Origin of the sequence: Saccharobesus litoralis (genome assembly GCF_003063625.1) — a bacterium.
GTDB classification, from domain to species: Bacteria; Pseudomonadota; Gammaproteobacteria; order Enterobacterales; family Alteromonadaceae; genus Saccharobesus; species Saccharobesus litoralis.
The window spans coordinates 288,357-403,699 of record NZ_CP026604.1; the positions used below are offsets into that span (position 1 = coordinate 288,357).

The following is a 115,343-nucleotide window of genomic DNA, read 5'->3' on the forward strand; positions in this document are numbered from 1 at the left end:
CTTAAAGCGCCTACTTTTGGTGCCTCGACAATGGCTGTAGATATTAGGAAATATCGCGGCTAGAAACCAAGCCTGAAGCAGCTCTGCTGCTATTTTAAAAATTAATTTCGACCTACATGGATGTAGGAAATGCCGTTAAGCGTCAGGAACTGCGAACGGTGACCTACATTAATTAAGTTTTTCTTACTACCTCAGTACTTTCAACTGATCATTTCTTTCTGAAAACAGTATAGCTTGTTAGTTATAACAAAGTTGACACGGGCAATAGGCGGCGTACAATTATTTATGTTATAACAATGTAATTACTTAAGGAGGGTGGAATATGCGCACTCAGGTACGAAGAATCGGTAATAGTCTCGGTAATATAATTCCTGCTGCTTACATCAAACAACTCGGCTTAGTTGAAGGGGCTGACATTGAAGTTAAAGCAGATGGAAAAAAAATTATTATTGAACCAATCAAACGTCAGAAAAAGCGTTTTCCGTTTAGTGAAAGAGAGCTATTAAATGGTTTAGATGCTCATACCGCTCATGCTGATGAGCTGGCGTTCGTATCGGACAAAGAGTTGGGTGAGTAATGGCTCAATATGTACCTAAACGCAATGAAATTATTTGGTTAGATTTTGAGCCAGTGAAAGGTAAAGAGATCGGGAAGTATCGCCCTGCATTAGTCCTTTCTAGTAAAGAATACAATCAGCAAACAGGGTTGTTAATTTGCTGCCCAATTAGTACCAGTATTCGAAGTCAAGCTACCGAAGTGCCAGTAAATAACCTCGATAAACCCAGTGTTGTTGCTTCCAGTTTGATTCAAACTCTTTCGTGGAAAGACCGCAGTGCCAAGAAAATTACCACAGCTGACAATGGTGTAATGGAAGATGTTTTGCTAAGGCTTATACCGTTGATTGGGGCTGAATCGTTATTTGAAGAATAACGATAGGAAAACACGGTTTTTAAGCATCAAATTATTAGCCCTGAATAGCTAATAATAAGTTCTAACTTGGATTTAAAACTGCTATCGGAAATCTACTCCGCCAATAATACTATGTTAAGATCAATGCCATATCTGACTAGTTAAACCATTACAAGGAACGGTAAATGCTCCGTCTGTTTCTCACACTGTTAATTTGGCTATTATCTTCTTTACCCGCTTATGCTCAACAATTAGAAGTCATTGATATCAATCAGTCAGTTGATAAATTCGCTAATAGTCGACCTGAACATTTAGTTGTGTTTGATAACAAGCTGTTTTTTGTTGCGGATGATGGGACTCACGGTAAAGAAATATTTACTTATGATTTTGCCACGCATGACGTTTCATTAGTTGCCGATATCGATCCTGAATTGTATCAAGATAGCCATGCTGAAAATTTTACCGAGTACAATGGTGATTTATATTTTACAGCTTGTGCTGGCGGTATAATCGGTTGTGAATTATATAAGTACGATAAGCAAACGGCTGAAGTGAGTTTAGTTGTTGATGTAGACCCTGGTTTTTTCAGTAGTCACCCAAATTACCTTACCGTTTTAAATCAGACCTTATATTTCACGGCCGAATACGGTGCGTATATTAATGAAAACGAATTGTATTCTTTTAATGCGTCAACTGGATTGACTCGCAGACTCACCAGTTTTGAGTACCAAGGCATTAAACCCAACATACAGCATTTACAGTCTTACGATGGCAAACTCTATTTTCAATCTTCTCACGGTGACGTAGGTAAAGAATTATATCGCTACAACCCCAGTAACGAACAAATAGAATTAGTTAAAGATATTAACCTTAATGGTGATGCGGATGTCGCTTATTTAACCGTGTATGACGGAAAATTATATTTTAGTGCGACAGATGGTAGCAATGGCTATCAATTATATGAATACACGTCTAACACTAATAATGTCAGACAAGTTACCCAGCTTACAGGGACTGACGAAGACGATTTTAAAACAAGCTTAGTCCACCAAGGCCAGCTTTACTTTGCAGCAAACTATCGACTTTATTCCTATGACGCAACGGCAGACCAGTATCAAGAAGTGGTTGATGCATTAGACTCAGAACGGTTTTCAGGACCTGAATACCTAATATCGGTTGGCAATAAAATATACATGGAGTCATCCGGTAGTATCTACTCTTTTGATTCAGTCTCTAAAACCGTTACCCATGAATTGACTCAAACGGGTAACAGTTCTTATATTTCACCTCGATATTTAGTGGAATACAATGGCAATTTATATTTTCAAGCTGATGATGGGTTTAATGGCGACGAGCTATATAGCCTTGACCTTGCCAATAGTGAATTTAAGTTAGCAGCAGACTTAAACCCTGCAACCGATGACAGTAATCCAAGCTTGTTTGTAGAATACGAAGGAGATGTTTACTTTCGTGGCGATACAGGACAAGGCCGCGAATTATTAAAATATCAGGTCGCTACAGAAAGTATCGTTTCAGTTAATGATATTGCAGACGGCGTCGATATATCCAACCCTTCAAATTTATTGATCTACAAAAATAAACTCTACTTTACTGCCAGTAGTAATAGTGATGGGTTTAATTTATATCGTTACGACGCGAATACAAATGCAATTGAGGCGATCGCAGACATTGGGTTTTCCCCCATAAATTATAATAATCAAGACTATTTTGCTGTTTATGATGGTGATTTATATTTTACTACGTCATCTGACACAACAGGTTATGAACTGTATAAATACAGTGAAGATAATAACCTTGTGGAGTTGGTTAGTGATATAAAGCAAGGCAGTTCAAGCGGATTTCCAAAAAATTATATTGTCTATCAGAACAAACTCTATTTTTCTGCTGACGACGGGCAAACGGGAACTGAGTTATATGTATTTGATTCAACTACTGGCAATTCAGAATTAGTTTATGACCTAAATGATGGCGGACTGCTGGCGGATGATAGTAATCCAGCTAATTTTACCATCTATAAAAACAAACTGTATTTTAGTGCCAAAATAGGCGGTTACTATAGTTCAAGAAAGCTGCATGTTTATGACGGTACAACTAATGTCATTGACGCGGTTATTAATCAAACTACTGACCTAGAAATAATAAACCCAACAGATTTGGTGGTTTATAACGATAAATTATACATGTCGACTAATACCCTGTCCTATTACGATGCCGAGACGGGTTCCGTTACCAATATAGCTGAAACGGATCGACCGACTGATCTGACGGTTTTTAAAGATAAACTTTATTTCAGTTCGGACTATCAATTTGATTATGGCCAAGAGCTTTATGTTTATGACGTCAATAGTCAATTAGCGACTCTTGTTGAAGATATTTACCTAGGCATTGAAGATGCCGATCCAGAGTATTTATTTGCCACAAATAATAGACTATTTTTTTCGGCAACCAGTCAAGCACTGGGTGAAGAATTGTACATTCTTGGGTCCAATATACCGGCTTCAGGAACGGTTAACATTAAAGTATCCAATGGTGTCAATTACACCTTAACGGCTATTGCCAATATAGAAGATAAAAACGGTTTAGGGGATTTCGACGTTCAATGGCAATTAGACGGGCAAAGTATCCCTGGGCAAACTTCGGCTAGCCTTTTAGTTGAAAATTCTTTTGCTACTGGTGTGTTATCTGCCGTAATAAGCTTTACCGATGGCGAAGGTAATCTTGAATCTGTCCATAGCGCGCCTTTTATCATTGGCGATTTTGATAACGATGGCTTAAATGACTTTGTTGATACTGATGACGATCAAGACGGTATAGAAGACTCGTTCGATACCGATCATGACAATGATAATGTATTAAACAACGAAGATGCGTTTCCTTTGGATGCCAGTGAAACATCAGACGCCGACGGTGATGGTATTGGCGATAATCAAGATACAAATACTTATTTGTCTGTTTTAAGTCAAACCGTTACAAACCAACAATTTACCATAGAGAGTACAGGTAGCTCGACTGACGTACGTCCATTTTTAGAAAACTTACTTGAACAAGTTGGTGGCGATTTAACCCTAGTCGATGTTATTTCTGGTAATACGATGAATGCAGGGATCCATCAAATTAAGTTTATTATCAGTAACCATTTGGATAATCAACAAACATTGGCCCTTAGCGCTAGAATTAATCCGCAAGTTTGGATCCCAGATAACAAATCAATATTAAGTGGTGAACCACTCGTTATTCCTATTGTGCTATTTGGCGATCCTGTTGAATACCCTGTGACATTGCAGTTTTCAATACCTGACGGGTTTGAAGCCGAATCGGATTTAGTGCTTATTACAGAGGGGCAAACAGCAGGGCAATTGGTGTTAACCCCAAAAGATCTATCGGGTGAATTTAGCTTAGAATTGCTTTCCGCTGACAATGCCGATCTCAACGAATTTATGACGACTCAGATCACAGTCATAGCCGATTTACCTCCTAGATTATCAGCTCAATTTATATCAGGTGGTCACCCTATTACGGTTATCGGTTCTAATGTTGACGATATTCAACTTAATGTGTTTTTACAAAATGAAACGAATGAACACCAATTAGAAGTGTTTGTCGATGGACAATCAATTGGTGTTTACGATGCAAATACATTAGCTCAGCAGATTACGTTAAATACATCGCAAGCCAGTGACGGTAAAAAACAAGTTATCGTAGAAGTCACCGAGCTTAATCAAAATAATAATTTAACAGCACAGATTGAACTGTCTTTTTATGTTAATTCTTCAATCAATTTAACAGAGCAATTAGATTCTGATAATGACGGGATCTCGGACCATGAAGAAGGCACAAAAGACAGCGATTTAGATGGCATTCCAGACTATTTGGATAGTAGCAATAACTCAGCAGTTAAAATGCCTTTTGACAGTGGAGAATTAATAAGTTTATCTGGCAACTTAACGATAGGTGAAACTCGCTTAGCTATTGATAATGGCTTATCGAGTGGTGTTGCTATATCAATTGCTGAGTTTGAACAGTATACAGGAGAGCTAATTGCTAATGATGACGAAGTTGAGTTTATTTCTCCAATTATCGACTTTAAAGCCACAAATGTTAGCGGTTACGCCGAAGTAGTCGTTATGCTACCAAACTTTGCTAGTGATGAACTAACAAGGTATCGCAAACTTAATAGCGAAAACAAATGGCAAGATTTTATAATTGATAACAACAATTACCTCAGTTCGGCATTTAGCCAGTCAGGTAGTTGCCCAACAAGTAATCAAGATTATCAAAAAGGCATAACCGCTGGCGCGGATTGTATCGCGATCCGTATCAGCGACGGCGGGCCAAATGATGCAGATGGTTCTGAAAATGGCGTAGTTGTCGACCCTGGTGTTTTTGTTAAATTACCCGAGCCAGTTACAACTCCGGTGCAACCACCCGTTACGACTCCTGACGTGACGGAGCCAGAACCCACTAAGCCTGATGAAGGTAGCCCCGACCAATCACAACAACCTACCAATGGCAGTAATACTGACAATGAGGGTTCATCAGGTGGCTCAATCGGGTATTTAGTTCTAGCTTGTTTATTGCTGCTATTCTTGCGAATGAGTGCAAAACGCCAACCAAGATAACAAACCGTATTTCGACAGGCAAAATATAGGCCTGTTGAATGCTTAATAAAAATAGCTTTTTGTTGGAAAGGCTTGGTTTATAAGCCTTTCTTTATTGCTATTTTGCCAACCTTACCTGTTTTATTTTCTGAACAGAACAGTTTGCAGGCTATACAAGCACAAGTACCATCAAAAGTGGATACTTTAAGGTTATTGACCAAAAAGCCCTATGATTACTCTCTCTGCTGTCAAATCATTTAGCAGTTATTTTTATAGTGACGATAAAAAATTTTAGTTGTTATTGTGGCGGCGTTAAGCGTAAAACTGCGCCAAAATTCTTTGGGGTATCTTGATGATTAGATTAGTGACTTTATCGGTCTTATTTTGTTGCGTTGTTAATGCTTTTGCTAATACCGTAAACAAAGCTGACGAGGAAGTGTTAAATTTGTATGCACAGCAAACAATTCAAGAACTGCAATCGGGTTTAATAGCACTTAAGCAAGCAAACCGACTAGATAAACATCAAGTTCGTACTTTAGTTGAAAAAACGTTGTTAAAACCGTTTGATACGCATTACTTTACTTATAAAGTACTAGGTAAAAATTTAAAGCAATTAACTTCATCCGAACGTAACGCATTTACCCATGCCCTAACCTATAATTTAATAAATAGTTATGCCTCGGTATTAACACGTTATAATGGCCAAGCTATTTATGTCAAAAAAGCTAAGTTTCAGCCATCTGGTACAATCGCGATTGTGCCAATTATATTGGGCACTGAAAATAAGTCGCAATTGCTGACCAAATGGCGTTTTGACAGTAAAAACACTCAATGGAAAATGTTTGACATAGAAGTCGAAAACCTCAGTTTGGTTAATACCAAACAAAAAGAAATCGCAAGCCGAATAAAAGCAGTCGGCTTATTAAACACCTTAAAAGAGTTAGAAAAAGGGAATAAAAACAATGAATAATTTCGCCCCACAGCAAATCTTGGTCACATTGCTGGTTGTGGTAGCGGCTTTTGGTATAAAAGTCGCGATGAATTATTGGGTTAAACGTAACAAATCACGTAGTGATGAATTTGAGAAAAGGCACTTACTCAATACCAGTAAAAATCTAGTAAATTTATTACTGGTTATTGCCCTATTCGTGATTTGGCATGAAGAGTTACAAAAGTTTGCACTATCTATCGCGGCTTTCATCGTTGCGATAGTGTTGGCAACTAAAGAAGTGATTCAGTGTATTGTTGGTTTTGGTTACATCTCCAGTACCACACCATTTCGTATTGGCGACTGGATCCAAACAGGTTCTTATACTGGCGAAGTGGTTGAAACAGACTGGGCTAAAGTCACTTTACTTGAAGTAGATACAGCTAGTTATAGCTATACCGGACGTAGCGTATTTTTACCAAATAGCCAAATGTTGACTCAACCCATTAAAAACCTCAATTTTATGCGACGTTACGTTAACCATTCGTTTAGTGTTGTGCGTGAGGACGCCGGAGTCAATCCATTTGTATTTAAGGACGATATTATGGCCGAAGCTACGCGATTGTGTGCAGACTTTGCAACAGTAGCTGGCCGTTACAATACCTTAATTGAAAACAGGCTAGATGCAAAACTAGCTGGGCCAGAGCCAAGTGTTAACTTTACCTCGACAGATTTAGGTAAAACCCGCGCAACATTTAGCATTTTTTGCCCAACAGAATCAGCGATAGAAATAGAGCAGCAATTAATCGCTTTCTATTTGACCCTTTGGTACAAGGCGAAAAAAGCCGCTAAAGAATCAAAAGAGAACGATAAGGAAGAGTCATGATCAGTATAGAGCAAAAAAAAGCGGCGTTTGACTGGTTAATCGATCAAGCCGCTAAGGGTACCAATGCCCTTCCTATTGAAGCCGCACAGTTTTCAGACTCTGATTGGGCTTTGTTACTAGAAAGTGTCGCGAATGAACACAGGCTAGGTATTTGGCAATCCATTCCGCAAGCCTTGCAGTCTCAAGTACTGGCTGAAATGCGTGGCGATGCGCGTAACTTATTGGCGTCGCAGCTTAGTAGTTCTAGTTTAAACACGCTTGCAAGGGAAAGTAGCAGCGAAGATTTAATTGAAATTTTAGACGTTTTACCTAATAAAACTGTTGCTAAAATTATCAAGAAACTACCGGCCGAATCACAAGTTCAGGCGGAAGAATCACTTGCGTATAAAGAATCTGAAATTGGTCGCTACGCCAGTAAAGATGTATACACGGCTATTAGTCATGCAAGCGTAGGTGCGGTATTAAGTGAATTAAAAGAAATAGATTTACCCGCTTACACTGACAGTATCACCTTGGTTAACGAATCAGGTTTATATGTAGGTGAAGTAGACTTAAACGCGATATTTAGTGCTAAACCTGAACAGCTAATGGAAAATATCATTGCAGCTAACGTTCAAGTTATTAACGCCAAAGCCAGCTTAATTAATGCATCTGATCAAGTAAAATCAAGTGGCCGCAGTATGCTACCTATTGTTAATGATGATAATAAGTTGATAGGTCGCTTTTCATTGAAAGATGCATTAGATGTATTTCAAGAACACTACGAAGCCCAGTTATCACATATGGGTAACGTTAGCGACGAAGATTTATTTGCACCTACGTTATTAAGTGCCCGAAGACGTGCAGTATGGTTGGGTATCAACCTAATAACAGCCTTTATGGCATCATTCGTCATCGGTGTTTTTGATCAAGTTGTGGCGCAGGTCGTGGCATTAGCCGTGTTAATGCCAATTGTTGCCAGCATGGGCGGTATAACAGGAAGCCAAACCTTAACCTTAACGATACGTGGTTTAGCAACAAATCAGCTAAGCCAAAGTAACTTTAAAGTGCTAGGTAAAAAAGAAGTGCAAATTGCATTTTTAAATGGCCTGCTTTGGGCCAGTGTGGTTGCCATTATTACTGGGTATTGGTTTGATAGTTTAGGTCTGTCGTTAATTATTGCCTTTGCTTTGGTAATTAATATGGCTGTGGCGTCATTTTCTGGGGTTATTATTCCTATCATCATGGATAAAATGGGGATAGACCCGGCATTGGCTGGCTCTGTGGTATTAACCACGGTTACTGATGTAGTCGGCTTTTTTGTCTTTTTAGGATCCGCTGCAATAATTTTGGTGTAAACCGGCTACATTAATAATAAAGCAGGAACAAAAAGCGTGTTTAAGCTAAACACGCTTGCTTGTGTGCCTCGTCAAAGGCTGCTGAAATTGGGCAGTATCCCGCCTAAAAACCAAGCCGGTAGCCGCTCTGCTGCTATTGTCGAAATAAATTTCGACCTACATGGATGTAGGGAATGCCGTTAAGCGTCTGGAACAGCGCACGGCGACCTACATGGATGTAGGGAATGCCGTTAAGCGTCTGGAACAGCGCACGGCGACCTACATGGATGTAGGGAATGCCGTTAAGCGTCAGGAACAGCGCACGGCGACCTACATGGATGTAGGGAATGCCGTTAAGCGTCAGGAACAGCGCACGGCGACCTACATGGATTTAGGGAATGCCGTGAAGTGTATGGTTTGGCGCATTAAGCGAGCGCTGAATCTACAAAATAGCTAACCTTGTTTCAACTTTAACTTTAACTAATCTAAATTAAAAAACAATAGTGGTTATTTGCCACGCTTTGCCTTTATTCCAGCCAATGTAAAAACCAACAACCCAGCCAAAATACCGGGTAACCCTTCATACACGGCTTGATGTAATTCATTAATACGCCAAAGTAATGCTGTAATAAAACCAACAATAATAGCGATTAAACAGGTGTTCTGTTGTGGTCTTAACCCTAAGCACAGCACAATAAGTAAAGGGGCAAATGCACTAGCTAAGCCAGACCAAGCTAGTATCACCATATCAAACACATTATTATTACCCATTAAGGCGATACCTAAAGCGCAGCCAGTGATAAAAACAGTAGTCAGTTTTAACCAAATAGTATTGCTAGTTTTTTTATTCGATAAATCATGGGTCACAGCCGATGAGCAACTAAGCAATAAGGAATCTGCGGTAGACAAGGTTGCTGCAAAAATTCCGGCTAATACCATCCCTACTAAAGCGGGTGGTAACAACACCATAGCCATGGTCGGCAAAGCCAGTTCAGCATCGAAAGTGGAAATATCAGGTATGTAAAGTCGAGACAATAAACCGACACAAGTCGCAAAACTGTAAAAGATAACAAACCACACATAATACCAAGCCCTTGCCTGCTTAATATGATGTTCAGAATCCAATGCCATAAATCGAACCATGATGTGTGGTTGCCCAATGACAGAAAAGCCAGCGACAAACCAACTTAGCACAAACACAACCATACCCGCCGCACCGCTTATAAATAAATCTTGCGGAAACCAATCAAGATAATTCGGAATATTAGCCATTTGCGCGTAAGCTTGCGAAAATCCTCCTTGATTTAACAAGGCTACCGCTAGTAAACAAGTCATAGCGAAAACCATCACGAATGATTGCACTGCATCAGTCCAAATAGATGCTCTAATACCACCCGAAAAACAATAAGCACAAACTAAGATGGCCCCAACAACAGCCCCGCTCCACAGTGGCCACCCTAAAAGAACATGTAAGGCTTTACTACCAGCAACCAACTGCGCGGCTGCATAAGTAATTAAAAAACAAAACGATAAAATCGCTATTAATTTTTGAACATTGATATGATCTTGTTGATACCAATTACTCAACATACCAGCGTAACTCACCTGTCCGCTAATTTGTGATGCCACTTTTACTTTACGGTGCACGTAAAGAGAAGCAACATAATCACCTAGGATCCAACCGAACATTAACCAAATGGCTGATAAACCTGCGCTATAGGTATAGCCAATAACCCCAATAAACATATACCCACTGTTATTGGTAGCGACAGCCGATAAACCGACCAACCAAGGTTTAACCGACGCACTCGCTAAGTAATAATCTTTTTTCGTTTGTTGACTCTTTCTAGCAGAAGATAAACCAATGGCAGTAATGGCCAATAAGCATAATAAAAAAGGCAGTAACATCAGTAGCTAAACCTAGGAAATTATGTGTAAAACGTACCCGTCGATTTGGGTAGGTAAAGAAAGGCTTTTTTGAATCAGAGTTAAATTAGCCGTTAACCTTGATTCAAGTGTTTTATACAAGCGCATAAAAGGTGTTCGGCCAATATCCGCTAAAATCACTTGCCTATTGGGCTTATTCATAAAAGCGCTAATTAAATCAATTAACTCTCGTTGGGTATTGGGGTTATAACAAATGTCAGCCCCAAGCAGCATATCGAGATTGTGATTGGCTTGACGAGCCATATCGGCAAAGCTTGCCTGACTAAAACCGATATTGACTCCATTAACTTCATTAAGTAACGCCTGATACGGTTGGGCATTTTTGTCTACGTCACTCGCACACACTTTTACATTAAACTGTTTGCCAACATAGGTTGAAATGGCTCCCCACCCACAGCCAATTTCTTGTATTTTTTGTCCTTTAGGTAATGAAAGGCTAGATAAATAATCCATCATTAAAAAACTAGATATCCAAACTTTATTAGCTAAATAGCGAGGTGAATCATTGTTAATTTTGATGTTTTGTACCCTATGGTGATTAGGTTTTACAAATTTTATGCCTTTAAATGAAAAGCTCGGATCCGACGTTTTCATCGATGTTGGGGCCAGTTGTTGAGTATGGTTCACTATTTATTCGCTACCTATGATTAACTATTAATGATTAATTACTAATATTGGCGATAAGCGCTTTAAATTGCCCTGTATCACGTAGGTTGTTAAATGCGCGCTCTGTAGTGATTTCTTGGCGGTAACTATCTGCTAGACTGACTGCTTTTTCTAAATTAGCTAAAGATTCGTCTTTCAGATCTAGCAACGCATAAGCACAGGCAAGTTGGAAATGTGCGTGAGCATCATCCGGCTCTATAGCCAATGCTTGGAGGCATAAGTTGCACGCCCACTGCGGCTCCCCCAGTTCAAGTACCGCGTCTGCCTTATATGTTAACGCTTCGGCATCGTCTGGTTTTAACTGTAAAATTTCGTCGTATACGCTGATTTTGCTGTTTGGTGTGGCTTCACGTTGACTGCGTAACCACAAGGTTTGAACTTCTTGTGTTAACTCAATTTCTTCTTTGTTCTCAGTAATCGATTTCGATTTTTGCTTTAGCTGTTTTTCTATATCAGCGAGTCTATTTTCGTACTCAGCAATCAGCTTACGTAACTCTTCATCAGCCAGTGAATGCACTCTTTCTTTAATATCGCGTAACGAGTTCCAACCCACTAATACTAAAATGGATGTACAAGCCGCAATTAAATAGAAAAAATAGGTAATGGTGTCGGTAGCATAACTTACCGCGCGATCAACCGATCTGTGCTCGCGTTCGACCATTTTCTCTGTTAACTCTTGTTTAGTTTGTGCTTGTTCAACTCTAAGCTGTTTCAGCTCGTCTAATACATAGCGCTCAATAAACGGTTTATACAGTGGTTCTTTAAATTCAATATCAGACTTGTTATCTACTGTTTGTGTCGCTTGCACTGTCTGCGTGGTGACAAACAGTAGCAAGCTTAATAATAAACAGCCGATTGTCCTTTTTAGCTGGCAAGGCATATTGCTCTTCCGTGATCATGAACTTCAACAAGCGCTTGATGTAAACTTTTAATCGTTTGTTCGTAGTCAGCTTCATTGACCACCAATTGCATGTCAATTTGGCGCATAGATTGATGGATCGCTAAAATACTGATTTTGCTATCAGCCACCGATTTAACAGCTCTGGCTAAAATACTCGGTATTTGCATATCACTACCAAAGGCAGACACAATGGCGACTTTTTGTTGATCAATTTCAGCATCAACTAATGATGATTCTAGATCTTGTCTTATCCGTTTTACCGTTTTCAAATTAGTCGATAAATAATGTGTGACTGTATTGGCATTAATATCTTTAGATATAATTTGTACACGATGACGCTTAAGCACTGAAAGTATTTTATCGTCATATTCGCCTATACTGCCGGCCATGTTTTGGTCAAATACTTCAATGGCATATACGCCACGACAACCAGCAATAATTTCTACGCAGGGTGAATCACTTATATAATCGCCGGTAATTAATGTACCAGCATGTTCAGGTTCAAAGGTATTTTTTACCCGCAATGGAATTTTACTTTGACGTAAACCTTTAGCGGCTTTAGGGTGGATCGCCTCCATTCCCAAATTCGCGAGTTGATCGGCCACATCATAGTTAGTTCGCCCAATTGGCACCGCGTTTTCTTCACCAACAATTCGAGGATCAGCACTACTTAAATGAAACTCTTTATGAATAACCGCTTCGGTTGCTTGAGTGAGTACAGCTAATCGACTGAATGTCATTTCACTGTAACCACGATCAAACGACGACATTAAACCGTCTTCACTGTGTGCATAACCGGTAACTATAGGTAGTTGATTGGTTAAATCAATTTTATCAAACGCCCGTTTAATACGTTCATCTAACGGAATATGTTGTTCGGTTTGCCAGCCAGTTAAATCAACAAAACAGGCATTAATGCCATCTCGTTGTAATAATTTAGCGGTGTTCCATGCACTATGCGCTTCACCAATACTAGCCAACATCTCGCGTACAGTGGCTAAATGTGAACTCACTGAAAAATGGCCATGGGTACATAAACTGTGTAAATCTAACAAACATTTACCAGCACTATCTAAACGCTCATTAATAAACAAATTCGCTTGGGCTAGCTGTAATTCATTATCAAATAATTGCGCATTTATTTTGTTGAGTTGTTTTTTTAAATTAGCCAGTGCCACCAACCATGATTTATCTTCAAGGCTGTTGGCAAACAATTTGTATATACCAGGTTGGCCATTCTTTTTCGATTCTAATAATTTGTCGGTAATGCCCCCATAAGCAGACACAACAAATACTCGGTTATACAGCGAACCGTCTGTTGCGGGCTGTAAAATGATATTGTCTCGCACTGAAATATAATCTGACATTGACGTACCGCCAATTTTTTCAATGGTATGCAATTTAATTCCTCTCTAACATTCGTTTTCAAGTCGAATTGGGTTTAATCGTATTTTTTAGCTGTGGGTTAAGCTTTAGATAGCATCAGCACTTAGCTCATATGCGCCTTCAGCATTATGCACTTCGTTACCAATTAATGGCGGGTTAAATACACAGGCCATTTTCATTTCCGAAAACGCGCGTAATACATGTTTATCATGCTTATCTAACGCATACATAGTGCCTGGTTTAATCGAATAAACTTTGCCATCTTCTAAACTTTCAATTTCGCCTTCGCCTGAAATGCAATACACCGACTCTAAATGGTTTTGGTAATGCATTTGGAAATCAGCTCCGGTATAAATAGTGGTAATATGAAAAGAAAAACCCATACCATCACTTTTCAGTAACATGCGCGTACTATCCCAATTTCCTTGAGGGTCAACTATTTTGCGGTTAGATTGTTCAGCATCAGGTAAATGTCTAACTATCACTTGGTTGTTCCTTAATTTCTAAAATCAAATCCTGCTTGGCGTAAACAGTAAAATAACGGCTATGTTTGATAATGTGTCTATCGCCAGCCCGTATTAGCTTAGGAAAGCTAATAAAAGACTCGCGATAAAACCCCAAACCTTGCAAGCAAGTAATGAAATAGCATTGATGTTCGCTGATCCCAGTCCCCGCTGCTGATACATGTTCGCCTTTAGCAAGGGTTATATGCGTGCACGCTGTACCCATTAAGCCGCAATGTGCTTAACGTCATCAAAATAATCTGTTTCTTCGGGTATCTGTTTTTGCGCAGCGCATACTTTTTTGATGGCTGCTTCAACAATATCAATACCCTTTTCAAGATTTTCCATGCTGATAATGAGCGGGCATAAAAATTTAACGACATGGTCATCGGCACCACTGGTTTCGATAATCAAACCATTGTTAAATGCTTCTTTAGTAATTTTGGCTGCAAGATCACCATTAACACAATTGATGCCACGGAACATTCCACGCCCTCGGGTAGTAAAATTCCCTTCACCGTATTGTTCTACTATTGCATCAAGTCGTTTGGCAACATAATCACCTTTTTGCTTAATCTCTTTTGAAAATTTATCATCAGACCAGTAATGATCAATCGCAGCTTTAGCGGTTACAAACGCAAAATTATTGCCTCGGAAAGTACCGTTATGCTCACCTGGTTTCCATTGGTCTAACTCAGGTTTAAATAACACCACAGCAAACGGCAAACCGTAACCACCTAATGATTTAGACAAGGTAACCATGTCAGGGTATATACCGGCTTCTTCAAAACTAAAGTAATTACCTGTACGGCCGCAACCGGCTTGAATATCATCGACAATAAGCAACACTTTATGTTTTTTGCATACGGCATCAAGATTTCGTAACCATTCAAAACTAGCGGCGTTGATCCCGCCCTCACCTTGCACAGTTTCGACAATGACAGCAGCGGGTTTATCAACACCACTGCTTGAATCAGACAATACTTTGTCTAAATACGCTGTCGTATCGACTTCATCGCCTAAATAACCATCATATGGCATACGAGTCGTACCGTTTAAACTCACCCCAGCAGCACCACGATGGTGTGAATTACCAGTAGCGGCTAGCGCACCTAAACTGACACCGTGAAATCCATTGGTAAATGAAATAACATTTTCTCGGCCGGTTATATTTCTTGCTAATTTTAATGCGGCTTCTACAGCATTTGTCCCTGTAGGGCCCGTAAACTGTACTATGTAATCTAAATTACGTGGTTTTAGTATTTTTTCATTAAAAGCATTTAAAAAATCGCCTTTTGCTTGAGTATGCATATCCAGACCATGAGTGATCCCATCATTCATAATGTAGTCGAGCAATTCTTCTTTAAACAAAGGGTTGTTATGACCATAGTTTAATGTGCCAGCACCGGCTAAAAAGTCTAAATATTGATTACCGGCTTGATCGTATAAATACTCGCCTTGGGCTTTGTTAAAAACACACGGAAAAGAACGGGCGTAGCTTTGAACTTCTGATTCTATTTGTTCGAAAATTTTCATGGTGATTTCACCTTAATTATCTATATGGGCCAATGCGCACAAGCGCTTCTGATTCATGTTGGCCATTAAAATGTTGGTCTTTATCTAAAAACACATCGTGTTTGAGGTCTGATTCAAGTTGAGACGCTAGTTTTTCAAAAACTCGCCAAGACGATTGATTGTCTGGGGTGATCGTCGTTTCTATAAAACGCACATCACTACATGTTGGCCGCTCCAAAATATGCTTAACCATTTTGGGAGCCATGCCTTGGCCGCGTAAACTTTTATCTATGGCAATTTGCCAAACAAAAAGCGTATCGGGTTGTTGCGGTAGAATATAAGCCGAAATAAAACCGACTAATTTACCTTCTTGTAGTGCAGCCACACTGGTTGTTGAAAAGTGACTACATTGTAAAAAGTTGCAATAACTTGAATTATTATCCAATGGTGGGCACCGTTGCACCAAATAAAAAACATCAGCCCCATCATCAATAGTTGGCTGCCTCAATAAAATATTGCTGAACATAAATCCTTACATATCTAATAGTTAGTACTATAAATTTATTTTGTTCTTAATTTATCGTTTTTGCATATTATCCGCTAACAATATAGTGATTTAATCGCGGTAAATACAAATTAATATTTAGAACACTAAATATGGTACTCTAAATAAAAATTTATTTCTACTGGCCATTTATTAAGAAATTAATATGAGTACAAACAACCCTAAGTTTTAAATCATATTGTTATTAAATGCATTTAATTGATGGAATAAACAAGTCTGCAGAGGCTGAATAGATAGTCCTCGTTTGTTTAATTTAGAGCATTAGATTGTGCAGATTGATAAAAAAGTTATAATTTGCCTAATTATTTAGACTACGAAATAAATATAATGAGTAATGTTGAAGATGTCCTTATCGCGTTGCGGCGGGTAATGCGAGCTACTGATTTACACTCTAAGCATTTAGCCAAAACCACAGGTTTAACATCGCCACAAATTTTGCTGTTGCAAACAATTAGAGACAAAGGTGAAGTTACCATAGGCGAATTGGCGCAGGAAATGAGTTTAAGTCAAGCCACAGTAACCACTATTCTCGACAGACTAGAAAAGCGCGAGTTGGTTTATCGCGAACGTTCATTAACCGATAAAAGAAAAGTGCACGCATACTTAACTGAAGCGGCTCTTGTTACCTTGCAAGAGGCCCCAATTCCACTGCAAGAACACTTCACAAAACAATTTAATGATTTACAAGAATGGGAAAAAACCATGATTGTTTCATCGTTGCAACGCGTGGCGCAAATGATGGATGCGGAGCATATAGACGCTTCCCCTGTTCTTGATGTCGGTAATATTGACAGACAAACTACAAGCTTAGATAAACAAGTCAAATTTAGTGATTCGTAAAGAAAATGGAAAGTGCCATTACGGTTTCCAGAAGAGATGAACGTTGACAGCACCGAGGTAAGAAAAGCAAAACCCAATTAATGTAGGTCGCCGTGCGCTGTTCCCGACGCTTAACGGCATTCCCTACATCCAAGGCCGAAATTTATTTCGACAATAACAGCAGAGCTGTTCTAGGCTTGGTTTCTAGGCGTAATATTGCCTAGTATCTACAGCCATTGTCGAAGCACCAAAAGTAGGCGCCTTAAGCGAGCTTCAACCTGTAAGTGGATTCCAACCAATCATTTGTTAATTGAAAAAGTACTACTACCTTTTCAATTTAATTTTGATTAGTTGACGTTGTTCAGTGTAGGTCGGTCTTTAGGCCGATGGGTACGCGAGTTACAACGGTTTAAATATTGACCTGAAGGCCAACCTACAAGGGATTCAACTGATCATTTCTTTTTGGAAAAAGTACTACTACCTTTTCAATTTAATTTTGATTAGTTGAAAACATTGGTGATCACTTTCACACTGAACGAGCTCAGCCTGAAGTTGTTTATTTACTCTAAATGTGGTTAAAACATCATAAGTGATTCAACTGAGCATTTCTTTCTGGAAAAAGCACTGGTGTACTCGCTCAAAAAACATAAAAACTCATCTACATTAATTTACCCTTATTAACATCATGCCAAAGGGTTACAGTACACCCCATTAAACCCCTGCTTAATACCGATATATTTGTTGACAGTAAACATTGACCGATCAATTATATATTGTGAATTAAATTCACATTTAAAAATAAATTAAAAAGTAAATAACAATATATTAAGGAAAAATCATGTCTCTAAAATCAACTAAATCATTGGTTTTATCAGCGTTAGCATTAATGTCGATGTCTTCTATGGCGGCAACGCAATCTTACAGCTTGTCAGCCTATGTAAACGAATCTAAAGTTGAAAGTCATACGTTATCTATTCCAGCCGGTACGCCTGTTACCGTAACGATAACGTCGCAATGTGTTGCCTCTACACATGTCGATTTGCACCCTAACAGATCCAGTGATTAGCGGCGTAATGGATCCACTTAAAACGGTCATTTTTGCCCTCAGACAAGGTGATTATTTCTCGCTTTTTTCTCCTAGTCCAGTGTGATCATTATTTTCTCGTAATTTGCGGTAACTTTCTCCTTCTAAAACCAGGCGATAGGCGTTGTGTCTAAGTCGATCAAGGGTGGCTGCTCCAAGTAATTTATTGGGGAAAGCTTGTCCCCATTCACTGAAGTCTAAATTACTGGTAATGATCGTTGATTTTTGTTCATATCGTTCGTCTATCAGATCATGAAGATCTTCATCTTGAGGTGACTTCAGCGGCTTTAAACCGAAGTCATCAATGATAAGTAAATCAACTTTTGCTAGTGCTTGAAATCGTTTCTCGTAAGCATTGGTTGCTCTGGCTGCGTGTAAGTTTGAAAGCAATTTAGCTTGCGTGAAGAACAGTGTATCAATGCCTTTTTTCACCGCGCAATGGCCTATCGCTTGGGCTAAATGGCTCTTCCCTGTACCACAAGGCCCTGCGATTAAGACGGCAACATGCTCTTCGATAAACCGGCAGTCGGCCAGTTCATTGATATAAGCTCGATTCAAGTTGGGGTTGGCATTTAGATCGAAGCTTTCCAGTGTTTTGTTCCCCCTAAAGCCTGCTCTGCGCAGCCGAGTCGCGTATTTCTTCTGATCGCGCCGTGCCACTTCATCTTGGATCAATAAAGCAAGGAAATCTGGGTAACTAAGCTGGTGCTCAATGGCTTCTCGATTGCGCATGGCCAACGAGTCCGTCATACCTGATAAACGTAGTTGTTTTAGTAAGGGGGTGAGTTCCGGAATTGGGTTTATCATTGTTTTTTCCTTGTTATTTAATGAGGGAGAAGTTTGTTGGGATCGCGGTGGAAACGGCCACCACCTGTGTATACGTCACTTAAGGTATCGAATGCGTTAGTTTCATTGGGTTGTTGGTCTAACCCTTTTTCAAGGATCTGTTTAACCGCGCTATAGCGCACGTTATCGAAGGTTAAAGCCCGTAAACACGCCGCTTCAACCCGTTTATCTCCATAACGTTTGGTTAACCCCACGACACCTTGGGCTGCCCGCAAGTTATCTAATACTCGACTGGCAAACAGCCTTTGAATAAAGAGGTAGCAAGACTCACCAATACGTTTTGATTGAGTTAAACAATATTGAGGATCGCGCATATTGTAAGCTTGTGCCTCAGGTGGTTGATGTTCTGGTACGGTTGAACGGCCGCCTTGATGAAATAAGCGAGGGTGTGTCGCTTTGAGTTCATGCTCTTGATAGATCCGTATCATATTATCCGTCGCTTTGAGCCATACGGTTTCACGAACTAGCGTGTAGGGAACTGAGTAACGACAATGTTCAAATTGCACGTGGCCATCACCGTGAACTTTAGCTTTAGCCCAGACCGCTTGCTCAGGAGGGATCTCGGGGAGTGGTTTTAATAGTGCTTGCTCGATCTCACTAAAACGTTCAAGAGGCTGACATTTAGTGGTGCCGTGTTTGCGATTACCGGCGACTGACAATAACCAATCCTTAAGCTGAGCGTTCGCATCACTTAAGCCTCGGAAGTCTTTCAAGGGCACAAAGCTATTCTTAATGTACTTCACATTAGATTCTACGCGGCCTTTTTTCTGAGGATCGCGTACAGGACAAGGTGCGATTAAAAAGCCATATCCTTCAGCACATTCACCGTATGCGCGTTGCACTTGTGGATCATGGTAGCAAGCCTTAGTGATGGCACATTTGGGATTATCGATAATGACGCGCTTGGGAACACCTTTAAACCATTCAAACGCCCGTCGATGACAGGCCAGCCAAGTTGCTGTGCTTTGGTCGCGGATAAACTCTGCGTAAATATGTCGGCTCCATGAGAGCGTCATTACAAAGATCCAGCTTTTACGCAACTCTCCGGTACGAGTATCAACGATTAGCGGGCCAGCACCGAAATCCACTTGCGCCGTATCACCAGGCAAAAAATCGATAACGGTTGTCGCTTTTGGTGCTTTCTGTGACAAGGCTTTAAGGTAACGACTGACTGACCAGTAACTTCCCTTGAAGCCATATTTATCCACTAAAGCTTGATGGATTGTTGTGCCTTGGATCCCTTGCTCATACCACCGAGTAACTTGTTCAGCATAAGGCTCTACATAAGACGTGGTGGTTGGGGTTGGTGCTTTCTCGCCCAACAGTTCAGCCAGTTGGTTGTTATCAGGCAAGTCATTGTCAAGGTTAAGCCAGCCTTGTTCCTGCGCTAATTTCTTGATGGCCTTAACTTTATTGCGTCCAGCTAAGCCGCTATCGGCAATAGCTCGATTGGAATCTCCCATTCGCATGCGAACGAGGATCTGTCTGTATTGGTACATTTCAAACCTCCGGTTTGCCATGCCTATCTCCTGACTGAAAAAACAATCAAAGATACGCTAGATTAACGAAAGTCTGAGGGGGAAATTAGGTCAAAAGTGGATCCAATAAGCCGCAAATGTGGTGGATCTATTACGGTGCTAATTGGGTGGATCTATTATGCCGCAAATGAAATGGATCCATATGGGTGCAAATTAACAACACAAAACGGTGAAGATTGCTGGGCAATGGCTTATGCACATACTGATGGTGGATCAGCACAAGGCCACGATATTAAGTTTCCAGGTTACCACGACAGTACTGGCGTTATTTCTACTACGTTCAATAGTGGCGGAAACGTTTATGTAGGGGTAGAAGCAGCGGCAAATAGCCCAGGTTATTCATTTGACCCACGTGCTGATGTCACAATTACACTTACGTGGTAAGTTAGTTTACTAATAATAAAAAACTCAACTAAGTTTAGTTACTTGCTTAGTTGAGTGAGAACGGGGCGCCCATTGTAATCAATATATGGATGTCCTGTTTATTTCTTAGTTGCTTGTTATACGTTTTTTAATCGTACCAAGCACTTGATTCCATAAAGGTACAAAATGCAGATAAATGATACTCTTGCATTGCGCCTTTTGCAGAAATAGCATCTCTTTTAAGAATATAACCTTCAATTGTTTTTAGTGCATTTGGAACAGTTATCCATTCATATTTTTTATCACTACCTTGAACTATACCTTGTAATTTCTTTAAAGCTAAATCTGCATTTTCTTTTGAATAATGAGATTCTGGGATCCTCATATCTTCGGCAATATTTTTATTCGTTGGGCAAAGTTCATTTGCATAAGTAATAAAGGAAGTTAGAAAAAATAATAAAAAGGTTAAAATTTTCATCTAAGCTCCAGAAACGTATAACGCCATTGTAACCGGCCAATAATAGTTGGCTAAAATTTGTGAGGCACGAACAAAGCCAACTGTTATTTGTCCGCGTTTACAACCTTGTTATATGCTTACCCAATCTCTGTTTCTCTCTCGATAGCTTTTGGCGTATGCTTTTCTTTATGAGTTTTACCAAACCCAAACATCATATAGCAAATTATGAATGCTACGAGCACAACTAACGCATGTACTCCAATAGCAAACCATTGATCTTTTGTTAAACCAATAGGGGCTAGTGATTTATAGGCAGAGAAAAAAACAAGAGAAACCCAAGAAAACACCACGAATACACTGACCCATTGGTTAATTTTTGAAACAGAAACGCTCAAGGGGCCAGTGACAAACCTTTCCACCATATTAATGTGATCTGGACGCTCAAGTAGGGTTTTATAGAGAGGACCTGTAACTTTTTTTTCTAGGAGGTCAAGGTGATTCTCCCAGTTTTCTTGCCAATATTTGCTACCTCGGCTTGAAAGAAACCAAGCAAAAGTAAACACAAACCCGATGCAGGAAACAATTAGAGCTAAAAAGAACTTATTGGGCATATGCTCAGAAGCAAGGATAGAAAAATAACCAGCAAACGCTACAGCTATTAATGCCCAGAAATAAGTTGCCCTTTTCCAGTAGAGTTCGATCTCAAACTTTCTTATATCTGAGACTTGAGCAAAGGCAGCTTTCAGTATCTCTGAATCCTGTTTATCTGCCTCAAACTTTTCATTGTATTTTTCTTGATTCATGCAGTGCTCTCGATTTGCAAATAGCAGTTTATTAGACGGTCAAAAGCTAATTATTCCATCCGTATATTTACAATTTAATTTTTCAAACTTTCGTTTAGGCTACTGAAATTAAGCCCTGCTTTCAACCCTTTAAAAAAGCCTGAAAAAATTGCGGGGTAACCGTGGTTTTTGCTATAAAACGGCCTAACCCCAATGCTGTATAAATAATCAATTATTAAGGGAAAATAAATATCCACGCCCAGAGGGAGGACTTGGTTTAAATTTTTGATAAAAAAACACAGCTAGTCGCCCAGCTGTGTTTTTGGCTAAACAATATAAAAAATGAATTAGTACGGTTGCGGTACTGGGTACATTCTTACGTTGTCTATACGAATATGGCTATTCGGTTTGATAAGGAACATAAGTTCAATGTCATTGGCTGACGCCCAGTCGTAGTTTGGATCTGTCGCCATTGCGCCGTTGTAGTTAAAGCCTTGTGAAATGGTATTTAAGTGAATACGGCGTTTTTGCCAAAGTGTTGGGCTTGTCGGGCCATCAAACACTACTTTATTCACTTTTACATCACCACTTTTCAGTGTAACGCTGATTTCCTTAGAGCTATTAGTATCTGCATCATAGCCTGGGTTTTGGTAATCAAACTCGACAATATAACGCATGCCTTTTTTGATAGCACCTTCAGGAAAATCGTTATAAACCAAATTGGTCCAATCTGTGGTGTTTTTAATTTCTATACCGTAACGATTCGGAATATCAGGGTTTGTCGCTCGGCTCGCATCAACATTCACTTCCATTGTGGCTGCACCGGCATTCCAACCAGGCGCATCACCTGAATTAAAGCCACCATTTTTGATAATGCTACGGTTGTTTGTGTCAATTTTAACAATGGCGAACTCGTCAAAATATTCATCTTTATTACCGATACAGGTGAAACCAAACTCACGGTCTGATGCAAAAAAGTCAATTTCTTGATCCGTTACAGCTTTTATACGGTTTTCAGTATCACCGACTCTTAAGGTTATGGCGCGCTCGTTCCAAGACCCTGCAGCCGCACCTGCATGCTGAGTATTGGTCGAGAATAATCTATCGCTTGGCGTCCATACACCGTCTTTGTTAAAGAAACAGTTAGTTGAAGGCCAAACTTTAGGCGAATTGACATAGTAGCTAAAGTAAAACATGTCTTTTTCATTGATAACATTTTGCGCTATCGCCGACGGTGTAGCTGCAAAGTACACACTATCCTCTTTAGCTGCTAAAGAGTATGCGGAGCCTTGCAGAGTTTTATCAGTATTAACATCAACACTATCAGCGCCGCTAGGTGCCCATTGATAGGCAAATCCAGGTTCAAGAGCGCCGGTTTCAAAGTCACCATTGGTGATTAGGTTATGGCTTTCACCGGTAATGGTAATCTCTTGCGTGCGCTCGGCTGTTGTAAACTCACCATCAGACAATTTATAGGTAAAGGTAACTTTTTCTGTTTCACCTGGTTTTAAGTAGGTGAAAAAGGCAGGATCAACCACAATTAGTCCTTCTGCTTCATTTACGGTTAAGCCAAAGTGTTCTTCCGAGGCCACCATATCAACAACAGAAAGTTGATCACCTTCATGTTCTAAAACGCGTTCAAATAAACTAATACCGGTTAACGTGCCATTGTTTGTTTTAACTGTTTTAGCTAACGTAGTATCGAGTAACAACGGTGGGTTATTGTCAGCACCTGCACCATGTACGGTATAACGCATTGTGCGTGCAACATCGTTGTGACTGTCTGAAAATACAGTTGTAATATCGAAGTCAATCGATTCACCAAACTCTAAGTAATCAGCTAATGCCTTGGGATTAAGTCGAACAATATAAGAATTTAATTGATCAAAATAAGGGTGGTTATCACCTATTGACGCTATAAAATCAGTTTTCTTAATATCTTCATTTAACGCAGCCAACTCAGCGTCTGTTAATTCAGCATTAACATTAACAATTGTCGCTGTTGCGTGTGATTTAATTTGAATTTTCTCTTCTCGATAGGTGTTATCACGATAATACTTATCTTTAAGCGAACCTTCGGCAAGCATCATATCACGCTCTAATTCAATGTCCTTGTCGTAGTAACCCATCATGAAATCAAATAACTGATTGTTACCTTTTTCTGAGCCCGCTTGGCTCGGCATTGGGTATGGTGTATCAGTTGGCTGGTTGTTTTCATAAACAACCCAAGTTGGCGCGCTGTCTTCACCATTTACCGTTACTTTTAAATAACGGGTAATTTCGTTTGTGCCATCTGAAACCGCGTATCTAAAATTCAAGATAGCGGTTTCATTGGTTCTAAGTAATGGTGAAAATTCATATGGCGAAACACGTAATGTACTTTGAGTAAACTTAAAGCCGTAAATGGGTTTATAAACACGTGGTAAGTTTTGATATTCACGAATATCATTGATAACTTCCCAACGATTTACATTATCATAATCGTCACCCGGTTCCATGCCAAAATGGGCTAAAATATCAGTACAATATTCAGGGTAGTTTACAGCAGCAACGAGTGTGTCTGAACAATCTGGTCCGCGCCAAAAATATTCAATATCTTTAACTTGTAATGGTTGGCCAAATTCACTACGTTCAATGCCTTTAAATAAATCAATCTCGTAATAATCTGCCCCACCACTTGCATTTACAAAAGCACGTTGTGATTCGTTAAAGTTAAACTCCCAGCGATCAATGGTAATACCACTATCGATTAAAGTTTCTTGAACGACTTTACCGTAGCCAGCTTCATCAGGCAGTTCTTCGTAATTTAAGGTTAAACTGCCTGGTTTTGACTCGTGTGTAGCAGAGCCGTCACTACCGCCGCAAGCGACTAAACTTATGGCGCATGCGGAAGCTAAAATGGTTTGTATAAACTGTTTCATATTTTATTATCCTCGCCTTAGAAATTAGCTCGTAAACTTAAACGATAAGTGCGGCCATTGCGGTATGACACTAAGGTTCTATCTTTAGTGACATTCTCTTTTAACGCATTACCTTCTGAGAATTTAATATCATTCCCCTCTTCATCGTAATCCAAAACGTTATGCACGCTGGTATAGTAATTACGGGTTTCAGTATCAGTTAAGTTTAAGGCTTGGAAAGACAAGCTAAATGTTTCATTAATTTTGTAATTGGCTGATAAGTCTAAACGACCGCTACCTTCGCGCCACGATGCCCCCAAGGTATCACTACGACTAACCAGCTCATCCGACTTACCACGATAGGCTAAGCGAATAGAGTGACCAAACTTTTGCCAGTAGCCAGTAAAGTTATAAGCATGTTGTGGAACCCACTCTACTGGGAATTGAGGTAATTCAGCGCCAGTATCGGTATCGATTTCTTTATCTGTTTTACTATTTGAATAGGTGTAATTAAAATCAACACCTAAACCAGACCATATACCCGGTAAGAAGGTGTAAGCTTGGCGATAACCGAACTCTAAACCTGAAATGGTAGCCCCTTTACCATTGCGTAATTTACTCACTTTGAATAATGAGCAATAGGATTCGGCCATGGCATTTCGTCCGCCTGGATCTTCTGTTTGATCAGCATCATCCGCGGCATACCACCAAGGTTGGTTTACCGCATAAATACTGCCAATATTTGGTGCACAGGCATTGGTGCGGTTACCCCATAGCATTGATGGGTCGGCTTCCCACTCAGCTTTAATATCTTCTTTTGATTTAACTAAATCGGCTGCATCGTATCCATTTGATAAATCTAAAAAGCGTAAATCAGACGCATGTTGAATTGTTTCCACTCGCTCTTCAAAATCAGTTAACTCTTTATGGAATAAACCAAGTGACATCATGCTTTCTTTATTGAAGTACCATTCAAGCGACACATCTAAGTTTTTAGATTCTTGAGGGTTTAATTTAGGGTTACTTAAATCAATTCTAGCGCCACGCGTATTACCATTTTCCGGTACCCCCCAATAACCATGATGCATTTCAAAGCCTGGTTTAATAGAATCAATTTTAGGATGAGACATGGTTTTAGATGCCGCAAAGCGACCAATAAACTCATCGGTAAACGCCATATTCATGTTTAAGCTAGGCAATAAATTAGAATAACTATGGCTGCCAACAGTTGCGAATGTTGAAATTGATCTATCTTCTTTACCACCCGCTGGACGCTCAATACCTTGCTCATCTGTAATGGATTCTGCGTAACTGTAGTAATCTCGTAGGTGACTCCAGTCGGTATGGCGCGCCCATGAACCATGGTTACCGGCATTGTCTTTGATGGTTAGCGGATCATAACAGGGGTAAGTATTTTCACTCGGAATACGCGTATCATCAGTTGGATCATCTGGTGTTCCGTTAAAATCCCAACCGTAGCCGTCAATGCGATTAAACCAAGGCTTGGAATTAGGATCAGTATGAACTGCGTTAGTATTGGCACAGGTTTCTTTTTCTGTCATGCCATCTAAAAGTTCAGGTGTTCTTAAATGCCTAAATAAGAAAGGATCAAACGCTCGGTTATAATCATCTTGTGGCCAGCGAACACTAGAGTAACCTGATGATTCGACTTCAGTTTTAACATAACGTAAACCAATATCACCGGTTAAGTTCTCTATTGGATTAAAGTTTAATTTAACGTACGCGGCTTTGTTGTCGAGCACTGCGCCACGCGTATCGCCTTTATTACGCTGAAATACAGGATCTTTACTTGAAACAATATCTATGAATTTTTCAATGTCAACTTGAGGAAAACCAGCCGTGGTCGGCGACATAGGCACGCCAGAGCTAACTAAGAAGTCATTGTATGGGAAAGGTTGATCAATGATATAGTTTTCTGAAGGCACCGCAGATAACGATTCACCCGTAGTAATAATGCGCGAGCCGATAATATTGCCGTGCGAGTCGTAAATATTAACAAACTCACCATCACTTGAATTTTTTAATTGCCCGCTTTGGTGATCGACATATTTTTCGCGTTTAGTGACACGTGCACCTAATTCAAGCTTAGTAAAACCAAGTACATCTAGGTCCCAATCAATATCAATAAATGCGCCTTTAATTTCATCATCGACTTCACGTTCGGTTACACTTAAAAAGTTATAACGGTTTGCTGCAGTATCATTTGGATTAAATCCAGTTGTACGAATATTGTCCCACAGGTTTAATCTATCTTCATGCGAAACAACAGAAGTGCCAACCTCCATTAAACAAGTTCCTGACGAGCAATCAAAACCTACAGGTTGAATACCAGTAACAGGTGTACCAAATGGATCAGCAGCAATTAAAGCATCTTGAGATACGCCACTAAGCATGTTGAAATAGTAAGCACGAGTAGTCGGATCTTGAGTAGTTTTAGAGTAATCAATACCCGCATCGACTTTAATTTCATCGCCGATATATTGCTCTAAATGTAAGTTAACAATCGAGTTTTTAACTTTAGAGCCACCCGCATTAGTGTTATAACCACCATCGCCAAAGCGGTTTAATGATTTAACCAATGTACGCGTGCCTGTATCAACAATCCACCAATCTTCTTGCGGATCAGAATAGCTTGGATAAAATTCTTTACCCGCGACTTTTAAACCGTGTTTATCACCAGCAAAAAAGTTAGCATTGTTTGCTTCATACTTACCGCGAGTTTGCACCCCGTAAGACTGGTTAGTTAGATTTTGCTCACTACCAGTAAAGTTTAATAAGATATTGGTCGATTCTGTCGGTGCAAGCTGAAAAGTTAACGTACCACTTACCCGATCACTTTCATTGGTATACAAATCATAATTTAGCGTATTCGGCGCTAATACCAATGTATCGGACACAACGCCGTTCTCAGTAGTGCCCGCCACTTTGGCGTTAACCACTTTGTAATCGTCAATACGGATTTGGTCACGGCGGCTAGAGCTAGTTTCATTAGCGATTGTCGCGAAAACACCAAAGGTATCGTCAAAAAACTTTTTAGAGATAGACGCCGAAATTTTATAATCGTCTTTATCGGCAAAGTCACTATTACGATATTGAACCTCAGCAGCTAAGGTTTCTTTACGATTAAGTGGTTTAAAAGTATTCAGTTGAACCGTAGCGCCCAAAGCCCCTTCAATATGATCTGCACTCGGTGCCTTAATAACGGAAATTTGCGACAAAATGTCTGATGAAAAGGCACTTAAATCAACCGATTGGTTATCATCTGCACTGGTCAGCGTAACCCCATTTAACGTAATGACGTTTTGGTTAGGGTTAGCACCGCGTACTGTGATTACTGTACCCTCGCCATCTCGCTCTTGTACAGATACCCCCGTTACACGTGATAATGCATCAGCAATATTTTGGTCTGTTGATTTACCTATATCTTCAGCGAAAATACTATCAGATATATTATTACTGAATTTCTTTTGGTTAATAGACTTTAAAACACTACCTCTAAAGCCTGTCACTTCAATGACTTCGGTGTCTTCTTTGTCTTTTTTCTTTTCTTTATCTTCCTCTTCAGCCGCATATGCAACCATACTTGCACTACTAGCCAGTATAGCCAGCGATAAAGCGCTGAGCTTAAAGCGTTCTCTCGTATTGGACATTTGTTTGTGTCTCCTCAAAGAAGCCGCATATAGGAAATATAACGACTTCTGTGCGTTGGTCATTGTTCTTATTTAGTTTGACTGTCCCTAATCAGGATCCCTGTTGATGTAAATTGCCTTCGCCTTAATTTATGTACAGCAAGTCAAATCACTTAACATAAATTAAACAAAACAACATACATAGTGCGTAGTTTAGTATTAATTGTAAACAATGCACAACCCACATTTAAATAAAATATTTAAAATACAAACCAATTTAATTAAAAATCAATAAAAAACCAAAACACCCAGGCAAGATAAACACCAATAAAAACAACAAGATATAAATCAAAAAGCATGTGATTTATACTAAAGTAGAGGATATGTATTTTTATGTGTAATTTTTTTTGGTTAAATATAAACAATTAAATTATAATGTTTTGACTTGTTAGAAACTTAACAAACTTATAAAAGTTAGATATAAGAACTAAGACCAATAAGTATAAAAAATTAAATATTTTACAAAAAAAATAAAAATTCAACCTAGCGAAATAATAATAAAATCGATACGTAAATGCTTTTTTATGAGTTATTTTCAGCCAATTTGATTAGGTGGTACCTAATTCATTTTTGCTTGTGGCTTTTAAAAACTATAATGGAGGGCTACCTTGAACTTACATAAAGTCAGTACTATCCAAAATCAAATTTCAGATATATTGCGAACGGAGATTATTTCTGGGCAACTTGGTGTTGGTGATAAACTCAATGAAATTGAACTCGCAAAACGCTTCGGGGTATCTCGAGGGCCCATTCGTGATGTACTCTTGTTATTAGGAAAGGAGGGGTTAACTTATACCAAAGGTAGCTCGGGTACTTTTATTTCTGATCCGTTGGATAATAAAACAGAAAAAATACTGTGTGGAATTCGCCTTAAACTTGAAGAGTTTTCATTAAAACAACTCATTAACACAGCAACTTTTAAAGATTTATTGGATTTAGAATCCATCATATCCCGCATGGATATGTACATGTCTTGTGGGAACAAAGTAGATTGCGTTAATACAACCATAGATTTTCATAAACACTGTGTTGAACTAGGTGGTTGCAGCGACATATTTAATGTCTGGTATCCGATAATTATGCGGATCCATGCCAATATGGGATTGCAATGCCTTGATAGTTTTTGTTTACAAAATTATCTTGATTTATTAGATGGATTAAAACGTAAAGACAGCCATAGTGCAGTTATCGCACTAAAGAAAATTTTAAAACCTTAGTCTTAATTTTTCTTAAAATAACTGTTATTCGCTGGTATTTTCTGCCATTAAAAAAGTATATACCAATCGATTTCCTGCGCTAATATTGCGGTTGGCAAGGGTGCGGGTACGCGTAAACTGCCACCACACTTGATCACGCATTTCATCAACTATCGGTCGCCAGCTGGATTCAAACAGCTCGTTAATAATGATTTCACAATGCGGCTGTTTACATTGAACTCGACTAATTTCAATTCCTACGCCTAAATCATGAGTTGTTATAAAATCGGTAATTTGCATTTGCATATTATAACCCCACTCATAATCTTTTTGGCGTTGATGAAAGCCAGTAATAAATTGTTTTAGGCTTGGAGACTGGCGCTGGATCATGCTTTGAATATTTTGTGGAATATGCTTTTTAATGACTCGTTCAACAACCTCTGGCGTAAATTGCTCACCTAATTGTTGGCTTGCCTGCGCGTTTAATTGCAACTTGGGGTTTTGTCCTAGCTGATTTTGCTGTTGCAGCCGCCTTTTTTCGCTTAGTAATTCACTTTTTTCTTGTTGCAGTTGAGCCTTTTCTTGCTGTAATTGTTTTACCTGTTGCTGTAATTGTGCATTTTGTAAACGTAACTGATGGGCCGTTTCAGTTATTGATGGGGTTTGCTGAGTTTCAGAAGAGGTTGCAGGTGCGGTAGCTACAAAATTCTGATTTAGGGAATGATTAGAATTATTCGCTTTTGGTAAAGGTTCAGTTAAGGAGCTCAAACGACTTATCGAATGTTGAACATTAGGGTTAAAATTTTTCTGCGAAAAAAACGATTGGCGTACAAATTCTGTGGTTATACCGGCTAACCAAGCTAACGTTATGATTATTGTCAGTTTAGAAAAATGCATTTACCAATTAACGTAAGCTGGCGAGATCTTGTTGGGTATCTAAATCAAATTTAGCATTTTCTATTAATACGGTTTCAGTCGGCATAGCGGTCAGCAGACCTTGAGCACCTTTATCACCAGTTAATGATTTTAATTGACTAAAGCAATTTGGGGTAAATATGGCCGGCACACCCTTTTGATTTAAGTATTCAGCACAGGTATTAACTTTCGGGTTACGCTGAAAAATCGCTAGCAGTGCCAAGTAATCATTCAGTGTAAGATTGGCTTGGTCAAGTAAACACACCATAATGCCATCTACCCCTTTTAAATTGGTTTTTTTACTCAGTACTGATAAGCAACCAAAAGAGATACTATTGCCTAAACCTTCTCGCCAGTTAGGATTAACAAAATAATTTAAATTAGCGTTAGCAAAAGGCAGCTTAGGAAATATTTCATTCGCATAGGCACCTAATATCACATTAATACGCAAATCAATGTCATGTTGTTTCGCTTGACTGACTAATTTAGTCATTTGATCAATTTTTTTTAGTATTAACGGACTACCACTAATATTGGCCAGTTGCTTACGGCCACCAAACCGCTTGCCTTCACCTGCAGCCATTAAAAGTAGCTCTATCTTCATGAGTTTTGTCTCACTTTGCCTAATTCAATTTATGCTACCTGAGATTTATGACGTATCGACGGCGTTGAATCTGCAGCTTTAACGACACCAGACAATGATCTAGCATCACGTTGTTCAAGTACAGCATGTATCTCAGCTAAAATCGATAGTGCAATCGATTCCGGTAGCTCACCACCTAAGTTTAACCCAATAGGCCCACTAAGTGGTTTGGATAATGTCGATAATTTTGCTGCATTTAACACTTTTTGCTTGCGGTGCTTGGGTCCTAGCATACCAATATAACCCGCACTCGACTTTTGCAATAAACTTAATGCTGCAGCATCAAACTGAATGTTGTGCCCCATCACGACTGCAGCATCGATATTTGACAAAAATTCATGATCTTTAAGATCGTCAGGATGTTGGCGAATAATGGTTGTCGCAGCAGGGAAATACTGCCCTCTGGCATTGTTGGTTCGGTGATCAACTAAGGTAATTTGCCAGCCTAAATTACCCGCCATGGCGACTAATGGTCTGGCGTCAATCCCTGCGCCAAATACGGCTAAATGCGGTTCAGCTTTTAAGGGAATTGACAGAAAACCTGACGGTTCACTTTCACTTTGATTAGCTTGTTTGAGAATAGTATTTGCTGTTTCCGGCTTGTTTAAGTTAATTGTATAAGTTAGCGTTTGCCGCTCGGTTAGCAATTTTAAAACATTCGGCAAGTGATGGTATTGATTATCTTGATTTAAAGGTTGCAACAAAATACGCACCATACCACCACAACCAATACCCAGCTTCCAACTAATATCATCTTCCTCGCGCATATCGTATTGGATGACTTTTGGCAGTCCACTATCCATGACTTGTTGCGCTTGGCGCATAATATCGGCCTCAAGGCAACCTCCGCTTAGTAATCCAAAGTATTGGCCTAAATTGTTAATGAACAACATAGCACCCGCTTTACGATAAGAAGAACCTTGCGTTTCAACAATAGTGCCCAGTACCCAATCATGGTCGTCTTTTTGCTTTAACCAGTTAGCTAGCAAAGCACTAATTTGATTTGTCATTGCGGCTTCTCCGAAAATTGGCTAGAAGGTTTAAGCAAAGTTAGTTTCCGTTTGCGGTCGTAGCACTAACTCATGTACATGAGTTTTATCATTGGTTTGCAGCATATATATAATGGCATCGGCTACGTCTTCAGCGGTTAAGTACTGTGGCCGATCCACATCACGAAAATCAGTATCGACTCCACCTGGGTAAATCGACAGCATTTTGATACCATCTTCGCGTAATTCTTTGCGCATCACCTTTGTGTAGGCATCTATCGCGGCTTTAGATGCGGTATAGGCTGCAATATTAGTATTGGAGTACAAACAGGTCGTCGACAGCACATTAATCACTGTCCCTTGTTTGGCATTTTGCATAGCCGGAATACATGCCTGCATAAAACGAATAGGCGCGTAACAGTTAACTTGCATTTGCCAATTAAGCGTTTCTATAGGCACCAAATGCCCTGCCTCACGACTATTATTTAGACCTACACAATTAATTAAAATATCAATAGGTAAAACTTCGCTGGCTGAATCACAAAACGTTTTAACTGCAGTTTCGTCGGTTACACAAAACGCTTGGCTAGTGACGACATTTTCACTATCCACCTGAGTTAATGTCGTTGCCAGTTTGTTTTCGCTCCTACCCGTTAAGCTGAGTTGATAGCCTAAATCACTCAACTTCATCGCTAATTGGCGACCAATACCAGAAGACGCGCCGTTTATTAAAATATGTTTTGTCATTGTTTATTGTTTGCTAAATCAGTTATTCCTAACCTTAACCAGTTCTAGGCTCAGGTTCACTAAAATTTTTGTAAAGTTTGTCGCGAGTACTTGTAGATCAATCTCAAACCCACACCCAAACATCATTATTATTTAAACATATCATGTTTTGTGGTAATTTTTTAACCAGATTTACAATTTTTAAACGAAAGCAACAATGACTCGCGATCATTACTGGATCAGGTAACACAACATGATAGAAATTAAAGTTAATAACGAAACCCACAGGGTAGATGCCCCAGACGACATGCCTATACTTTGGGTGTTACGCGATCTACTAAATAAAAAAGGCACTAAATTTGGCTGTGGCATGGGCCTATGTGGTGCCTGTACTATTCATGTAAATGGTCAAGCTGTACGCTCATGTATTACTCCTATTGCCGTCGCTAAAGGCGCCCACATTACTACAATTGAAGGATTAGACCCTAAAGGTCAGCACCCAATACAAATTGCATGGCAAGAAAATAACGTGCCGCAATGTGGCTATTGCCAGTCTGGGCAAATCATGAGTGCAGTTAATCTACTAAAAGATAAAACCAAACCAAGCGAGCAAGATATAGACAATGCCATGTCTGGCAATATCTGTCGCTGTGGCACCTACCCAAGGATCAAAAAAGCAATCCAACAGGCCGCCGAAATAATTAAAAATACTGAGGCGCAATCATGAATACTTTTATACTAAATAGACGTGATTTTTTAACCTTAACTGGCATTTCGGGCACTGGTTTATTGCTCGGCTGTACGGCCTCAATCGACCCTCAAACTCCGATAGTGCCACTAGATACTACCCCACAGTCACTTAATCTATTTGTAGCTATACGCCCTGACAATACGGTTGATATTGTCAACCACAGATCAGAAATGGGCCAAGGCGCCAAAACAGGCGTTATTCAAATGATTGCCGAAGAACTAGAAGCCGACTGGGATAAAATTAATGTCATTCAAGGTTTAGGTAATCGCGATTACGGTAGCCAAAATACAGACGCCTCCAGCAGTGTTCGAAAATTTTACACTAAGTTAAGACAGGTAGGCGCTTCTGCTAGAACCATGCTCGAACAAGCAGCAGCTAACTACTGGCAAATTGAATTGAGCCAAGTAAAAGCCCAAAACCATAGAGTCACCAACCAAATTAACGGCAACTCATTGTCATTTGGTGATTTGGCCGAATTAGCCGCTAAACAGGCCATCCCCGATGCAAAATCGCTAACCTACAAAAAAACTAAAGCATTTAAACTCATTAAGCAGTCTATACCGATAGTCGATTTACAAGATATGACATCAGGCAACACCACCTATGGTATCGATGTTGAATTACCCGATTTATTAATAGCCGTTATCGCTCGCTGTCCTGTTTTGCATGGCAAAGTCGTTTCGTTTGATGCGACAGCCACCAAACAAATACCTGGCGTTGTCGATGTTATTCAAATGCCGCAAACCGCCAATCCCGTTTTATTTAAACCCGTTAGTGGTGTTGCCGTGCTTGCCACTAATACTTGGGCAGCGAAAAAAGGTCGCGATGCGCTAAAGATTAAATGGGACCTAGGTAGCAACAAAAATTACAATTCTGACAAAGCATTAAATGAAATGTTAGATCGAGCAAAACAAAACGCAAAAATCACAGCATTTAAAGGTGATATAAAACAAGGGTTTAGCCAAGCCAAAACCATCATAGAAGCACAATATCAAGTGCCATTTGAAGCCCATACTCCCATGGAGCCGCCAGCGGCAACCGCTTATGTGCAACAAGACAATTGTGAAATTTGGGCGGCGACGCAAAACCCACAAGCGGTCATGAAACACGTCAGCGCCCTATTAGGCATAAAACAAAATCAAGTTAAAGCCAATGTAACCTTATTAGGTGGTGGCTTTGGCCGCAAAGCCAAAGCGGACTTTGCAGTAGAAGCGGCGTATTTATCGCAACAATCGGCTAAACCGGTAAAAGTGGTGTGGACACGAGAAGACGATATTCAAGCCGGCTACTTTCATGCTGGCTCTGCGCAATATATCAAGGCTGGAGTCGACAATAACCAGCAAATCACCGCTTGGTTACAACGAACCGTAATACCCACTATTGGTAGTACATTTAATGCCAAGGCATTTGACCCACAAAACTTTGAACTTTCTATGGGCTTTAATGATTTACCCTATGATGTTCAAAACCTGCAAAGCGAAGCCACTGGTGCACCAGTTCCGGCTCGTATAGGTTGGATGCGCTCAGTCTGTAATATTCAACACGCTTTCGCCATTCATAGCTTTATTGACGAACTGGCCCACGCCCAAGGTATTGCACCGAATCAATTTTTACGTCAAGCCTATGGGCAAGATCGCCAAGTAAACCCGTTTAACGACTTTAACTTTAAAAAATACGGTAACTACAGTGAAAAGTTTAAAAAGCACCCTATTTTAACGTCTCGCTACAAAGGCGTTTTAGACAAACTAGAGCATTTAGTTGACTTTGCACAACCCTTAGCGAGCGGCCAAGGCTGGGGCTTAGCCATTCACCGCAGTTTTGTTTCTTACGTTGGGGTTGCGACCAAAGTCGAAATTAAAAATAACAGATTACGCGTACTCGACTGTAAAGTCGTTGTCGATTGCGGAATTGCGGTTAACCCTGATAGAGTTAAAGCACAAATGGAAGGTGCCATCGCATATGGATTAACGATAGCGCTACAAGCTAAAATTGATTTTAAGCAAGGTGCGGTAAAACAGTCCAATTTCCACGATTACCCTCCACTGAGGATCAACCAATGTCCGAAGATTGAAGTTGTCATCATAGAATCTGATCACGCACCGGGTGGTGTCGGTGAACCAGGAGTTCCGCCCGTCGCGCCAAGTGTGACCAATGCCATTTTTGCGGCTACGGGTAAGCGGTATCGAAAACTGCCGTTAAATCAGTATTTCAGTGTTTAACCCTGACTTGTGTCTTTGCTTTTCTTGTGAAGCCGATAAAACCTAAACTTCGAAACCCGTATTATACGGATTTCGAGGTTTGTCCCACCCATTATGTGACTGGTCGCATAGGCATTCGTATAGTGTTGGGTATATATTCCTACCAAGTATAATTTTACTCTTTGTTAACAACGCGCTATCGTATCAAGATAATTGATAACAACATACACATAACAATTTAAAATTAGTTTAGCTTAGCCACGAGAGTAAACCATGCAACTTAAAATAAACAACGAAACGCATCAAGTCGATGCCCCCGATGATATGCCCTTGCTTTGGGTGCTACGTGATCTATTAGGTAAAAAAGGCACAAAATTTGGTTGTGGAATGGGTCAATGTGGCGCGTGTACCGTGCATATTAATGGCCAAGCGATGCGCTCATGCATAACACCTGTTGCCGTTGCCCAAAATGCCGAAATCACTACTATCGAAGGCGTCGATGAAAAAGGTAATCACCCTATTCAAATTGCTTGGCGCGACAATAATGTACCGCAATGTGGTTATTGCCAATCGGGGCAAATCATGTCCGCGCTCAACTTATTGCAAAATAATACTACACCCTCAGATGAAGATATAAATAGCGCGATGTCGGGCAATATTTGTCGCTGTGGCACTTACCCCAGAATTAAACAAGCCATAAAAGACGCAGCCAAGGTTATGGATAAAAGCAAAGGGGCTAAGTCATGAATACCTTTAAGTTAGATAGACGCGAATTTTTAACCTTAACTGGGATCGCAGGCAGTGGGTTATTATTAGGTTGTAACGATAAAGCGACTTCCGGCAAACAATTGTTTGGCCAATCCAGTGAACCGCAAAAACTCAATGTATTTGTGTCAATCAGGCCTGATAACACAGTCGATATTATTAACCACAGATCAGAAATGGGCCAAGGTGCTAAAACCGGTACCATTCAAATGATCGCCGATGAACTCGATGTCGACTGGGAAAAAATCAATGTCATTCAAGGGTTAGGAGATAAAGCTTACGGTAGCCAAAATACTGATGGTTCTACTAGCGTGCGGCAGTTTTATTCTAAACTGCGCGAAGTCGGTGCCTCAGCGCGAACCATGTTAGAACAAGCTGCGGCAGAATATTGGCAAGTTGATAAAACCAAAGTTCAAGCAAAAAACCATAAGGTCACTAACTTAACCAATGGCAATACGCTCAATTATGGCGATTTAGCAGAGCTCGCAGCAAAACAACCTGTGCCCGATGTTGCTAGCCTTACCTACAAAACACCAGAGCAATTTAAATATATCACCAAACCCGTGCCGATTGTTGATTTACATGACATGACAACCGGTAACACCACGTTTGGTATCGACTTTGAAATGCCGGGCTTATTAATAGCCAGTATCGAACGCTGCCCTGTGTTGTACGGCAAAGTGAAATCGTTTGATGCCACCGCCGCTAAAGCCGTTCCTGGGGTGGTTGATGTCATCAATATGCCAGACACTGTCAAACCTGTGGTATTTAATGCTGGTAGTGGCGTGGCAGTTATCGCAACTAATACTTGGGCCGCAAATCAAGGGCGTAAAGCCTTAAAAATAGAATGGGATTTAGGTGAAAATAAAGATTTCGACACCGAGGTCGCGTTTGCAGATATGGCTAGCAAAGCACAGAATCCAGCAACACGCAGTGCCGAAAAAGGCGATTTAGCGGCCGGTTTTGCTAAAGCCACAAAAACCTTAGAAGCTAATTATAAAGTGCCATTTTTAGCCCATGCCCCAATGGAGCCTCCCGCAGCTAGTGCTGTAGTAACCGATACCAGTTGTGAAGTTTGGGCCGCAACGCAAAACCCGCAAGCCGTTATGAGTACAGTTGCAGGCTTGGTTGGCTTAAAACCAGAACAAATAAAAGTCCATGTCACCTTGTTAGGCGGTGGTTTTGGTCGTAAATCAAAAGCCGACTTTGCTGCCGAGGCCGTTTATCTTGCCAAAAAAACCGGTAAACCCATTAAAGTGGTATGGACACGGGAAGATGATTTGCGGGTTGGCTATTTCCATGCTGGCGCAGCCGCTTATATCAAAGCTGGGGTAGACGACAATGCCAATATTACCGCTTGGCAACAGCGCTCTGTAATGCCAAGTATTAAAACGACGTTTTCCCACAACACCGAAGACATGTTAGATGTTGAACTAACACTTGGCTTTAACGACATTCCGTTTAAATTAGAGAGTTTGCAAAGTGAATCTTCCGGTTATGTTAATCCGGTGCGTATAGGTTGGATGCGTTCAGTTAGCAATATTCCACATGCATTTGCATTACATAGCTTTGTTGATGAATTAGCCCACGCGCAAGGAATACCGACTCGTCAATACCTACGCCAACTTTACGCTGAAGACAGGCTGGTTAGCCCACCAAATGATTACGGGTTTAAAAATTACAAAAACTACGATGAAAGCCTAGAGCGTCATCCTGTCAATATCGCGCGCTTTAAAGGTGTGTTAGATAAGCTTGAAGCCCTAGTTGATTTCGACGAGAAATTGCCGGAAGGTCAAGCGTGGGGGCTTGCGATACATCGTAGTTTTGTCAGTTATGTTGGTGTCGCCAGTAAGGTACAAGTTAAAAACGGCAAACTGACGGTATTAGAAATGCAAAGTGTTATCGACTGTGGTGTGGCCGTTAACCCAGATCGCGTTACCTCACAAATTGAAGGGGCCATGATATTTGGCTTATCTTTGGCTCTGATGGGTAAAATAGAGGTTAAAGAAGGCGCCGTGGTGCAATCCAACTTCCACGACTACCCTGTTTTGCGTATGTCGCAATGCCCAAAACTCAATGTCGAAATTATTAGCAGTGAACACTACCCTGGTGGCGTAGGAGAACCGGGTGTGCCTCCTGTTGCACCGAGTTTAGCCAATGCCATATTTGCGGCTAGCGGTCAGCGCTATCGCGAGTTACCGCTAAACCAATATTTACAAGTTTAGCCTTAGGCCAAAAAACAAAAAGCCGCCAGATAAAACTGGCGGCTTTTTTATTTAGTAACAAAGGTTTGCAGGCTCTGCAAGCATAAATACCAATGTCGTTAACTTAAGCCAACGTAGGTTGGTGCTGAGCTTGCGAAGCCCAACACAAGCCGCGGTTTTGTTGGGCTTCATTCTTCAGCCCAACCTTCTATGAAGGACAGGAAGTCAATACCCAACCTTTAATTTATAAAAATCTCTTATGCTCTTTCTTCAAACCATAAGCTTTTTCCCATTTTTGAAGTTAATCAATTGCCCAGATTAATTTATTCGTGCTACTCAACATCAAGTGTGAGCGCAACCACCTTCTATCCGTTCCAGCCCTAAGCTGGCTACCTCAAACTGCATTCGTATGTGCAGTGAAATCTGGTTGAAGGTGCCCCTTCTACAAAAACGGTCAAGCTTGGCTTACCAAGGTTGGGCACGAGCACCTTCTCACAATCGTTAACGTTAATTCCTTATGTGTTTGTTGTCATTTGTGACTGCCTCTGTGCAATTAACCTTCCGTTAATTGTGCACCCTCGGGAATAACACCATGCTCAAGGTAACGCCACAGAGCCACTAATAATTTTCTCGCGAGCGCGACTATTCCCACTCTTCGCATCCGCTTGCTGCCTTTGTCAAAGCGCTCCTTAAACCATTGACTTAATTTGCTGCCTTTTTGGTAACGTAACCACAGCCAAGCAAACTCTATCATGACCTTGCGCACCCGCTTATTGCCTGCTTTACTTATTCCCTGTTCGCGTTGGCTGTCTCCGCTGTCATAAGGTGTTGGAGTTAATCCCGCACAACTCCCCACTTGCTTAGCGTTTTTGAAATCTCGCCAGCTAAAAAATTCTGCAACTAAGTACCAACTGGTTTGCCATCCTACGGCTTTGAGTTGCATCATTTGCTCTATCTGTTTTTCCATACTGCCGTCTTGGGCTTGGGTAACTCGCTCTTTTTGTAACGCTTCAAGTTCTTTCACTTGATTATCTACCATGACATAGCGCTCGTATTCGCGTTGTAATTCGTTCTTCGTATCAACTGGAATGTCATACCCCGTGACGGCGCCTTTAAGTTTAGGCAGTAATGTTTTTAAATCTTTTATGTTTGCTAGCCGTATGCCATGCAGAAAAAGTAAAGATTTTATCCTTGTTGAATGCGCCCCTCGCTCTTCGATTAATCGCCCTCGTTCGCGTTGTAATCGTCGTTTATCTTCTTGCTCAACAGTCGGAACTCTAACAGGCCTCATTGCCGTCAAATCACCCGAACAATAACGAATGAGTAGTCTGTTTAAGGCTTTTACGTCCACACCATCACTTTTGACTTGGCGTTTACGCCGATTCACTTCAATAGCGGCTGAGTCAATCACATAATTGGTGATATTTTCTTTTTCCAATGCTCTGTGTATCCAAAAGCCATCTCGACCCGCTTCGTAACAGCTAAAAACCGGACAGTCTGGTGTGCATTTTAGTTTTTCTTTTGCCAGTTCAATTTCTGCAAGTAGGCTATTCCAATCACCAGCATCAATCGTTTTCTGTCTGAGCTTAACTTTATTACTAAACCCTAGCTTCCAACTTTTTGCACTTAATTCAAAAGCAAGGTACAAAATATTTGAATTTGCGTTATCTTTATCTTGAAGGACAGTATTCATCTTTATTCACCTTTTTTGGTTTTGTCACCTTAAGGTTAGTCGATATACTGTCCTTCATAGTTTCTACCAAAAATCGTTAACTTAATGGCATTGGCATAAATACTCACCCAGTGTGTTACGAGTTACCAACAGTACAAGGAAGGCTGGAAGGTAACGCAACTATATAAAACATGATGGTTTGGCCCATCCCATCGGCATTCAGGTGCAGGTGGAAACCACCTTATGCGGCATTGGTTAAGAGTCACTGTCGTGAGCGATAAGGGAAAGGCAAACACAATGATTTGTCAGGTGTGAGTTAAAGAGACGAACAGCGTAGGTGTCGAAATATTTAACCGTTGCATCCCGAAACCAAGCTACTGGGTGGAGTTTGGGAAGAGCTTAGAGGCAACCTGATTACCAACTAAGCGGGAGCCGGCAAAGAGCTGACGTGAATTTAACTCGGGGTTTTATATGGAACGTAAGAACCAGTCGTTTTGATGTTAACAGATATCCTCGAATGGAAACCCCATGAGAGCCAAGTCTGAATGCAAAGCACTGGGGCGGAGCAATTCGTAGTAGTGATGATGATAGCTGTAATGGTTATCTAGCGAAGGGATTGCCTCGTTTTAAATGAAACTTTCATCAACTGCTGCAGCAGGAGGAATGATTGAATTCAGCAAAACCATTTAGTATTTCGAAATGGACAGTTTATGAAGCCTGGTTACGTGTAAGAGCCAACGGTGGAGCGGCAGGAATTGATGAGCAATCGATGAGTGATTTTGAACAGGACTTGAAGAAGAACCTGTACAAGATATGGAATCGAATGTCATCGGGCAGCTATTTTCCACCGACGGTGAAGCGTGTCGAAATCCCTAAGGATAAGGGCGTTCGAGTACTAGGCATACCCACGGTATCAGACCGAGTTGCACAGATGGTCGTCAAGATGGAGTTGGAGCCTGAATTAGAATCGGTATTCGATAATGATTCTTATGGTTACAGACCTAATCGCAGTGCACATGATGCATTAGCGATAACGCGCCAGCGGTGTTGGCGATACGACTGGGTGATTGATTTAGATATCAAAGGCTTCTTTGATAACTTGGACTGGGTGTTATTGGGCAAAGCGTTACGCAAACATACCAATAACCCATGGGTATTACTCTATATCGAACGTTGGCTTAAAGCGCCAATGGAAACCTCGGATGGTCAGATAATAGAGCGAACGAAAGGAACACCACAAGGAGGCGTGATAAGCCCATTGCTAGCCAATTTGTTTTTACACTACGCATTCGACAAATGGTTGCGAAGAGAACATCCACATGTTCAATTTGCACGCTATGCGGATGATGCAGTGGTTCACTGTCGTAGTGAGCAAGAAGCAAAGGCGTTAAAGCAAGCTATTGAGCAACGCATGTTAGATTGTTGTCTAGAATGTCATCCAGAGAAAACTAAACTGGTTTACTGCTTTGATGAAGGTAGACAAGAAGCACATGAAGTCATTAGCTTTGATTTTCTTAGTTACTGTTTCAGGCCAAGGTTAGTAAGGAATCGGTGGGGTCGCATGTTTGTTGGCTTTACACCTGCTATTAGCCCTAAAGCGAAACAGAAAATTAGAGAGAAAGTTAAAGCGCTCAAGCTACATAAGCAAACGGGGTTAACGATACAAGAGTTGGCGTATAAGCTTAATCCGATGATAAGCGGGTGGATAAATTACTTCAGTCGGTTTTGGAAAACAGCATTAAGGCCACTTATGTCTTGGATAAACCTTAAATTGTTGAAATGGGCGAAGAAGAAATACAAACGGCTGAAATTCAGTTACCAAAGAGCAAGAAAATGGATGCAAAGGGTGTGTAATACACAACCGTATCTATTTTCTCATTGGCAATTTGGTTGCAGGCCGTAAATGGTGAAACGAGAGGAGCCGTATGAATTGAGAGGTTCACGTACGGATCTGTGAGAGGCTGAGGGGGAAGCTCCCTCGGCCTACTCGACCGAAAATCGGTAGATTATTACCTTATTCAAAGATATTAAACGAACTATGGCTTATCACTTTCATAACGCTTAATAATTACAAACAAACTATGAAAATGGTGGTTAAATGATGACTTTTTAAGAGGTTAAGGGATAGCAAAGTTGCAGATAATCAGCAAGATTGAACAGTATAGAAATGAAGTAAATTGAAGTTAAAGTAAGACAGGCTAGCTAAGCTAGCCTATCTTTAAATCTTATAAAGCAGTGATGTTTTCTGCTTGCGGGCCTTTTTGGCCTTGAGTAACAGTAAACTCAACTTGCTGACCTTCAGCTAGAGTTTTGAAACCGTTACCAGAAATAGCGCTGAAATGAGCGAAAACGTCTGGACCTGATTCTTGTTGAATAAAACCAAAACCTTTAGTTTCATTAAACCATTTAACGGTACCTTTAACGCGATCTGACATAGTGATGTTTCCAAAAAAATAAAATTGTTACTAATCCGCTGTAATAAGTTACAAGCTTTTAAAGCGGTGTTGATAGCTAAAAAAACAAATTAGTGTTTAATACAGCAGGACGGAGTTACTACGAAGAAAACAGCGAAATGGAGTAATAAAGCTAAAATTTCCTAGCCGATGTTTATCTTACGCCCGTTCTTTACGAATTACTAGCGCTTATGTTAGATAAGTCAGAGTTTTTTTAATTTTTTTGCTGTAACGTCAGCATCTCGTGCGCAAAACGCCGGCCAATCGTCTCTACACTGGCAAAATCAAAATGTAATTTATCTGGCGCATGAAGATCATGAGTGCTGACAACGCCTGTATTTTCAACCCAATTAGGCAGTTGTGCTATTTGCTGGTTAATCGCTGGCATTTGATACACTTGTGCTGCAACAAAAGGTATATGGGGTAATGCTAAGTCTTGGCGTAATCGGCCAACTAAATCGCTCAGTTTTTCTAAGTAGCCTTTGGGTTGCTTGACATCAGATTCACCTTGCAACCACAAAATACCCTTTAAGGTGCCATATCGTGTAGCCAATTTTGCCCGAGCGATTGCATCTTTATAATATTGACAATCATCACACCATTGCTCGATTTTTGTTCCGCCACGCGCATTCACCACTAAGCCAATTTTGTTAGCCGTTTGATTGTGTAGCATAGTTCGAGCAAAACTTAATCCTGGCCCTGCTTTTTGCATACTGACTTTTTTACGAATAGTCGAATATAAGTTTAACGGATGCTGCGCAGGTATCATTTGCCCCTCGCCATTTAACACAAAAGCTTTGGCTGCAACTAAGTGCTGATCTTCCGTTAAAGGCGGTTCTGCTGGTATAGGCGCCCTGCCCGCCATATTCGATTGGCCAATCAACAAATAAATATCCATATTTTTCTGCTTGTCTGCGTTATCGGGTAAATAACTACAAGATTGCAACAACCATACTGTTGCTATAAGTAAGAGTTTTTTCATTGTTTTATATTTTTCTTAGCTAAAATATTAAATAAATGGCTAACGCTATGACTAACCCCAAACTGATTGCCCAAGTAAGGCTTACAAATTTAAGCGCTTCTGGATTATTGGTTATGCTATGCGTGGTTTTGTTTTTTGGTTTTCTTCCGGTCAACATGGCTTTAATCAAGTTATCCTTTTTCACTAGTACATAAAAAAACACCGCAACCAAATGCAACCAAATAGCCGCTAAAATCAAGTTAAAATTAATAGCATGCCACTGCGTTAATTGATCAGAAAAGGCTTTACTCACATTGTCTGCCAAAGCGCCACTAAAACCTAAATCGTTATTGGCATACAAGCCAGTTACCACTTGAAACAATAAAATGCCTAATAAGCCAATAACCATCCACCCACCAGACGGATTATGGCCAGTATAATGTTGAGATTGGTTATTCAACGAGGCGCTTAAGTATTGAATCGCCGTTGTTGGGCGTGTCATAAAATGACTAAATCGCGCTGTTGTAGAACCAACAAAACCCCAAATTAGCCGAAATACAATTAAGCCCAACAAGGTAAAACCAAATATCTCGTGCGCTAAGATCCAGCGGTTTTCTATTGTGATCCATGCCCCTAAAATACAAACAACCAATAACCAATGAAATAACCGCGTGGCACCATCCCACACTTTAATTGAACTCATGATGCTAGCTCCACTCAAAACATTAACTCCGCAATAACTGTCACTTTAATACCGGCTTTTTGTAATTTCTTTTGAATATCTGTTGAAGTTGCACCACTAGACACAATTAATTTTTGTAGGTGTGGCAATAACAAAAATTGCTCAATTGCCTTTGCGCTTAACCCTGTATTCGCAACATTAAGTGTATTTAAATTTTGCATGGCTAAAATAATCTCGACCGATTGTTCACTCACTAATGAGCCAGCAATATTTAAGCGCTTCATATCCTTAACAACAGGCGATAAATCTCGTAATGTTTGATCATTAATCGCCTGTGCTTGGCCATGTGTTTCAAACTCTAAATAATGCGACGTTCGTGCAATATATTGCAATTGCCCGCTATATTGCTGCATAAGAGCTTTAACGTGCGCGGCGTTTTTCTGCCTAGCTTGTTGGATCGCAGCGAAATCAACCTCAGCAAACTTAATTAGTTTAGGTTGACTTGGCGCGTCGGGAAAATCGGCTGCCGTTAATACGCCGGATGCCCCCTGTTCAAGCCACATTTTCATCACGCGCATTTCATCTGGCGTTTGCCTTTCTCGACCATAAGGTGGCATGGCTAATCTATCTTGCGAGGGTAATGCCATGCGTTGATATAACAAACTTTGCTCGCCCCCTGTTAACATATCGCCGGTTTTACCGCCAAATACCGTATGGCGAAAACTGTCTACCCGTAAATCACCTTTGGCTTTATTTTCACCATGGCAGGCAACACAATATTTATTAAAAATAAGGGCTACGCGTTGTTGATAAAAAGAGTGTTCTGTTGCTTGCAGTTTTTCCGATATACCTAGGCGTTCGCGAATAATTTGTTTTAGTTGGGCATCTTGCCAAATAAGGCTAACAATAATGGCCAATGTCATTAAGCCAACGCACACAAAATAACGTTTAGCACTAAGGGGGTTTGGATTTTTCAAAATACGCTCTCTACCGCAACAATTTTTGTGTTGATTTGTAACTATTCAGTATTTCTAACTCTAACAGCGGACTTGTAACCATTTATCATTCACAACATGGCGTCTTGCTCTTTTAGGCAAAACGGCTGGCAGGCTCTGCAAGCATAAATGCTCGCCCGCAAAACTTGATATTTGATAACGCCGAGTCATTACCTTGCTTAACCATTAACTATGCTAAAATTTGCGAAACGATGCGGGCGTCATGCACCCCAGTTAACCGCTGGTTCAGTCCCTGATATGGAAAAGTGAAGGTTTTATGATTAAACCCTAGCAAATATAAAATAGTGGCATGTAAATCATGAATGCTAACCGGGTCTTTCACTATGTCATATCCCAAATCATCAGTTTCACCATGTGTCATACCACCTTTTATGCCGCCACCCGCTAACCACATGGTGTAAGCATTGGGGTGATGATCACGCCCTGCAAACATATTGTCGCGCCCACCGCGATTTTCTTGCATAGGCGTTCGTCCAAACTCTCCACCCCAAATCACCAAGGTGTCATCTAACATGCCTCGTTCTTTTAGATCAGATAGCAACGCCGCTATGGGTCGGTCTATGTCTTTACATTTTTTAGCTAAGCCATGCGACACATTTTCTCTGTCATTAGTGCCATGTCCGTCCCAATCCCAATCAAATAATTGAATAAATCGCACCCCACTTTCCGCCAAACGTCTCGCGACTAAAGCGTTATTAGCAAAACTTTTAACACCTAGCTTGGCGCCATATTTTTCGCGAGTAGCCTCGCTTTCTAACCCAATGTTGAAAGCATCAGAGGCTTCTATTTGCATACGATACGCCATTTCATATTGGGCAATGCGCGTTAAGGTTTCTGGATTACCCATCTCGGCATAATTTTGCTGATTAAGCTCGGCCAAGGCGTCTAAAACCCGACGGCGCAACGGGCGACTAACCCCTTCGGGATTACTTAAATACAATACCGGATCACCTTGCGAGCGACATTTAACCCCTTGATAAGCGCTCGGTAAATAACCCGAACCCCACAATGGTTTGCCACCATCTGGTGAACGCGATCCCGAAATTAATGAAACAAAACCCGGTAAGTTTTGATTCATGGTGCCTAAACCGTAAGTAGTCCACGCGCCAAGAGAGGGCTGGCCTGGTCTTGCGTTACCCGTTAGGGCTAAAATTTGCGCCGGAGCATGATTAAATTGATCCGTATGCATGGATTTAATAAAACACATATCATCAATATGTTTTTCAAGATGAGGAAATCGATCAGATATCCATTTGCCACTCTGCCCCGCTTGGTGGTACGGAAACTGTGAACCCAATAACTTAGGTACGCCCGATATAAAAGCAAAGCGTTTACCTTTTAAAAATTCCTCTGGGCATAACTTACCACTGTATTTTTGCAATTCAGGTTTATGTTCAAATAGCTCCAATTGGCTTGGAGCCCCTGCCATATGCATATAAATTACTCGTTTAGCTTTAGCCGGGTATGGCGGCGCTAAGGGGGTTAACGGTTGACCTAATGGACGTGAATAATCAAATGGGTTGGTTGCTGCATTGGCTTGTTGTGCCAACACAGTAGACAGGAAAGTACCGCCTAACATAGCACCACTTTGTTTTAAAAACTCTCGCCGAGTATGAGTTCGCAATGTTTCTATTTGTAAGGCGTCTAATTCCGCTTGGCTGGCAAACTGTTTATTAAAACGATTTTTCATAATGACTATAACCTCAGTTTTTAGCGAGTTAGCGCAATATCTAGGTTTAACAATACCGAAGCGATGGCTGTCCAACTAGCCAGATCGTTACCTGTCCCCACTTCTTGCTCAGCTAATGTTAGGGTGTGTTTAAGCGTTTTCATTTCAGCTTGGTTAGCGTTTCGACTTAGCAGGCGTTTAAAACCTAAATTAATCGCTATCTCAACACGACCATTAGTAGTAGCTGGCATGTTATTGGCTGTCTCTTTATTAGTCTCTGTATTAGTTGCTATATTAGTCGCTAATCCGCCGTTGTATTGATTTAACATGAGTTTAGCTAGCGCCTGTGCAGCTTCGTGATAAACCGGATCGTTAAGTGTAACTAATGCTTGTAAAGGCGTATTGGTTGGTATTCGACGTGCATGGCTTAATTCACGAGATTCCATATCAAAGGTTTCAAAACTCGGATAGTAATATTGCCGTTTAATAAAGGTGTATACCGCACGTCGATACCTGTCTTCGCCGTGGGCATTTTTCCAATCTTTAATGGTGACACCTTTTCGCCCCCATATATTGTCGGGTTGAGGGGGCATAACACCCTTACCACCCATTTTGCGATTCATTAAGCCGCTAGCTAACAAGGCTTGATCGCGCACCATTTCCGCAGTTAATCTTTGTTGTGGGCCCCTAGCTAACCACGTATTGGTTGGATCTTGCTCGCCCAGTTGTGAGGTTATCTTAGCGCTTTGTTGATAAGTATGACTGGTTACGATTAATTTCAGTAACGCCTTAATGTCCCATTGCATATCATTTTGCAAGGTTAACGCCAACCAATCTAACAATTCAGGGTGAGAAGGTGGTTCACCTATACTGCCAAAATCTTCGAGTGTCGAAACAATGCCTCGACCAAATAATGCATGCCAAAAACGGTTAACCGCCACTCGTGCGGTTAACGGCTGCTCAGGTTTAAAAAACCAATTAGCCATTGCCAAACGATCACGCTTTTTAGCATCAAACACAGGAAATAGCTTTGGTGTATCAGGCGCTAATAGTTCACCCTCTTTAGCCAAAAAATTACCACGGCCAAATAATGCGGTTCCCCTTTGATCCCAAGCGTCTTGTTCATACAGGACAGGCATATTTATTGTGCTTATTTGCGCCAGCTGCTTACTGAGTTCAACATAACGGGTAATCTTTGCAACGCGTTGTTCATCTTTAGCGACGGACGACCATATTTTGTCATCGGTTGTGGCTATGCTTAAACGTCGTACTTTTTGATTTAGGCGATAGGCATCAATACGTAAATATTCACCGGCTTGTAAGGCAATAGGCTCAGCTAAAACGGCCACTGACCAACGAGGGTTAAATAAATGCGGCGCTTGCAAAGCTAAAGCTGAACTCATGTTATCGTTTTTATTTAACGGCCGACTAATATCACCATGTTGTTTAATACGCGCAGCATAGACTTGATTTAGCTTAGGCAGTTGCTCTGCCAATACTTGACTATTTCCAACAATAACACTCGAAAAATCTAATGCTTGTTCAGAACCGTCCGCTTTTACATGCCAAACTTTGGCTTGGCTTAATTTATATCCGACTTCAGGTGTATGCGGCGATGTATTAGGGTTTAAACCTTGCACCATAAAACGCAGTGCCGTTATCGTTGCCGGTGGCTTTTGGCTAGGGTTAATGGTTGTAACGGTTTTAAGATTATAAATAGCCGAGGCGGCTAACGCTTCACTAGTTTCGTACACTTCGCCGTCTTTTAAGGCTAAATCAACCAAAGGTTTATCGGCTAATTGTTGGATAACCTTGTTTAAGTTTTCAACTTGTTCTAGGGTGTTCTTGTACTTCCAAGTGCTTTTATCTTCTATTTTATCTGCTTTGTTTTGCAGATAATCTCGGTTTAATTTAACGGCAGCTAATTCATCAATTTTACCTTCAGCTATGTCTAGCAATTGCCAATTTACTGCTTGATAAACCTCATAACCTTGTTTGGCAATTTGCTGTTTAAGCGCTAGCATTTCCTCTTGTAATTGAAACGCTGTCGTTCTTAATTCAGGATTGCTGGCGTACTTTAAATGCGGTGTATCATTAACCTTATCTGCATCTAACGTGGTATTGAGAAAACTGTAAAATTTATAATATTCATCATGGTTGATCGGATCATAAGGATGAGCATGACATTGCACACAGTTCATGGTAATTCCGTTTAACACCGACCAAGTGGTCGCGGTACGATCCATTACAGACACAACGCGAAACTCTTCATCATCAGTTCCACCTTCGTCATTGGCCGGTGTTTGGCGATGAAATGCAGTAGCGACTAAGTTATCTACACTACGATTAGGTAATAAATCGCCCGCAAGCTGCTCAATAATAAAATCTTTATAGGATTTATTGTCATTAAAGGCCTTTATCACCCAATCGCGGTACGGCCAAGTGGCTCTATATTTGTCCCATGTGTAACCTTTAGTATCGGCATATCGCGCTAAATCGAGCCACAAACTTGCCCAACGCTCACCAAATCGAGGAGAGGCTAATAAACTATCAACATACTTATCATAGGCAGTTGATGACTCATCATTAACAAAGTGTTCTATTTGTTCTAGCGTTGGTGGCAAGCCAGTTAAATCTAATGTCACACGGCGCAATAAACTGGCTTTATCCGCTTTAGGTGAAGGTTTTAACCCCTTGTCGAATAACTTAGCTTGAATAAATTGATCGATCTCATTATTGACCAAACTATTATCTGGCAATGTCGGCGCTTGATATTTAATTGGCTTTTCAAACGCCCAGTGTTCTTGCCAATGAGCCCCTTCAGCGATCCATTGGCGCAACATAGCAATTTCTTGCGGTTTTAACGGCGGGGCTTTATACGGCATACGTAAATTAGGATCAGTTGACTCGACCCGTTCAATTAAGCCAGATGCGTCAGGATCACCTGGTACAACCGTGAGTCGCCCTGAATGGCCTCTAGCTAGCACGTCTTCGTGACTAATAAATGAAACGCCAGATTGCTTACCAACTCCACCATGGCACCCCGTACAATTTTTGTTCAGTATAGGCCGAATATCTCGATTAAAAACTATGCGGTTTTCATCATCTGGCAAAAGTTTTAATTTGGGATCCTGGTTAAAGCAAGCGCTTAATAATAAAGAGCATGCAATAACGACAATTGATACAACTAAACGCATAACGACTAACCTATTAGCGCTTAGCTAATTTATTTTGATTTAACTCAAATTTTAAAACTCGACCATAATTACTGTATTCCGTAATCAATAAGTTGCCGTTAGCATCAAAAGTAATGCCATGTGGTGAGGTAAACACGCCATCACGCCATTTTTCTGGTGGGGTTTTAGGATGGTGACTTTCTTTTTGCCCTGCGGTTTGGTTTGTGCCAATAGTTTGCATAACCTGTCCACTTTTATTTAATAAAGTCACACGACCACCAATTTCAGCAACCGCTACCGTGTTTTGATAAAAACTCATGGCACTTGGGCGGCGTAAATTAGTGGCATATTCTCCAATATAATTACCATCTAAACCTATATGTACTAAACGCATATTTGCCCGATCAGCACAAAGAATTCGATTAGGCGTAAAACGAGGATCAATGGCTATTTTATGACAATTTTTTAATTTCCATGGCGCTTGGCGCCCCGCGAATGTATCAAGATACTGACCATTAGCATTAAATTTATGAATAAAGTCGCGGCCATAACCATCTACCACATACATATCACCATTATCAGCAACAGCCACTGCGGTAAGTTTAAGTTTACGCTCATCTTGCCATTTTTTATTAGGATTAGGCTGATTATGAAACTGTTTTGGGATAGCTGACTTAGCATCAATTTCGAAAATAATATCTCCAGCTAACGTCATTTTAAACAACGTTTGGCCGTATAACCTTGCGCCATATATGTAGTCTTGCGCACCTTCCTTGCGAATCGCAAAACCGTGAATGTCATCCGGTGCACCTGTAACATTACCTATATATTGGCCTTGATCACTATAAACTTGAATACCACCTTTTTTACCCATCATGCTAACGTAAACATCACCTGCTGAACTAACAGCAATTTCACCGTGAGATTTACCAATTTGATCTAGCCCTTCAGGCACTTTTAACCAATTTTTTTGATATAAATATGACTCTGATACATGTTCACCTTGGTGAGCATGAACAGGAGGTTGAATAATTAAGCCAAATAAAATTAAACAGAAGCTATATAAGAAGTGAATAGATGATAAGCGCATTGTTGTACTCAATCCCGTGACAATTTTTTAATGTTTTGTTTTTTGGGATTTATAACAATTGCTTTACGTTGTGACCTTTAAAATAGTGTTTCCACTACCATAAAAATAATGAACAGCATAAAAATCAATAACTTAAGATAAACATCCATGTTAAATAATTTGTTTATTTCAAACAAAAAAATCAATTAAGTATCCTGTTGCGCTTTTAAATTTTGTTCTATTAATTTTTGTTGATAGCGACTCGGAGTAATGCCGGTAGCTTTTTTAAATACGGTGCCAAAATAATTAGAATTATTAAAACCAACCGCAAATGCAGTGTCGGTCACCGAGTGACTCTGCAGCATATTTTTTGCGTGCTCTATACGCAGTTCGGTCAGATACTGGTTGATCGTCATACCCACTTCTTTTTTAAATATTCGCATTAAATAGGAACGACTAACCGACACTCTTTCCGCTAATTGATCAATATCAATATCATTAGCAAAATGCTCTGATAAATAACTTTGCGTTGGTTTAACGATAGTGGTCAAATGCTGAGCTGATTGATCATTGATAAATTTAGAGACCTGCTCCACCTGCTCGCGCACAAGTTGGCTAATTTGTTCAATATCCTCACTTTGTTCAACTTTACGAGTCTGCTCAGAATTAACCGCCAATACCCTGTTTGAATCGCTACCCGCTTGAATAGAGGCTTCAGTCAGTCGGTTTAGTATTTCCCTCACTCTGAGTTTATAAACACTAATGTCACCGGCAGATATTGATTGCAAACCCGCTAAAACGGTTTCTAATTCTGTGTGTATATCAGGACGATTAGACTGAACTAGATAATGTAACTCATCAATTAAAACCGCAGCTTGGCCTTTCATTTGATTGATATTATGAAAAACCGCCCAAATCCAGCAAACAGCGGTAACAATTGAGCCTGCGTAATACAGTAAATAAAACTGCCCCCAATAACTACCAACAGAAAACAACACACAAAAAACTAAACCGCCCAAGGTAAAGGCTAAGAATTGCGGTTGTAAGCGGTTTTGCAAGGCTCGATAAACAAAATAACTACAGGGTAAGGAGCCCAAAACCAAAGACGCCCAAAATTGAAAACGATGTGCTACATCACGCGTAGATGGTAACGGTAACCATTGAACAAGGCTTTCAGGTATAAAAAATTGACGAGTGCCTAAATCATGAAAAACCACGTAACCTAAAGATGCAAAAGCACCCAAAATAAAAGGTAAAACAGATTGCCAACGTTTAAGAGAAATACCGAGTTGTAACACGTTAGCAATCAGCAACGCAGGCATTGCAATGGTAAAAAGTAAGGTTACCCGCGTATACAGTATGGCATCCCGAGTAAAGCTATCTGAGTACTTTTGAATAACAGGCCCAAGCTGGAAAAAAGCCAAACACACTAAAAATGCGATATATAACTTGTAGTCAACCGCGATGCGTTTTCGAACAATGGCTAAATAGCCAGCCGCAATCAAAAGTAGCTGAGCAGAAATTAAAGGTAAAAATAAAATTTTAATGGCGACAATTGGGTCGTCAAACATGAGGGAAGTAAATATTGCTAAGTTCTATTTACAGATTAACGCGCTGGTGTGATTAAAATCAATGAGCTCAACCCTAAAAAATGTAAATTTTTTGTATTGGTCAAAAAGGTAGATCAACCATTCAATTGCTGTTTGAACGAAAAAGCACCCATCAAATTTAAAATAATCTGAACTAAATTAACTCGCCGATGTCATAAAAAATGTGATTGAAATGTGTTTTTCGTGTCTCCCTATTATATCCCGCCTCGTGCGGGATTTTTTTAGTTTTAAAAGGCGATATTCGCGACACAGCGTTTGATGGGTGTCTTGCTATTTTTATTAGCCGTACTTAATTCTTTAAAAGAAACCTACGTAGATCTCGTTCTTGACGCATAACATTTAAAATATAAACTTTGTCGCTATCTACTTTATAAAAGATACGACAAGGATTAACATTTACTTCACGGTAATTTAAGTCCGCCAATTCCTTTGGCCTTTTACCCGACTCCGGATGATTTTCTAATCTAGTTATTTTATCAAATATTTTTTGAGTCAACTTCTTTGCAGCAGATAGGTTGCTTAAAGCAATGTATTCAGCGATCTCGTTTAAATCATCAAGGGCTGGTGATGTCCAAATTACTTCAGCCATTTACTCATTTTCGCTTTTGCTTCTTGGTTTGAAAACGTTTCACCATATTTAATTGCTTGCTCACCGCGTGCAACACCTTCAAGAATTGCCATTCGCTGTTGCATAAACTCATAATCTTCCACATCAACTAAGTAAGCAGATGGTTGACCATGCTCCGTAATTAGTACAGGTTCTTTTGATTTATGTAGGTCAGATAGAATTTTAGTAGCTTGCCGCTTAAGTGTTGTTACAAGTTCAACTCTCATATTAAATCCTATATTCATTTTAAATAAAGTATCACAATAGTATCACATTTACTCTAGGTTACAATTATACCGATTATTAAAACAGACACCCATTATTTAACAAAGCCTCGCTCGGCTTGAAAAAATTGACGATTGGCACCTTCGCCGCTCAGTGGTTTTGTCACAGGCCGAAATTGACTATATAAACGATTATTAAAACAGACACCCATTATTTAACAAAGCCTCGCTCGGCTTGAAAAAATTGACGATTGGCACCTTCGCCGCTCAGTGGTTTTGTCACAGGCCGAAATTGACTATATAAAGGAGGGATGCAGTTCTATTATTACACCCCACCTTTTGTGAATCTGCACTCCGGGCTTGTCCAACACTGGGGTGATGTGTCGACTTCGCACCACATATCCTTATTTGTTATATTCGTAGTCTATTGATTGAAAAGCTGTTCTACCGTTTTCATTGGTAAGAACATACGAATGCGCCCATTATGTTCACACAATACTTCAAAGCCAAACTTCGTATAAAAAGCTTGAGCGGAGTCTGTAAGACAGTCCACAACAATTGCGTATGCCCGCATGTGATGATTCACTTCCCACAAGTATTTCAGGGCACGAATAAGGCTAACCTTTCCTAGTCCAGAGCCATGAAACTCTTTGTGCACTGCTAATTGAGCCAAAAGAAAAACAGGGATTGGATATCTAGGAAGTTTCTTTGCTAACTGTGCCGGTAATGTTTCTCGGCTGATTGAACTTGGTGCAACACTGTAAAATGCACAAATAGCGAGTTTTTGATTTAGCATTGGTTGAGCACTAGGTAAAACCATTGTTCGGCTAATGCCCGCTTGCATGTGCTTTGCAGCTAGAGTTTTGATAAACGTGTTTAACTCTTGCTCACCACAATCAAATGAGTTGCGATCATGCTTTGATTTGCTAAGTTCAACGAACTCTTTACCCCAACTCACTTAATGCCACTTTCATCTGTAAATTTGGCAGCATCAAGCAAAGCTTGATTCGGAGCTTTCGCTTTATTACACGCAGCCATAAACTCATCAAAAACACTGTCTTTGACCATAATGCTTTCATGCTCTTCAATAACTTGAGTCGCATCTTCGTCCATAAGTCTCACAACATATTCGGTAAGACTTTTTAAACCAAGTAGAGCAGATGCTTTTTCGGCTTTTGCCTTGATCTCTTCATCAAGGCGGATATCTAAACGTGCCGTTGCCATAACCCCTCCTATGTACGGATGTATTCCGTAATTTTTGGTGATTATAGTACAAACTTAAAGCTCATTCAATTTATACGGAAGTTTTACAGAACGAGAAAGAATAAAACGGGCTAATAAAATTTGGCTAAAATTAGCGAGGCTCGAGCGGAGCCAAACTTTTGGAATCCGGCTTGAGTGCCTTGTTGAACTAAGCCGCTACGCGGTAGAATATGGTTTTTGGCTAACTTAACAGACTTAAAACAGACACCCATTATTTAATAAAGCCCCCTAACAGACTTAAAACAGACACCCATTATTTAATAAAGCCCCCTTATTGACAAACCTCAAAAATGAATTAAATTTAACTGTATATAACATCAGTTGTTTGATTGATTTGGCAGGTAGACAATGGCAACCGCACGACGCTCGCAAATTTGTTTAGAGGAAACCCAATATTATCACTGCATATCACGCTGTGTGCGCCGAGCGTTTTTATGTGGTAATGACAAATTCACCACCAAAAACTTTGACCATCGTAAAGGTTGGATAGTTAAGCGCATCAAACAACTGGCCAGTATCTTTGCCATTGATATTGCAGCTTATGCCGTGATGAGTAACCACTATCATCTTGTGCTGCATGTTAACCGCGATAAAGCCTTAGCATGGGATGACCAAACGGTATTAAAACAATGGGCATTACTGTGTAAACCTAAACCCATTGTTGAGCGTTGGCTATCAGGCACTATCATTAGCCAATCTGATAACCTCATTATTCAACAATGCGTAACCGAGTATCGCCAACGATTAACAGATATCAGTTGGTTTATGCGCTTTTTAAATGAACATGTTGCAAGATTAGCCAATGAAGAAGACAACTGCACAGGCCGATTTTGGGAAGGACGGTTTAAATCACAAGCTTTGTTAGATGAAACTGCATTACTGGCGTGTATGGCTTACGTGGATTTAAACCCCATTCGCGCTAATATCACTGATTCCTTAGAAACGTCTGATTACACCTCCATTCAAGAACGCATGGGTTTACAACCTGAACCACAAACCAACCCAACAACAGCAAGCGAAAATGACCTAAACGACAATCAGCAAAACGAAAAGCTACAGCACGACAACTCAAGCACTCCACTGCAAGATAGGCTGGCTTCTATACCTTTAGCGCCACTGCAACGTTTTGCTGGTAACAGTCATATCGATAATGACAAACAAGCCATTCAACATGAACTGATTAACTATTTGGCACTGGTTGATTGGACAAGTCGGCAAATTCATCCAAACAAACGCGGCAAAGTAGCATCAGAACATCCCAGTATATTAACCACACTCAATATTACAGAAGATAATTGGCTCGCCTTTTCCAACCAAATAGAACAAGACTTTAGCCAAGCCATTGGTGCAGAAACCTGCTTACACAGTTTTGGACGCGCATTACATAAAAAACGCCATCGAGGTGTGGGTAAAGCCAAGCGCTATTACGCCATTCCAGCAGCATTGACATCAGCTTGAATACCGCCGAATAACAAGAAGCGTAAAACTAATCCCACCATCCCGTATTTATTCACGGTGCTTGCACTTGTACAAGTTTAAGCAAAAACCACAATCAATCCTAAATTTGAGCCAATTTTCAAAAATATTCTCAAACAAGAGTTAAGTAAATAAGCTGAATGGCAATGTGTGTTTGCTATTCAACCCAAGTCGTTGGTTTACTTTTTAAGATGGGTGTCTAGTTAATTTATCCCGAATGGGTGTCTAGTTAATTAATACCGAATGGGTGTCTAGTTAATTAATACCGAATGGGTGTCTAGTTAATTAATACCGAATGGGTGTCTAGTTAATTAATACCATCCCATCGCGCGTTTATTCGTGGCGCTTTGCTTGTGAAGGTTTAAGCAAATTCTACAATTAACCCTAAACTAGGGCGATTTTTCAAAACCAATCTCAAACGAAAATGAAGCAAACTAGCTGAATGGCAATGTGTGTTAACTATTCAACACCAGTCGCTGGTTTATTTTAGAATGGGTGTCTAGTTAATTCGTCTTTATAATTTAGTAAGTCCGGAATTGGCATCATGCTGATAAGGCTCCTAACGCCGCAATATGGGGCGCGAAAAAGCTTGGCTAAAATAGGAACGAAGTGACGCAGCCAAGCTTTTTGCGTCCCATTCATTATTGCTTTGTTAGCTAGTGCTGAGCCTTTAAAACTTACCTCGCAAACAACGCAAAACCAAATAGCAACTTACCGACTTCATTTTTGACTGCAATTTAGCAGCGAAAAGAAGCACACACGAACAATGCCGAGTGCCGTAAGTAAACTTAGAAAAATGAACTTGAGAAAATGCACAAGCGTGGCGATACAAAAGTCCATTTTTATAAACTGACTCAACGCGACCAGAAGCAAACAATGCAAATGCCGCTCAACAGTAAGCGAGGTTGAAAAACCAACTATTGGAGCGTGGCGAGTTGGTGTTACTTTTTAGCACAAAATAACCAGCGACTCGAAAACTTACAACACCAAATTTTAATTTTTAACTACGTTAAGCACTTAGCTAACGCCCGCATAAGCGGCGCAAAATGCTTGGCTATAATAAGTGAGGCACGAACGCAGCCAAGCTTTTTGCGTCCGACCTTGATGCGATTGTTATAAGCCTGTTACTCAAAGCTATCACAAACGACTTCAGTGAAGCATTCATGAGAAATACCTAAAGTAAAACGACCAAACTCAAGTTGGTTAGATTCAGATTCTTCTAACCATAACCGTTTTGCTTCGAGAATGTCACACAGGTTGTCAGGCTCCCTGATACCATTTAATTTAACTTTAATTAATTGGTCACCTGCGTAAAACTCAAATGACAATGTAAAAGAGTCATTTTTTCTTTTAACATGAAACTCGTTAACAGTGACATTTTTGTAAATTTTGTTCAGTTCCACTGCTTTCTCTCAAAGGCTTATAACGCCCCAATAAGGGGCTGATAATGCTTGGCTAAAATGTGAAGCGGAGCGAAACCGAGCCAAGCTTTAGCAGTCCCGCCTTAATTGGCTTGTTAGGTGCCGACATTTCGTTGTAAGCCATAAAAAGACGCTATGGCTACAAGTGCGAAACCTACTCCTGAAATAAACTGAATTAAAGCCCATTTACCATATAAATTTAACCATGATGTAATGTTAAAACCATTATCTATAAAATAAGCTAAAAGCTGACCGATTGGGAGCAGTAAACCCACAAACACCGCTGAAATCATAGAGTAAGTTAACAATATTTTAAATAAGTTTATTAAAGGCTTACGCTTACTTGTTAAATAGGAAATACCAAATAGAACAATCAATGCAACGAGCACAAAATATATAGTGATAGATAGCTCATGGTTTTTGCTTAGAAAAGAGAATTCTAATGTAGTGATACCAGCAGACATCAAAATGACAAATTCGTTGAATGATCTCAGAGCTATTTCCTTAGGCACCTAACGCCGCGGTAAAGGGTGGAATAAAGTTGGCTAACATTTTTGCTCCGCAAAAATTTTGCCAAGCTTTTTGCATCCCTTTGACTGCATTGTTAGAAATGCCCAACAACGCAAGAGCTGCATAAAAATGCCCTTTACTGACAATAAAAACGAATGCTTAAACTTAACGCAAAAAACTGCGATAACCAACATATAAGCAAACAATAAATTGGTTTAAAGTTAGCACGTTAACAACACCGCACTAACCTACAAAACCAAACTAAAATGCAAAATAACTTTGCACGCCAAGCTAAATTAGAAAAAGCAACCAAACACACAAATGCCTCATTTGAAGCCGTTTACTTGTAAGATTTAACTATTTCTAACGCCAACATAACGGGATACAAAAGCGTTAAAGGCGAAGCCTAGCTTTTGGATTCCCTGTTAATGTTATTGTTAGGTTGCTTTTACTCTGAAGGTTCAGTGTCTAGGTATTTTTCCGAAGGTAAATAGAAAGAACCGTCTATTTTATAATGTCTGTACATATCCACTATAGATATATCATTACCTTTAAATTTCCATTGAAAATGTAGTAGATAATCGGAAGTTTTATAACTGTCGTGGAGTTGTTCGTATTCTGGTAAACCTACATGGTAATGCCATAAGTGATTTTCTTTGGCATATTTCTTATCTTCTTCCGAACCATTACCTGACCAAGAAGGCGCTATTTTACCTTCGTACTTAGAGAAATCAGAAAGACCATAGTCTTGGTAAGTAGTTATAAAATCAACTACACTATTTCTATAATCATCTGGGAACGATGTGAATTCTTTAGCGAATTGATCACTAAACTTCCATGTGAATTTCAAAAGGTTATGCTCTGGAGAGTATTAAGTTTTTAATCTCGTCCCTAGATAACTTCTTAGTTACAGAGGTAAATTTAGAACTCAAAGCTTTTTCCATACGCTCTCTGTTGAACGTACTATTGTTTTGATTAGATTTGAATTCAGTTACAGTAGCCATAGTAGACTCCTTATTAATTACTTATTTATTATAAACAACATTGTCATGTTGTTCAATATTTATTCTTTGTTGCACATGCAACCTAACGCCCGCTTAACAGGCGCAAAATGCTTGGCTAAAATTAGGAACGAAGTGACGCAAGCCAAGCTTTTTGCGTCCTTTGTTGAAGCGTTTGTTATGTGTTTACACGCTTAGCTAATTCTTTTTTATATTTGCTTTCAGTAATATGCCACATAAGTACACCAAACAATAAACCTGCCAACGGCCAAACGACACAATGAATTATTGCAGCCTTAGAAGTAAGGCCATCAGCAAAAGGCTTATTCATAAATGCCATCATTATGAACATAGGTAAGCCGTATGATAAAACACCACTAAAAAGTATAAAATTCAATTTACCTTTTGCTCTTGTTTGTTCCCAAGCCTTGAATTGCTCATCCTTCATTTAAAACTCTCCATACTTCAATAAACACATAACGCCGCAATATGGGGCGCAAAAAAGCTTGGCTAAAATTAGGAACGAAGTGACGCCAGCCAAGCTTTTTGCGTCCCCTCATAATTGCTTTGTTAGCTGCGATGCTTATTTTTGTGGTAGAAACTTAAGCCTAACACCAAGCTAGCGACCATTGAAAATAGGTAAAATTTCACAGGCTCAAAACAATACAATATAAACGATGGTAGCAAGGCAAAAAAGCTAACACTGAAATAGCTTAAAGCCGAACACCGAAATAGCAAGCTTAAAACAGGACAGAAATAAATAAGCCCGATAACAAAACTAACAAAACTGAGTAGAAACGCTAGCCGTATACCAAACCAGATATCAGCAAAAGTTTCAATGCTGTTTAACAAGAAGCCAACCAGGATACAAAAGTATAAAACAACACCTAAAGCTAAATGAATTTTGGCTAAACTCGCTATTTTAGATTTGGTTAAATATTCCATAAAGCAGCTAACAGTTTAATAGACGGACGTTTCCTAACTATTCCATCCGTCTATCACAACTTTAATTTTTTAAATATCGCTTTAGACTACTGAAAATAAACCTTTCAAGCAACCCTTTAAATAAAGTTGAATAAATTACGGTTCAATCCTTGTTTTTGTGTTAGTACGGACTAGAATGAAAGCTGTATATATAAACAGCACTCTATTAAGGAAAATAAAGTGAAAATAACATCACCGTTTATACAATGCATATATGAACATATGGTAAATCGCCGATATGCAAAAAGGACTATTGAAGCCTATATCTATTGGATTATCAGATTTATTAAATATCATGATAAACAACACCCTAACCTGCTTGGCGACAAAGAAGTTGAAAACTATTTAAGTCACCTTGTTAATCATGCAAATGTCTCTGCCGCAACTCAAGGTATTGCTCTTAACGCCTTAGTTTTTCTATATAAAGATATTATTAAGCGTCCATTAAATTTAACTTTACACTTCAATCGAAGTGCTAGATCAAGAAAATTGCCTGAAGTGCTTACACCAACCCAAGTAAAGCAACTTTTAGACAATATAGGTGGTGTGCATAATCTAATTGCTAGCCTGTTATATGCAAGCGGCTTACGACTAATGGAAGCGATACGGTTAAGGATCCAAGATATTGATTTTGACTATAAATGTATATGTGTTTGGAATGGTAAAGGCTTTAAACATAGACGAGTAACGTTAGCTGAAGAATTAATAGAACCGCTATTGGTCCAAATTAATTACGCTAAAGCACTATACCAACAAGATATACTGCACCCGCAATATGCAGGGGTATGGTTGCCAGATGCGTTAGCAAAGAAATACCCTAACGCTCCTAAAGAATTGAAGTGGCACTATTTGTTCCCGTCATACAAAACTAGTATTGATCCACAAGCTAAAGTATTACGCCGCCACCATCTTGACGAGTCCACTGTGCAAAAAGCGGTACGCTCTGCGGCTCAAAACTTAGATATTAATAAACGGGTAACTTGTCATACTTTACGCCACTCTTTTGCGACACATTTATTAGTTAATGGAGCGGATATAAGAACAGTTCAAGAACAATTGGGCCACGCTGATATTAGAACAACGCAAATTTACACCCATGTTCTTAACCATGGTGCAAATGGCGTTGTGAGTCCATTTTCTCGGTTATAAAAAAGCCCAACAACTTATACAGTTATCGGGCTTTATATTTATTAAACCTGCTTGCTATTTAGCGCTTATATCTTACACATCATACGCCAAATTCGATTGCAACCAGCGCTCGGTTTCTTCAACCGTCATACCTGTGCGCTCTGCGTAGCTTTCTATCTGGTCTTTCTCCATTTTACCTACCGCAAAATATTTACTGTCTGGGTGGGCAAAATACCAGCCGCTGACAGCAGCACCTGGCCACATTGCGCAGCTTTCGGTTAGTTGCATATCAATTTTATTTTCGACATCAAGTAACTCCCAAAGGCGTTTTTTCTCAGTATGTTCAGGACAGGCTGCATAACCCGGTGCTGGGCGAATACCTTGGTACAATTCTCGGATCAGGGCTTCGTTATCCATAACTTCATCAGCCGCATAGCCCCATGCTTGCTTACGTACGTGTTCATGTAAATATTCAGCAAAGGCTTCGGCTAAGCGATCGGCAATGGCTTTGACCATAATGCTGTTGTAGTCATCATGATCTTTTAAGTACTCTTCAGCCCATTCATCAGCACCAAAGATACCGACGGCAAATGCGCCTTTATAATCTGCCACGCCACTGTCTTTATCCGCTATGTAGTCAGCTAAACAACGGTTTGCTTGATCGCCACGTTTTTCTGATTGCGAACGTAAATGATGTAAACGTGTAAGCACTTCAGAACGCGATTCGTCTTTGTATAACAATACGTCATCACCGTCGCTATTGGCTGGGAAAATACCAAACGCTGCCTTGGCAACTAAACGTTTTTCACTAATGGCTTTATCCAACAATGCATTAGCATCGGCAAATAATTTTTTCGCTTCTTCACCGACCAACTCGTGTTCTAAAATTGCTGGGTATTTGCCGCTTAGCTGCCATGTCATAAAGAATGGCGTCCAATCAATGTAGTTACGCAAGGATTGAATATCAAAATCTTCAAAGTATTGTGTGCCTAATTGATTAGGTGTTTTAGGTGTATACTCGCTGAAGTCAGCAACAAACTTGTTATCACGGGCTTTTTCTAGCGAGATATAAGTATTACGCGGGCCTTTGCGGTTATGTTGATCACGCACTTTAACGTAATCAGCTTGCAGCTTTTCAATAAATGGCGCGCGTTGCTCTTCAGACAATAACGCGGTTGCAACTGACACCGAGCGTGAGGCATTTGGTACATACACCACCGGGTGCTCGTAGTTTTGTTCGATCTTAACCGCAGTATGAGCCTTTGAGGTTGTCGCACCACCGATTAATAGTGGAATATCAAAACCTTGGCGCTGCATTTCTTTCGCTACGTGCACCATTTCGTCAAGCGACGGCGTAATTAGGCCTGATAAACCAATAATATCGACTTTTTCTTCAATCGCGGTTTTTAAAATTTTATCGGCTGGCACCATAACGCCAAGGTCGACAATCTCGTAGTTATTACATTGTAGTACCACGCCAACAATGTTTTTGCCGATATCGTGAACATCACCTTTCACTGTTGCCATCAAAATTTTACCGTTTGACGAACCAGCGGCTTTTTCCAATTCAATGTATGGCTCAAGATAGGCTACGGCTTTTTTCATTACACGCGCAGATTTTACTACCTGAGGTAAGAACATTTTACCTTCACCGAACAAATCCCCTACTACGTTCATGCCGTCCATTAATGGACCTTCAATAACGTGTAATGGGCGATCAGCTTCTTGACGCGCGGCTTCGGTATCTTCGTCGATAAATTCGGTAATACCTTTAACTAATGCATGCTCTAAACGCTTAGCCGTTGGCCAAGAGCGCCATTCTGCGGCTGTTTTGTCTTCTGCTGCTGCGCCATCGCCACGATATTTTTCAGCAATTTCCAGCATACGCTCGGTTGCTTGGTCGGTACGGTTAAGTACTACGTCTTCAACCGCGTCTTTTAATTCTTTTGGAATATCTTCGTAAATTGCCAATTGACCAGCATTAACGATACCCATGGTTAAACCGTTGCGAATTGCGTAATACAAGAATACGGCATGGATCGCTTCACGTACCGGATTATTACCACGGAATGAGAACGACACGTTAGAGATACCACCCGAGATCATTGCATGTGGTAAGTTATCGGTTATGTCCTTACAGGCTTCGATAAAATCAACACCGTAGTTGTTGTGTTCATCAATACCGGTTGCAACTGCAAATACGTTAGGGTCAAAAATAATATCTTCTGGTGGAAAGCCAACTTTGTTAACTAGCACATCGTACGAACGTTTACAGATCTCAAACTTACGCTCTTGAGTATCAGCCTGTCCGACTTCATCGAACGCCATAACGATAACCGCTGCACCGTAACGACGGATCAATTTCGCTTGCTCGATAAATTTATCTTCACCTTCTTTTAGTGAGATAGAGTTAACGATACCTTTACCTTGAATACATTTAAGACCCGCTTCTAAGATCTCCCATTTAGATGAGTCGATCATAATCGGTACACGGGCGATATCCGGTTCTGCGGCAATTAGATTTAAGAAGCGCACCATAGCGGCTTCTGAATCCAACATACCTTCGTCCATGTTAATGTCGATAATCTGCGCACCGTTTTCCACTTGGTCTTTGGCAACATCCAACGCTTCATCGTACACTTCTTCTTTAATTAAACGCTTAAACTTAGCTGAGCCGGTCACGTTGGTTCGCTCACCAACGTTAACAAATAAGCTTTCGCTAGAAATGGTTAACGGCTCTAAGCCTGATAAGCGACAAGCAATTTCGCGTGGCTCTATTTTACGCGGCGCAATATCTTTTACTGCATCATAAATAGCCGCGATATGGTCTGGCGAGGTACCGCAACAACCGCCAACAATATTAAAGAAGCCAGACTCAGCCCACTCTTTAATATGAACAGCCATATCTGGGCCGTCTAAGTCGTATTCACCAAACGCGTTAGGTAAACCCGCATTCGGGTGCACAGATACCGCAAAGTCTGAAATGCGCGCCATTTCTTCTACATATTGGCGTAACTCTTCTGGGCCCAATGCACAGTTAAGGCCAATTGAAATTGGTTTTACGTGACGCAGTGAGTTATAAAAAGCTTCGGTTGTTTGACCTGATAATGTACGACCAGACGCATCTGTGATAGTGCCTGAGATCATAACCGGTAATTCAATACCCTTATTTTCAAACGCCACATCAACTGCAAAGGCTGCTGCTTTAGCATTTAGCGTATCGAAAATCGTTTCAATCAATATTAAGTCAACACCACCTTCAATTAAGGCTTCGGTCGATTCAACATACGCTTCCACTAACGCATCAAAGGTAATGTTACGAAAGCCTGGGTCGTTTACGTCTGGCGAAATAGAACAGGTTTTACTAGTTGGGCCTAATACACCTGCAACAAAACGCGGCTTATGCGGTTCTTTGGCGGTAAATTCATCTGCCAACTCTCGCGCTAATTTAGCCGATGCAATGTTAATAGCTCGGCTTTCGCTCGCCATGTCGTAATCTTCCATTGAGATTGTCGTGGCGTTAAACGTATTGGTTTCAATGATATCTGCACCGGCTGCGTAATACTTACCTTGGATCTCTTTGATAATTTGCGGTTGAGTTATCGACAACAAGTCATTGTTGCCTTTTAAGTCAACATGCCAGTCTTTGTATTGTTCGCCGCGATAATCTTCTTCTTCCAGCTTGTATGACTGGATCATGGTACCCATGCCGCCATCAAGCATCATGATGCGTTCAGCTAATATTTTTTCAATTTGCGCGCGAGCTGGATGTTGTTTCATTTAATCTTTTACCTATTGTAGGTCGAGGCTTGCCTCGACACCTGTACTTGTCGAAATAAACTTCGACAACCAACCAAATAATTTCAAGCGTTTTAACGCCTATCTATGTCCCAACTGTTCAATTATTTCTTGATGTTGAGGAAACTCTTTTGCTAATTCATCTGCATGTGGCATTACAAAATCAGCAAAATCAAAACCGGGAGCAACAGTGCAGCCTACTAATGAAAAACTATCAGATTGATTAACTGTAGCTGCAAAATAAAAACCTGCTGGCACAAAATACTGTAGGTTTTGCTCAAGCGCGAGATTTTGCCCAAGCTCGACCTGAGAATAAAGACCATCTGGCGATAACATATGAAGGGTTAACGGGCTTCCGGCATAAAAATGCCACCCCTCATCTTGATTAATTTTATGAAAGCTCGATTTTTGACCCGATATTAATAAAAAATAGATAGATGTTGCGTAATTACGAGGTCCATTAAACTGCGCTGGCAAGGCTTGATGCTCTATTTTGCCTTGGGCACGATAAACCTCTTTAAAATAGCCACCTTCTGGATGCGGCTGTAAATCTAGCGATTGAATGTATTCTTGTGCATTCATTTTAAATAAAGCCTCTGGCTATTATGGTTATTCTGTTGAACAAAGCATTTTAGTACTGACTAATTCAATTGTGACTAACACAAACAATCTTTTACGTATTTTTCTAACTCAGCCACTTCTTGCCAACAAATCATCTCGAAGCAACTTTCATTAACATTTTCTTGCTCTGGTAACACGTCAATTTTTGTTTGATTCACACTTACTATTCCTTTATCGGTTAATACGAGCGCTTTAACTCGGTATTGACTGAACTCTTGCACAAAAACCTGTAATTTATTTAAGCTAAATAAGTACTGCTGACCTAAGTGCCAACCATAGGAAAAATAACCATCGCCTTTGTTGTGATAACTTATTACTTCGTTGTCTGCGATGCTTTGTTCTAATTCGGCTTGGTTTGCATTAACTAAGTTTTGCCATTCAAGTTCACTTGTATGGGCTAAATCAATATTGCCATCGTTTTCGTCAAATGATTGTTTGGTTAGCAATGAAACAGGTAACTTTCCATTAGAAATGCTAGTCACTAGCTTAGGATTAATCTCATGTTGCAAAGCTAACCATCTATTGAGTTTTTCTATTTGTTTGTTGTCATATAAATCAGCATGACTTGCGACAATAATATCAGCCAGCGCTAACTGCTGCTTAAAGTTGCTATGTGATGTATAGCGTGAGTCGGCGATATTGCGTGCATCCACCAGCGTAATGGTATAACCGAGGCCAATATGATGGCGAAAGGTTTCTGATTGCAATATATCAACTATTTCATCTAAGTGGCCTAATCCAGATGGTTCTATTAATAGCCTGTCTGGTTTAATTTTTCTTAGTATTTCTACAAGCGCAACGTTAACAGGTACGCCCGCTGCACAACACATACAGCCGCCTGGCACTTCTTTAACAAATATTTGATTGTCTTGCGATGAAGTACTTTTGATTAAGCTACCGTCGATACCTACTTTGCCAAATTCATTAACTAGCACCGCCCAGTTTTCGTGTTGCGGCTTATGTTTTAATAAATGGGAAATGACAGTCGTTTTTCCTGAACCTAAAAAGCCAGAAATAATATGAGTAGGAACTTTATTTACGCTAGACATGGTTCGACAGTAACAGATGCTTTAATTGCATATTATGCCAAGCTTACTTGCATGGCTCTATTTCGAAACATGCATCAATTGATTTAGATAATTTCAATTTGAAGGCTAGTTACACTTGTTTGCATAACTAGACACTATCGTAGATAGGTAAAGTAGCTAAAACAGGTTCGTTTTAGCTACGTAGTAATAACCTGTAACTACTTGCCAAGCTCACTTAAATCATACGGTGTTGCTTGGTAAACGTAATGATTAAGCCAGTTACACATAAGTAAATTGCCATGACCACGCCAACGGTTTTTAGGCGTTTGGTTTGGATCATTATTTGGGTAATAATTTTCCGGCATTTCAGGGTTGATACCTGCGTCTAAATCACGCTTGTATTCACTGTCTAAGGTATGAGCGTCATATTCTGGGTGTCCTGTTATAAAAACTAGGCGCTGATCTTTACTGGCAATTAAGTACGCCCCGCCTTCTTCACAAGTCGCCAATACATTTAGATCAGGGTGGGCTTGCAAATTTTCTAACGGAATTTGCGCATAACGCGAATGGATGGCAACAAACTCGTCATTAAAACCTTGAGTTAACGGATCTAAATGATCTGATACTTGATGATTAAACACACCTGAAATTTTGTTTTCACGAATATCGCGCTGCAATCCAAAATAATGATACAAACTGGCATGAGCTGCCCAGCATAAATACAAGGTGGATTGCACGTGTTTACGCGCCCAATCCATGATTTCTTGCATTTTATCCCAGTATTTAACCTCTTCGTACTCCATTAAACCAAGCGGCGCACCAGTTACAATAAGACCGTCATAGTTTTTATGCTTAATGTCATCAAACAAGCGGTAGAAAGCATCCATATGTTCGCTTGGCGTATTTTTAGGTGCACGCATATCTATGCGAATTAAATCGACGTTAGCTTGTAAAGGGCTATTCGAAAGCAAGCGCAATAATTGAATTTCCGTTTCAATTTTATTTGGCATCAGGTTTAAAATTCCGATCTCCATGGGGCGAATGTCTTGCGTATTGGCACGCGATTCAGACATAACCACAATATTCTCGTCGTTGAGAACTTTTAAAGCGGGTAATTGATCAGGAATTTTAATCGGCATAAGAAGGCTCCAGTGCCAGTTAACAAAAAGAAAAATATAATCTGTTGTAGAAGTTGCTACTTCGTCAAAGGGTTTAACTCCGACGAAAGACTAATATCTTTTCAATAAAGAAATGATCAGTTGAATCACTCATGATGTTTTAAATTACATTTAGAGTAAATAAACAACTTCAGGCTGAGCCTGTCGAAGTCTTATTACTTTCTAACGTATCAACACTTCGACTGCTTCGCGCTCAGTGTGAAAGTGCTCACCAATGTTTTCAACTAATTAAAATTAAATTGAAAAGATATTAGCAATGTTACCCATAAACCACTGTTTGTCAAACTTCTTACGTCTAGACGTCTAAACGTCCGTTTAAATTTAATCAATCTATCAGAAAGTTTAGCTCGCTTTGAAATAAAAATAATCAATATAGACAGCAGTGCCGCCCGTTTTGATTGGCGCTACCATGACATATCCAGCACTTATTGTTTTATTCTTCTTTAGTGAACATTTATAAGCGGCATTATCAGTGACAAAGTGACAGCTATTTATGACACCACTAGCTTGATAAAATTTAACAACCTTAGCTAATGACGTAGTCACTTGATAAAAATAGTAATGAATACCTAACCCAGGTTTTGCCGAGTCGACTTTTTTATTGGAAGTTACCTGTGCTTTTGAAAAAACAGGAATATTGGTGCCATCTATAGTTGTTGACACTGAAGGTTGGCGAAGCGATTGATGAGGCGGTTGAAGCGAGTTTTGTCGAAATGCTTGTTTTTCATGGCTTTCTTGGTTTTTTTGGTTTTCACAGGGGTACTGTGAAAACGAAACATGACCATTACTCGCTAAACATTTATAAATTTGAGCTGAACTTACGCTAGACATTAGCATTAACAGCAACGCGTACATACACTTATTCAAGTGTGCCTTCCCTAGTATTATTTTCATCCTGCGAGTAGTTTATAAAACTAATTAACCAAGGGGAAGATAACTTAGCTATAATCTATTACTAACTTTGATTGACTATATATTAACTTAACAAAGCAGCCGATTTAATTTGCGCCCAAATACTTTGTCCGATTTGTAGCTTGAGTTGATCGACAGAGCGTAAGGTTAAACGAGCTAAAAGGTAACTATCACCAGTTTGTAAACGAACTAGCGCCATACTTGGGTCAATATTTTTTGCAATATCAACCACAGTTACCGCTAATCGATTGACAATACTTGAATCTTGATGTTCCGCCAATGTTATACTGACATCACGAGCTTGAATACTGACCCTCACTTGACTGTTAAGCGCTTGTCCACAATCTTTTAACCACAAGGCCCCGCCTTGGAATTGAAATTTCATTAAATGCCATTTTTCATCTTTCTCTGTGATCACCCCTTCCAATATCGCGCTGCTATCCTGTTCTAGTTGCAATGGTAAATCCAATTGAGAAAATAACTCTGTAACTTGTCCACTCGCTACCGCTTTACCTTTAGCCATTATCACCAAATGATCGGCAAGTTGAGCAACCTCTTGCAACGAGTGGGTAACGTATAGAATAGGTGTATTAAATGCGTGTTTTAGCGCTTTTAAGTAAGGTAATATTTCTTGCTTTCGAGCAGGGTCAAGTGAAGCTAATGGCTCATCCATTAACAATAATGAAGGTTGAATAAGCAATGCTCGGGCAATGGCGACTCTCTGTTTTTCACCACCTGACAGTTGGCTTGGGTATTTGCACAATATATGCTCAATACCTAATACGTCAATTATCGATTTATAATCAAGTTTAGTATGCCTAGTATCGGCTCTTTTAATAGCAAATTCTAAATTTTGTTTGGCCGTTAAAAAATCAAATAAACTGGCTTCTTGAAATACGTAACCTATAGGTCGTTTATTTGCTGGTAAACAAATCTGCTCTGATTGCCAAATTTGTTCCCTAAAGCGTACCCTACCTTTTTCGGGAGTATTCAAACCGGCAATACACCGTAGTAAGGTGGTTTTACCACAGCCAGAATGACCATAAATGGCGGTTAAACCTGTGCTGGGTAGTTCTAAATCAACATTAAAATCAAAACGACTGCTCTCAGAATTTTGACTAAAACTGTGCTTAAAAATTAAATTTATTGTTGCTACAGAAGCACAAGAAGTCATACCGTTAAACACCTACACTCATTTTATGTTTTGCACTTCGACTGTAGTGATATGCACATAGCAATATAATAAAAGAGAAAACAAGCATTACCGCTGACAACGCATGGGCTTGGCTGTAATTTAATGCTTCGACACTATCATAAATTTGTACAGACACCACGCGTGTCTCATCCGGGATATTACCGCCTATCATGAGCACCACACCAAACTCACCTATGGTGTGTGCAAAACCTAAAATGGCAGCCGTGATGATACCGGGTTTCGCGTAGGGTAAGACCACATTAAAAAAACAGTCTAATTTGCTTGCTCTTAAGGTAGCTGCGACTTCAAATGGTCGCTCGCCGATAGCTTCAATGGCGTTTTGAATGGGTTGTACCACAAAAGGTAACGAATAAATAACCGATGCAACAACTAATCCCCAAAACGTAAAAGGCAACAAGCCTATTCCCAAAGCTTGCGTTATATGCCCTATTGGCCCTTGTGGTCCCATGGCAATTAATAGGTAAAAACCCAATACGGTTGGCGGTAATACTAAAGGCATAGCCACAAATACGCTGATTAGCGGTTTACATTTAGATTGTGTACGAGCCAACCAATACGCTAATGGTGTTCCGAATATAAGCAGAATCAAGGTAACTGTCGTTGCCAATTTGAGTGTAAGCCAAATGGCCCCTAACTCTTGGTCTGATATAATCATTTTTCGCTCTTTTAATATTCTGCGATATAGCCATTTTGCGATATTAATTTAACTATCGCCTCTGATTTTATAAAAGCTATAAATGCCTTAGCAACAGGATTGGTTGCACCGCGCTTTAATAAAACTAAATCTTGTTGGATAGGATTATGATAATCAGTTGGAACCAACCAATATTGCATTTTATCAATATTCAAGTTGATAACTTGAGAATAAGCGACAAACCCGACATCGGCATTGCCAGAGCGAACAAATTGTAAGGTTTGCCCTATGTTTTCGCCTTGTACCCATTTTGTCTGTGATTGTTCCAACAAATTAAGTGACTTAAGCACCTCTAAAGTGGCAACCCCGTATGGCGCGAGTTTAGCATTCGCTAAGGCTAATTTATTGTAAGAGTTACTTAATAACGCCTGTTTTGCTTGATTGTTGGGTAAACGAGTTGACCATAAAACCAAGCGTCCTGTGGCATAGGTATACAAGCTAGTTTGTACCGCTAAATTTTTATCTTGCAGCAGTTTAGGCTTGTGTTGGTCGGCTGATAAAAAAACATCAAACGGCGCCCCGTGAATAATTTGCGCGTAAGCTTTACCAGATGAAGTATAAGTCACTTGCAAACGCCCGATATGTTGCTGCTCAAAACGTTCAACGAGTTGTTGCATAACCGGCGAAAAGTTAGAGGCTACAACAATACGCGCATTTTCTGCAAATGTCGGCCAATTCACCACATACAACAATATGGTAAACAGCTTGATAGCGATAAAGCGCAATTTTATACCCTCAATTTATCTAAGCATCCCCAAAATTGCTGCGTATAATGCCGTAAAACAAATAAAATATCGACAGATAGTAAACTAGGTTATTGATCTAGCGCTGAAAATTAACTAATTAGCTTATTTCCTCAGTCAAAATATTAGCTATTTTTAACCGGTGTACATTCATAAAAATGAAAGTATGGATGCAATCGTCGGTAGCGATACTTTCGGGCTTGCTGAGGCAGCTCTTTATGACACGGTACATCTGGAAGTGCTTGCTTAAGCACAAGATTACCATTCGGATTAAAACAAATAAGCGGTAACTTGAGTTTACAAGGCTTAATTTTAGTTTTTTGATTAATGGTTTTAAATTTTACTTGAGGTTCAATTGGCTTCGGACGGATACGTTTAAGTACACGACCATCGTTTGCAAACCAAATTTCTGACATTTGATGAATAACGTGTGCGAGCTGCTTTTTCCAAACAGTACAATCAATATCAATAGGTGGTTGCTCGAACTGACGTTCAATTCTATAAATATAATCGTCTAAACTTGCAAAGCTTTCTGATAAAAAATCCTGATTCCAACTGTAGCTAAACCATTCTACAGGCTTATCAATTAATGTAATTTTTCTAGTTAGCATGGCGTGATTAGCCATGGTCTCTGCTTCATATAATAATCCGTTTTTTATGTATTTAGTTTGTCCATTAATAGGGTCTTTAATACTAACAGGCTGGTTGTGTTTGGATAAATAGTCAGCGATCTGTTGCTTTGTTTTGTTTATCTTTAAAACTTGTTGTTCACAAGCTTTAAACACTGTTTGTTGTGTTACACACAAATAACCAGGGTAACGCACTACTCGTTTAGCATCTTGGCCAGGTTGTAAATGGAAATGGCCAAAGCTGTCGATACTAGCTTGAAGCGTTGTTTCACTTTTATCTGTTATTTGTTGCTGACTATCATATTGAGATAACCTATATCCATGAGCAATGATTGAATGTACATTGTTAGTTAACCTTCCTTGTAACTGGCCTATTTCATACTGCAAATTGCTGATTAAATTTCGAATGGTGTCAATATGTTTATCTTGCTCTAATTTTATATCTAACATTTGAGTCACCCTTAAAAAATGCATGTTGGGTACATAAAACATAGATGTTCATCAAATAAATGTAAAGTGTTTGATATAGCCAACGCATCAGAGGTCAGGAGCTGGATTCTAATTCCAGACGAAATCTAAAGTCATTTCAGCAACAGAGGGAGTGAACTCAGACATTGAACCAAAAAAACGAAAAGATATTAACGGCTTTTGTCTGGTTGGTATGAAATTAAACTCTTGTATCTACTCAGCGTAATTTGTTTTACGCGCCTTAGTATTGCTAATTACCTCGTCTTTGCCATGCCCACAGGACGTAGGTACTTAGGTTTCGTCTGGAACATGAAACCTGCGAATGCGGTAATCTAGTGACTTTGTTTAGTAAACGTGAGCTCCGTTTACTGTAATAAAGGCGCTGGATACCTGAATACTCAGGTATGACGGTAATTTTTTATACCAGTGGGAGAAATTCAATTCTATTTATAAACACGCTGAGTAGTTACAAACTCTTTAAAAATACAGATAGCCTAAAGATGAATAATCTTTAAGCTATCAAGTAAAGCCTAACTAACTGATTAAAAAGCTAACCTTAAACCAAATGAAATACCGCGACCTGGCAGGTAAGTTTGATTTTTCAAAAATGATGTATGCACTCTAGCTGCTTCATCAGTTAAATTCCTAATTTTCGCGAAGGCAGTCAAATCATAGCCATTTATATCCATATAATAATGAGCATCTAAATCAACCATGGTATACCCTTGAGTTGTTGTTTCATTACCTGAAACTTGGGTTTGCTCTGCGTATCGCATAACCTGTAGACTGGCTTTCCAATCTTGTAATTGGTAATCAGCTATCAATCCATAACGCGTTGGTGACATACGAGGCAAGTAACTGCCATTAGTTAATTTACCTTTTAAAGAATCCACTAAAGCCGTTACTTTAATATCGTCCGTAGCTTGCCAAAGCATTTTAGCTTCAAGCCCATATATTTTTGCATCTGCTTGCTTATATTCGTACACAGGCATATTTCCAGAGCCATGATGTTCATGTGCGTCTTCATTACCTTCATCTGAATGTTCTGCATCATGTTCTTGCTCGTGTTCCTCTTCATGCTCACCTTCAGCAATGATATCGGCGTAGTGCAATCCTGTATTAAACTGATAAAGATAATTTTCAATATCATTGTAAAAAAGGTTAACTACCCAACCAAAATCACCTTCAAATTTTCGCCACGTTAAATCCAAGCTTTGCGTCGTTTCTAACTTAATTGCTTTTCGTGAAAACTCTACATGTGCCATCGCATGGTTATCATCTTGATGATCTTCATGATCACCTTCGTGCTCATCTTCTTCATGCTCAGGCGACTCAATATCGAAATAACTGCCAATTTCAAACGTATTGGTACCAATATGAGGTCCAAGGGCATATATTTCACCAACCGCTGGCGCTCTTTCAGAATGAGCCATACTCACACCAATGTTGTAGCCGGGGTGATAATCCCAAACTAACCCTATTGAATAACTATTTGGATCAAATGAGTCCGCTAATGAAAAGTCAATAGACTCTAGTTCATCATGTTCAATAAACCTTTCTAGTTGTGTTTCTAGGCCTGTCGGTTTGATATCGACATTTTCCAAGCGCGCACCAGCTTGAATTAAAACATCCCCAAAATGTTTTTCCGCAATCGCTGCAATAGCTAGACTGTTATATTGACTGTCTGGTGTAAATGCTTCTTCACCATCGAGCATTTTTTCTGAATCTCGCCAGTCAACAGTTACAGCCCCATGCCAGCCAGCTATTTCTTGTAAAATAAAATCTAAACGAGCTTGCACGGACTCATTTTTAAATGTTGTGCCTATAGCGCCATTTTCAATTTCTATATGCTCATAGTTGGTATAACCTATGCGGGTATCTACTGCCGATAACACTGCATTGTTAAACGATAATTCGCTCAACACTTGCCATCTATCCTGTTTCAACGCCGCAATTGCAATATGTGCTTCACTAGCTTCAGGCTCATCTTGATGATCTGTTTCATGTTCATCGTCATGCTCTTCATCATGTGAATCACCATGGCTTAATAAACCATATTCTCGATCAAGAAAAGCATAGGAAATACCAACATAACCATTATCTAGTAAAAGACTTGAGCCTAGTGTGAAACCATAACTTTGTACTGCTGAATTTTCTAATACGCCTGAAAATTCATGTTCTTCGTTATGACCGTCTGTATCTTCGTCATGTGCTTCATTTCCATGTTCTTCTTCATGTTCGTCATGCGATTCTATAACGGGGTTTCTTGGTATTTTTACATTTTCGCTATCTAAGTAAAAACCGTCTGCGTAGAAAGCGACGTTGTCGTTACCTGTAGTTAGATTAAACGCTATTTGGCTTGCGTCATCTGCACCACCTTGGCTCAGTTCTAAGCTACCATTAGTGTCACTGTTTGTGGGAATTCGATTATCAATAACGTTAACTACACCACCAATAGCACCACTACCATAAAATAAAGTAGAAGGACCACGTAAAATTTCGATTGTTTGCGCCGTAGACACTTCTGCAGTGACCACGTGATCAGCACCTATACGTGACACATCTGCAACATCTAAATTATTTTGGGTTATTAAAACTCGAGGTCCGTCAAAACCTCGAATAATCGGGCTGCTTGCAACAGGTCCAAAGTAACTTGATTGAACCCCAACTTCAGAACGTAATGTCTCTCCTAATGTCGACGCTTGAATATCACGCAATTCATCACCTGAAATAACAGAAATTGGTTGAGCTGACTCTAAGGATGACGCGTGGATAGGTAAACCAACAACATCCACGTGATCAAGTACGGAATCTATTAATTTTACGGAGATGGATTCTGGATGATCGGTTCCGAGAAAAATATTTTTGTGGCTATATCCTAACGCTTGGACATGTAACTCTAAATCTTTGCTGTGCTCGAAATCTAGCACAAATTGACCATTACTATCTGTTGTTACGATTTTTTTCTTTCCAACAACGTTGACTTGAGCACCTTTTAAAGGCTGATTTTGGTCATCTAATACAACCCCTGAAATTTTTTCGGCCATCGAACCAAAAGACAAAAAAGCTAGTGATATAGCGCTTAATTTATAAATAGATTTCATTGATTTACTTTTTATTGAGTAACTACACAACGGCAAATTAACTGAACTGACAATAACTCGCCTGACATTTCAATTTATATTTTGATATGTTACAACATAACATTTGATACAATATAACATAACCAAGTTTTGGTTCAATAGCACCCTTGTATTGGAATTGAACCCCATATAATTTAATTTCATATTAAGTAATTGGTTCGTGTAACAGTAGCGAGGTTCACGTGGCGGTGGGTGAGAAAATGAGACTATGTCATTAAGTTAACGATTAGATGGAGCTAAAGTACGAACTCCAACAACGGGGCGTAAGAACTATCTTAGGGTTCTGTAATTGGCTAAGGTAAACAAAATCAAGCTTTCAAGAACGAGTAATTTTTATTGCAAACTAGGGCCTGTTTATAAAAGAAACAAGCAAGTGCTAACCGTTAACTGAGTTATACACATAGGTATGATTACTTACAAAATAGTCAAATATTACAACTTAAAACTGTTGAGGAGTTTAAAAAGACAAGGCTTGAAACCTGTTATTCAAGCCCGTGACTAAAACGAAAATCTAATGAATAATAGCCTGAGTTGCGCCTTTAGGTAGACGAATATCTTCTACTAATTCTTGTACGTGTTGTGGTACTGGAGAGGTTACACGGCTAATTAATATAGCAACTGTAAAATTAATTAACATGCCTAATGTGCCAATACCTTCAGGTGATATACCAAACCACCAATGTTCTTCTGTGTTGTTGTCAGGCGCAATAAATTTAAAATAGATAATATAACTCGCGGTAAACAATATACCCGTAATCATGCCGGCGACAGCACCTTCTTTATTCATGGTTTTACTAAAAATGCCAAGAATGATCGCCGGAAAAAAGGAAGATGCCGCAAGTCCGAATGCGAACGCAACCACTTGTGCCACAAACCCTGGCGGGTTAATACCTAAATAGCCAGCAACACAAATAGCAATACCAGCAGCAAGCCGAGCGAAAAATAACTCTTTGCGATCACTAATATTAGGCATCAAATTTCGTTTAAGTAGATCGTGAGAAATTGATGTCGATATAACCAATAGCAGTCCTGCTGAAGTTGACAACGCCGCGGCAATCCCCCCTGCAGCAACCAAAGCAATAACCCAATTGGGTAATTGAGCGATTTCAGGGTTGGCTAACACCATAATGTCGCGATCAATTTGCATTTCATTGCGCTCATCTCCTGAATAAAACATTTTTCCATCTTGGTTATTGTCTTGCCAAGAAATTAAGCCGGTTTTTTGCCAGTTTTTAATCCATTGCGGAGCACTGGCGTAGTCAGTACCTGTCATATCTTCACCGTTAATGGTATTAAACATATTAACGCGGGCAAATGATGATATAGCGGGTGCTGTCGTATATAAAATAGCAATGAATAACAAAGCCCATCCTGCCGATTTACGAGCATCCCTGACTTTGGGTACGGTAAAAAATCGAACAATAACATGTGGTAAGCCGGCGGTGCCGACCATTAACGCCGCAGTGATAAAGAAAATATCTATCGTAGATTTACTACCCTGTGTATACGCACTAAAGCCTAATTCGGTAGATAATCCGTCTAATTTATCCAGTAGATAGGTTTCACTGCCGGTTAACATACTGCCAAAGCCAATCTGCGGAATCGATTGCCCCGTCATCATGATAGAAATAAATACAGCAGGCACCATATAAGCAAAGATCAGTACACAATATTGAGCGACTTGCGTATAGGTAATGCCTTTCATACCGCCTAAAACAGCGTAAAAAAACACGACGCCCATACCGATCACGACACCTGTGACAATATCAACTTCAAGAAAGCGGCTAAACACGACGCCAACGCCGCGCATTTGTCCGGCGACATAAGTAAAACAAACAAATATAGCGCATACAACCGCTACGGTTCTTGCTAGTTGAGAGTAGTAACGATCACCAATAAAATCCGGTACCGTAAATTTACCAAATTTTCTTAAATAAGGAGCTAAACATAATGCCAATAATACATAACCACCAGTCCAGCCCATTAAATAAACTGAGCCATCATAACCCATGAATGAAATAAGCCCAGCCATTGAAATAAATGACGCCGCAGACATCCAGTCAGCTGCCGTAGCCATGCCATTTGCAACAGGATGTACGCCACCTCCTGCTACATAAAACTCTTTGGTAGACCCTGCCTTAGCCCATATTGCAATGCAGATATAAAGTAAAAAGCTAGCACCGACAATAACAATGGTTAGTGATTTAATATCCATAAAAATAAGTCTAGTCTTCGTTTAAACCAAACTTTTGATCAAGCTTACTCATCTGCCAAACATAGATGAAAATTAGCGTGACAAAAGTATAGATAGAACCTTGCTGAGCAAACCAAAAGCCAAGCTTGAATCCAAAAAAATTAAAGTTATTTAACCAATCAACTAAAACGATGCCAAATCCGAAGGAAACCGTAAACCACACAACCAACAAAATTAACAGTAAACGAATATTCTCTCGCCAATATGCTGTATTTTGTTCTTGTAAATTATTAGCCATATAACTTCCCGATAGACAAGATTGAAAGGTAAGTAATGTGTAACTTAAACATCACTTGTAATCATTATGTTAATAAATTAACAATCAAAATACATAATTACAAACTATTCTTGTAAATCAATTTGTTAGCGGTTAAAAAACAATCAATTGATACGTGAGAATGGGAATATCCACGCCAGTAAACGAGAGTTTATGCCAATGCCATTAAGTTCACGATTTTTTGCTTGGGATTTACAAACAAGAATGCTCGCCAGCTAGAGGACAGGGGTTATTCCTGTGAATAAATAGTCGTTAAGAATGCTTGTGTTAGCGGGTGCAAAACCCGCCCTACAAGGGGATTGTTTGTAGGCTCTGCAAGCATGAAGGCTCGCCAACAAGGTTATGGTTATAGAGCAGGATTTATTCCTGCAAATGTATAGTCAGTAAGAATACTTGTGTTAGCGGGTGTGAAACCCGCCCTACAAATTTGTTAAATGATATTGACCTAATTAGGCACTTAATTTTAAGTATGTAACAAGCTTCTGCTTGAGCGTGTCTTTATCGATCGGCTTGCTAATATAGTCATCCATACCTGCGGCTAAACACTTTTCTCTATCGCCTTTCATCGCATTAGCTGTCATCGCTATTATTTTAAGTTGATCTGGCTGTGGGATAACTTGGCTAGCCCTTATCGCTTTCGTGGCTTGGTAACCATCCATTTCAGGCATTAAACAATCCATTAACACTAGATCGTAAGGATTTGTCTTTTGAAACGTTTCTAATTTTTCCAATGCAACTTTACCATTTTCGGCTACATCGACTTCATAACCAAATCCTTTAAGCATTTCACTTGCTACTACTTGATTAATAAAATTATCTTCTACTAAAAGCAATCGGACTGAATGCGCTCTATCAGCGTCAAAATCCACGTCTTCTGGTATGGTAACTATATCACTTACATTTTCTTCGGCTTCTAACAGACGAATAGTAACGATAAAACAACTGCCCTCGCCCTTTTTACTTTCAACACGAATACCACCTTGCATCATTTCAGCAAGTTTTCGGGTAATGGTTAGCCCTAAACCTGTTCCACCAAATTGTCGTGTTGTTGAAGAGTCTTCTTGCTGAAATGCTTCAAATAGCCCTTCTAATTTGTCTTGGGCAATACCGACTCCAGTATCCTTAACTGATATTTCTAATTTTAGCCCTAATTCATCAGCTACTAATAAATTAACGTTAACTGTAACTTGCCCTTGCTCAGTAAATTTAATCGCGTTACTGCATAAATTGGTCAATATCTGCTTAATTCTGACCTCATCACCACAAACACGTTGCGGTAAATCACGTGATTTCCTGAGTACAAAATTGACTTGGCTTTCTTCCGCTCTTAATTCAGTTAACGCAGCGAAGTCATCTAAAAATAAATGAAAATCAAAATCTTTATTTTCTAACTCTAATTTACCTGCTTCGATTTTAGAAAAGTCTAAAATGTCATTAATCAGTGTTAATAGTGTACTAGCACTAGTTTCTGCAAGATGCACATAGCGCGCTTGTATTTGACTTAATTCACTTTCTTTCAACAATTCCAGCATACCTAAAACACCATTCATTGGTGTTCTAATCTCGTGGCTCATATTAGCTAAGAACTCAGATTTAGCATTTGTAGCTTCTTCAGCTTTGTCTTTTGCTTCTTCCAATGCCCAAGTTTGAAACTCTAGTTCTAGCGCATATTCGTGTAACTTTTCTTCAGACTGTTTTTGTAACGTTACATCTTCAACTGACACGAAAAAACCACGAACATCACCATTTTGATCAAAATCTGGTGTATAGGTAGCGTGTATGTGTTTCCTACCACTCGGATACTGAACAACCGAATCAAAAGAAGTAACTTCTCCAGCTAAAGTGCGATGTATATGGGGTTTTAATTCTTCGTAGGCTTCTTCACCTAATCCGTCATAAACGCTGTGTCCGACAATCTGATTAATCGGTTTTTTCGACCATCTCTCATAGTTTTTATTAGCGAATTGATAGATTAAATCTTTATCCACGTATGACAGTAAAATAGGTACAGCATTAGTTAGGTTTTCAATAAAGGTTTTGGTTTGATGTAATTCATCAGTTCGTCGCTTAACTTCACTTTGAATAACACCAGCGGTATGACGAATAGTATGCACGTATTTAGCTATCACTAAGCTTAATAGTGTACCGGTTAAAAACACCCAAACAGGCCAATTAGATCGTTGACGTTCAATCAACTCAATAGAAGGTCGAGCTTTGAGTTGCCATTTACGCCCTGCCGTAACATCTAAATTTATTGTGACATCATTATGAGTATAACTTTGAGTGGAATCAGTAAAATAACTCAGTTGTAAAGGTTCAGTATCGGTAATATCAAATAAAGTAAATTCACTGGTATGTTGTTGTTGAACATTGATAACTTCCGCCATTAAAGCATTAGCTTTAAATGCGGCTAACACAAAACCTTTAACTTGCTCATTTAGTGGTAAATTCCTATCAACCGGTTGATGGTATAATGGTAAAAACACCAAAAAACCATACTCTTTTTCATCACCTTGCACTAAGTGAATGGCTGACGTTGCTAACATTTTTCCGGTTTTTGCTGATTCAACAAGAGTTTTATTGCGGGCTGGATTAGAAGCTAAGTCAAAACCCAAAGCAGTTTCATTGCCAATATAGGGTTCAATATAGGTCACCGGATAATAGTTAGCTCGAAAATCGGCTAGTACCATTTCTCCTTTTTCTGTTCGTTCAATGATTTTGTAATTACGATGATTTTCTAATTGCGCTTGTTCAAACTCGTTACGCTGGGCATGCTCAACTTTAGGGATCCACTCTAAAGCTTGTACGCTAGGATGGCGTGAAATTGCCATTCGAGCCACTCTAGCAAACTCTTGTCGATTAACTTGTTCGGATGCTTCAAACAGACTTTGTAATGAATACAAAACTTCTAAATCAACGGTAAACTCACGCTCTAAAGACAGTCCAACGCGATCCACTTCAGCGTGGAAATGATCCCAAATTTTGCTGGTTTCCATGTTATATATCATACGCGCGGCTAAGGCAGAAAATAAAATACCTAAAGCAACGAGTCCATATAGCAAATAGTAACTTTTACGCAAAATGGTACATTCCCTCTTCGATTATTAGTGTTGTAAGTGTAAGGCATAATACTCAAAAAGAAAGTATAGTATGCGCTAGGCTATATGATTGAATTTATTTAAGTTTCAAAAAATAAATAAAAATACTAGCATGGCTTTATCACGCTAGATTAATTGCCGCTTACTTAATAGTCTACTACTATTAGCTAAGCTATAGTCTTCTCGCTCAGGTCTTATGGTTCATTGTCATCGCTTACTCACCCCAATCACATAATAGAGCATATGCTCATGGGGATTCGAAGCTTGCCTGCATGGATGCAGGTAAGGGGCGTGAGCAGGACGCGGTAGCTTTGACGGCTTCCCCTAAAACCTGATCGCTTTGACTATAAATTAGCCAGTTCAGCAGCTAAGAAAACTTCAATTTCTCTTATTATAAAGACACCATTGTGCATTAAAAATGAAATTTAAATACAGTTTTGCGATATTAAACATTTGTTTTTGTTCTAACCTATTTGCAACTGAAGTCACAAAGTTAACTTTAGATGTGGGATTGCAACACGACAACAATGTAACCAACGCGTTGAGCAACATCGATAAAATCGAGGATACCCTAGCTCAAGCTAATGTTGCTTGGAAAATGCAAAACGAATATACACTAGGGAAAATGGTGTCCATGGGGGCAAATATTAAACATAGCCAGTTTAATGAATTAACAAGGATGAATAATACGCAAATTGGCGGCTTCATTAGTTACGGCTGGCAAAACCAATTCAACTACTTAGCGCCTTTCTATAAAGTTACTGTGAAATACAACAATGAATCATTTAATGACGAGGCTAGAAACAGCAAAATTTGGCAACTCGATTTTGTCGCTAGTAAACGCATCACCCATAAATTAACCAGTCAACTTGGCCTAAGTGGTGTCAGTAAATCCAGTCGTAAACAGATATTTAATAATAGGCAAATTGCCGCCTTTGCTAATATAGATTATCAATTTTCACAATCTATAACTGCCTATCTAGGTTTAAATTATGCCAAAGGGCAACTAACCACTATGGCAAGAGCCTATGATTGCCAAGAGCAAATGGCTTACCAAGCAGAAAAGTATAAAAAGTACGCCAACAAAGCATGGCAAGATACCCAAATGAGCAAGGATTATTGTGGTGATTGGTGGGTCTATCAGTTCGATGGACAAACAAAAAGCATGGTACTGGGAGGAAATTATCTCATTAACCACAAAATGAGCTTGGACTTATCTTTTTTGTCAGCCAACGCAAAAGCTGACTACGGCGCTACATACAAACGAAACAACATTAACTTAGCGCTTATCTATTTATTTTAGGCTGTTTACGTCAACAAGCGCTTAAAGCAAAGTATGGAAATTAAATTTATGGAAGAGACTTATTTGGCGGTATGATTAAACACACCGTCCCAATCTTCTCCGGGCGGATTGCGTTTAAACAACACTAAGCGCTGTTGGTATAACAATATAAGACGTGGTGCTAGTAATTCCTGTTTAGCCAGTTCATTTAATAACAACCTTGCTGTCTCCCATTCTTGCTGGCGATACGCTAAGCAAAAACGAGCAAACTCAATACTGATCGCTTGCACTTCATCTAACTTGTCTTCCGGCAACGGATCAAGTTGAAAAATAGCCACAGGCTTATGTTTGCCTTTTACCCGAACTATATCTAACTCGAGTAAGTGGTGTTGATGTTTACTCACTGGCGGCATTTTATCATTAGCATCTGGATAATTATTGGCTTCTAACTGCTCCATTAGCAACGCTTTTTGGGTATTTTGCCCAACTAAAATATCCGCACCATACTGTTTTGTTAACCCTTCCAAGCGTGAAGCTAAATTAACCGCATCTCCCATTACCGTATATGCCATACGAAATTCAGAGCCCATATCACCGACAAACATATTGTCAGTATTAATACCTATGCCAATATTAACTTTCGGCCAGCCTTTAGATTCAAACTCCATATTGAGTAAAGATAAAGCTTCCATCATTTCGTAAGCTGCATTAGCTGCATTTTGTACATGATGTTTATCATCCAAAGGTGCACCCCAAAACGCCATAATGGCATCGCCCATGTATTTATCTATTGTTCCTCTATGTTTATGGATCACCTGAGTCATCACGGTTAAATAACGATTCATCAGTTTTGATAATTCTTCAGGTGTAAGCTTTTCAGATAGCGATGTGAAATCACGTATATCGGAAAACAAAACCGTTAATTCTTTATTCTGACTTTCAAATTGATAACGTTCAGGCGATTTAACCATTAGCTTCACGTGTGCTGGCGGTACATATTGGCCAAATCGTTTAACAATAAGTGCTTTTTGTTTTACCTCAGTCAGCATATTAAAGATTGTTTGCAATACAAATAAACTGAGAGTTAACCCTAACAAAGACGCCGTCGGCATAACGACTTGCTGCTGCCATTGCAACTGACTAATTGCCAACACAGCCACCAAAATAAGTATGGTAAACAAAAGCTGGAGTCGCGGTTCGGCAAACCAAGCAATTAACAACATAACAAGAGTAAAAAAGACTAATAATCCGACTTCATACTTAAGCAAGTAGTCAGGTTCTCGCCATAATCGATTTTCTAATATTCCCGATACAATATTGGCGTGAACTTCAACGCCTGGGTAGGTATTGGCAAATGGCGTTGTTCTTAAATCCAATAGTCCTGTTGCATCTGTCCCGACTAAAATTATTTTATTTTTTAAATCTTCTTGCGCGTAGTTTTGCTGTAGCAAATCAACAATTGAAAAATAACGAAAGCTTCCTTGCTGACCACGATAAGGTACGTAAATTTCGCCTTGCTCACCGGTTTTAATACGCCGAGTCCCGATCTGGATTGCTTCAACAGGCAAGTCAGGTTGGTTTTTGTTTAGTTCGACTAGAATATTATCGCTATCAAGTCCAATCCTAGCTAACGAAAGGGCAAGTGACGGATAAACATATTTATCGATACGTTGCACTAGCGGTACTCGTCTAAAAACGCCATCGTCATCCAACATTGGATTATCAAAAAAGCCACTCCAGCGGGCTGTTTCATGAAATATAGGTAGATTAGCAATATAGGCTTGTGCATTGATCAGTTTAGATTGCGACTGGTCGGGTAACTCAACCACAGGTAGCGGCAGTGCGTTAACATTCGCTCTTTGTGCATGATGAAACACGATACCTAAAACAACATTACGATCTTGTAAACTTTCAGCAAACGTTAGGTCAAAATTGAGTTGAGGATGTAAAGCTTGATAAGCATTTTCAAACATTTGATGTTCGCCAATCGGGCTCGACTTAAGAATATTTAACACTTCCAAAGGAGTATTATCAGAGGCTTCTGAAAAAACCATATCAAAGCCGACAGCTTTTACTTGGTAGTGATCAAATAGAGTATCGAGTAATTGAGCTAGAACATCGCGGCGCCAAGGCCATTGCCCTAATGCTTTGATACTTTTTTCATCAATATTGGCAATGGCGACCTGTGTTCCTTGGCTATTTTCAATATTTAGATTAAGTTTTTGATCGTACAAAAACAGCTCAAAGCGCTCAATCCAAGCCACACGCCACAAAGAAAAGACATGACCGATAAAAAAAAGAAAGCAAGCCAGCGTAATTAGCAAAATTCCAGAATGTCGCGTACGCCCCATTTTAGCTTTCCTTGCCTATCAGCATGGTTAACTCCCAAATTGAATCAAATAAAACTTAGTAAGTTCGTCTAGGTTTACTATACCCCATTAAAGAAGAAAAAGGGGTATTACGTCCTACTAGCGCCTCAATCAACATTAATTCTTCATCTGTGTGATTTTTCATTGGGGCCGATTCAATAAAGTTGCCTGAGCGACCATCAGCTAAAACATACCTAGGCGAATCATGATGTACAGCAGATACAATTTCTAGGCTGGTTTTGTCGTTATTGGCTTGAATGGCGGTTTGCCCATAACAAGTACAAACATAACTGTGGTCGTTAAAAGATTCTGCGTATACCCCAGTACCGCGGATTCCTATCGTAGCCGTGGTCGTTTTTATTTTGTGTTCTTTTTCAGATTGTTGTCGTTTACCAAATACCGACAATAATTTTCCTTTAGTCAGTTGCAAGCCACTTTCAATTTTATCCTGCTCGCCAGAAAAAATAACTTTACTATTTTCTCGCAAGATATGGGCGTCTTTACCAACGACAAATATTAATTGACTATTAGATTCCGTTTCGACGGTATCATTTGCTGTGATAATTGTTTTACTGTTTGCAGCCTGGCCATTCACCTTAACTTTACCCGACAAAGTAAAAATAGATTCATCCGCTGATAATTGCTTTGGCACTTTACCTAATGCATGAACCAAAGGCGATAACAAAGCGGAACCAGCCGTTAAGCTATAACCTGATAAAACTAGTGCTTGTTGCAACCACTCTCGACGCGATAAGGACTGAAATGACTTCATTTTAAGAAACTCTTTGTTATTTAGCTTAAGTGTAACGTTAGAATTTTATTTTTGTTAGATCCATTAAGACCTGAAATTTAAAACTAAAATTACACCTCGCATTATCTGATTGAATAGCAGTTTATGCTTTGTAACATTGTAAATTTATAACCAGTTCACAATTTAAAACCTAATGCATAATCTCTGAGTTTACTCCTTATTTGATGCACAATTGGCAAATATCATTTTTAGCGCAAAGGAAATGAATATTATCGGACTAAACATGCACCCAAATACACAATACAAAAATGAGTTTAACGACTTACCACTTGATGAATTACTTTGGCAAGCGCATAACTTTATGAAACCCACATTGGGTCAATTAACTATCCATTCACCTGAAACAAATGAACTTAAAGCCCAATTAGCCGAAATGATGGCATTAGATGAAACCTTATCTAACAAAACGCGATTTTCGGCTAAAGCGACTTTACTGAATCTACAAAGTACAATATATAGTCAAAGCGATCAGGTTTTAGGGGCAGGTTTCTAGTTCCAGACGAAACCTAAGTACTTACATCCATGTAAGCAAAGCCGTCAAAGCTACCGCGTCCTGCTCACGCCCCTCGCTTAAAGCGCCTACTTTTGGTACCTGCATCCATGCAGGCAAGCTTCGAATCCCCATGAGCATAGGCTCTATTATGTGATTGGGGTAGCCTAAATGGATTTAGGTGTTAGGACGACGCAGGAGCCACAGGTTTCCTGTTCCAGACGAAACCTAAGTACTTACATCCATGTAAGCAAAGTCGAGAGTAAGCGCAGACAATGAAACATAAGGCCTGAGCGAGAGGACTATAGCCACAAACGTAACTTGTCAGCGCCCTACGCCCCTATTAATCGCTACGGGGTGTAAACCGTAGAAATACCAATTGACAAGCAAAGGGCTAATCACTAGCCTTAATTGTTATCGCTAATAAAAATATATTACAGCCTATCCACCATGACACATTGGCGTCTACTGTTGATTTTATTGTGGTTAGTCATAATACCTACCAGTTATAGTCAACCACATCATCCTGTCCCACCCCAAACTAGTAAAATTAGTAAACTCAGTATAGCTAACGTTGTCGCCCACACGCCTGAAAACTGCGCTGTGGTGAGTTTAACAAAAGCCTATCAGGCACTCGGAATTGAACTGGAATTTATCGTTTTGCCCAGTAAACGTTCGATTATTGCAAGTAATAATGGATTACTTGATGGGGAAACAGCAAGGATCGCTGGAATAGAAAAAAAATACCCAAATTTAATTCCAATCCCAGTTGCCATATGCCGTATGGAAACCGTAGCCGTTAGCAAGCAAACGATAAAATTTAAACAAATTGAAGATTTAACCCAATACAAGATGGGTATTAAAAATGGTGCCTTACTGCATCAAAAGTTATTTAAAGGGGTTGAGTACAAACCCTTTGTTTATAATAAACAGCTAATTAATGCTGTACGTAAAAAACAAATTGATCTTGCAATAATGACAAAGTCCAAAGCTGAATCATTAATAAACCAATATGGTTATTCTCAATTGACGATCCAGCAACCCGTTTTAGCCACGACTTACCTTTATCATTACCTCAACAAAAAACACCAGCACCTTGTCCAAAAGCTAACCTCAGAGCTTAAAAAGCTTGAAGCGTCTGGCTTTATTGAACAAGCCATGCGCAATCATCAAGACTAACCGCATTATTTTTTACAACAAAAGCAAAAGTATTAACGCTGCAAACTAACAGGCAATAGAATTGAAACCACTAAACCACCCTCTTGATGGTTTTTCGCCCTAATATCACCACCATGAATAGCAATGGCTTTTTTGGCGATCGCCAAGCCAAGGCCTGTGCCGCCACTTGTTCTATCGCGAGCTTCAGCTACACGATAAAAAGGCATAAAAATTTTATCTAGCTCTTGCTGATCCTTAATACCAGGACCATCATCCCTGACTGCCAATTCAATAAAATCATTTTGTTGACTTAAACTAATCCAAAGTTGACCTTGGGTTTTAGCGTATTTAATGGCATTTCTCACCACATTTTCTATTGCGCTACTCATTAACACGGGATCGCCAGATACCACTACGTCACGAATGACAGCAGCATTAACCGTTAGCTGCTTAGCTTGTACTTCAACCTGCGCTGACTCTATAATTTCATTCATCAATGAAGACAAATTAAATGTTTGCTCATCTAAGTCAACTTGATCATTTTCTAAGCGAGCCAAACGCAAAATATTGCCGATCATGTCATCCATTCGATGCAGTTCATTTTCTATTCGAGTCAAATAAGCTTGATTATCGTGCGGATTTTTTAACGCCATCGCCAGTGATAACTCCATCCGTGTTAAGGGCGTGCGTAATTCGTGAGATACATCGGCTAGCAGGCGTTTGTGTAAATTGACTAATGATTCTAATTTTTCTGCCATCAAATTAAAATCACTTGCTAAATCACCTATTTCATCTGGTCTCGAAGGTAATTGCCTAACTCTGTGGGTTAAATTGCCTGCAGCTAATGCTTGAGTTGATTGGCGCAGTGTTTTTATCGGCTTACTCATGCCACGAGCTATTAACCAGCAAGGTATAATGGTAAATAACGCCGCAATACCGAGCAACAACCAAGGTGGTATACCTTGAGTCATACGCCTGTAGTGATGAAAACGACTGGCTTTCATTATCAAGAAAAGCTGATAGTGTTCGGTTTTATTGGCAAAAGAAACAGGGCCAATCAAGTAATCATCTGCCACTTTAATTTGTAAAGGTTTAGGCTGTAACGATAGATTTTGCAAAGAAGATAAAGTCACCTGTTTAGGCAACGCTTTCTCGTATATATATTCGCCTGTTTGTAAGTTTTTAATAATAGTACGGCGTATTTTTTGGTTGCGCTGAATACGCTTTACCTGCCGTTCAAGATGACTAGGATCCGCTTTAGCCAATTGTTGCGCTAAAGAATGCATAAACCGCATATGACCAGGTTCGGCAGGCATAACACTTTGCTGCTCATGCAGCACGCGTAATATGATGAACGTAATGACAATCACCGCAATAACGGTGCCCCAAAAGCCTAAAAATATTTTGCCGAATAAATAATTAAAAGGGTTAAATCTGGCTAAATTTGAGAAACTAATATTCACTAATTGTTAACCACTAATCGATAACCCGCACCGCGGATTGTTTTAATTTGAATATTAGGATCGGCTTTGAGTTTTTTACGCAAGTTACTCATATGCATATCAATACTGCGGTCAAATTGCATTAAACGCCGACCGAGTACTTCTTTACTTAATACTTCTTTGCTAACTAAATTAGACAAGTTTTGATTCAAATAAACTAAGAATTGAAACTCAGTGCCGGTTAGTAATATTTCTTCACTGTCATATTTTAGACTTTGATTGTTATGGTCTAACAAAAAGATGCCTATTTGATCTTCACTTTGGCCTAAAGCGCTTTCTTGCGCATAATCAAATCGTCTTAATATAGCTTTAACACGCGCCAATAATTCACGGTGATTAAATGGCTTGGGCAGATAATCATCAGCACCGAGTTCCAAGCCTAATATTTTATCAAAGTCATCACCTTTCGCGGTTAGCATCAAAACTGGCATCTTAGTAAATTGGCGTAAACGCTTTAATGTTTCAAAACCATCGATCCCAGGTAGCATGACATCTAACAATACCAAGTCATATTTTGTTGTTTGTAATTTTTCAATCCCAGTTAAGCCATCATATACACATTCGCAGTCTAAATTTTCGCTAGTTAAGTATTCACCCAACAATGATGAAAGCTCTTGGTCATCATCAATTATCAATATTTTACTATTCATCATTAATTTCTATTCTTTACTATTAGTTATCAGCTTTGTATCTACCTAAGCAGCTTAAAAGCGCCTTTCTTAATCGAAAACTAGATTTACATATTCTTTACACTGCATTTGCGCTTCTTTGCTTTATTAACTCTATTATTTTAATCAGCCCACGGTAATCCACACCGTGGTCAGATTAAACAACATAGATTGAGGATAATAAAATGAAAGCAATTGTAAAACTTTTAGCAACTAGCGCATTAGTATCAAGTATAGCATTAGCACCTAGCGCAATGGCTAACCTAGATATTAATCAAGCCGACAATAAAATGATGTGTAAAAAAGCCAAGCAGAACAAAATGGCTAGACATGGTATGCATCATAAAGGATTTTCTGGCAAAGGCCACAACATGAAACGCATCTTCAAGCAATTGGATTTAACTGATGCGCAACGTGAGCAAATTAAAGGCATTTTCGCCAGCGTCAAAGACAGCAATGAAGCTCTACGTGAGCAAATGAAAGCTTACCGCACTGAGTTAAAAACACTAGTTAATAGTGACAACTACAGTGAAGACGCCGTACGCGCTTTACGTGCTCAGTATCAAACCAGCTTTGATGATGCTGAAGTTGCAAAAGCGAGTATCAAAAATCAAGTGAATGCGGTATTAACTGACGAGCAACGTGCTAAAAAAGCTGAAATTATGGGCAAAATAAAAGCGCGTATGGAAAAATTTAAAGAGCGCCGTGCTGAAAAACGCCAGCAAAGCTAATGTCTTATTTTAGCTTTGCCCGTAAAATTCGACACCTCAATCACATAAGCTTAGTTTAACTAAGCTCAATGGGTAAAACTAAAGACGAGTTGGCCGTAAGCTCAATGATTCCCTTGGCTTGCGGCCAGCCCAACACAATAAACTCATTCAATTCAGGTGCTAAACGAATATCACAAGCATCACCACGATTGATGGCAACTATCACTAGCTGTTTTTTATAAACGCGGGCAAATATAAACACATTGCCTTGAGCGTACAACTCAACAAATCCACCGTATTGCAAGGCTTTATATTTTTTACGCAGCCTGATCATTTGTTGCAAATGTTGATAAATAGGATGTTCACTGTGCTCTATATTCCACGGCATGGTACGTCTGCAATCAGGATCAAGCCAACCTTTTAAACCAACTTCGTCGCCATAATAAATACTCGGGATCCCTGGATAGGTTAACAACAAAGTCATCGCTAACTTTATTTTATCTTGATCGCCATTCACCAAAGATGCAAACCGCGCTGTATCATGACTGTCAATTAAATTGAATTGGCCAAGTTGTAAGCTATAGGCGATCCGCGCACGGGCACTTTGCATCCACAAAGCTAAGGTTTCTGCATTTATCCATGCATCATGGTAATTGACATCTTTTCCTGCTAGAAATCCCCATACAGGAAATGCAAAACCAAAATAGTTCATTGCGGCATCTTCTGCATTACCTTGCAACCAACGGCTAGCTTCAAAAAAATGTTCGCCAACAAAATAAGCTTGTTGGTTTTCGGTTTTAACGGCTGTGCGCATTTTTTCTATGTGATGTAAATTATTAGTTGCGCCTTTACCTTCACCCAACATATGAATCACATCCATGCGCCAACCATCAATATTGTATGGCGGACGTAACCAATGTTTTAAAACTGAGTTTTCATTCTGATAAAAAATATCGACAATATCGGCTTGGCTGTAATCCAGTACGGGTAAGGTGTCATACCCTTTCCAACTCTGAAAATAGTTATTTTCATCAAAAATATAATAATGACGATAATTAGGATCACCCTGATGTGCTTTTAAAAACCAAGGGTGAGCTGCCGATGTATGGTTTATAACCGCATCCAAGACAATTCGCATATCACGCTGATGCACGTCCGTTGTTAAATCAATTAAAGCTTGATTACCACCGAAATGCGGATCAACATTAAAGTAATCCACTGTGTCGTATTTATGATTACTCAATGATTCAAATACTGGGTTTAAGTAAATTGCCGTAATACCCAGTTCCTGTAGGTAATCTAATTTCTGGCGAACCCCGATTAAATCACCGCCATAGAATTCAATTCCACCCACTTTGGCTTCCGGTAAGCTACCCCATTCTTTAGCTATAATAGGGCCCCAATCAAGATAATCGTACTCAGCTTGTTTGGGCGATAAATTAGCATCGCCGTTACAAAAGCGCTCAGGAAAGATCTGATAAAAGACTTGGCTAGGCACCCAATCAGGAATTTGCGTCGTTGCTAGTAATTTAAACTGAACATCTAAAGTGGGTGGGAATAAATTAAGCCCGTTAGCGCCTAACCACGAAACCTGAGAACCCGACTGGAGCTTAAACGCATAAGGCGTCATTTCTTGATGATCGTTGATAGCAATCGTCACGGAATAAACATCAAAGCCAATAAATTTAGTATTAGTCTTTTTTAACGGCTTTAGCGCTTCTTCGTTATCCGGTTCAACCCTAACCCAAGCGGCATCTAAATCATAATTAGGACTGACAGCCAGTTTAAGCTTTACTTGATTACCTTTACGAACCAGCATGGGCTCTGTTTGAATGTGCCAAGCTAACATAATAAGTTCCAACAACAGCAGTATTTACGCAGGAGTATATGTTGTTTATTGAATAATTGCTCTCGCATACGAATGGAATAAACTGCATCGAGATAACAAAACAAATAAAACTAAATAAAACACCACACCACCACTATCATTTTGCTGGGTACCGGTTTGTGGGGCGCTAGACAAGGATGGGTCAAAGGGATAAGCATCTTGGTTGTCACCAACACCATCATGGTCTGAATCTAACCACTCACTTTTATCGTCAATAAATGCATCACTATTATCGCCGTAGCCGTCTTTATCCGTATCCAACCATTCAGCACTATCAAGAGGAAAAGCATCGCTGTTGTCACCAACAAGATCACCATCACTATCAAGCCACTCTTTTTCATCTAACGGAAATCTGTCTTGGTTATCCCCAATGCCATCATTGTCACTGTCTTGCCATTCACTGGGATCATCAACAAACTTGTCATTGATATCAGCAACTAAGTCGTTATCTGTATCTCGCAAACGAGTATTTAAACGCAATAATAAATCAGTCGTTTGCAACCAGTCCTTGTCTAATGTAAATGACAAACCTTGGCTATCACGGCCTTCACCGGACACAGCCAACCAAGTCTCGTTATACCAAACGGCTAAGTCTGCGATTTCATAATAAGTCGATTGTAAGTATTGAATATTGATTAACTCTGGCAATTGCTCAGGGTTAACACTCAATTGATAATAACTAAAATCTTCTGAATTTTGGCGAGATTGTATCTGTTGCAGCCCCAAAATGTCTTTATCAGCACTAAAAGCCGTTTTGCCTAAATTAGCCACATCAAGTTGCCAATATTGCTCAGTAGTGAAAAATGTCAAATCAATCAGTTGACGCCATTTTTCTACGTTATGTTCAACGGCAATCGATAAGGTAAATTCACCTATCTCATCGGTTTGCCCAGAGATCACACCTTCACGAGTTAATTCGAGACCAGTAGGTAAATTACCAGCAAGCAAATTAAAGTGTATACTTTGATATTGTGAAAAAGCAGGCCGTAATTTTACATGTTGCTTGGTTGGCATATCCGCTAGCGCTGTGACTAACCAATGATGAGCAAAACCATTAATACTAACAACTTGGCTATCAGCACTGGTAACTGTCTCGAGTTGATTATTGATATCGGACCAATATTGATAATTAGCAACCAATTTGTATTGATATTGGCTATTGATATCAATGCCGTGATCAATATACAGGCCATCTTTTACATCTAGCTGGGTAATGGCCAACCAATCGCTGTTTTGCCGACGATATACTGTTACGTTATCAGCCATGGTATGAGTAGATGACCAATGAATATGAGCGGCGCTATCACGTATATCAATATGACTCATGTTGATAGCGGGTAAATCGGGATAACCGTATAAAGGTTTACTGACTTCTCCCGTTAATGATTCAACTTGAAAATAACCAACCCTTTGTTTTACTGAGTTTGGTATAGTCTTTACTGTTAAGGTATTGGCCTGTTGTATTTCAATCGCTAGATCAACCCGTTGTGATCCTTGAGCTTGTAAAACTACATAATATAGCTTTGATACCGTATCAAGGTTGCTGCCATGTAAGGTGATTGACTCATCTGTGACTACATGATCAAATAACTCTGCTCGTTGAATATTATTGCTTAACAATTTTTGCAATGATAAGCGTCCTTCACTGCGCACTTTTGTCTGTAATTGAAAGTCAATATTACTGTGCCAAAGCAGTGGTTTAATATCGTTGGCTAATAAATTAGGGTAAGCTTGCTTTAGCAAAGCAATACTGGCGCTGGCAAGAGGCGTGGCCATTGAAGTACCAGATTGCTGTTTAGTACTGTTACCTAACCAAGTACTCCATAAACTTTCGCCCGGTAACGCAATATCAACCAAAGAGTCACTAAAGTTAGATTTATGCCAGAGTACATCGTCTTCTGTAGTGGCGGCCACCGCTATTAGATTAGCAAACTGTGTACTAAATCCCGCTGGGTAAACAGGGCTATCTCCGATATCACGACCAGAGTTACCTGCCGCAGTAACTATTACCACATTTTTGCTCATCGCATAGTCAATGGCGTCGGCAATTGCTTGACTAAAATGACTAAACTCTAACGACAAATTAATAATATTTGCACCGTTATCTATGGCGTAATACAAGCCCTCCACTACACTGGCAATATCGCCACCGCCTCGACTATTCAAGGCTTTAATGACCATTAAACGCGCTTGTTGACACATTCCGGCGGTATAAACTTGGTTGTTAGTTTTAGCGGCTATTAAGCCTGCCACATGCGTGCCATGTCCATAATCATCTGTGGGGCTACCACCTTGACTAATTAAGTTAACGCCGTGAACATCATCTACGTAACCATTTAAATCGTTATCAATGCCATCATTGGCGACTTCAGTTGAATTAACCCATAAACTTTCGTTTAAATCAGGGTGGGTTAAATCAACCCCTGAATCAATAATGGCCACTACAGACTGGTTACAATCGCCCGTTGTTTGTTGCCAAATACTCAACATATCAAGTTGGGTTAAATGCCATTGGCTGCTATATAAGGGGTCATTAGGCGGTGTAAAACTGCCTCCGGCGGCAAACTGAGATTGCTCCACATTGGCAATGCTTGGCTCTTGTCGTAATGCGTGTAAAACATCAACTAGTGCTATATCGGGTAACAAGCTTAATTGCGTATAATAAAAATTAGAATGACCACCTAACCAATGTAATTTACCGAACTCCGCCGTAGCTAACTGACGTTGCTCAAACGTAACATCAGCTTGCCATTTAATAATCACATCCGCTTTAACGCCAAAATGTATACTTAACATTAGGCCAAAAACCGAGCTGGTTAGGTATTTCCATACCCAATATTTTATCATTTTTCCTTTACCTTAAATTTGCTCTCGATTGTCATTACAGCATTTTTCCTGTGCACTAAATCCTCTTTTTAAAAGAAAAATGAACAAACAAAATTCCTACTATAGCATTTAACTATAAAAACTAATTAGCAGTTACATAGAAAGAGTAGGATAACGCAAAAAGCCCAAGAAAATGGCGGAAAAACTGGCTATTTTGCTTTTTTCTACAATGCTTATCTATAAGACTTAAAGCATGAGGTAGCTCAATGATAAAGTACTTAAACTCGCTAAAACGAGTGTTGGTTATTCTATCCTGCATATTGCTATTAATAGGGTTGGCTGGTTGTAATTCTACGCCTAGCCGATTAACTGAAAGTCAACTCTCCAGTTACTTTGCTGACAATCAATTTGCTAATCACAATAAATATTATATCGAAAGCGCGAAAGATATTTTTACCTTAGATGACGATATAAAAAAAACCATTCGTCGTAAAATCAGTTCTACGCATTCACATGAAGAAAGAGTGAAGCGTTTAATGACAGAGATTATTGGTAAACCCAATAAGGATTATATCTATAGTGGTGCAGCTGATTTAACCGCTAGTGAGGCTTATCGTTATAAAACGGCTAATTGTTTGTCTTTAACCATTATGGCGTATTCAATGGCTAAAGAAGCCAATATTGGTGCGGCATTTCAAGAAGTATTCGTGCCCGAGTTTTGGACCGATCGTCAAGGGCAAAAATTAGCGAATGGCCATGTCAATTTGCGTTTATTTGCTACCCAACACAACCATATTTATCATCATTCGATTTACACTAAAGAAGTTGATTTTGCGCCAGAGGTTAACAGCCAATCATTAAACAAACGGACAATTTCAAAAGCGCACATTCAAGCCTTGTTTTACAATAACAGAGCGGCAAATGCGTTAATCGAGGGTGATTTAGACTACGCTTACCATTACCTTAAGCAAGCTATAGAATTACACCCAGATGATTCGCCAACTTGGTCTAATCTTGGTTTACTTTACAAACGTCGCCAGTTAATTGCTTTAGCAGAAAAGGCCTATAATAAAGCGCTTGAACTTGACCCTAATAATTTAACTCCCTTGGACAATTTAGCCGTGTTGTATAAACAGCAAGGTAAACTAGCATTATCAAAAAGCATACAAGATAAATTAAAAACCAAGCGAGCTAACAACCCATTTTATCATCAATATCAAGGTGACTTAGCATTAGAAAGCGGCGACTATTTGGCTGCTGTTAGCCACTATAAACGAGCCATTCGTATAGCACCCAAACATGACAGCTTTTACTTTGGTTTAGCTAGAGCGTATTACAGTTTAGGTGACAACAATAAAACGCAACAATATTTAGCTAAAGCTAAGCGATATGCCGATTTTGACGATGACTCCCATCGCTACCAAGCCAAGTTGAATATGCTTGGCAATTAGCTATTACACTCGCTTTCCATGTGTAAAATAAATTGATGTGCTGCATCTATATCTAAATAGCCGTCTTTCTTTTTATAGCTTCGTAAAAACTGATAGCATGCTACGACTTTTTTTAACGTATCTAGGCTCATTTCGCCTTGCTCAGTAGCAAAACTTTCAGTTATCAATTGATGAGCGGCAGACAAGGCGGCTACATCTACTACCTCAGCTTTACGATATTGATACCCTTGCCCTGTTGCCAACCATTCTAAAGAACAATTAGCTTTGTACGCGATTTGGTTTGCCTTGGATAAACTCGGCTCTGAGCCCGCTAAATACTTACGTAACAAACTTTCACTAATGCCGACTTGGCTAGCAAACGCCACATTAGATTTAGTGCCTTTCAAAGTTTTCAAGCGACCCGCGAATGTCGAACTATCTTGCTGGGTCATATTAAAAACTCGATCCGGGTTGTTGCAAAAATTCAACCTCTTCAGCAGTCGAGATCCTACCCAGTATATGATTGCGATGAGGATAGCGACCAAACTGATCAATAATCGCTTTGTGGCGCAACTCAAAGTCTAACTGAGTTTGCATGTCAGCTTGTGAAAAAAGTAATACCGCTTGTTCATGCACCTCTTTTGATTCGCTATGCATAAAAGGCATGTAAACAAAACCCAACTTAGGTTGAATAAAATGTTTGTCTAATCCCAACTCTATCATCTGCTGCGCAAGCAATAACGCAAGATTGTCATTTGCAAAAGCTTTGGCTGTACCCCGGTAAATATTGCGTGAAAATTGGTCAAGCACGATAATTTCGGCTAAGCGCCCTTCTGCTGACTGGCGCCATTCCGGTAATAACTCTTGTTCAGCTAAGCACAACGTATTAGCAAATTTTTGAGTAACTAGCGCATCAAATTCGTTATTTTTCTGCCACCAAGCTTGAGCCGGTATTTGCTCGAACCAAAACTCGATAACGTCGGAGTAGTTGTTTGACATAGTAAAGTTCCGATATCCGTAAGCCACATAAATACAATATATAAAGAATACAGTATATCAAGCTAATAACAGCTTATAGTCAAAGCGATCAGGTTTTAGGGGCTGGTTTCCTGTTCCCGACGAAACCTAAGTACCCACTACCCTGTCTCTAGACCTACCTCCATGTAAACACCAAAAGTAGGGGCTTGTAAGCCAAGTCGAGATTAAGCACAGACAATGAACCATAAGACTTGAGCGAGAAGACTATTTTCAAAATACTTTACCAACATGCAACGGGTTGATGTCGTCACTTGCTATAGTATTTCCAACACAGGGCGTTTTAAATTCTGAGGGGGAATCAGTTGCTGCTTCAACAATACAATCCTTACCTTGTTTCTTAGCTTGATATAAAGCCTGATCCGCTTTATTCAACGCTTGCTCAAATTCCATACCATTGAGTAACGGCATAATACCAATAGAAACTGAAATTTCCGTTACTTCCCCAGTATCTAATCTATGTTCAGTATTGCGATAGATTTTTTGTACTCGTTCAGCAACTTGCCGTGCTAGTGGTAAATCGCCTTGAATGACCACTAAAAATTCTTCACCACCATAACGAAACGCATAATCATCACTTCGAACCGCTGTTTTAATGATCTGTGCTGCGTGCTTAATTAAAATATCACCTTGTAAATGGCCAAACCTGTCATTAAATTTTTTAAAATTGTCTAAATCTAACATTAGCAAGGTATGAGGCGCATTCAGCAAATCAGCTTGCGCTAATTCTTGTTTAAACTCGCTATTGAGAAAACGGCGGTTATAAAGACCCGTCATAGAATCGGTATTGCTTGCCGACGTTAACGCTAACTTTTGTTGTTTTAATAAATTAACCTGAGCTTTATATTCGCTAGACCAACGAAATAACCCTAATGTGATAAATATAATACCGACGTCAGACGCTATATTTTCCAAAATTAAAGATAGATAAGCAGGTGAGATAATGATGATTTCATCTAATAAATCATGTACATGGCCAATAAACAATAAACACAATCCGTAAAATAATCGCAGTGTTTGCGTAGTTTTGCCGGTCACCCGAATATTGACCCAGAGCAGAAAAAGAATAAATAACAGAATGAAAGCTTCACTGTATAAATCAAAATAATTGATTTCGTTGGCTGGCAACCATTGGCAACTGGAAAATAAATGCACTGTCCACAGGGCTAACAAGGCAAGCAAGATGCTGAATTGATGAGTTTTTCTCATTGTTATTAATTTTCTGATTAGGAGTCATAAGGTTTAGCTAATCGCGCGAAGAACATACCAACAAATTATTACAATTTGACTGCCATTCGTTTCTGTAACAAAAAATGTTTAAAACAACTGCGCCCACATTCCTAATACGGTGGTTATGCAGTGGTTAAGAGTTAAGCCACATACGTATGCATAGCCGGCAATAATTTTGAATACGTATGCAAGCTAGTTACTTCTGTCAATTATTCAATAAGATAGACCGCAAGAAAGACATGGCTTTTTTGTCATAACTCCCTTTCTGTTGGTTGTGTTTGCTCTTGTCGAGGTTTCATACTTTTTCTCGGCAAGAGTTTTTTCCTTTGCTTAAAACCTCTGCTTTCAAACATTCCTCTCAACCTTTTCTACCCTGACCGTATCAAACTACTGAAAAATCAACCTAACGATTTACCTAAATTTACGCTATACCTCAGAGAATTATCAATTCAACAATGTATTATTGTGCATATATACATTTATGATTTCAGGTATAGATAACATGACAATATTTAAGCCCTGCCTCGGCTTATATCTCATTTTAACAAGCATACTCAGCGTGATTCCTTTGATGGCTCATGCCGCTAACAATCAAAAACCTAATTTTGTTTGGCTGATCAGTGAAGATAATTCAAAACACTATCTAAATCTTTACCACCCCCAAGGCGCTAAAATGCCTAATGTAGAAAAACTAGCCGAGCAAGGGTTAATATTTGAAAATGCGTTTTCTAACGCCCCTGTGTGCTCAACGGCAAGAACAACCTTAGCCACCGGCGCGTATGCTTCGCGTATTGGTACGGCTTATCATAGAGCTTACCAACAAGTACCATTACCAAAAGGGTTAAAACCCGTAAGCCAATTGTTACGAGACTCAGGTTACTACACCACTAACCGAGCCAAAGAAGATTACAATTTTATCAACAGTGATCAGTTTTGGGATCAATCAAATGGTAAAGCACATTGGCGCAATCGAAAAAGCAAGCAACAACCTTTTTTTCATGTTCAAACTTTCACCATTACACATGAATATAACTTACATTTTCCAGCCAATGATGTTATTGAAAAAACGACTCAACATGACCCTAATAACATAGTACTACCGCCTATTTATCCGAACACTGAAACATTCCGATATACCTACGCACGAACACTTGATAATCACGTGAAAGCCGATCAACAGATAGGTCAAGTCATTCAACAATTAGAGCAAGACGGTGAGTTAGAAAATACCTTTGTTTTTTATTTTGGTGATCATGGTGGAGTACTACCAGGTAGTAAAGGTTACCTGTTCGAACGAGGTCTAAACGTACCTTTAGTAGTGCGTATTCCTAAAAATTATCGTCATCTCATTGCTGCAGATTTAAATAAACCGAATAATTTACGTTTAGATGGTTTTGTTAGTTTCGTTGATTTTGCCCCAACCCTACTAGCCTTAGCCAACTTAAACACGCATGAACAGCATGATGGTTCGGCATTTTTAGGCAAAAATATTGATAAAAAAGCATTAAATTCACGCAATTCAACACTGAGCTACGCCGACCGCTTCGACGAGAAATCAGACAGAGTTCGTAGCCTGCGAATTGGTGATTTAAAATACATTCGTAATTATCACGCTTATATGCCAGACGGTTTATTCGCTAATTATCGCTATAAGCAAGTTGCATTCAAACAATGGCGAGAGCACTACGAAAATGGCTTATTGAACAAGGTTCAGGCCAGCTTTTTTACAGCTAAACCTGTTGAGGCATTGTACGATATAAAAAATGATCCGTATGAAACAGTTAATCTTGCCAAACAGCCAGAATATGCAGCCATTGTCAAAGACATGCGCAATAGCCTAACCGCGCGATTAAAAAGTTTACCTGATTTAGGTTTTTACCCAGAATCGTTATTACATATTGATGCTTTTGATAACCCAACCGCGTTCGGTTTACGTCGTCAAGCCAATATCAGTCAATTAATTGATATTGCCAATTTACAGCTTGAGCCTTTTTCAATGGTTAAAAATCAATTGAATAAGCTACTGGATGCCAATGATGACATGCAACGCTACTGGGCTATTGTGACCTTGACCACCTTTGGGCAGCAAGCTAAATCATTTTCTACAAGAATCGAGTCGCTGCTTAAAAATGATCCTAATGTATTAGTGAAAGCTCGAGCGGTGGAATTTCTAACTCTTGTTAACAATTACAACCCAGTTAGCAAAATTGAATCTTTACTTAAGCAAAAGCAACATGAACTCGTTGATTTAGAAATTCTCAACATTGCGACATTATTGCGTGACTTAAAAGGTTATTCGTTCAATATACAAAGCAAACCAGAATGGCAAACTCATACACACCCTAACCAAAACACCAGTAATCGTAAAAATATAAATTACTGGTTACAGGTTCGCCTTGAATACCTAAACAACTAAATTATTAATTATTAAATTGCAGTCAGTTACCTGAGTGGAACAAACATTCAAGCGCTGACTGCCCATTTGCCAACTCCAATACCCCAATAAACAATGACTCACGCAAACGGCCAAACACTCTTCTAAAGCCTTTGCGGTCTAAAACCTGACAACGGGTGAATTTGCTGGCATTATTCTTTTTCTGATTAAACTACTAACTACACATCGAATAATGATCAACAAGCACCTTGGCTTCGCACTCACCCTAATTGCGCTTTTACTATTTGTACCTGGGATAATTTACCCTATGTTCTCTCTGAATATGGAACTAAAAGCACAATTAAGCCAGTCAATACTGACTAGCCCTATCGTCAATAAAGAGCTGTCAATATTAGCGACAGTTGAAGAGTTATGGCGAGATGAAAGGTTGTTGGTTGCTATGCTCATATTCGCCTTTTCAATACTCATCCCTGTTATAAAAACGGCTTTAGTTTGTTTAGCTTACTGGCGAAAAAATACAGAAATAGAACAAAAAATCATGAAGTTCATATCGAGTATAGGCAAATGGTCGATGGCCGATGTATTTGTTGTTGCGGTATTTTTAGCAATATTGTCAACTAATCATGCTGAAACACAAGACACTCAGCAGTTTGCTATTTTTGGCTTCAAACTCGATTTATTAATCAGTAGCGAAACATTATCTAATGTCGGTAGCGGCTTTTACTTTTTTACCGCTTATTGTTTACTATCCCTATTAGGAAGCCATCTTTACCAAAAAACCGTTACAAACTAACTTTACATTTGCTTTACAAAATTCCGATTAACCTTCCCCGATAAAATTATTAATATATAAATCTCACTGTTTAAAAATAAACGGATAGTAAGATGAAAGCAAAAAGGTTAATACTCAGTGCGATTAGTGCCGCTGTTTTACTAGGTTGCGGAAAGGACACCAACCAGCCTACTCAAGAAACTAAAATAGCTGAGACAAAAACGCTCGCTGTCGGATCCAATAAAAACGTATATACAGAAGATTGGAAATCATTAGCCCAAGTCAACGAAAGACCAGATTGGTTTTTAGACGCCAAGCTTGGTATTTATACCCATTGGGGACCAGTATCAACCGGAAACATTGATATGGTTCCGGGTGTAGGTTGGTATGGCTTAAACCTATACATGGACGAAGTTTACAACTGGAAAACAGGCGAAAAACGTTTACGTAACGGAAAAACCTTTCCTTCTACCACCTTTAAGCATCATAGCAAGGCACATGGTCATCCATCCGAATTTGGCTATAAAGATTTAATTAAAAAGTTTGACCCAAGCGCATTCGACGCCGAACAATGGGCTGATTTGTTTGCCAAATCAGGCGCCAAATTTGCTGGCCCTGTCGCAATGCATCATGACAATTTTGCCATGTGGGACAGTGAAGTCACTCGCTGGAATGTTAAAGATTTCACCGGCATAGATGTCACTCAAGAGTTAAAATCTGCAATCGAAAAACGCGATATGAAGTTTTTAACCTCATTTCATCACTCGTTCACTTGGGTTTATTACGCCAACGCATACAAATTTGACGCAACTGAAGAGACCTCAGATTTATATACGGATCAACATGAACTCACTGACTTTAAACCCACTAAACGCTTTCACGATGAGTGGTATGCAAAGTTAAAAGAAGTGGTCGATAAATACGAGCCGGACGTTGTTTGGTTTGATTGGTGGGTTGAAGAATTAGACGAATCCTACCGTAAAAAATTCTTAGCTTACTACTACAATAAAGGTCAAGAATGGGGCAAAGATGTAGTTGTAAGCTACAAAAATACCTCATTCCCATCGTCAACCGGTATATACGATTACGAGCGAGGCCGCCCAAATAAACTCAAAGATCAATTCTGGATGACAGATACGTCACCAGGGGCATGGTTCTTCCGACAAAACGCTAAATTTGTTACACCAAATGAAATTGTCGATATTCTTATCGATATTGTATCTAAAAATGGTTTGATGTTATTAAACGTGCCACCGAACCCTGATGGATCGATTCCGCAAGAAATGCAGGATATGTTGATTCAAATGGGTGAATGGTTAGCCATTAATGGCGAAGGTATATATGAAACTCGCCCTTGGAAAGCATTTGGTGAAGGTCCCACTCGAATTCGTGGCGGTGGTCATAAAATTGAAAAGCAAAAAATTGCTTATCAAGAACAAGATATTCGCTTTACGAAAAAAGGCAATGACACCCTATTCGCATTTGTTATGGATAAACCCAGCCAAGATATCGTGATCAAAACCTTAAGTTCTGATCTGTCATTACTTGATGCAAAAATCGAAAAAATTGAAATGCTTGGCAGCAACGAACCTGTTGAATGGTCTATTCAATCTTCTGGTTTAGTCATTAAGCAACCTCAATCTGTTCCTAGCGATTTCGCGGTTGGCTACAAAATTAGCTTAGAACATGAAAAAGAATGGGGTATTGGTGGCGAAGACGATCCAACTTAGAACAGTATAATGTCCTACATCTATTTGTATTTAAAATAGTCCTTTTAACAAGCCAATCATTAGCAACGATTGGCTTTTTTAGCCTAATGTTAAACGCCTTCATCCAATTTAGGTTGCGATGAAGCGGGCCAAGCGTTGATAACCGCTTTCACCAAAGCAGCTAGAGGGATAGCAAAAAACACGCCCCAAAAGCCCCATAAGCCGCCAAAAAATAACACAGCGATAATAATCACCACTGGATTTAAATTGACCGCCTGTGAAAATAAGATAGGGACAATAACATTGCCATCAATCGCTTGAATAATACCGTAAGCAATCATCACGTACCAAAATTCAGCACTTACACCAAACTGGAATAATGCAACAGCCGCTACAGGTATGGTAACAACCGCAGCCCCTATATAAGGGATCAGCACAGATAAGCCTACTGCAACGCCTAATAAGATGGCATACCGCAAATCAAGCAATGCAAATGCGATGACCGATGCTAAACCAACAACGACAATTTCAATGACTTTTCCTTGAATGTACTTACCGATTTGCAAATCCATTTCTAACCAGACTTTTATCGCTAAACGTCGCTGATTTGGCATAAACCTTAAGCAACCTCGAATCAGTTCCTCTTTGTCTTTTAACATAAAGAAAATCATCAAAGGAACCAACACTAGATAAATAAGAATAGCCACTAAATTAAATAAAGAACTGAATGACATAGATACCAACGTTTTGCCACCTTGCATCATTTGTTTGGTTATATCGTCAATAAATGTCGAGGCTTGCTCAGTACTAATTAAGTTAGGATATTGTTGTTGCAACTCAAGCAAATACACTTGCACACGAGAAACAATCGTCGGCACTTCAGACAGTAAATTGGCTGCTTGTTGCCATATTAACGGTGATAAGCCAAATAATATGGCACTACAGATCCAGACAAATACGAATAAAACAAAGCCGACCGCGAATATACGCCTAACACCGCACGCAACGAGTCGATTAACTGGCCATTCCAACAAATAAGCAATCACTAGTGATACTAAAACTGGGGTGAGTATACCGCCCAAAAAATAGATAGCCGCAGCACCGACTAATAGTATCAGGGCTAATGCGATAGCATCTGGATCAGAAAAGCGTTTGTTGTACCAATTAGATAATGTCTCTAGCACAGATTAATTCCCTTAAATTTGTACAAATATTTGAGTTTGCGTTTGATCAATTTTTACTGTGTCTACGATATAACCCATTTTATTAGCCCAGCGACGCACATCAATACTTGACGCTGGATCACTCACCAAAAGACTAATGTTGTCGCCTGATTGGCACTTTTTAACCGCTAACTTTAATTTAAGTAATGGCATAGGACACTTCAGTCCTCTCGCATCTATTTTATGTGACATTTGTGATCTTTAGGTTTAAGCTCAAAGGAGTGAGACCGAAAATGATAGATCTAACAGTAAAAGCCTGTAGCGCTTAATGCTTTTAGAAATCTATCTTGTTATTTTCTGTCAAAATTCCACTCAATTTTATGAAGAGTTTGACGACAATATAACCTAAAGCCGTTGTGACAGAAAACTTTTTGAGGAACCTATGTCAAATAGTTCGATAAATCGGCCTGAGTTGCCAGAAAATCCGAAAGTAAAAGATATTAACAAATACAAAAAGCAACTTAATTGGGGCGACATGCCAGCTTTTTATCATTTGGTCTCTTCATCGGTTAGCGAACTAGAAAGCCTTGGCGCTATGGGCTTTGATAACGCCTTAAAACGCATATTAAATAAGCACAATTGGAATTTAGAAGCGCTAGGTGGCTATATTGACGACAATAACGAAGTTCACGCCGATAAAAAACCACGCCTAGCCTTGTATCAAGTGTTTACAGAAAGGGGCTTTGAAATTCATTGCTTTCCATTAGCAAAAAATAAAGAAATTGATCAATATGTGCGCGGCCACCGATTAATGGAGTTTAACACTTGGGATCCTGGCACAATGCGCTTATTATGTCGCATAAACCAATTGCATCAGTTTATTGCTTTTTATTTTCAGTCTGGTGATAAAGCCGACCGTGCATTAATTGATTACGCTGGCAAACTTGTACATAAAGTGATTAGCTATATGCAAAAACATATTGATGTTGTCAAAGTCGATGGCGTGACAATTGAAGACTTTATGAAACAACAAGAAAAACTTTTAGACGACTATGATATGGATAATTTAGAATTGGGCGGATTAAAAGGGAACAATATTCTAATTGAACTATCTAAAGATTCAGACACCAAAACTTAATTAACCTTATTAGTGCACATTGCTATTTTGAAAATATCTCAATTCACCAAAGTTTTTAGTTTTATATTGTCCTTTTTATTGCCTATTATCAGTTGGCAAACAAGTGCAGACCAGACTAAAAACAAGCTGCCTGAAATGGGCACCATTGCCACCCATACATTATCGATTGAACTCGAAAAAACCCTTGGTGATGTTATGCGTCGCCAATTACGAGCGCAAGCGCCCATTGTTTACGACCCTTTAGTCAACGAATACTTAAATGACTTAGGTAATCGTTTGGTTTCAAAAGCGTCTGACGTTAAATATCCATTTTATTTTTACGCACTAGAACAAAATTCAATTAACGCCTTTGCCACTTTTGGCGGCACCATTGTCGTTCATACTCAAACCTTAGTTGAATCTCAGTCTGAAAGTGAATTTGCCTCGGTTGTTGCTCACGAAATTGCCCACGTTACACAACGTCATATTGCACGTAAAGGCGAAATGCAGCAGCGTAACAGTGCCGCTAATATTGCTGCGCTACTTGGCTCGGTATTGGTCACTATGATCAACCCCAATGTCGGTATGGCGGCGTTAATGACGACCCAAGGCGCTCAACAACAAATGGTGCTTAACTATACACGCCACCACGAAAAAGAAGCGGACCGCATTGGCCTACAAACGTTAGTCGCTTCAGGATTTGATCCACGTGGCGCCGAAAGCTTTTTTGGCCGTATGGCAGAGCAGCAAAGATACAGTACAAAACTACCGCCAATGCTTTATTCTCATCCACTGCCAGAAAATAGAATGGCCGACATAAAGTCACGCGTTGATGGCATGCCGATTGGCATTTACAGTCAAAATATCGAATATAATTTTGTACGAACCCGTGTCATAGCACGCCATACCTTATCTCCCGACTATCATGAAAAATCATTTCGACACGACGTAATGAAGTTACAAGGCGTCGATAAAGTCGTCGCACAATATGGTTTAGCCATCGCTTTAGTTGATCAAAAAAAATATCAAGAATCTAAGCAAATTCTAACCTCGTTACTCAAGCTCGATCCCAGTAATTTACACTTTGTCGATGCCATGACTGATACGTTAATTGGTTTAAAGGAGTTTGAATCGGCTTACGAAATGCTTGAAAAATACCGAGCTCAGCGCCCCACTAATCAAGTAGTAGTATTAAATTACGCCAATGCGTTAAACTACGGCAAACGCTATAAAGAAGCGATTGAATTGTTAAAAGACTACTTATTGCTTAATCCGGAACAACACTTAGCTTGGCAATTAATCACTGAATCTTATAAAGGTGCTGAAATGTCGAGCCAGTATCATCAAGCAAAAGCTGAGGTTTTAGCGCAAAAGCTAGGGTATCAACAAGCCATTGATGAGCTGCATACCGCTCACAACCATACACCAAAAGACAATACCGCCGACCGAAAACGAATTTCTGCGCGCATTAAACAACTCAGAGAAGAAATCACTAAGTTAGAAAAACTCTAACTTTAAACACATATCAATAGAAGAACTGACTATGTCTATCACCATTTACCATAACTCAAGATGTTCCAAAAGCCGTCAAACCCTAGCTCTACTTGAAGAGAAAGGCATTTCGCCCGACGTAGTTGAATACTTAAAATCGCCTTTAACCGCTGAAGAAATACAACAAATTCTAGTTAAGTTGGGCTTTGATAGTGCTCGCCAACTTATGCGTACAAAAGAAGCTGACTATAAAGACAATGGTTTAAAAGACGTAACAGACGAACAAGCGTTAATTCAAGCTATGGTTGATTTTCCTAAATTAATTGAGCGCCCTATCGTGGTTAATGGCGATCAAGCCAAGTTAGGCCGTCCACCAGAGCAAGTATTAGAGATACTATAAAATAGTAAGTGCGACGTGTACGTCGCACAAATATTGTCACCATCAATTAATTTTAATCTATGTCTGTCTCTATTCTTGTACTTTATTACAGCCGTAACGGTGCCACTAAAGCCTTAGCCCAAGCCATAGCTGCAGGCATTGAGTCAACAGAAGCTGAAGCTGTGATCCGCACCGTGCCGGCAGTTTCTGCCAATAGCGAACAATCCATTCATGCTATACCGGCGGATGGCGATATTTATTGTGAATTAGATGATCTGCGTGAATGCGATGGTCTTTTACTCGGCAGCCCAACACGTTTTGGCAATATGGCGGCGCCACTAAAATACTTTTTAGATTCTACCAGTGAACTCTGGCTAAAAGGTACATTGCAAGATAAACCCGCTGCGGTTTTTACCTCAACCGGATCGATGCACGGCGGGCAAGAAACAACCTTAACCTCTATGATGTTGCCTTTACTGCATCATGGCATGATGATTTTGGGTATTCCCTATACTGAAGGCGAATTAATGACCACCCAAACCGGCGGTACGCCTTATGGTGCATCACATTTAGCCCAACATAAGGCAAATAAAGTCGCACAATTGAGCGATGACGAATATAATCTCGCGCTGTCTTTAGGTAAACGTGTGGCGAATACCGCCTTAGCTTTAAAAAATGGCCGATAATCCAGAACTCAATCCCAATATTACTCCTGATAACCCATATAACACAGCACAGCATATTGCTAAAACGCGTAAAGCTAAACTGGCCGCGCTGACTGGCTATTGGGGGTTATTTATTCTCGTTCCACTTTGGCATATTGTTTTAGCGCCCCACCCTGATATTTCACTTGGCTTTTTATTAACTATTTGGTGGTTACCCTTGTTTTTACCTATGCATGGTTTAATTAAAGGTAAACCCTACACCTATGCTTGGGTTAATTTTATTACTTTGTTTTATGTGTTGCATAGTTTAACCATGATATACGCAGAACCAACAGAACGAGTGTTAGCAATTATTGAATTTTTATTGGCTTGTGTATTTTTTACTGGGGCTTGTTATTACGCTCGCTGGCAAGGTCAGTACTTAGGCCTTGGCCTTAAAAAGAATAAAGATAAAACTGCGCGATAAGCATTTCTAGTTTGGACAATGGGCAAAAACATGATCTAGCCATTGTCCAATCTTAAATAATAAACGGATTCAACTAAAACAATTCGATGCCCAACTTATTGTATCTCACTCGCCACGGTCAAACGACTTGGAATGTTGAAAAGCGCTTACAAGGCCAATTAGATAGCCCTTTAACCGCTACAGGAGTTGAGCAATCTCGTTTAGTTGCCCAAGCTTTAAGCGAAGTTGGCATTGATAAAATAATTACATCTCCACTGGGAAGAGCCGTCGATACTGCGAAAATTTGCCAGCAAGCGCTATGTTCAAATACCCTAATTGACAAAGATTTAGCAGAACGTCATCTTGGTGACTGGCAAGGTCAAAAGTTAGAGCAAATACAACAAGATGACAACTACCATAATGCTATGGCGCTAGTTACAGATTGGCCGATCCCAAGTGGCGAAAGTGCTTTAGATTGTGGGCGTAGATTAAAGCAATGCTTAATCAACCTTGTTCAAAAGCATGCTAATCAAAATTTGCTGGTGGTTACTCACGGAGAAGCATTACGTTGCCTAATTTATCAACTCAATCAAAACACCTCCGATGATTCAAAAAAAAATGCTCTGTATTCGAGTGCCTACGAGCTTTTTGACAACGGTTGTATCATCAAGCTGCACTGGAATGGCTCGCATTTCACATTCCAAAACCCAGTGTAATAGAGCATGAATTAATGTCTGAGTGGCTAACAATATTACCCGAAATTACTGTCAGTATAGTGCTGTTGAGCGCATTACTTTTAGATAAAGGCTTGGGCGAACCTAAACGTTTTCATCATTTAATTGGGTTTGGTAGGCTCGCAAATTTAATAGAAGCTTGGTTTAACAAACACCACAAAGCCGGCGAACAACAAACATTTTCATTGAACACAGCCGCCATTGGTACCTTATGCTGGCTTGTTTTAGTAATACCTGTTCCTTTTGTTTATATCTATTTACATGGCTATTTCACCAATAGCCTCAGTATGTTGATATTAGACGTAATTATTTTATATTTAGCTATTGGCCAAAAAAGCTTACAACAACACGCCAACCAAGTTTATCAGCCGCTAAAAAATAATGATGTAGAACAAGCTCGGCATTTTACCGGTTATCTGGTCAGTCGTGACACCAGCCAACTCACTGAAAGTGAAATGGCGCGCGCCACCGCTGAATCCATGTTAGAAAACGGCAACGACGCTGTCATTACCTCGTTAGTTTGCTATGTGATCGGCGGCGCACCTTTGGTGATATTGCATCGTCTAGCCAATACATTAGACGCCATGTGGGGCTATAAAAACGCAAGGTTTAACTCTTTTGGTTATGCCGCAGCGAAGTTAGATGACTTGCTAGCTTTTATTCCAGCTAAAGTCTGTACCCTATTATACGCCTTACAAGGTGCATTTTGGGCGAGCCTAAAAAATGCTTATCGCCAAGGTAATCAATATAAAAGTCATAACGGTGGTTGGGTAATGGCAGCGGGTGCCACTGCTTTAGGCTATAAACTCGGCGGTACTGCGTTTTATCATGGTAAACAACATAACTCGCCGACCTTGGGGCAAGGTAAAGCCATTGATATTGCTGCCATTCCGCGCAGTGTTAACTTGGTAAAACGAGCAACAAGCCTACTTATTTTATTCACTTTTATTGGCCAATTAACTTTCATGCTATTGGCAAAATAGACAACTAAAAACATAAAAGCTAAAAAACAAAAGTTAAAAAGGAAACAATGTGGCTTTAATGCCTTTAATTCACGGCGGACAATTAAATACTATCGCTGAGCAATACGATATTCCACGCGAACAATGGTTAGATTTATCTACCGGTATTGCGCCTATTGCGTATCCCATTCCAAGTGTTCCTGAACACATTTGGCAGCAGCTACCACAAGAAAATGCTGCTTTAAATAAAGCCGCTCAACACTACTACCAAACAAACCATGTGCTGGTTACCAATGGCAGTCAATCAATTATAAAAGCCCTACCCGATTTATGGCGGCAACATATGCAAGGTGACCTATCCAGCCATGTATTTATTCCGCAATATGGCTACAAGGAGCACCAACAAGCTTGGGCTGATAACCACTTTGCTATTTACCATTATCAAAATGAATTGCCAAGCCTCGACTGCTTAACTGCCAATTGCGTATTAGTGGTAATTAACCCGAATAATCCAACAGGCCAACTTGTCAGCAAACAAAAACTAAAGGTTTACCAACAAAAAATCACTGAGCTAAAAGGCTTATTGGTCATCGATGAAGCCTTTATGGACGTGATTACCCCTAGTCAATCTTTGTCCGCAAGCTTGGATAACGAACACACATTAATATTGCGCTCATTTGGTAAGTTTTTCGGTTTAGCCGGTATTCGCATAGGCTTCCTGTTGGGCAGTCAAAACTGGTTACAACAGTTTTCTAATACGTTAGGCCCGTGGCAAGTCAACGGTCCAGCTCAATTTGTAGCAGAACAAGCATTACTCGATAATCTATGGCAGCAACAGCAAAATGATTGGTTACAAGAACAAAGCCAGAAGTTGCAAAGTCTATTAGTCGAAGTATTACCGCCACACCTAGTTGCAACAATTGCCGGCACCAACCTATTTCAAACCGTAACCTTCAAACAAACAGACACAGCTCAACAACTATTTAATGCTTTATGCCAACAAGCCGTTTATGTCAGGTTAACCGATGAAAAGTTGGCGTTACGCTTTGGCATGCCAACCGCAGAGCAACTACCTCGCCTAAAAAAGGCTCTCAAGGTCAGTATGAAACGAGTTTAATTTCATTTTTTCGCAAATTGAATAATGGTGCGGCATTATTCACCCTGAGCGCGCAGCAGTCGAAGGGTTTGGAAGGGTTGTAGATAATCTATTTAGATACGTACTTTTAAGTCTAAATTCTGAGTTAAATTTGATAAACTCTTCTAAAAATAACGCCGTATTCATTCAAAACGATTAAAAGAAACAACTTGCTCACGTTGTTTAGTTTTATCCCAACCTAGCGTCTTAAGCTCGGGCTCGTCTAAAAACTCTTCTACGTAGCCAATACATAGGTAGCCGATCAACTCGGCATTTTCTGGCGCATTTACCGCTTGTTTAACAACTTCAGGATCAACAATACTGACCCAACCCACCCCAACGTTTAATGCGCGAGCCATTAGCCATAAGTTTTGAATAGCACAAACAACACTAAATCGTCCCATATCAGACATTGAGGTTTGGCCTAAAACCGGTTTATCTTTTGGCACATAAAACACCGCGAGGTTTATTGGTGCTTCGACTATACCTTCTAATTTTAACTGTTGGTATAGCTCTGCCTGTTTGCCTGTAAACAAGGGGACAGCTTTAGCATTTTCTTGCTTAAAGGATTTGTAGACAGTTTGCTTTACTTGATTATCATCAATAACGACAAACTGCCAAGGTTGGGAGTAACCAACTGAAGGCGCGGCTAATGCCGCATCTAACAACTGCTGAATGATCTCTTCTGCTACTGGAGCTTCATTAAAGCGATTACCGCGCACATCGCGGCGCAAACGCATGACGTCCTGTAATACTTGTTGCTCGTGGATATTGAATTTTTTACTCATAGATCGCAATTGTAATGATTTAGCCCGCCATTAGATACAAATCAATTACCACTAATCAAAATCAGTTTTCCGGTTTTTGGATCTTTATACACTTGGCCAATCGACTCCATGCCGTTGGCTTTACCATTAAGTAAGGATTGCATAGACTCGGGTGGCGTAACGAGTTCTTTACCACTGGTTACATCTAACGTGTTTTGGTTTTGCGTGTTTTGGGTATGAATACTGAGTTTATTTTGTAACTCTGGACTATTAGCCACTAACGCCAGCATTAACCCCAAGGCGAATACCAACATGATATCCATGATGTTGGCAAAAACAGAAAGCGGGTCATTGTCTTGCTCAGCAAACGTCGACTGTTGCCACGGCAGCTTACTCATGACACTTTATCCTTTGACTGGATTGGCTGGATCGCATGCCAAGTTTGCTCATACCAACGGCGGCGCACGCGTCCTAAAATGTAAGCAACTAAGCCAACAAGTAAGCCGACAACCGTGGTATCAAACGCCACGGTTAATGCCGTGGCTAAAATACTAATATCGCCGTTACTTAATGCGGATAAACCGGGACCAAGCGGGATCAAGGTACCCATTAATCCCAAAATAGGCCCAGTACGCGCTAACAAGTCAACTCGCTCTAACCTTTTAGTTGCATGTAGAGTAAAGCGTTCAGATAAACTCTTTGGCTGACCCAATACTTCAACATTTGAATGTTGTTTAAAGGCGTGTAAAAACGCTGGCAAAGTAAATTGTCGCTCAGCAATGGCCAAACCGAGCTCCCACACAGTGATAACCAAGGCAATGATTAACGCGAAGATAACTGGGTACAATAACCAGTTCACTAACTGGTGTAATCCGGCCAATATAACCCCGTAATTGATTAAGCTATCCATTAAGATGGTGTTCCTTTTTTTATTCGTTAACTTGTTTTAAATCGGCTGGTGGATTAACGTCAGCTTTGTCAAAAGCCACTCTTAAATTACGAGCTTGTCTTATACCGCGCACAACACCTGCTACCAGCAAAGCTGTCACTAAGGCTAACAACCACCAATGCCATTGATTACTGGTTTGTTCCTGACCATCCTCAGCTGCTTTGTCTTGAGAGCCATCAGCCGCTTTATCTTGAGAGCCATCAGCTTCTTTATATTGAAAGTAATTTGCCGACTGTTGAGCATCCACAGAGCTTGCACTTTTATCATCAACATTAAGCTCAGATAAGCGATGAATTTGTGATTCAGATGCTTTATCTGCAACATCACCTAAAGCCGAATTAATCGCATGTTCAATCACTTGCCAGCTAGGCTTATCAAGGTGTTTTTTCAACCAAGGTAGCATGGGGTTTTCAGGGTCTGTATGGCCACTACCCGGCAAGCCATTAGCTTTGACTAATCGTGCAAACTGAGAGGCTAAGTCTTTGATTGTTGCTTCATCAGCTTGCCAAAAACCTTTCTCAATGGACACCAACATCACGGCTAACATATTAGCTTTAACGTGAGCGTTATGCCCTTGTTCTAAAAATGCATCTAAACCCAGTTGATATTTATCATCAATATAAACATCCTTCACCTCTTGCCACGCCCAGTCGCCAATGAGTGTTGGATTAGTCACCTGCCAGCCCCATAGGTACTCTAAAAATTCGCTACCCATAGTTCTCGCCCCCGCATAATCGTGTTTCATCTGGCCTTTAAGCCATTCAGGATTTAAAAATCGGCCGCGTAATTCTTGGCGTAAGGCTAAACCTAAAGGTCGGGTTTTAACTTGCTGCGGATCGGCATGGTCAATCACAAAGTTATTTGGTGCTTTGCCCGTTAGGGTTTCTATCGTCAAACTCAGCCCACCTAAATAATCAAATGCATCATTGTTATCGATTAAGCCATACAAGTTACTCGAGCGACCAAAGTAGGTATTTTCAACATCACTGAGCACCTGTTCAAAATGACTTTGTGCCGGAGAACCAAAACCAGAATGACCATAGCTGTGTCCTAGCCGGCGCATATAGACTTTGGCTAATTCTTGGCGCTTTTGCCAAGCACCAGATCGCTCAATTAGACGGTTAATACCTGCTCCATAGGTACCGGGCGCATCGCCAAATACACGAAATGTCGCCGACACACCGGCAATTTTCGGCTGAACACCAGCCGTTAACGCCTCTCTAGCTTGGATTACCCAATGTGCGGCTAATTGA

At 39.7% G+C, this 115,343-nt stretch carries 96 protein-coding genes and 1 pseudogene (1 of these 97 only partly in view); 34 read left to right on the top strand and 63 right to left on the bottom strand.

The genetic code is table 11. The annotated features are described in order from the left end of the window. Positions 1 to 322: 322 nt before the first annotated feature. From C2869_RS01015 to C2869_RS22420, 7 genes are all read left to right on the top strand, one after another. Positions 323 to 577 (top strand): AbrB/MazE/SpoVT family DNA-binding domain-containing protein, encoded by a 255-nt coding sequence (locus C2869_RS01015; protein ID WP_108601184.1) that lies wholly within the window; start codon positions 323 to 325, stop codon positions 575 to 577. Further along, positions 577 to 930, top strand: a complete 354-nt coding sequence (locus C2869_RS01020) for a type II toxin-antitoxin system PemK/MazF family toxin (RefSeq protein ID WP_108601185.1) — start codon at positions 577 to 579, stop codon at positions 928 to 930. Before C2869_RS01015 ends, C2869_RS01020 begins: the two co-directional genes overlap by 1 nt. A 164-nt stretch (positions 931 to 1,094) precedes the next feature. Beyond that, complete coding sequence (locus C2869_RS01025; RefSeq protein WP_108601186.1) at positions 1,095 to 5,549, top strand: hypothetical protein; 4,455 nt, start codon at positions 1,095 to 1,097, stop codon at positions 5,547 to 5,549. Between the two features lie 331 nt (positions 5,550 to 5,880). Beyond that, positions 5,881 to 6,498: an MlaC/ttg2D family ABC transporter substrate-binding protein gene (locus tag C2869_RS01030; RefSeq protein WP_108601187.1), complete on the top strand. Its 618-nt coding sequence runs from the start codon at positions 5,881 to 5,883 to the stop codon at positions 6,496 to 6,498. Next, complete coding sequence (locus C2869_RS01035; protein ID WP_108601188.1) at positions 6,491 to 7,342, top strand: mechanosensitive ion channel family protein; 852 nt, start codon at positions 6,491 to 6,493, stop codon at positions 7,340 to 7,342. The genes C2869_RS01030 and C2869_RS01035 overlap by 8 nt, the downstream gene beginning before the upstream one ends. After that, positions 7,339 to 8,679, top strand: coding sequence for a magnesium transporter (locus tag C2869_RS01040; protein WP_108601189.1), 1,341 nt, complete (start codon positions 7,339 to 7,341; stop codon positions 8,677 to 8,679). Before C2869_RS01035 ends, C2869_RS01040 begins: the two co-directional genes overlap by 4 nt. A gap of 262 nt (positions 8,680 to 8,941) precedes the next feature. After that, complete coding sequence (locus C2869_RS22420) at positions 8,942 to 9,115, top strand: hypothetical protein (protein WP_159083971.1); 174 nt, start codon at positions 8,942 to 8,944, stop codon at positions 9,113 to 9,115. Between the two features lie 50 nt (positions 9,116 to 9,165). On the opposite strand, the gene C2869_RS01050 is transcribed toward C2869_RS22420, so the two are convergent. The 8 genes from C2869_RS01050 to ectA all read right to left on the bottom strand — a co-directional run bounded on the left by C2869_RS01050 (position 9,166) and on the right by ectA (position 16,102). Further along, entirely contained in the window at positions 9,166 to 10,566 is a 1,401-nt protein-coding gene (locus C2869_RS01050) for a sodium/proline symporter (RefSeq protein ID WP_108601191.1), read from the bottom strand. A gap of 12 nt (positions 10,567 to 10,578) precedes the next feature. Continuing rightward, complete coding sequence (locus C2869_RS01055; protein WP_108601192.1) at positions 10,579 to 11,232, bottom strand: class I SAM-dependent methyltransferase; 654 nt, start codon at positions 11,230 to 11,232, stop codon at positions 10,579 to 10,581. Between the two features lie 34 nt (positions 11,233 to 11,266). Continuing rightward, a complete protein-coding gene (locus tag C2869_RS01060; RefSeq protein ID WP_108601193.1) occupies positions 11,267 to 12,151 on the bottom strand; it encodes a tetratricopeptide repeat protein in 885 nt (294 codons plus the stop codon). Then, on the bottom strand, positions 12,136 to 13,572 hold the full coding sequence (locus tag C2869_RS01065; protein ID WP_108601194.1) for an aspartate kinase: 1,437 nt from the start codon (positions 13,570 to 13,572) through the stop codon (positions 12,136 to 12,138). The genes C2869_RS01060 and C2869_RS01065 overlap by 16 nt, the downstream gene beginning before the upstream one ends. Positions 13,573 to 13,644: 72 nt before the next feature. After that, positions 13,645 to 14,043 (bottom strand): ectoine synthase, encoded by a 399-nt coding sequence (locus C2869_RS01070; RefSeq protein WP_108601195.1) that lies wholly within the window; start codon positions 14,041 to 14,043, stop codon positions 13,645 to 13,647. Further along, positions 14,033 to 14,287: a hypothetical protein gene (locus C2869_RS01075; RefSeq protein WP_108601196.1), complete on the bottom strand. Its 255-nt coding sequence runs from the start codon at positions 14,285 to 14,287 to the stop codon at positions 14,033 to 14,035. The genes C2869_RS01070 and C2869_RS01075 overlap by 11 nt, the downstream gene beginning before the upstream one ends. Further along, a complete protein-coding gene (gene ectB, locus C2869_RS01080; protein WP_108601197.1) occupies positions 14,287 to 15,597 on the bottom strand; it encodes a diaminobutyrate--2-oxoglutarate transaminase in 1,311 nt (436 codons plus the stop codon). The genes C2869_RS01075 and ectB overlap by 1 nt, the downstream gene beginning before the upstream one ends. A 16-nt stretch (positions 15,598 to 15,613) precedes the next feature. Then, complete coding sequence (ectA, locus tag C2869_RS01085; RefSeq protein ID WP_108601198.1) at positions 15,614 to 16,102, bottom strand: diaminobutyrate acetyltransferase; 489 nt, start codon at positions 16,100 to 16,102, stop codon at positions 15,614 to 15,616. Between the two features lie 366 nt (positions 16,103 to 16,468). On the opposite strand from ectA, the gene C2869_RS01090 reads away from it, so the two are divergent. Continuing rightward, positions 16,469 to 16,981 carry a MarR family winged helix-turn-helix transcriptional regulator gene (locus C2869_RS01090; protein WP_108601199.1) on the top strand — a complete coding sequence of 171 codons (513 nt, stop codon included), beginning with the start codon at positions 16,469 to 16,471 and terminating at the stop codon, positions 16,979 to 16,981. 817 nt (positions 16,982 to 17,798) lie between these two features. Next, entirely contained in the window at positions 17,799 to 18,026 is a 228-nt protein-coding gene (locus C2869_RS01095) for a hypothetical protein (protein WP_108601200.1), read from the top strand. 51 nt (positions 18,027 to 18,077) lie between these two features. Here C2869_RS01095 and istB read toward each other — a convergent pair whose 3' ends face one another. Both istB and istA read right to left on the bottom strand, forming a co-directional pair. Further along, positions 18,078 to 18,851, bottom strand: coding sequence for an IS21-like element helper ATPase IstB (istB, locus tag C2869_RS01100; RefSeq protein ID WP_329604269.1), 774 nt, complete (start codon positions 18,849 to 18,851; stop codon positions 18,078 to 18,080). A 17-nt stretch (positions 18,852 to 18,868) separates the two neighbouring features. Continuing rightward, positions 18,869 to 20,389 (bottom strand): IS21 family transposase, encoded by a 1,521-nt coding sequence (istA, locus tag C2869_RS01105; RefSeq protein ID WP_108601201.1) that lies wholly within the window; start codon positions 20,387 to 20,389, stop codon positions 18,869 to 18,871. 96 nt (positions 20,390 to 20,485) lie between these two features. Here istA and C2869_RS01110 point away from each other — a divergent pair, with 96 nt between their 5' ends. Further along, a complete protein-coding gene (locus C2869_RS01110) occupies positions 20,486 to 20,812 on the top strand; it encodes a hypothetical protein (RefSeq protein WP_159083972.1) in 327 nt (108 codons plus the stop codon). Positions 20,813 to 20,939: 127 nt separating this feature from the next. Here C2869_RS01110 and C2869_RS01115 read toward each other — a convergent pair whose 3' ends face one another. The 4 genes from C2869_RS01115 to C2869_RS01130 all read right to left on the bottom strand — a co-directional run bounded on the left by C2869_RS01115 (position 20,940) and on the right by C2869_RS01130 (position 28,601). Continuing rightward, on the bottom strand, positions 20,940 to 21,269 hold the full coding sequence (locus C2869_RS01115; RefSeq protein WP_108601203.1) for a hypothetical protein: 330 nt from the start codon (positions 21,267 to 21,269) through the stop codon (positions 20,940 to 20,942). A 116-nt stretch (positions 21,270 to 21,385) separates the two neighbouring features. Then, entirely contained in the window at positions 21,386 to 22,051 is a 666-nt protein-coding gene (locus tag C2869_RS01120; RefSeq protein WP_108601204.1) for a RipA family octameric membrane protein, read from the bottom strand. A gap of 326 nt (positions 22,052 to 22,377) precedes the next feature. Next, positions 22,378 to 24,951: a carbohydrate binding domain-containing protein gene (locus C2869_RS01125; RefSeq protein ID WP_108601205.1), complete on the bottom strand. Its 2,574-nt coding sequence runs from the start codon at positions 24,949 to 24,951 to the stop codon at positions 22,378 to 22,380. A 17-nt stretch (positions 24,952 to 24,968) separates the two neighbouring features. Further along, a complete protein-coding gene (locus C2869_RS01130; RefSeq protein ID WP_108601206.1) occupies positions 24,969 to 28,601 on the bottom strand; it encodes a TonB-dependent receptor in 3,633 nt (1,210 codons plus the stop codon). A gap of 647 nt (positions 28,602 to 29,248) precedes the next feature. Here C2869_RS01130 and C2869_RS01135 point away from each other — a divergent pair. Beyond that, positions 29,249 to 29,857 (top strand): GntR family transcriptional regulator, encoded by a 609-nt coding sequence (locus C2869_RS01135; RefSeq protein WP_108601207.1) that lies wholly within the window; start codon positions 29,249 to 29,251, stop codon positions 29,855 to 29,857. A 24-nt stretch (positions 29,858 to 29,881) separates the two neighbouring features. Here C2869_RS01135 and C2869_RS01140 read toward each other — a convergent pair whose 3' ends face one another. The 4 genes from C2869_RS01140 to C2869_RS01155 are packed head-to-tail and all read right to left on the bottom strand — an operon-like array spanning position 29,882 to position 33,130. Further along, entirely contained in the window at positions 29,882 to 30,733 is an 852-nt protein-coding gene (locus C2869_RS01140; RefSeq protein WP_108601208.1) for a hypothetical protein, read from the bottom strand. A gap of 7 nt (positions 30,734 to 30,740) precedes the next feature. Next, positions 30,741 to 31,355 carry a nucleotidyltransferase family protein gene (locus C2869_RS01145; protein WP_108601209.1) on the bottom strand — a complete coding sequence of 205 codons (615 nt, stop codon included), beginning with the start codon at positions 31,353 to 31,355 and terminating at the stop codon, positions 30,741 to 30,743. Between the two features lie 29 nt (positions 31,356 to 31,384). After that, the gene (locus C2869_RS01150; RefSeq protein ID WP_108601210.1) at positions 31,385 to 32,404 is read right to left on the bottom strand and encodes an XdhC family protein; all 1,020 of its coding nucleotides are present in this window, start codon (positions 32,402 to 32,404) and stop codon (positions 31,385 to 31,387) included. A 30-nt stretch (positions 32,405 to 32,434) separates the two neighbouring features. Next, the gene (locus C2869_RS01155; protein WP_108601211.1) at positions 32,435 to 33,130 is read right to left on the bottom strand and encodes an SDR family oxidoreductase; all 696 of its coding nucleotides are present in this window, start codon (positions 33,128 to 33,130) and stop codon (positions 32,435 to 32,437) included. 232 nt (positions 33,131 to 33,362) lie between these two features. Between C2869_RS01155 and C2869_RS01160 the strand changes: the two genes are divergently transcribed. The 4 genes from C2869_RS01160 to C2869_RS01175 all read left to right on the top strand — a co-directional run bounded on the left by C2869_RS01160 (position 33,363) and on the right by C2869_RS01175 (position 39,048). Further along, positions 33,363 to 33,836 (top strand): (2Fe-2S)-binding protein, encoded by a 474-nt coding sequence (locus C2869_RS01160; protein ID WP_108601212.1) that lies wholly within the window; start codon positions 33,363 to 33,365, stop codon positions 33,834 to 33,836. Next, positions 33,833 to 36,079 carry a xanthine dehydrogenase family protein molybdopterin-binding subunit gene (locus C2869_RS01165; protein WP_108601213.1) on the top strand — a complete coding sequence of 749 codons (2,247 nt, stop codon included), beginning with the start codon at positions 33,833 to 33,835 and terminating at the stop codon, positions 36,077 to 36,079. The genes C2869_RS01160 and C2869_RS01165 overlap by 4 nt, the downstream gene beginning before the upstream one ends. A 252-nt stretch (positions 36,080 to 36,331) precedes the next feature. Further along, complete coding sequence (locus C2869_RS01170) at positions 36,332 to 36,805, top strand: (2Fe-2S)-binding protein (RefSeq protein WP_108601214.1); 474 nt, start codon at positions 36,332 to 36,334, stop codon at positions 36,803 to 36,805. Next, positions 36,802 to 39,048 (top strand): xanthine dehydrogenase family protein molybdopterin-binding subunit, encoded by a 2,247-nt coding sequence (locus C2869_RS01175; RefSeq protein ID WP_108601215.1) that lies wholly within the window; start codon positions 36,802 to 36,804, stop codon positions 39,046 to 39,048. Before C2869_RS01170 ends, C2869_RS01175 begins: the two co-directional genes overlap by 4 nt. Before the next feature lie 532 nt (positions 39,049 to 39,580). Here the strand turns inward: C2869_RS01175 and C2869_RS01180 are convergent. Next, entirely contained in the window at positions 39,581 to 40,720 is a 1,140-nt protein-coding gene (locus tag C2869_RS01180) for an IS110 family RNA-guided transposase (protein ID WP_108601216.1), read from the bottom strand. A 646-nt stretch (positions 40,721 to 41,366) separates the two neighbouring features. On the opposite strand from C2869_RS01180, the gene ltrA reads away from it, so the two are divergent. Continuing rightward, positions 41,367 to 42,602 (top strand): group II intron reverse transcriptase/maturase, encoded by a 1,236-nt coding sequence (ltrA, locus tag C2869_RS01185; protein ID WP_108601131.1) that lies wholly within the window; start codon positions 41,367 to 41,369, stop codon positions 42,600 to 42,602. 322 nt (positions 42,603 to 42,924) lie between these two features. On the opposite strand, the gene C2869_RS01190 is transcribed toward ltrA, so the two are convergent. The 12 genes from C2869_RS01190 to C2869_RS01245 all read right to left on the bottom strand — a co-directional run bounded on the left by C2869_RS01190 (position 42,925) and on the right by C2869_RS01245 (position 55,390). Then, entirely contained in the window at positions 42,925 to 43,134 is a 210-nt protein-coding gene (locus C2869_RS01190; protein WP_108601217.1) for a cold-shock protein, read from the bottom strand. A 232-nt stretch (positions 43,135 to 43,366) separates the two neighbouring features. Next, positions 43,367 to 44,134 carry a sialate O-acetylesterase gene (locus C2869_RS01195; RefSeq protein ID WP_108601218.1) on the bottom strand — a complete coding sequence of 256 codons (768 nt, stop codon included), beginning with the start codon at positions 44,132 to 44,134 and terminating at the stop codon, positions 43,367 to 43,369. A 19-nt stretch (positions 44,135 to 44,153) separates the two neighbouring features. Further along, positions 44,154 to 44,816, bottom strand: coding sequence for a cytochrome b/b6 domain-containing protein (locus tag C2869_RS01200; protein ID WP_108601219.1), 663 nt, complete (start codon positions 44,814 to 44,816; stop codon positions 44,154 to 44,156). Positions 44,817 to 44,830: 14 nt separating this feature from the next. After that, positions 44,831 to 45,772, bottom strand: coding sequence for a c-type cytochrome domain-containing protein (locus tag C2869_RS01205; RefSeq protein WP_159083973.1), 942 nt, complete (start codon positions 45,770 to 45,772; stop codon positions 44,831 to 44,833). 208 nt (positions 45,773 to 45,980) lie between these two features. Next, positions 45,981 to 47,501 carry a DUF1501 domain-containing protein gene (locus C2869_RS01210; protein ID WP_108601221.1) on the bottom strand — a complete coding sequence of 507 codons (1,521 nt, stop codon included), beginning with the start codon at positions 47,499 to 47,501 and terminating at the stop codon, positions 45,981 to 45,983. Between the two features lie 20 nt (positions 47,502 to 47,521). Continuing rightward, positions 47,522 to 50,677, bottom strand: coding sequence for a PSD1 and planctomycete cytochrome C domain-containing protein (locus tag C2869_RS01215; RefSeq protein WP_108601222.1), 3,156 nt, complete (start codon positions 50,675 to 50,677; stop codon positions 47,522 to 47,524). 13 nt (positions 50,678 to 50,690) lie between these two features. Continuing rightward, entirely contained in the window at positions 50,691 to 51,746 is a 1,056-nt protein-coding gene (locus tag C2869_RS01220) for an NHL repeat-containing protein (RefSeq protein ID WP_108601223.1), read from the bottom strand. A 185-nt stretch (positions 51,747 to 51,931) separates the two neighbouring features. Next, positions 51,932 to 53,296: an AraC family transcriptional regulator gene (locus C2869_RS01225; protein WP_108601224.1), complete on the bottom strand. Its 1,365-nt coding sequence runs from the start codon at positions 53,294 to 53,296 to the stop codon at positions 51,932 to 51,934. A 328-nt stretch (positions 53,297 to 53,624) separates the two neighbouring features. After that, the gene (locus C2869_RS01230) at positions 53,625 to 53,924 is read right to left on the bottom strand and encodes a type II toxin-antitoxin system RelE/ParE family toxin (protein WP_108601225.1); all 300 of its coding nucleotides are present in this window, start codon (positions 53,922 to 53,924) and stop codon (positions 53,625 to 53,627) included. Further along, on the bottom strand, positions 53,912 to 54,169 hold the full coding sequence (locus C2869_RS01235) for a type II toxin-antitoxin system Phd/YefM family antitoxin (RefSeq protein WP_108601226.1): 258 nt from the start codon (positions 54,167 to 54,169) through the stop codon (positions 53,912 to 53,914). Before C2869_RS01235 ends, C2869_RS01230 begins: the two co-directional genes overlap by 13 nt. A gap of 421 nt (positions 54,170 to 54,590) precedes the next feature. Next, positions 54,591 to 55,124 (bottom strand): GNAT family N-acetyltransferase, encoded by a 534-nt coding sequence (locus C2869_RS01240; protein ID WP_108601227.1) that lies wholly within the window; start codon positions 55,122 to 55,124, stop codon positions 54,591 to 54,593. Further along, positions 55,121 to 55,390 (bottom strand): type II toxin-antitoxin system TacA family antitoxin, encoded by a 270-nt coding sequence (locus C2869_RS01245; RefSeq protein ID WP_108601228.1) that lies wholly within the window; start codon positions 55,388 to 55,390, stop codon positions 55,121 to 55,123. Before C2869_RS01245 ends, C2869_RS01240 begins: the two co-directional genes overlap by 4 nt. 387 nt (positions 55,391 to 55,777) lie before the next feature. On the opposite strand from C2869_RS01245, the gene C2869_RS01250 reads away from it, so the two are divergent. Next, positions 55,778 to 56,887, top strand: a complete 1,110-nt coding sequence (locus C2869_RS01250; RefSeq protein WP_108601229.1) for a transposase — start codon at positions 55,778 to 55,780, stop codon at positions 56,885 to 56,887. A 1,142-nt stretch (positions 56,888 to 58,029) separates the two neighbouring features. On the opposite strand, the gene C2869_RS01260 is transcribed toward C2869_RS01250, so the two are convergent. The 4 genes from C2869_RS01260 to C2869_RS01275 form a co-directional block, all read right to left on the bottom strand. After that, positions 58,030 to 58,308 carry a hypothetical protein gene (locus tag C2869_RS01260; protein WP_108601231.1) on the bottom strand — a complete coding sequence of 93 codons (279 nt, stop codon included), beginning with the start codon at positions 58,306 to 58,308 and terminating at the stop codon, positions 58,030 to 58,032. Positions 58,309 to 58,421: 113 nt separating this feature from the next. Then, positions 58,422 to 58,790 (bottom strand): hypothetical protein, encoded by a 369-nt coding sequence (locus tag C2869_RS01265; RefSeq protein ID WP_108601232.1) that lies wholly within the window; start codon positions 58,788 to 58,790, stop codon positions 58,422 to 58,424. Between the two features lie 494 nt (positions 58,791 to 59,284). Beyond that, complete coding sequence (locus tag C2869_RS01270) at positions 59,285 to 59,686, bottom strand: hypothetical protein (protein ID WP_108601233.1); 402 nt, start codon at positions 59,684 to 59,686, stop codon at positions 59,285 to 59,287. Between the two features lie 329 nt (positions 59,687 to 60,015). Further along, the gene (locus C2869_RS01275; RefSeq protein WP_108601234.1) at positions 60,016 to 60,285 is read right to left on the bottom strand and encodes a hypothetical protein; all 270 of its coding nucleotides are present in this window, start codon (positions 60,283 to 60,285) and stop codon (positions 60,016 to 60,018) included. 722 nt (positions 60,286 to 61,007) lie between these two features. On the opposite strand from C2869_RS01275, the gene C2869_RS01285 reads away from it, so the two are divergent. Beyond that, the gene (locus C2869_RS01285; RefSeq protein ID WP_108604912.1) at positions 61,008 to 61,970 is read left to right on the top strand and encodes an integron integrase; all 963 of its coding nucleotides are present in this window, start codon (positions 61,008 to 61,010) and stop codon (positions 61,968 to 61,970) included. 72 nt (positions 61,971 to 62,042) lie between these two features. On the opposite strand, the gene metH is transcribed toward C2869_RS01285, so the two are convergent. The 13 genes from metH to C2869_RS01350 all read right to left on the bottom strand — a co-directional run bounded on the left by metH (position 62,043) and on the right by C2869_RS01350 (position 81,990). Then, positions 62,043 to 65,729 carry a methionine synthase gene (gene metH / locus C2869_RS01290; RefSeq protein WP_108601236.1) on the bottom strand — a complete coding sequence of 1,229 codons (3,687 nt, stop codon included), beginning with the start codon at positions 65,727 to 65,729 and terminating at the stop codon, positions 62,043 to 62,045. 99 nt (positions 65,730 to 65,828) lie between these two features. Further along, on the bottom strand, positions 65,829 to 66,329 hold the full coding sequence (locus C2869_RS01295) for a cupin domain-containing protein (protein WP_108601237.1): 501 nt from the start codon (positions 66,327 to 66,329) through the stop codon (positions 65,829 to 65,831). Positions 66,330 to 66,403: 74 nt separating this feature from the next. Beyond that, positions 66,404 to 67,417: a CobW family GTP-binding protein gene (locus tag C2869_RS01300; protein WP_108601238.1), complete on the bottom strand. Its 1,014-nt coding sequence runs from the start codon at positions 67,415 to 67,417 to the stop codon at positions 66,404 to 66,406. A 197-nt stretch (positions 67,418 to 67,614) separates the two neighbouring features. Further along, positions 67,615 to 68,535 carry a homoserine O-acetyltransferase MetA gene (metA, locus tag C2869_RS01305; RefSeq protein ID WP_108601239.1) on the bottom strand — a complete coding sequence of 307 codons (921 nt, stop codon included), beginning with the start codon at positions 68,533 to 68,535 and terminating at the stop codon, positions 67,615 to 67,617. 381 nt (positions 68,536 to 68,916) lie between these two features. Then, entirely contained in the window at positions 68,917 to 69,468 is a 552-nt protein-coding gene (locus tag C2869_RS01310; RefSeq protein WP_108601240.1) for a DUF4124 domain-containing protein, read from the bottom strand. Positions 69,469 to 69,550: 82 nt separating this feature from the next. Further along, on the bottom strand, positions 69,551 to 70,660 hold the full coding sequence (modC, locus tag C2869_RS01315) for a molybdenum ABC transporter ATP-binding protein (RefSeq protein ID WP_108601241.1): 1,110 nt from the start codon (positions 70,658 to 70,660) through the stop codon (positions 69,551 to 69,553). A 4-nt stretch (positions 70,661 to 70,664) separates the two neighbouring features. Beyond that, entirely contained in the window at positions 70,665 to 71,357 is a 693-nt protein-coding gene (gene modB, locus C2869_RS01320) for a molybdate ABC transporter permease subunit (RefSeq protein WP_108601242.1), read from the bottom strand. Between the two features lie 11 nt (positions 71,358 to 71,368). Next, positions 71,369 to 72,121 carry a molybdate ABC transporter substrate-binding protein gene (gene modA / locus C2869_RS01325; protein ID WP_108601243.1) on the bottom strand — a complete coding sequence of 251 codons (753 nt, stop codon included), beginning with the start codon at positions 72,119 to 72,121 and terminating at the stop codon, positions 71,369 to 71,371. Positions 72,122 to 72,264: 143 nt separating this feature from the next. Further along, a complete protein-coding gene (locus C2869_RS01330) occupies positions 72,265 to 73,218 on the bottom strand; it encodes a hypothetical protein (protein WP_159083975.1) in 954 nt (317 codons plus the stop codon). Positions 73,219 to 73,778: 560 nt separating this feature from the next. Further along, a complete protein-coding gene (locus C2869_RS23020) occupies positions 73,779 to 76,340 on the bottom strand; it encodes a TonB-dependent receptor (protein WP_108601245.1) in 2,562 nt (853 codons plus the stop codon). Positions 76,341 to 76,890: 550 nt separating this feature from the next. Beyond that, positions 76,891 to 78,594, bottom strand: a complete 1,704-nt coding sequence (locus tag C2869_RS01340; RefSeq protein ID WP_108601246.1) for a sodium:solute symporter family protein — start codon at positions 78,592 to 78,594, stop codon at positions 76,891 to 76,893. A gap of 10 nt (positions 78,595 to 78,604) precedes the next feature. Then, positions 78,605 to 78,871, bottom strand: a complete 267-nt coding sequence (locus C2869_RS01345) for a DUF4212 domain-containing protein (protein ID WP_108601247.1) — start codon at positions 78,869 to 78,871, stop codon at positions 78,605 to 78,607. Positions 78,872 to 79,359: 488 nt separating this feature from the next. Continuing rightward, positions 79,360 to 81,990: a CHASE domain-containing protein gene (locus C2869_RS01350; protein ID WP_108601248.1), complete on the bottom strand. Its 2,631-nt coding sequence runs from the start codon at positions 81,988 to 81,990 to the stop codon at positions 79,360 to 79,362. Between the two features lie 436 nt (positions 81,991 to 82,426). Between C2869_RS01350 and C2869_RS01355 the strand changes: the two genes are divergently transcribed. Beyond that, positions 82,427 to 83,311: a hypothetical protein gene (locus C2869_RS01355; protein WP_108601249.1), complete on the top strand. Its 885-nt coding sequence runs from the start codon at positions 82,427 to 82,429 to the stop codon at positions 83,309 to 83,311. Between the two features lie 59 nt (positions 83,312 to 83,370). Here C2869_RS01355 and C2869_RS01360 read toward each other — a convergent pair whose 3' ends face one another. Beyond that, positions 83,371 to 85,641 carry a CHASE2 domain-containing protein gene (locus C2869_RS01360; RefSeq protein ID WP_108601250.1) on the bottom strand — a complete coding sequence of 757 codons (2,271 nt, stop codon included), beginning with the start codon at positions 85,639 to 85,641 and terminating at the stop codon, positions 83,371 to 83,373. A gap of 55 nt (positions 85,642 to 85,696) precedes the next feature. Then, entirely contained in the window at positions 85,697 to 86,431 is a 735-nt protein-coding gene (locus tag C2869_RS01365) for a FecR domain-containing protein (protein ID WP_108601251.1), read from the bottom strand. A 241-nt stretch (positions 86,432 to 86,672) separates the two neighbouring features. Between C2869_RS01365 and C2869_RS01370 the strand changes: the two genes are divergently transcribed. Both C2869_RS01370 and C2869_RS01375 read left to right on the top strand, forming a co-directional pair. Beyond that, a complete protein-coding gene (locus tag C2869_RS01370; protein ID WP_159083976.1) occupies positions 86,673 to 86,963 on the top strand; it encodes a hypothetical protein in 291 nt (96 codons plus the stop codon). A gap of 447 nt (positions 86,964 to 87,410) precedes the next feature. After that, positions 87,411 to 88,139 (top strand): substrate-binding periplasmic protein, encoded by a 729-nt coding sequence (locus tag C2869_RS01375; RefSeq protein ID WP_108601253.1) that lies wholly within the window; start codon positions 87,411 to 87,413, stop codon positions 88,137 to 88,139. 32 nt (positions 88,140 to 88,171) lie between these two features. Here the strand turns inward: C2869_RS01375 and C2869_RS01380 are convergent, their stop codons facing one another. Both C2869_RS01380 and C2869_RS01385 read right to left on the bottom strand, forming a co-directional pair. Continuing rightward, positions 88,172 to 89,581: an ATP-binding protein gene (locus C2869_RS01380; RefSeq protein ID WP_108601254.1), complete on the bottom strand. Its 1,410-nt coding sequence runs from the start codon at positions 89,579 to 89,581 to the stop codon at positions 88,172 to 88,174. Further along, complete coding sequence (locus C2869_RS01385) at positions 89,581 to 90,270, bottom strand: response regulator (RefSeq protein ID WP_108601255.1); 690 nt, start codon at positions 90,268 to 90,270, stop codon at positions 89,581 to 89,583. Before C2869_RS01385 ends, C2869_RS01380 begins: the two co-directional genes overlap by 1 nt. Positions 90,271 to 90,473: 203 nt before the next feature. Here C2869_RS01385 and C2869_RS01390 point away from each other — a divergent pair, with 203 nt between their 5' ends. Further along, on the top strand, positions 90,474 to 91,019 hold the full coding sequence (locus C2869_RS01390; protein ID WP_108601256.1) for a Spy/CpxP family protein refolding chaperone: 546 nt from the start codon (positions 90,474 to 90,476) through the stop codon (positions 91,017 to 91,019). A 55-nt stretch (positions 91,020 to 91,074) separates the two neighbouring features. On the opposite strand, the gene malZ is transcribed toward C2869_RS01390, so the two are convergent. Continuing rightward, on the bottom strand, positions 91,075 to 92,847 hold the full coding sequence (gene malZ, locus C2869_RS01395) for a maltodextrin glucosidase (RefSeq protein WP_108601257.1): 1,773 nt from the start codon (positions 92,845 to 92,847) through the stop codon (positions 91,075 to 91,077). Between the two features lie 45 nt (positions 92,848 to 92,892). Then, a complete protein-coding gene (locus C2869_RS01400) occupies positions 92,893 to 95,733 on the bottom strand; it encodes a S8 family peptidase (RefSeq protein ID WP_108601258.1) in 2,841 nt (946 codons plus the stop codon). Between the two features lie 245 nt (positions 95,734 to 95,978). Here C2869_RS01400 and C2869_RS01405 point away from each other — a divergent pair, with 245 nt between their 5' ends. Continuing rightward, a complete protein-coding gene (locus tag C2869_RS01405) occupies positions 95,979 to 97,163 on the top strand; it encodes a tetratricopeptide repeat protein (RefSeq protein WP_108601259.1) in 1,185 nt (394 codons plus the stop codon). Here C2869_RS01405 and C2869_RS01410 read toward each other — a convergent pair. The 3 genes from C2869_RS01410 to C2869_RS01420 all read right to left on the bottom strand — a co-directional run bounded on the left by C2869_RS01410 (position 97,160) and on the right by C2869_RS01420 (position 99,386). Beyond that, complete coding sequence (locus C2869_RS01410; RefSeq protein ID WP_108601260.1) at positions 97,160 to 97,594, bottom strand: hypothetical protein; 435 nt, start codon at positions 97,592 to 97,594, stop codon at positions 97,160 to 97,162. The two genes, C2869_RS01405 and C2869_RS01410, sit on opposite strands and share 4 nt — an antisense overlap. A gap of 1 nt (position 97,595) precedes the next feature. Continuing rightward, entirely contained in the window at positions 97,596 to 98,141 is a 546-nt protein-coding gene (locus C2869_RS01415; protein WP_108601261.1) for a DUF924 family protein, read from the bottom strand. A gap of 249 nt (positions 98,142 to 98,390) precedes the next feature. After that, positions 98,391 to 99,386: a GGDEF domain-containing protein gene (locus tag C2869_RS01420; protein WP_108601262.1), complete on the bottom strand. Its 996-nt coding sequence runs from the start codon at positions 99,384 to 99,386 to the stop codon at positions 98,391 to 98,393. Positions 99,387 to 99,909: 523 nt separating this feature from the next. Between C2869_RS01420 and C2869_RS01425 the strand changes: the two genes are divergently transcribed. The 3 genes from C2869_RS01425 to C2869_RS01435 all read left to right on the top strand — a co-directional run bounded on the left by C2869_RS01425 (position 99,910) and on the right by C2869_RS01435 (position 104,304). Then, the gene (locus C2869_RS01425) at positions 99,910 to 101,823 is read left to right on the top strand and encodes a sulfatase family protein (RefSeq protein WP_159083977.1); all 1,914 of its coding nucleotides are present in this window, start codon (positions 99,910 to 99,912) and stop codon (positions 101,821 to 101,823) included. 211 nt (positions 101,824 to 102,034) lie between these two features. Continuing rightward, positions 102,035 to 102,595 carry a paraquat-inducible protein A gene (locus tag C2869_RS01430; protein WP_108601264.1) on the top strand — a complete coding sequence of 187 codons (561 nt, stop codon included), beginning with the start codon at positions 102,035 to 102,037 and terminating at the stop codon, positions 102,593 to 102,595. A gap of 92 nt (positions 102,596 to 102,687) precedes the next feature. Beyond that, positions 102,688 to 104,304 carry an alpha-L-fucosidase gene (locus tag C2869_RS01435; protein ID WP_108601265.1) on the top strand — a complete coding sequence of 539 codons (1,617 nt, stop codon included), beginning with the start codon at positions 102,688 to 102,690 and terminating at the stop codon, positions 104,302 to 104,304. Between the two features lie 89 nt (positions 104,305 to 104,393). Here C2869_RS01435 and C2869_RS01440 read toward each other — a convergent pair whose 3' ends face one another. Together C2869_RS01440 and C2869_RS01445 are read right to left on the bottom strand one after the other, a co-directional pair. Beyond that, a complete protein-coding gene (locus C2869_RS01440; RefSeq protein ID WP_108601266.1) occupies positions 104,394 to 105,467 on the bottom strand; it encodes an AI-2E family transporter in 1,074 nt (357 codons plus the stop codon). Positions 105,468 to 105,479: 12 nt separating this feature from the next. Then, positions 105,480 to 105,698 carry a sulfurtransferase TusA family protein gene (locus C2869_RS01445; protein WP_108601267.1) on the bottom strand — a complete coding sequence of 73 codons (219 nt, stop codon included), beginning with the start codon at positions 105,696 to 105,698 and terminating at the stop codon, positions 105,480 to 105,482. Between the two features lie 190 nt (positions 105,699 to 105,888). On the opposite strand from C2869_RS01445, the gene C2869_RS01450 reads away from it, so the two are divergent. From C2869_RS01450 to cobD, 8 genes are all read left to right on the top strand, one after another. Then, on the top strand, positions 105,889 to 106,584 hold the full coding sequence (locus C2869_RS01450; protein ID WP_108601268.1) for an MPN domain-containing protein: 696 nt from the start codon (positions 105,889 to 105,891) through the stop codon (positions 106,582 to 106,584). 27 nt (positions 106,585 to 106,611) lie between these two features. Continuing rightward, complete coding sequence (bepA, locus tag C2869_RS01455) at positions 106,612 to 108,075, top strand: beta-barrel assembly-enhancing protease (RefSeq protein WP_228710733.1); 1,464 nt, start codon at positions 106,612 to 106,614, stop codon at positions 108,073 to 108,075. 31 nt (positions 108,076 to 108,106) lie between these two features. Further along, a complete protein-coding gene (gene arsC, locus C2869_RS01460; RefSeq protein ID WP_108601269.1) occupies positions 108,107 to 108,454 on the top strand; it encodes an arsenate reductase (glutaredoxin) in 348 nt (115 codons plus the stop codon). Between the two features lie 59 nt (positions 108,455 to 108,513). After that, complete coding sequence (gene wrbA / locus C2869_RS01465; protein ID WP_108601270.1) at positions 108,514 to 109,119, top strand: NAD(P)H:quinone oxidoreductase; 606 nt, start codon at positions 108,514 to 108,516, stop codon at positions 109,117 to 109,119. Further along, positions 109,109 to 109,564, top strand: a complete 456-nt coding sequence (locus tag C2869_RS01470; protein ID WP_108601271.1) for a DUF2069 domain-containing protein — start codon at positions 109,109 to 109,111, stop codon at positions 109,562 to 109,564. The genes wrbA and C2869_RS01470 overlap by 11 nt, the downstream gene beginning before the upstream one ends. An 86-nt stretch (positions 109,565 to 109,650) precedes the next feature. Beyond that, positions 109,651 to 110,259, top strand: coding sequence for a histidine phosphatase family protein (locus tag C2869_RS01475; protein ID WP_108601272.1), 609 nt, complete (start codon positions 109,651 to 109,653; stop codon positions 110,257 to 110,259). A 14-nt stretch (positions 110,260 to 110,273) separates the two neighbouring features. Further along, entirely contained in the window at positions 110,274 to 111,260 is a 987-nt protein-coding gene (gene cbiB, locus C2869_RS01480; RefSeq protein WP_108601273.1) for an adenosylcobinamide-phosphate synthase CbiB, read from the top strand. 58 nt (positions 111,261 to 111,318) lie between these two features. Continuing rightward, a complete protein-coding gene (gene cobD / locus C2869_RS01485) occupies positions 111,319 to 112,356 on the top strand; it encodes a threonine-phosphate decarboxylase CobD (protein ID WP_108604914.1) in 1,038 nt (345 codons plus the stop codon). Positions 112,357 to 112,517: 161 nt separating this feature from the next. On the opposite strand, the gene bluB is transcribed toward cobD, so the two are convergent. The 4 genes and pseudogenes from bluB to C2869_RS22735 all read right to left on the bottom strand — a co-directional run. Then, positions 112,518 to 113,162, bottom strand: a complete 645-nt coding sequence (gene bluB, locus C2869_RS01490) for a 5,6-dimethylbenzimidazole synthase (protein ID WP_108601274.1) — start codon at positions 113,160 to 113,162, stop codon at positions 112,518 to 112,520. A 41-nt stretch (positions 113,163 to 113,203) separates the two neighbouring features. After that, positions 113,204 to 113,539 (bottom strand): DUF2149 domain-containing protein, encoded by a 336-nt coding sequence (locus tag C2869_RS01495; RefSeq protein ID WP_108601275.1) that lies wholly within the window; start codon positions 113,537 to 113,539, stop codon positions 113,204 to 113,206. Further along, positions 113,536 to 114,051: a MotA/TolQ/ExbB proton channel family protein gene (locus tag C2869_RS01500; RefSeq protein WP_108601276.1), complete on the bottom strand. Its 516-nt coding sequence runs from the start codon at positions 114,049 to 114,051 to the stop codon at positions 113,536 to 113,538. The genes C2869_RS01495 and C2869_RS01500 overlap by 4 nt, the downstream gene beginning before the upstream one ends. A 19-nt stretch (positions 114,052 to 114,070) precedes the next feature. Then, positions 114,071 to 115,343, bottom strand: a pseudogene (locus C2869_RS22735) (cobaltochelatase subunit CobN) (it continues 3,182 nt past the right edge of the window).

What these genes read in the sequence shown, in the direction of transcription:
- C2869_RS01015 (WP_108601184.1), top strand. Translation starts at nt 323, where the DNA reads ATGCGCACTCAGGTACGAAGAATCGGTAATAGTCTCGGTAATATAATT.
- C2869_RS01020 (WP_108601185.1), top strand. Translation starts at nt 577, where the DNA reads ATGGCTCAATATGTACCTAAACGCAATGAAATTATTTGGTTAGATTTT.
- C2869_RS01025 (WP_108601186.1), top strand. Translation starts at nt 1,095, where the DNA reads ATGCTCCGTCTGTTTCTCACACTGTTAATTTGGCTATTATCTTCTTTA.
- C2869_RS01030 (WP_108601187.1), top strand. Translation starts at nt 5,881, where the DNA reads ATGATTAGATTAGTGACTTTATCGGTCTTATTTTGTTGCGTTGTTAAT.
- C2869_RS01035 (WP_108601188.1), top strand. Translation starts at nt 6,491, where the DNA reads ATGAATAATTTCGCCCCACAGCAAATCTTGGTCACATTGCTGGTTGTG.
- C2869_RS01040 (WP_108601189.1), top strand. Translation starts at nt 7,339, where the DNA reads ATGATCAGTATAGAGCAAAAAAAAGCGGCGTTTGACTGGTTAATCGAT.
- C2869_RS22420 (WP_159083971.1), top strand. Translation starts at nt 8,942, where the DNA reads ATGGATGTAGGGAATGCCGTTAAGCGTCAGGAACAGCGCACGGCGACC.
- C2869_RS01050 (WP_108601191.1), bottom strand. Translation starts at nt 10,566, where the DNA reads ATGTTACTGCCTTTTTTATTATGCTTATTGGCCATTACTGCCATTGGT.
- C2869_RS01060 (WP_108601193.1), bottom strand. Translation starts at nt 12,151, where the DNA reads ATGCCTTGCCAGCTAAAAAGGACAATCGGCTGTTTATTATTAAGCTTG.
- C2869_RS01075 (WP_108601196.1), bottom strand. Translation starts at nt 14,287, where the DNA reads ATGGGTACAGCGTGCACGCATATAACCCTTGCTAAAGGCGAACATGTA.
- ectB (WP_108601197.1), bottom strand. Translation starts at nt 15,597, where the DNA reads ATGAAAATTTTCGAACAAATAGAATCAGAAGTTCAAAGCTACGCCCGT.
- ectA (WP_108601198.1), bottom strand. Translation starts at nt 16,102, where the DNA reads ATGTTCAGCAATATTTTATTGAGGCAGCCAACTATTGATGATGGGGCT.
- C2869_RS01090 (WP_108601199.1), top strand. Translation starts at nt 16,469, where the DNA reads ATGAGTAATGTTGAAGATGTCCTTATCGCGTTGCGGCGGGTAATGCGA.
- C2869_RS01095 (WP_108601200.1), top strand. Translation starts at nt 17,799, where the DNA reads ATGTCTCTAAAATCAACTAAATCATTGGTTTTATCAGCGTTAGCATTA.
- istB (WP_329604269.1), bottom strand. Translation starts at nt 18,851, where the DNA reads ATGATAAACCCAATTCCGGAACTCACCCCCTTACTAAAACAACTACGT.
- istA (WP_108601201.1), bottom strand. Translation starts at nt 20,389, where the DNA reads ATGTACCAATACAGACAGATCCTCGTTCGCATGCGAATGGGAGATTCC.
- C2869_RS01115 (WP_108601203.1), bottom strand. Translation starts at nt 21,269, where the DNA reads ATGAAAATTTTAACCTTTTTATTATTTTTTCTAACTTCCTTTATTACT.
- C2869_RS01120 (WP_108601204.1), bottom strand. Translation starts at nt 22,051, where the DNA reads ATGAATCAAGAAAAATACAATGAAAAGTTTGAGGCAGATAAACAGGAT.
- C2869_RS01125 (WP_108601205.1), bottom strand. Translation starts at nt 24,951, where the DNA reads ATGAAACAGTTTATACAAACCATTTTAGCTTCCGCATGCGCCATAAGT.
- C2869_RS01130 (WP_108601206.1), bottom strand. Translation starts at nt 28,601, where the DNA reads ATGTCCAATACGAGAGAACGCTTTAAGCTCAGCGCTTTATCGCTGGCT.
- C2869_RS01140 (WP_108601208.1), bottom strand. Translation starts at nt 30,733, where the DNA reads ATGCATTTTTCTAAACTGACAATAATCATAACGTTAGCTTGGTTAGCC.
- C2869_RS01145 (WP_108601209.1), bottom strand. Translation starts at nt 31,355, where the DNA reads ATGAAGATAGAGCTACTTTTAATGGCTGCAGGTGAAGGCAAGCGGTTT.
- C2869_RS01150 (WP_108601210.1), bottom strand. Translation starts at nt 32,404, where the DNA reads ATGACAAATCAAATTAGTGCTTTGCTAGCTAACTGGTTAAAGCAAAAA.
- C2869_RS01155 (WP_108601211.1), bottom strand. Translation starts at nt 33,130, where the DNA reads ATGACAAAACATATTTTAATAAACGGCGCGTCTTCTGGTATTGGTCGC.
- C2869_RS01160 (WP_108601212.1), top strand. Translation starts at nt 33,363, where the DNA reads ATGATAGAAATTAAAGTTAATAACGAAACCCACAGGGTAGATGCCCCA.
- C2869_RS01165 (WP_108601213.1), top strand. Translation starts at nt 33,833, where the DNA reads ATGAATACTTTTATACTAAATAGACGTGATTTTTTAACCTTAACTGGC.
- C2869_RS01170 (WP_108601214.1), top strand. Translation starts at nt 36,332, where the DNA reads ATGCAACTTAAAATAAACAACGAAACGCATCAAGTCGATGCCCCCGAT.
- C2869_RS01175 (WP_108601215.1), top strand. Translation starts at nt 36,802, where the DNA reads ATGAATACCTTTAAGTTAGATAGACGCGAATTTTTAACCTTAACTGGG.
- C2869_RS01180 (WP_108601216.1), bottom strand. Translation starts at nt 40,720, where the DNA reads ATGAATACTGTCCTTCAAGATAAAGATAACGCAAATTCAAATATTTTG.
- C2869_RS01190 (WP_108601217.1), bottom strand. Translation starts at nt 43,134, where the DNA reads ATGTCAGATCGCGTTAAAGGTACCGTTAAATGGTTTAATGAAACTAAA.
- C2869_RS01195 (WP_108601218.1), bottom strand. Translation starts at nt 44,134, where the DNA reads ATGAAAAAACTCTTACTTATAGCAACAGTATGGTTGTTGCAATCTTGT.
- C2869_RS01200 (WP_108601219.1), bottom strand. Translation starts at nt 44,816, where the DNA reads ATGAGTTCAATTAAAGTGTGGGATGGTGCCACGCGGTTATTTCATTGG.
- C2869_RS01210 (WP_108601221.1), bottom strand. Translation starts at nt 47,501, where the DNA reads ATGAAAAATCGTTTTAATAAACAGTTTGCCAGCCAAGCGGAATTAGAC.
- C2869_RS01215 (WP_108601222.1), bottom strand. Translation starts at nt 50,677, where the DNA reads ATGCGTTTAGTTGTATCAATTGTCGTTATTGCATGCTCTTTATTATTA.
- C2869_RS01220 (WP_108601223.1), bottom strand. Translation starts at nt 51,746, where the DNA reads ATGCGCTTATCATCTATTCACTTCTTATATAGCTTCTGTTTAATTTTA.
- C2869_RS01225 (WP_108601224.1), bottom strand. Translation starts at nt 53,296, where the DNA reads ATGTTTGACGACCCAATTGTCGCCATTAAAATTTTATTTTTACCTTTA.
- C2869_RS01230 (WP_108601225.1), bottom strand. Translation starts at nt 53,924, where the DNA reads ATGGCTGAAGTAATTTGGACATCACCAGCCCTTGATGATTTAAACGAG.
- C2869_RS01235 (WP_108601226.1), bottom strand. Translation starts at nt 54,169, where the DNA reads ATGAGAGTTGAACTTGTAACAACACTTAAGCGGCAAGCTACTAAAATT.
- C2869_RS01245 (WP_108601228.1), bottom strand. Translation starts at nt 55,390, where the DNA reads ATGGCAACGGCACGTTTAGATATCCGCCTTGATGAAGAGATCAAGGCA.
- C2869_RS01250 (WP_108601229.1), top strand. Translation starts at nt 55,778, where the DNA reads ATGGCAACCGCACGACGCTCGCAAATTTGTTTAGAGGAAACCCAATAT.
- C2869_RS01265 (WP_108601232.1), bottom strand. Translation starts at nt 58,790, where the DNA reads ATGTCTGCTGGTATCACTACATTAGAATTCTCTTTTCTAAGCAAAAAC.
- C2869_RS01275 (WP_108601234.1), bottom strand. Translation starts at nt 60,285, where the DNA reads ATGAAGGATGAGCAATTCAAGGCTTGGGAACAAACAAGAGCAAAAGGT.
- metH (WP_108601236.1), bottom strand. Translation starts at nt 65,729, where the DNA reads ATGAAACAACATCCAGCTCGCGCGCAAATTGAAAAAATATTAGCTGAA.
- C2869_RS01295 (WP_108601237.1), bottom strand. Translation starts at nt 66,329, where the DNA reads ATGAATGCACAAGAATACATTCAATCGCTAGATTTACAGCCGCATCCA.
- C2869_RS01300 (WP_108601238.1), bottom strand. Translation starts at nt 67,417, where the DNA reads ATGTCTAGCGTAAATAAAGTTCCTACTCATATTATTTCTGGCTTTTTA.
- metA (WP_108601239.1), bottom strand. Translation starts at nt 68,535, where the DNA reads ATGCCGATTAAAATTCCTGATCAATTACCCGCTTTAAAAGTTCTCAAC.
- C2869_RS01310 (WP_108601240.1), bottom strand. Translation starts at nt 69,468, where the DNA reads ATGAAAATAATACTAGGGAAGGCACACTTGAATAAGTGTATGTACGCG.
- modC (WP_108601241.1), bottom strand. Translation starts at nt 70,660, where the DNA reads ATGACTTCTTGTGCTTCTGTAGCAACAATAAATTTAATTTTTAAGCAC.
- modB (WP_108601242.1), bottom strand. Translation starts at nt 71,357, where the DNA reads ATGATTATATCAGACCAAGAGTTAGGGGCCATTTGGCTTACACTCAAA.
- C2869_RS01330 (WP_159083975.1), bottom strand. Translation starts at nt 73,218, where the DNA reads ATGTTAGATATAAAATTAGAGCAAGATAAACATATTGACACCATTCGA.
- C2869_RS23020 (WP_108601245.1), bottom strand. Translation starts at nt 76,340, where the DNA reads ATGAAATCTATTTATAAATTAAGCGCTATATCACTAGCTTTTTTGTCT.
- C2869_RS01340 (WP_108601246.1), bottom strand. Translation starts at nt 78,594, where the DNA reads ATGGATATTAAATCACTAACCATTGTTATTGTCGGTGCTAGCTTTTTA.
- C2869_RS01345 (WP_108601247.1), bottom strand. Translation starts at nt 78,871, where the DNA reads ATGGCTAATAATTTACAAGAACAAAATACAGCATATTGGCGAGAGAAT.
- C2869_RS01355 (WP_108601249.1), top strand. Translation starts at nt 82,427, where the DNA reads ATGAAATTTAAATACAGTTTTGCGATATTAAACATTTGTTTTTGTTCT.
- C2869_RS01360 (WP_108601250.1), bottom strand. Translation starts at nt 85,641, where the DNA reads ATGGGGCGTACGCGACATTCTGGAATTTTGCTAATTACGCTGGCTTGC.
- C2869_RS01365 (WP_108601251.1), bottom strand. Translation starts at nt 86,431, where the DNA reads ATGAAGTCATTTCAGTCCTTATCGCGTCGAGAGTGGTTGCAACAAGCA.
- C2869_RS01370 (WP_159083976.1), top strand. Translation starts at nt 86,673, where the DNA reads ATGAATATTATCGGACTAAACATGCACCCAAATACACAATACAAAAAT.
- C2869_RS01375 (WP_108601253.1), top strand. Translation starts at nt 87,411, where the DNA reads ATGACACATTGGCGTCTACTGTTGATTTTATTGTGGTTAGTCATAATA.
- C2869_RS01385 (WP_108601255.1), bottom strand. Translation starts at nt 90,270, where the DNA reads ATGAATAGTAAAATATTGATAATTGATGATGACCAAGAGCTTTCATCA.
- C2869_RS01390 (WP_108601256.1), top strand. Translation starts at nt 90,474, where the DNA reads ATGAAAGCAATTGTAAAACTTTTAGCAACTAGCGCATTAGTATCAAGT.
- malZ (WP_108601257.1), bottom strand. Translation starts at nt 92,847, where the DNA reads ATGTTAGCTTGGCACATTCAAACAGAGCCCATGCTGGTTCGTAAAGGT.
- C2869_RS01400 (WP_108601258.1), bottom strand. Translation starts at nt 95,733, where the DNA reads ATGATAAAATATTGGGTATGGAAATACCTAACCAGCTCGGTTTTTGGC.
- C2869_RS01405 (WP_108601259.1), top strand. Translation starts at nt 95,979, where the DNA reads ATGATAAAGTACTTAAACTCGCTAAAACGAGTGTTGGTTATTCTATCC.
- C2869_RS01410 (WP_108601260.1), bottom strand. Translation starts at nt 97,594, where the DNA reads ATGACCCAGCAAGATAGTTCGACATTCGCGGGTCGCTTGAAAACTTTG.
- C2869_RS01415 (WP_108601261.1), bottom strand. Translation starts at nt 98,141, where the DNA reads ATGTCAAACAACTACTCCGACGTTATCGAGTTTTGGTTCGAGCAAATA.
- C2869_RS01420 (WP_108601262.1), bottom strand. Translation starts at nt 99,386, where the DNA reads ATGAGAAAAACTCATCAATTCAGCATCTTGCTTGCCTTGTTAGCCCTG.
- C2869_RS01425 (WP_159083977.1), top strand. Translation starts at nt 99,910, where the DNA reads ATGACAATATTTAAGCCCTGCCTCGGCTTATATCTCATTTTAACAAGC.
- C2869_RS01430 (WP_108601264.1), top strand. Translation starts at nt 102,035, where the DNA reads ATGATCAACAAGCACCTTGGCTTCGCACTCACCCTAATTGCGCTTTTA.
- C2869_RS01435 (WP_108601265.1), top strand. Translation starts at nt 102,688, where the DNA reads ATGAAAGCAAAAAGGTTAATACTCAGTGCGATTAGTGCCGCTGTTTTA.
- C2869_RS01445 (WP_108601267.1), bottom strand. Translation starts at nt 105,698, where the DNA reads ATGTCACATAAAATAGATGCGAGAGGACTGAAGTGTCCTATGCCATTA.
- C2869_RS01450 (WP_108601268.1), top strand. Translation starts at nt 105,889, where the DNA reads ATGTCAAATAGTTCGATAAATCGGCCTGAGTTGCCAGAAAATCCGAAA.
- arsC (WP_108601269.1), top strand. Translation starts at nt 108,107, where the DNA reads ATGTCTATCACCATTTACCATAACTCAAGATGTTCCAAAAGCCGTCAA.
- wrbA (WP_108601270.1), top strand. Translation starts at nt 108,514, where the DNA reads ATGTCTGTCTCTATTCTTGTACTTTATTACAGCCGTAACGGTGCCACT.
- C2869_RS01470 (WP_108601271.1), top strand. Translation starts at nt 109,109, where the DNA reads ATGGCCGATAATCCAGAACTCAATCCCAATATTACTCCTGATAACCCA.
- C2869_RS01475 (WP_108601272.1), top strand. Translation starts at nt 109,651, where the DNA reads ATGCCCAACTTATTGTATCTCACTCGCCACGGTCAAACGACTTGGAAT.
- cbiB (WP_108601273.1), top strand. Translation starts at nt 110,274, where the DNA reads ATGTCTGAGTGGCTAACAATATTACCCGAAATTACTGTCAGTATAGTG.
- cobD (WP_108604914.1), top strand. Translation starts at nt 111,319, where the DNA reads ATGCCTTTAATTCACGGCGGACAATTAAATACTATCGCTGAGCAATAC.
- bluB (WP_108601274.1), bottom strand. Translation starts at nt 113,162, where the DNA reads ATGAGTAAAAAATTCAATATCCACGAGCAACAAGTATTACAGGACGTC.
- C2869_RS01495 (WP_108601275.1), bottom strand. Translation starts at nt 113,539, where the DNA reads ATGAGTAAGCTGCCGTGGCAACAGTCGACGTTTGCTGAGCAAGACAAT.
- C2869_RS01500 (WP_108601276.1), bottom strand. Translation starts at nt 114,051, where the DNA reads ATGGATAGCTTAATCAATTACGGGGTTATATTGGCCGGATTACACCAG.